The organism is Sphingomonas sp. GW821-FHT02B09, from assembly GCF_059421875.1.
This window is the reverse complement of the sequence record NZ_JBWKVV010000009.1, coordinates 1-112870: the sequence shown is the minus strand read 5'-3', so window position 1 is coordinate 112870 and position 112870 is coordinate 1. Positions and strand designations below refer to the sequence as shown.

The window sequence follows — 112870 nt, the reverse complement described above, 5'->3', positions numbered from 1 at the left end:
GCAATGATTGAGCTCGACGGGGAGCATGACGATGACGACTCTCAGGACTAAGCGCACCGGCCGGTTGGCCGCCTCTATCCTCATGCTGCTGGCCTCGATCGCGCCAGCCGCGACCCCGGCGATCGCGCAGACGCTCGATCTGCAAAGCGCGGCTATGTCCGAGGCGCCCGACGATACCGCACAGGCCGGTGACGCCGTCGAGCCTACGCTCGCGGCAGATAGCCGCAACGAGCAACGCGGCGACGACTTCTACTGCGGGCAGCGCCGCCTCGGGCAGTGGTTCTATTGCGAGCGGCCCAAGGCGAAGCCGTCGGCACCACAGACGGCCGCTCAGTCACAGGCGTCCTCCAGCGAGCGCCTGAAAGCGATCACCAAGCAGCTGGACGAGCTCAAGGCCCGCGCGATCCTCGAGCCCACGGAGGCCAACGTGATCGCCTACGTCCGCTATCAGCGCGAGCAGCTCGACCGAGCGTCGACCTTCTCAGACACCTGGCAGCGGGCGCTCTGGCAGAACCCGGATATCGACTACACTCTGCAGCGCCCCGTCTCGACCGTCGCCAAGCGGGCCTGGACCGATAACCGGTCGGCGACCCGCGACCAGGTCCTGTCGCGCCTCGGCCAGCGCTACGGCATGTTCTACTTCTTCGCGCAGTCCTGCGCCGCCTGCGAGGTCTTCTCGCCGATCCTGCGCTCGGTTGCCGATAGCCACCGGATCACCGTCATGGCGGTGTCGACCGACGGCGGGCCGAGCCGCCAATTCCCCAACTATGTCGTCGATAGCGGCCAGCGCCAACGCATGGGCGTGCCGCTCGCGACCCCCGCGCTGGTGCTGTTCGACACCGTCACCCGCAAGACCGTCCCGATCGGCTTCGGCGTGATGTCGGCCGATGAGGTCATGGAGCGCATTTTCATGCTGACCAACGCCAAGGTCGGGAGTGACTTCTGATGGCGACCACCACCCCTTCCCCTCGCCCCTCACCATTCCGCGTCATACTGCGGCGGACCGCCTCGGCGATCGCGGTGCTTGGCGCTGCGAGCATGGTCCCCGTTGATATCGCCCGTGCTGACGTCGCCGGTGCGATGAACAGCTTCTTCCAGGACGCGGGCGGCGCGGCCAACGTGACCGGTCCCAGCGCGTATCAAGGGCAGACCGCTGGTTATTACTCGATGGGCAACGTCTGGACGCGCTTCCCGCAAAAGAGCGTGCAGCCGTTCAACCTGCAGATGCCCAAGGTATCCGCCGGCTGCGGTGGTATCGACCTGTTCACTGGCTCTTTCAGCTTCATCAACGGTGCCGAGATGGTGGCGATGTTGAAGGCGACGGCGAACAACGCCCTTGGCTTTGCCTTCCAGCTCGCGATCGACAGCGTGTCACCGGAGATCGGGAAGGTCATGGATGGCATGGCCAACAAAGCCCAGCAAATGAACCAGATGAACATCTCGTCGTGCGAGGCGGCGCAAGGGTTGGTCGGCTCGGTCTGGCCGAAGATGGCGGGCGCGCGCTCGACGATCTGTGCTGCGGTCGGCAACAGCCAGGGCAAGTTTTCCGATTGGGCGAAATCGCGGCAGGGCTGCGGCGCCGGCGGTGAGCAGGACTCGACGCTCGAAGGAAACACCGACCCGGCTATGGCCGACAAGATCCCGGGAGCACCCCGCAACTACACGTGGGACGCAATCCGAAAGTCGAACAAATTTGCCGGCACGGACAAGGAGTTCTCCGAATTTCTGATGACGCTTGTTGGTACGATCGTCATCAATCCCAAGGCCGCGGAAGGCAGGATTGTCGGCTTTGTCGGCCCTGCGGAAGACGCCATCGTAACGGCGTTGCTCGATGGCGCCGGCACCGGAACGCCGGTGAAAATCCTGCGATGCGATGATGAGGAGCAGTGCCTGAACATGACTGAGCAGACGCTCCGTCCTGGACCTGGCCTTCGCAGTAAGATCAAGGGGCTGATCGACAACATCAACCTCAAGATCCGCTCGGATAGCCCGCTCAACACCGAGGAGCAGCAGCTCCTCAACATGACCACACTGCCGCTCTACAAGATGCTGGCAGTGCAGGCGATGGCACACCAGAATTTCGCCGATGGCGAGACCAGCGCGCTTGCCGAGATTGTCGCGGTCAACCTCCTGTCCTCGATGATCGAGAACATGCTCGATCGGGTCAGCCAATCGACGGTTCAGGTGCAGCCGGCGGACGCGGAAATGGGCAAGATGTGGCGCGATCAGCTTGCCGAGGCACGGCAGCGGTACTCTCAGCGCGACTTCAAGCTGAAAGAGACGCTTAACCAGACGATCGCTCTCATCAACAAGTCGGTGATGCTCGAGTCCACGCTCCAGAACAGCATGTCGCCGGCGATGGCAGCGTCGCTCAATTTCTCGCGCGGACTGAGTTCGCAGGGCCTCAACTAAGGACGAGACGCGATGGTCGAGGTCTTCACGATTGGTGGCGGCGAATACATCGTCAACACGTTCAATGCGGTAGCCGCGTGGACGAGCGGAGGCGGATACCGTGGCCTCCTCCGTGTGGTCATGGTCCTCGGCCTCATCTACGCCCTGATGTCCGTCGCGTTCACGATGAACGTGCGCGCATGGCTCAATTGGTTCATCGGCTCGAGCCTCATCTACATGTGCCTGATGGTGCCGACCGTCACGGTCAAGGTGACCGACCGGATCAACCCATCGCTGGCGCCCGCAGTCGTCGACAATGTGCCCCTCGGGTTGGGCGTCATCGCCAGCTTTACCAGCCAAGTCGGCGACTGGCTGACGCGGACGTCCGAGACCGTCTTCACGATGCCGAGCCAGCTCAGCTACTCGACCAACGGCATGATCTACGGATCCCGCCTGCTTGACGCGACGCGCCAGTTCCAGATCCGTGACGCCGAGTTTGCGACCAACCTGTCCGCGCACTTCAAAAACTGCGTCTTCGGCGACATCATGCTCGGGCAGAAGTCGATGACCGACCTCGCTGCGGCAAAGGACCTCTGGGAATCCCTAGCTCCTGGCTCGGCCGCGCGATCGCAGCCTTGGGTCGAGCGGTCCGGCGCGTCGACGACGAGCAACATCATCTCCTGCCGGCAGGCCTATGGCATGCTCAATGGCCAGTGGCACTCGATGATCGAGGCGCACACCTCGCTGTGGGCCAAGTCGACCTATCCAAAGCTGTCGACCGCAGTCGCGTCGGCCAAGCTCCGTAACGACGTCCCGATCGTCAATCAGGCCTTCACCGCGTCGAGCGCCAACTACGAGGCGATCGTCAGGCAGAACACGGCGATCAACGCGTTCATGGAGGCCCGCGACGGAATGGCGGGCGGCCCTGGCGCTGCGTCGATCGACACGTTCGCGACGACGCGCGCGGACATCCAGGCGCGCAACACGTACAACTCGATCGCGCAGCAAGCGATGAGCTGGGTGCCGATCCTCAACATCGTTCTGACCGTGGTTTTCTACGCCATGTTCCCGGTCATCTTCCCGCTCTTCCTGATGCCACAGACGGGCGTCGCCGCGCTCAAGGGCTATTTGACGGGCTTCTTCTACCTGGCCGCATGGGGGCCGCTGTACGTCATCCTCCACATGATCTGCATGACCCGGGCGACGGGGGCAGCGCAGGGGGTCGCGGAGGGTGGAACTTCGCTTGGGACATACGCCGGCATCGGAGCCGTCAACGCGGAGACCGCGACGATCGCGGGTTTCATGCTGATGAGCGTGCCGTTCCTGGCGGCGGGCCTTGCAAAGGGAGCGATGAGCATTTCCGGGCAGGCCACCTCGGTCCTCTCGCCGGCACAGAACGCAGCCGAGGCTGCGGCTGCGGAGCAGACAACCGGCAACTACAGCTACGGTAACACCAGTTTCGCCAACTCGACGTCGAATATGCGCCAGAGCAATCAGTGGTCAGACGCACCGACGTTCGCAACCGGTGGGATTTCGTCTAGTTTCCGCCACGACAATGGCTCGTTCACCACTAACAACGGCGATGGGTTCAACGTCCACGATACTAGCAAGGCTATCAACAATCTGCCGTTCAGTGCTTCGACCGTTCAATCGGCTATGGCAACTGAGAGTCGACAGGCATCTTTTGCGGCCCGAATTGCTGACGGCTACGAAGAAGCCAGCAGGAGAGAAACCCAGCACCTCGAGGCCCTTCGCAATGGGCACTCGTGGTCGTCCGGAAACTCGACTGCCTTCGACGCAAGCGCTGGCGATCGCGGCGGTACGACCGTTGATCGATCGGACCGGCGTACCGCTGGCCAGAGGGGTGGCATTGAGCTTCGCGAGCAGTCTGGTGCGGGAACGACGTCACAATACTCCACCGGTAAAAACTCGACGGACGCCGGCCAATGGTCGATCGGCGGATCGCTTGGTGTCAGTGCTAACGCAAAAGCGGGCGTCGGTGCTGGCCCAACTGGCGCCGGCGTGGGAGGCAAGGCGGACGTTACAGGCGGTTACAACCGCTCCTGGACGAACGCTGACACCACCAGCGATACTAACTCGTCCCAGCGCAACCACGACAAGACGGCTTCTGTCACCGGCGGTGTAACCTCTGACCATACCGTAGGTGCTGGCGTTTCCACGCAAGACGGCAAGTTTTACCAAAATGGTACGACTCAGAGATCTGAACAAAGTGAGGCTCGTACTCGCGCGATTGAGGAGTCTCAGTCCAAGATCAACTCGTACACAGAGCAGGCACGTCACTATCGAGAGCTGTCTCGCTCACTTGAGCAGCACGCAAGCTTCGCCGAAAGCAACGGCTTCAACCTCACAACCGATCTTCGAAACGACCTGACGCGTTGGTACGAGAACGAAAACCGTAATAGCCCCGGCGGAAATATGCTGCCGGAGCTATGGCAGACCAACCTTAGCGGTCCGCAAGAAGCTGCCCGAAACACCGCCATCGGTAAATGGGCCGAGCAACGCTCCAGCGTCATCGAGCGCGACATTCAATCGGCGCTGTCCGATCCTGCACTTGCGGGCATGAAATTGCCGGGCGTCGCCTCTGAGGCCTCAGTTGCGGGCCGCTATTCAGGAGGCCGTCCGCTGGGGGGGGCGCATCCTGTTTCTGTCGGCCGCCCCGACACTTCCGCTGAGCGGGGGGTCATCGCAGCAGGTGCGAGCGAGGTCGGTGATGACACGGCTCGTCTCGGTCGGGTCGCCACGGCTGATTTCGCCCAAGCCCCGCCTGGAGCAAAAAAGCCGTGACTCAAAACAGGAAGGTCGAAACGCCCCCAATAACGACGAACCCGGCCGCGACGGTGACTATTGCAGCCGCCATCAGCTTCACTGCTCTTGGGGAGACCGAACTATCTGCGTCGGCGCCGATCATCTCGCCAGCATCTTCGCGATGAGTAGCGGCAAACGGATTCACCTGCCAATATCCGGCTCCGAGGCCCGGCATGGCGTCGTTGTCGAACATGATCGGCTGGCTGGGATCAATTTGCATGGCGCACCTCGCCCTATAAGGTAGAGCGATATGAACATGTTGGCAACGCATGATCGTCGACGTTTTACGGCTCGTCAGCACCGCCCGCCGGCGCTGACTGACCTGACGGGCAGCCTTATTTTTGGGTTTTCATGGCTGCTCGTGATGGCGATCGGGCTGATGCCCTTAGCCGAGGCGTCACTGTCTCGGTCGCCTTCAATAACGATGCCGGCCACCATCGCGTTCTTCGTGGCTGTCGGAAGCGCCGTTTTGCTGCGCCAGCGGTATTCCTGGGTCGGCCTGGTCCTGCATGTCTTCGGGCAGATCGCTATCTGGCTATCGCTGTTCGTCATGTCGCTGGCGATCGTGCTTGCGGCCTTCGGCCGATGAACCCGCTGGGCGGCGGATCTAAGCCTTGGCTCCGAAGCCTTTAGGCGACGGCACATAGGGATGCGCGGCACGAACGATATCCGCCGCTTTGGCGATGGCGTGTAGCTCCTCCGGCTTTCCGGTGGGCTCGATCTTCCAATTCGACCGGGGGTGGAAAACGATCGGAAGCGCGGCCACCTCGCCTATCTGCTTCTTCCAATACGCCTCGGTGTTGCCGGCAGCGCCAGCTAGCAGGTGCGCGAGCAGGTTTCGAATGTCGTCGGGACTTTCCGGCGCGTCATGCTTGGCCATCCGCGCATATTATCGATCACCGCGACGGCATGCGATAGGCTCCACGACGTTCGTTGCGACCTCTCTTTCTATGGAACAGGGCGCTACGAGGACGGTTCTTACCCCGACCGATGTCACCCCCCCCGGCATCAGGTCCGATTGGCGCCTCGCTGCTCATACCCCCCCCCCCCCCCGCGTAGCGAGGCGCCACTCACCCCCTGACCAAGCCTGTAGATCAGCGTTTTAACGCCGGGATCGCCGATAGGGAGGCGTGTCCCCGCCGCCCGCAGCCGCGGCAGCGTAGTCGGATCATTTTGTTGGCGACCTCACCGTCACCTTTGAAGCGCTCGAGGATCCGCTAGGCCGGAAAGTTGATGGTGCGGCCGCACGAACAAACGATCCGCATGTCGGCGCGATCGGCCGCCCATTCGCCTAGCGTTCGGTAAGAGGTGTCGTTCGTCGGCCGGCTTCTCACAGCGGCGAAACGTCCTCGTACCGTCCTGCTTTCCGCAATTGGCGCACTATCCCGTTGAACGCCGCGGTGACGCCCTGCGCGCGGCCAATCTCGTTCGTCTGCGAGGCGGCGTCCCAGTAGAGCTCCAGTGGCCAGCGTTCAGGGCAGTGCGGCAGGAGACAGCGCAGCGCGAGCCGTACCTCCATCCCGTCAACGGTCGTCTCGGAGCATTTGGCGACGCCGGCGCGCAGGATGTGGACCGACAGCGCGATCACCACGCGCTGGTGCCGAGGCAGCGTCGACACGGATCAGTGGAAGTCGTGCGATTTGAAGCGCACGACCTCCTCAGGATCCTTGCCGTCCGCATGGGGCGGCCAGTATTGGTTGCGCGGCTCGGGCTGCCATCCCTTGTCCCCGCGATCCGGTGAGCCTGGATGCTGGCCGGCATCGCCGCGCCCGGTGCGGTGCGGGAAGGACATATCTCCGACACGGTGGAGTAGGTCGCCATGGTCGACGATCCGATCGCAGATGACGTGGATCACCTCGCCTTCCTTCTGCACGCGCCCTTTCAGCCCGACCATGGAGGCCGACATCACGGTGCGGCGCTGCGCCTCGAAGCGGTCGGGCCAAAGTATGCCGTTGGCGACGCCGGTCTCGTCCTCGATCGTTATGAACAGCACACCCTTCGCGGAACCGGGCTTCTGACGCACCAGGATGATGCCCGCGACTTCGACATGGCGGCCGTCGCGGACGCTGGCGAGATCCGAGCAGCGTGTCACGCCGCGACGTGTCAGCTCGTCCCGCACGAACGTCAGCGGGTGAGCGCGGAGCGACAACTGCAGGTTGCGGTAATCCTCGATCACCTCGCGGCCGTCGGTTAGCCCCCGCAGCTGCACCTCTGGTTCGATGCCTTCCGCGCTCAGTGTCTCGGCCGCGCGATCCGCCGCGGCAAAGAGCGGCAGTGGAGCCTCGCCAAGGCCCCTCACCTTCCAGAGCCCCTGCCGGCGATCCGCGCCGAAGCTGTGGAAGGCATCGCCGTCTGCCAGCTTCTCGATCGCGGCGCGCTGTGCGCCCGACCGGCGCCAGACGTCCTCGACGCAGTCATATGCGGTGGTGCTACGCGCGGAGACGATCTTGGCCCCGTCAGCGTTCGATAGGCCGCGGATCACCCGCAGGCCAAGCCGCACCGCTAGATAGCGCCCGCCTGTTCGCTCGAGCGTGCAATCCCAGCGGCTCGCATTGACGCAAGGTGGTCGCACCTCGACGCCATGCTCGCGCGCGTCGCGGACGATCTGCGCGGGCGCGTAGAAGCCCATAGGCTGCGCGTTCATCAGCGCGGCGCAGAACACGTCTGGATGATGGTGTTTCATCCAGCTGCTCGCGTAGGAGATCTTGGCGAAGCTGGCGGCGTGGCTCTCGGGGAAGCCGTAGGAGCCGAAGCCCTCGAGCTGACGGAAGGTGCGCTCGGCGAACTCGCGCGGATAGCCGCGTGCGACCATGCCCTCGATCAGCTTCTCGCTGAAGTGGCTGACCCCACCGGTGAATTTGAACGTGGCCATGGCGCGGCGCAGCTGGTCCGCCTCGGCCGGTGTGAAGCCGGCGCCGACGATCGCGACCTTCATGGCCTGCTCCTGGAACAGCGGCACGCCGAGCGTCTTCTCGAGCACCGCGCGCAGCTCGGGCCGCGGGTATTCGGGCCGCTCGAGTCCCTCGCGCCGGCGCAGGTACGGGTGGACCATGTCGCCTTGGATCGGCCCGGGCCGCACAATCGCTACCTGGATCACGAGGTCATAGAAGCGGCGCGGTTTCATGCGCGGCAGCATGCTCATCTGCGCGCGGCTCTCGATCTGGAAGGTGCCGAGCGTGTCCGCCTTCTGGATCATTGCGTAGACGTCGGGGTCGTCGTCTTGCAGGTCGGCCAACCCGACCCGGATGCCCTTGTCCTGCTCGAGCAGGTTGAAGGCGCGGTTCATGCAGCCGAGCATCCCCAATCCGAGGACGTCGACCTTCATAAATTTCAAGGAATCGATGTCGTCCTTGTCCCACTCGATGATCTGGCGGTCCTCCATGGCCGCTGGCTCTATGGGCACCAGGTCGTCGAGGCGGTCATGCGTCAGCACGAACCCGCCCGGGTGCTGCGACATGTGGCGCGGCACGCCGATGAGCTTGCGCGCGAGGTCGAGTGTCAGCCGCAGCCGGCGATCGGCGATGTCGAGGTTGAGCTCGTCCACCTGCTTCTCGCCAACACCCTCGGCCGACCAGCCCCAGACCAGCCCCGCCAGCGAGGAGGTCAGGTCCTCCGGCAGGCCCAGCGCCTTGCCGACGTCCCGCACCGCGCCGCGCGCGCGGTAACGGGTCACGACCGCCGTCAGCGCCGCGCGATCACGCCCATAGGTCTCGTAGATCCACTGGATGATCTCCTCGCGGCGCTCATGCTCGAAGTCGACGTCGATATCGGGCGGCTCGCGGCGCTCTCCCGACACGAAGCGCTCGAAAAGCAGCTCATGCTTGATCGGGTCGATCGAGGTGACGCCGAGCACGAAGCATACGCAGCTGTTGGCGGCCGAGCCGCGGCCCTGGCAGAGGATTCCGCGCCGGCGCGCCTCGCGCACGATCGCATAGACGGTGAGGAAGTACGGCGCGTAGCCAAGCTCGCCGATCAGCCGCATCTCATGCGCGATCTGCGTGGTGTAGGCTTCGGGCACGTTGCCGTCGAACATGCGCTCGACCGCCTCAGTCGCCAGCTTCTGCAGGGCTTGCTGCGCCGTCAGGCCCTCGATCAGGCGCTCGTGCGGATACTGATAGGCCAGCTCGCCGAGGTCGAAGGTGCAGATGCCCGCGATATCGACGCTTGCCTGCAGCGCGTCCGGATAGGCGCGGAATCGCCGAACCATTTCGTCGGGCGATTTAAGCGCGCGGTCTGCGTTCACCTCGCGGCGGTAGCCAAGCTCATCGACGGTGCATTTCTCGCGCACCGCGGTCACAACGTCCTGCAGCAGCCGTGCCTCGGGCGCGTGATAGAGCACGTCACCAGTTACGACGGCCCGGACGCCTGCCCCGCCCGCCTGCCGCGCCAGCGCATCGATGCGGACCGCGTCCCCCGGCCGGCGCCGCTGGAACAGGGCCATATAGCCGCGACGCCCGTAGATCGCCTTCAGGTCCTTCAGCGCGGCGACATTCTCGTCGTCCGCCTCGTGCGGGAGCAGGATGGCCACGACACCCTCGGACCACTGCTCGAGGTCGTGCCAATGGAGAAGGCACCCGCCCTTACCTGCCCGCTTCTTGCCGACGGTCAGCAGCCGCGTGATCCTCGACCAGGCGGGCCGGTCGGTCGGATAGAGCAACAAGCGCCGGTCGCAGGACAGATCGACGCGCGTGCCCGCGATCGAGCGAACGCCTGTGGCCTTCTGCGCCTCCCATGCGCGCACGACGCCGCCCACGGCGCCGATGTCGCTGACGCCGATCGCGGGGTAGCCCAGCAGCGCCGCGGCCGCGAACAGCTCCTCAGGCGACGATGCGCCGCGCAGGAGCGAAAAGTGGGTGAGCACCTGAAGCTCGACATAGTGGGTCATCCGAAGACCCCGTGCATCCACCAGGACAGGTCGCCGGTCTCGTCCTCGAAACCGTCACCCCGCCTGAAAACCCAGTATCGCCCTCCGGCCTCATCCTCGACGCGGTAATAGTCGCGGACCGCCCATATCTCGGCGTCTCGCCGCCACCACTCGCCGTGCACGCGCTCGGGGCCGTCGCCGGCGACAACCTTGTAGGTCTTGCCGCGCCACTCGAACCGACGCGGTGGTTAGTCCGGCATCAGCGCGATCACGCGCGCCAGCGGTTCCGGCCGAGAGAAGAGACGGATCGGGCGCTTCCACTCGGGCCATGATCCTGGCATCTCCACCGGGTCGGAGCGGGTGACGGCCCGCTCCGGCACGTGACTTTCGACGGGCGCAAGCCGGTAGACGGCATAGCCCCCGATCCGGCCGGCGATGACGTCGACCAGGCGTGCAGGGTCCCGCACCAGAGTCTCGCCGGCGAGGACCGCGCCAAGGTCGACCGCATCCAGCGGTTCGGTATGCGGCGCGACCAGCCAGAATTGCTCGAGGCCCATGCCGGGGTCGATCCTCTCGATCCTGAGCTTCAGGAGCCTGAGAAGGTGCGATACCTCGCGCGTCGGGCGCGACGTGCCGACACCCACGACCTGTTCCGTGCCGTCGACGCGTAAAGCCGTGAGGCGGAGTGCCCGTGCGCCAAGCCTCGCGCCTGCAGGACCTGCGCAAGATCGTTCAGCAGGTCGCCCATAACCTGTTCGATCGCCTCGGCCGTGCCGATCGGCTCAAGGAGGCGACGCTCGACGATCGGAACTTCGGCATCCTCGCGCGGGGTGATTGGCTCGGCCACGGCGCCGAGCGCCTGGTCCAGACGCGTGATTGCCGGCAGACCGAGCCGACGCGCCAGTGGCCCACGCGCGACCGGCAGCAGATCCGCTATCGTCTCGAAGCCGAAGCGTTTGGCAGCGCTGATGGCGCTCGGCGCCAAGCGCAAGGCGACGATCGGCAGCGGCGAGATCGCACTAGCGGTTGCACCCGGCTCGACGCGGGTCAGCTCGCTGCGGCCGAAGCGAGCGAGGGCATGGGCCGCCCCTGCCGTATCAGCGACGGCCACGCGTGCGGTGAAGCCGGCACGACGGCAGAAGGCGATCAGCCGCCTGCAGAACCGCTCCTCACCACCATGCAGATGCGCGCAGCCAGCAAGGTCGATCCAGAGCCCATCGGCGGGCGTGACAGCAGCAATCGGAGACCAGCGCCGAACCGCGAACAGCGCCAAGCGGTCGAGGAGTGCAGCATCAGCCTCCGGCTCGGCCGGACGGAAATCGAGATCCGATACGAGAGCGCGCGCATGGGTCGCAGCCATACCGGGATGGATGCCAAGCGCCCGTGCGCCTTCGCAGGCAGCAACCACCTCCTCGCGCCGGCCGGCCTTCCCGATAAGCGCCAAGGGTGGAAAGCCATGGGTTTTAATATCCAACGGCGATGCTTTTGGCGCCGGATGCCCTGCGATTACGGTCTTATAAGGGTGGCTTGCTGCCTCCGATCGCCGGCCGAGCTCGCGCATAGGCGGCTGCGCATGTGTTGGCAGCGCCGCGATCTGCGTCTCGACGTCGGCGCGGGAAGGCAGGCCCTCGCGTGCCCACCGCGCACCTGGCCGCCAACCGCCGCCCCGCGGCACCGAACAGGCGCCGGGGTCGTCATCTACCGGCAGCTCGAGGACAGGCCGTTCAGGCTGCCGCGAAGCGGACCGTTCCAACCGTCTCAGCCGCTCGGTGGCCAAGTCCGGCAGGAACAGCGAGACGACCCGTCTCATCGCTGCCCTCCACAATCAGGGAGAACCCCTCACCCCCACGCTGGCGAGCGCACTCCACCGCCCATCTCGCCCTTCCTACACCTGCGACTTCAAGCCGTTCGGACGGTGCGGTGCCGATCCGCCAGCGCGTCCAGGCCGCGGATGGTTCGGCAAGCGGATCCTCGTTGAGCCCGCGTCGACGGCGCAAAAGCAGGACCGGCATGTCAGCCTCCGCCGCGACCAACTGCAGGCGGCGGGTGGCGACCATAGAGACTTTGCTCGCCTCTGCGACGATGGCAGACGGTGTACCGTCGCGCACCGCATCCTCGATCACCGCCAGAAGGGCCGCGTCATCGCGCGGTTGGGCATGGATCACGGCTGCGGCCGGTAAGCCGATCTGCTCCAGCGCAGGTGCATACAGGTCGGCGCGGCAGCTCGCCCACAACACCGGCCCGCCTGTCACAGCGGCTTCACGCGCGGCGATGCTGGCGAGGAAAAGGGTCGTTGCCGCGTCGTCGACCATCGTGGCGCTCTGCGCCGTCGCCTCGTGTAGCGCGCCAGCGCGAAGGCCCCCTGCCCCGAGCCGCCCGTCGGTCGCGGGTGTGGCGATCGTCCGAAGATGCGCTATTGTCGGCGCTGATGAATCAAGGGCGGCGGGCATAAGAATTAGACTCTACTCGTTCCCTTTATGTTCCGTTGCCGAGCCCTGTTGGTCAAGCCTCGATCCTCTCGGTTCATCGTTTCGCGGTGGACACCTGCAAAACGGTGTGAAAACAAACGGCGAAAATCAGCTTTCCAAGGCTGGTCGCGTGACTCATAGAAATGCGATGCCGATCCGTGCCGAAAACCGTTGGCTTTACCCGATCGACTGGCAGCAGCTGTCAGGCGCGATCCGGTTCGACCGCGCCGGCAGGCGCTGCGAGCAATGCGGTCGGCCGCACCTTCGGCGGGTCGCTCACCTTGGCGATGGACGCTGGTGGGATGCCGATGCGAGGTGTTGGCGATCAAGCCGAGGCAAGCGGGTTTCAATGAAGGGCGGTTTCACACTAACGAGCGTCCGAACGACCTATGTCGTGCTGGCGTGCGCGCACTTAGATCATGATCCAAGTAACAGCGATCCGGCTAACCTCCGGGCGCTCTGCCAGCGCTGCCACATGATCCACGATGCGGCTGAGCATCGTTGGCAACGCTGGTGGAATGCGTTTCGGCTGCGGGCGCTGCGGGACCTGTACGAGGATCCGCGCATCACCCGCGAACGGCAGGCCGCGCGTTAGATGTCGATGTTTGGGTTCTCATGGCGTCAACCGCGAGGTTAGCGCTCAGCCCTACTCAGCCGACTGTCGCATAAACCACGGTCACGTCGTGATCCTCGTGCTTGTCGAGCATTGTCGCGACCGCTCGGACGTTCTCCGTATCCTGCGGGGTATTGGTGTCGTCGCTCGTCACCGGTAAGGATCCCGCGCGTTTTCCTAGGGAGCATGAATAACATGAACATTAGCGAGCTGGCCAAGGGCGTCGCCGCATCAACGGGTTCGAGTGAGGCCGACGCCAAGAAGGTGATCACTGCAGTCTTCGATCAGATCGCGGACGCGGCCGCAAAGGGCGAGGAAGTCTCGATCCCGGGTTTCGGCAAGTTCGCCGTCAAGGATCGGCCGGAGCGTCAGGGCCGTAACCCGGCGACCGGCGAAGCCATGACGATCGCCGCGTCGAAGAAGGTCTCGTTCACCGCGGCCAAGGGTCTGAAGGACAAGCTCTGACGCACATACGCCGGCGATCAATCATCGGCGCCAACAGAAGCGACGTCGATTGTATCAAGGCTGGCCGCTTTATCGTCAGGGCGGCGGGCGTTCTGTCGAGAGGGATCTCACACTCGGCACCCCGGTTGGTGTCGTGGATGGATTGCTAACGTTTGTAGACGCCACGTCCTGGAAGTCCCTGCGTCGTTCGCCTTCTTATTCTAGGCGGCTTGTACTGGCGAACCGGCTGCCCGTTTGGCGACCGGTTTTGTCGCAGCAAGGCGCGGCCAGCGGCCCTCTCCTGCGATATATCCGTCGGGGTCCCCGATCGCCGTCTAAGTGTTTGATCCACAGCTTGATGGTGCATCCCTTCGCTGAAATGGAAGGAAGCCGTATGGGACAGGTACGTCAGGATGCGCCACGGCCACGCACGCCGTCCGGGCAACAATACGGCGATTGCAAAATTCGCTCGCGACGCTGAGCCGGGAGCGGGGATCAACCCAAAGACGGCGGTGAAGACACTGCTGGCGCTGAATAACTGCCTCTACGTTCTAGGCGATGATCCGCATCTGACGCGGTCGACGTCGCATCGTTGCCTGCAGGGGCACGGCATCTCCTCGCTACCGGACGTCGAGGGTAATAGATCGAAGTGCCAGCGCTCAAACGCTGCCCGATCAGCTTCTTCCACATCGATATCGCCGAGGTGCAGACCAACGAAGGCAAGCTCTACCTGTTCGTGGGCATAAATCGCACCGACAAGTTCGCGATCACTCGACTGGTCGACAATGCTGATCGACGGACAGCGTGGGAGTTCCTCGAACACCTGCTGAAAGTAGTACCTACCGGATCCATACGATCCTCACCGATAACGTCCTATGTCGGGAAGCAGCGGCGGGTTTTGGCCAACAAATATCCATGCACCAAAACCATCGGCGCGGCATGGAATCTGAGCCAGATAACTCCCACCGTCAACGGGATCAATCCCTGCCATAGCAAACCCAAGATCCAGAGCGGCGGGGCGACCGTGGTCCTCACCGTCCTTAAAACGAGATACGCGCCCAGGTGGAAGGCCCGTACATTATCTACAACTTCGCCCGCCAACTTAAGCCGCTCAGCGGCCTTAAATCTTACAAATGCATCGCCAAGATCTGGACGTCAGAGCCAGACCGGTACATTCTCAATCCGATCCACCAGATGTCGGGGCTGAACACCTCGCCATTGAGTGTGAAATCGAAGCAGCACGAGGCTTCATTGACGGGCATAATTTCGGCTCCACTCACAGGAAGCGCCAAGGTTCCATTCGTGGAGGGCTGCCGACTATTCATTCTTGAGTCTCGACCTCGCCTTCCGGGAACGTCAGTAATGCGCGTGTCGGTGATGAGGTTGGCTCAGACAATAACCAGACCATCAAAATCCAAGCAGGCCTAGCCTCGGTCGCGGCGAGGACGGCGAGTAGACGATTGGACATCATCTGCCCCCCGTAGCTGCGATTGGGAGCGCGGTTGACGTAAGAGCTGGGTTAAGCTGACAAAGGGTATTCTAACGCGCAACGACTCTTCTAATATCACCTCCAGCAGAAGGATGGATTATGTCTCGGGAACTTTATATTATCGCGATCCTCGCCTCTAAGCCCGATAAGGCAGACGAGGTTCGTGCTCTGCTCCTTCCTGCCGTCAAGGTCTTCCGCGCCCAAGACGGCTGCAGCCTCTATGCGTTGCACGAGGACGAGAAGCGTCCGGGGCGTTTCATCACCTACGAAACTTGGCGCGATCATGACTCTCTTTACGCCCACAATGACTCGTCGACGTGGAAGGAGTTCCTGGCCAAGGCAGCTGATATGCTTGACGGGGATCCGCAGCAAAACTACCTGTCGCCGCCACTTCAGTTCTAAAACCGCGCCGTAGCGCCGAAGCGCCGGCGAGTGATCAAGCGGTCCGTTGTCTTTCAGGCTGTGAGAACGGCGGTAAAAGGCAAAGTCCGCTTCGATCGCTCGCCCCTCGTCTTCAAGGGACGTGCGCTGTTCTATGTTCTAGAGCAAAGGTCGCGCTGCGACAGGCCAGCCGTAGCCCCAGCTTGTTCGATAGATGATCGACAACTATCAAAACATACATTTTCTAGCATTTTAAAGTTCAGTTGCGACTCTCATCTATGACACCAGCCCACTTCGTGCAGATTGGCTGCAACCGACACACGAGAGACCTTCTTAAACACCTCACGCTTGCTCCGAATCACCAACTTCCGGTTCTGCCAAAGTCGATCCGTCAGCGCGCAGGAATGACTTCGCCAGCGTAACGGCAGAGCCGCCGGGCATGGTGCGTAGGGGCAGAAACCATCGTCTACCGTCTTGCCGTCGAGTTGATTAACTACGGCTTCCGCCGCGTACCCCGGCGCGCGATCGCACAAAGCACGATCCCGCGCCAACATATCGTCACGATCAATCGAGGAGCAATCACATGCGCGCCGTCGCCTATCGCCATCCCGGTCCCATTGAACAAGACGAGGCCCTTGTCGATCTGGAGATCGCCCGGCCTGTACCGGCAGGACGGGACCTTTTGGTCGCAGTCCAGGCAGTGTCGGTAAATCCGGTCGACGCGAAGGTGCGGGCTTCCAGTGCGCCTTTCGACGGTCGTGCCGAACGTGTTCTCGGGTGGGACGCCGCCGGCGTGGTCGAGGCAGTCGGACCCGATGTGACCCGGTTCAAGACGGGCGATCCGGTCTATTATGCCGGCGACCTGTCGCGCGACGGCAGCAACGCCGAATATCAGCTGGTCGATGAACGCATCGTCGGTCACCGCCCACACAGCATCGGCGTAGCGGAGGCGGCCGCGCTGCCACTAACGGCGATCACCGCGTGGGAGACGCTCTTCGACAGGCTCAAGGTCAACGATCAGCCGGCGAGCGGCGCCCAATCGATCCTGATTATCGGTGCCGCAGGCGGGGTCGGCTCAATCGCGGTACAGATCGCGCATGCCAAGACCGACTTGCAGGTCATAGCGACGGCATCGCGACCGCAGACGCAGGAATGGGTCCGTGCGCTTGGTGCGGATCACACGATCGACCACACTCGTCCGCTCGCGCCCCAGATCGCGGCGCTGGGCCTGGAGCCGCCGGCATTCGTCTTCTCGACGACCCACACGGACAGCCACGCCGCCGATATCGCCGAATTGATCGCGCCGCAGGGCCGCCTCGCGCTGATCGACGATCCCGACAGCTTCGACGTCGTGCCATTCAAGCGCAAGGCCGTGTCGATCCACTGGGAGCTGATGTTCACGCGCACGCTCTTCGACACGCCCGACGTCGGAGAGCAGGGGCATTTGCTGGATGAGATCGCCGACCTCGTCGACGCGGGTCGTATCCGCACCACCGCGACCGACACGCTGACACCGATCAACGCGGAGAACCTCATGGAGGCGCATCGCCGTATCGAAAGCGCGACCACCCGCGGCAAAATCGTTCTGGAGGGCTGGCCGAGCTAGCGTGACGGATCCGACCGTTCATGTCGTTCCCGCGCGGTGGGTTGCCGGCAATCGGCCCTGGCGCTGACGTCCCTGGCGAATGGCGGCGCCGCCGTAATCGTCGAGACAGGTGATCGTACCCTCGCCCGCGGGGAGCTAAACGTATGGTGCGCCCGGCGGCGGGCACGGGCCTTCTAGAAGAAAGAGCAATTTCGCGATGATACGCTGTATTAGGATCTGGACGGATGCGAACGGCGCATCCGTGTTCGAGGAAGGCGAGCTGGCCTTGCCGGGCGGACATGGCGGCGACCTGATCGGCGAAGCGGTGGCGGCATCCTCAATTTCGTTCCGCGAGACCCAGCCGAAGGATGCGTTGGCCTGGCATCCCGCACCGACCCACCAGCTGGTGCTCACGCTGGGCGGCACGCTCGAATTCGAGACCCGTGACGGCGCCACCTTCATCATCAGGACAGGCGACGTCCTGCTGGCAGAGGACACGAGCGGCTCGGGCCACCGTTGGCGCCTCATCGGCGAGGAGCCGTGGCGTCGTGCCTATGTGATCCTGCCGGAGGGGCTGGAAGCCGGCTTCACCCGCCAAGGCGGACATGACCGAGAAAGGACCAACCATGGTGAATAGCCCGATCCCCGCCTCCGTCGACATCGCGTTGATCGGCGCCGGCATCATGAGCGCGACGGCGGCGACCCTGCTGAAGGAACTGGACCCGTCGCTCTCCATCGCCGTCTTCGAGCGGCTGGACGACTGCGCCCAGGAAAGCTCGCACGGGTGGAACAACGCCGGCACCGGCCATGCCGCCAATTGCGAGATGAACTACACGACCGAACGGGATGACGGCTCGATCGACATCTCGAAGGCGCTCGAGGTGAACGTCGAGTTCGACCTGTCCCGGCAGCTATGGACGCATCTGGTGCGGACCGGGGCGATCCCCGATCCTGCTGCCTTCATCCGCTCCTGCCCGCACCTGAGCTTCGTGGTCGGCGACGCGGATCTCGTCTTCCTGCGCAAGCGCTACGCCGCCATGTCCGCGCACCATTGCTGGGAGGGGATGGAGCACACGGAAGACCCCGACGAGATCGGCGGCTGGGCCCCGATCGTGATCGATGGCCGGGTGGCCAGCGAGCCGCTCGCCGCGACGCGCATGATCACGGGCGCCGATGTCGACTATGGCACGCTGACGCACCTCCTGTTCCACCATCTGGCTGCGCAGGACGGCACGTCGATCCACTACAGCCATGAGGTGACCGGCCTCACCCGCGAGAACGGCGGCTGGCGCGTAGAGGCCACCGACCGGGCGGCGGGCGGGACCGTCGCGACGGTAGCGAAGTTCGTGTTCGTCGGCGCGGGCGGTGCGGCCCTGCCGCTGATCCAGAAGTCGGGCATCCCGGAGGCGCACGGCTATGGCGGTTTCCCGGTCAGCGGCATCTGGCTGCGCTGCGACAATCCGGAGATCGCCGCGCTCCACCATGTGAAGGTTTATGGCAAGGCCGCGCACGGTTCGCCGCCGATGTCGGTGCCCCACCTCGATATGCGCGTGGTCGATGGCCAGCATTCGATCCTGTTCGGGCCATATGCCGGGTTCAGCCCCAAGTTCCTGAAGGAAGGCTCCTATCTCGACCTGTTCAAGTCGGTCCGGGTCGGCAACCTGGGGCCGCTGCTCGACGTGGCGGTGCATGGCTTCAAGCTGGAGGAATATCTCGCCGACCAGGTGATCCAGACGCACCGCGGCAAGTTCGAGACGCTGCAGGCCTTCTACCCCCATGCCGATCCCAAGGATTGGCGGGAGGCGGTGGCCGGCATGCGGGTGCAGATCATCAAGCCGGACGGCCACGGTGGGGGCACGCTGCAGTTCGGCACCGAGCTGCTCGCCTCGGCCGACAAGTCGATCGTGGCGCTGCTCGGCGCGTCGCCGGGCGCATCGACCGCGGCGTTCATCGCGATCGAGCTGCTGCAGAAATGCTTCGCGGACAAGCTGACCGAGGATGCCTGGCTGCCGAAGCTGAAGGAGATCGTGCCGACCTACGGCATCGACCTCAAGACGGACGCCGACGCCTGCCGCCGTACCCGGGCGGACACCGCGCCCGTGCTCGGCCTGCAACTGATCTGAACGGGAGGACCGCATCATGACGCTCAAGGTAGCCGATCTCGTCACCGAAGTTCTGCACGCCGCGGGCGTGCGCCGGATCTATGGTGTGGTGGGGGACAGCCTCAACGGCATCACCGAGTCGCTCCGCCGCCGCGGCGACATCGAGTGGGTGCATGTCCGCCACGAGGAGGTCGGCGCCTTTGCCGCCGGCGCGGAAGCGCAACTGACCGGCGAGCTGGCCGTGTGCGCGGGATCGTGCGGGCCGGGCAACACCCACCTCATCAACGGCCTGTTCGACTGCCAGCGCACCCGGGTGCCGGTGCTGGCCATCGCCGCGCACATCCCGTCGTCCGAGATCGGCCGCAACTACTTTCAGGAGACCAGGCCCGACGAGCTGTTCCGCGCCTGCTCGGACTATTGCGCGCTGGTCAGCAATCCCGAACAGCTCCCCGGCATCCTCGAGACCGCGATCCGCTCGGCCATCGGCAACCGCTCGGTGTCGGTGGTCGTCATCCCCGGCGACATCGCGCTCGAGGATCATAAGGCCCCGATCTCCCCGCCGGGTGGCCTGCGGCTCGCGCGCCCGGTGGTGGTGCCCGACCGGCCGACGCTGGACGCGCTCGCCGCGCTGCTCAACAAGGGCCGCCGCGTCACCCTGTTCTGTGGGCGTGGCTGCCAAGGCGCGCACGCGCAGCTGATGCGGCTGGCCGAGACGCTCCAGGCGCCGATCGTCCATGCGCTCGGCGGCAAGGAACATGTCGAGTGGGACAACCCCTACGACGTAGGGTTGACCGGCCTGATCGGCTTCAAGTCCGGCTACCAGGCGATGATGGACTGCGACACCCTGCTCATGCTGGGCACGGACTTCCCCTACCGCCAGTTCATCCCCAAGGATGTGGCCATCGCGCAGGTCGACATCCGGCCCGAGAGCATCGGGCGGCGGACGCCCGTCGAGCTCGGCGTGGTGGGTGACGTCGGCGCGACGATCGACGCGGTGTTGCCGATGCTCAAGCCCAAGACGGACGCGGCGCACCTGGATGACGCCAAGGCGAGCTACGTCAAGGCGCGCCACGGGCTGGACGACCTGGCTGTCGCGCAGCCGGGCAAGCCGATCCATCCGCAATACCTGACCAAGGTCGTCTCCGACGTCGCGGCCGAGGACGCCCTGTTCACCTTCGACGTCGGCACCGTCACCGTGTGGGCGGCGCGCTACCTCAAGATGAACGGGCGGCGGCGGATGCTCGGCAGCCTAAACCACGGTTCGATGGCGAACGCGCTGCCACAGGCGATCGGGGCGCAGGCGTCGTACCCCGGCCGCCAGGTGATCTCGCTGTCGGGCGATGGCGGCTTCGCCATGCTGATGGGCGATTTCCTGACGCTGGCGCAGCAGAAGCTGCCGGTGAAGGTGGTGGTGTACAACAACGGCTCGCTGGGCTTCGTCGCATTGGAGATGAAGGGCGGTGGCTTTCTGGAGTTCGGCACCGATCTCGAGAATCCGGATTTTGCGGCGATGGCACACGCCTGCGGCATCCACGGCGTGCGGGTGGAGCGGCCGGAGGACGTCGAGGCGGCGGTGCGCGAGGTGCTTGCCCATCCCGGCCCCGCGCTGCTGGACGCCGTCACCAACCACCAGGAGCTCTCGATGCCGCCGGTGGTCACACCCGAGGAGGTCAAGGGCTTCGGCCTGTGGGGCGCCCGCGCCGTCCTCAACGGCCGGGGGGACGAGATCGTCGACCTGGTGAAGAGCGGGAACGTCCTCACCGGGCTGCTGGGGGCGCTCTGACGGGAGACGGCCGATGGACATGACGACGCTGCTGCTTTCGCGCATCCAATTCGCGAGCACGATCTCCTTCCACATCATCTTCCCCGCCTTCACCGTCGGGCTGGCGGCGTGGCTGTGCGTGCTGGAAGCGACCTCGATGGCGACGGGCAAGCCGGTCTACCGGCGGTTATTCGACTTCTGGCGGTCGATCTTCGGGGTCGCCTTCGCGATGGGCGTGGTGTCGGGCATCGTCATGGCCTTCCAATTCGGCACGAACTGGAGCGAGCTGTCCCGCCGCGCCGGCGCCATCCAGGGGCCGCTGCTGGGCTACGAGAGCTTCACCGCCTTCGCGCTCGAAGCGAGCTTCTTCGGCGTGCTGATGTTCGGGCGCGACCGCATCCCCCGGCCCTTCTACCTGTTCGCCTGCCTGATGGTGGCGCTGGGCACGACGCTCTCGTCCTTCTGGATCATGGTTAACAACAGCTGGATGCAGTGGCCGACCGGCTTCCGGATCGCCGCGGACGGCACCTTCGTGCCGGTGGACTGGCTGGCCATCATCTTCTCCCCCGTGGTGCTGGTGCGGATGCCGCACATGCTGCTGGCCGCCTACGTCACGTCGGCCTTCTGCATCGCGGCGACCGGCGCGTGGCACCTGCTGCGCGGCCAGTTCAAGGCGGAAGCGCGCACCATGATGCGCATGGGGCTGGGCCTGGCCGCGGTGCTGGTGCCTGTGCAGCTCTTCGTCGGCCACCTGGTCGGCGACTACACCCACGACAAGCAGCCGGCCAAGTTCGCCGCGATCGAGGCGCGCTGGCACGACGAGGCACCTGCATCCGAGGTGTTGATCGCCTGGCCGAACGAGAAGACCGAGCGCAACGACTATGCGATCTCGATTCCCTACCTAGGCAGCCTGATCGCCTCCATGAGCCTGTCCTCGAAGGAGATCGGGCTCAAGGACTTGCCGAAGGCGGACCGGCCGCCGGTCGCGATCCCGTTCTTTGCGTTCCGCGTGATGGTGGGCTGCGGCCTCCTCATGCTGGCGATCGCCTGGTTCGGCACGCTGCAGCTCCTGCGCAACCGCATCGAGACGGGACGCTGGTTCCTGTGGGCGACCTTCCTGTCCTTCCCGCTCGGCTTCGTCGCGACGCTGACCGGCTGGTTCACCGCCGAGGTCGGCCGCCAGCCCTGGACGGTCTACGGCCAGCTGCGCACGGTTGACGCCGCCACGCCCTTCCTCACCAGTCCGCAGGTCGCGACCACCCTCGCCATGTTCTTCGTCGTCTATGCCGCGATCTTCGCCTTCGGCACGGTCTACATCTACCGCCTGCTGAAGCGCGGCCCCGCGCCGACGCCGAACCCGGTGCCCGGCGGCACCAACCCGAAGCGGCCCTTGTCGCTGCCCGGCGACAGCCCCGGAGTCGGTGGTCAGGACATGCGCCGGTTTGAGGCGGCGGAATGATCGAGTTCTGGGTCGCGGTACTCGCCCTCACCATCTTCCTCTACGTGACCCTAGACGGGTTCGACCTCGGCATCGGGATGCTGCTGCCATTCGTCCGGAACGAGCGGGAACGGCGCGGCATGCTGGCCTCGATCGCGCCGGTGTGGGACGGCAACGAGACTTGGCTGGTGCTGAACGCGACCGTGCTGTTCGGCGTCTTCCCGCTGACCTACTCGGTGCTGCTCTCCACCTTCTACCTGCCGTTGATCTTCATGCTCGGCGCGCTGATCTTCCGCGGCGTGGCCTTCGAGTTCCGCGACAAGTCCGCGCGGACCCGGCCCTTGTGGGATGCGGGCTTCGTCCTTGGCTCCTACATCGCGAGCTTCCTCCAGGGCACGGCGGTCGGCGCGCTCGTCCACGGCTTGCCGATGACGGGCACGCGCTACACCGGTGGTCCGTTCGGCTGGTTCTCGCCCTTCGCGATGCTGTGCGGCGTCGGCCTGTGCATCGGCTATGCGCTGATGGGCGCGGGCTGGCTGGCGTGGCGTTCCGCACCGAGCATCCGGGACCGCGGCTTCGCGCTGATGCCCAAGCTGCTCGTCGCCTTGTTCCTGTTCCTGGCGGCGGTGTTCGTCCTGGCGCTCGCCGACGACCTGACCGTCATGACCCGTTGGCTGCAGCGGCCCGTGCTGTTCGCCTTCCCGATGGCCGGGGCCGTCGCCTGCGCCATCATGCTGCTCGCGATCCGGCGGCGCCGCGAACTCGTGCCGTTCCTGGCGGCGATCGCGATCTTCGCCGCGGCCTTCGGCACGCTCGCCGTGTCCTTCTACCCTTACATGGTCCCGTTCGCGATCACGACCGTCGACGCCGCGGCGCCGCGATCGAGCCTGGCCTTCATGTTCTGGGGGGCGGGCGTCTTCGTGCTGCCGCTGACGCTGGTCTACACCCTCGCCATCTATTTCATCTTTAAGGGCAAGGTCGGTCTCGATGAGCCCGGCTACTGACGGGCGAGGGCCGTTGTCCTTCCGCATTCGGCGCAGGACTGTCGATGAACGGCGTGCGGTGATCGGCGCGGTGGCCCACGGCACACTCGGCGTGGACCGCTTCGGGATCGTCGCGGAACATGCCGAAGGCAACCTCGCCTGCCCGCGCGCGCGCCTCGGCGCAGGGCGGACGGCCGGCTTCTTCGCCATCCGGTCCGCCATGGACGAAGGACGCGCGGGCGGGCGGGCGGTGGCTTGGCACCCGACGGCCAGGAAGGATCGATCGGTCGGCGGCGGGGTGGCGCACGATGCGCGGCCCGACTGAGCCGGGCGCACCCGCCGGACCGGCGCACCTCGCCGCCCGCGTCGGTCGCCTCCTGCTCGCGGCAGGCGCCGACACGGAGCATGTCGCGGCCCGCATCGACGAGGTCGCCCGGTTGCTGGGCGGGCGGGCGGATCGCCTGGTGGGCACGGAAGCCATCCTGGTCGGCGTCGACGGGGCGGACGGCACGGTGATCCGCATCGGCCATCCGGTCGCATCGCTCGGTGCGGACATGGGCCGCCTCGTCGCGATCGAGGAGTGCCTAGACCGCCTGCGGGCGGGCGACGGGGATGCGGCCGCGCTTGGGCGTAGTCTGGATGCGCTGGAGGCGCACCGGGCCGGCCTGCCGGGCCCGCTGGTCATGGTGGGCGTCGCCGTCACCGCGGCATCGCTCGCCCGCTTGTTCGGCGGCGGATGGCCGGTCGTCGCGGCGGCATTCGCCGCCGTGCTCGTCGGCACCGCGCTGCGGCTGGCGCTGGCGCAGCGCGGCGCCAATCCAATCGCGACCGCCTTCCTGGTCGCCTTGGTGAGCGGCTTCGTCGCGGAAGCGGCGGTGCGGCTGTCGCCCGGTGCGTCGCCCGTCATCTGCCTGACCGCGGCGGGCATGGTGCTCGTGCCGGGGGTGCCTCTGCTCAACGGCGTGCGCGACCTGGTGGCGGGGCATGGCGGCAACGCGGTCGCGCGCTTGGTGATCGGCGCCACCACCGTGTTAGTGATCGGCTTCGCGCTGCTGCTCGTCGTGGCGGGTGCGGGCGATACTTTTCCGATCGGCGTCCCGCCCGGCACGCTGCCGCTGGGGCAGGACCTGTTGTTCGCAGCTACGGCCGCCGCGGGCTATTCGACGCTCTTCAACCTGCCGCCCCGCGCCGTCCCAGCCTGCATTGCCTGCGGGGCGGCCAGCCACGGCCTGCGCACCTTACTTGAGAGCATCGGCGTCGGCGTGGCAGCCGGTTCGCTGGTCGGCGCGCTCGCGGCCGGGCTGGTCGCGCGGGCGGCGGCCGCCCGCTTCCGCGCGCCGCCCGTCGTGTTCGCCTTTCCCGGCATCGTGGCGATGGTGCCCGGATCCTATGGCTTCCGCGCCGCGATCGGCGGCTGGCAGGTGATGACGCTCGGCGCCGCCACCCCATTCCCGCTGATCGCCGAGACGCTTTCGCTCACGATCGTCACGATGGTGGTGACGGCCGCGATCGGCGTGGGCTTGGTGGTCGCGCTCTCTCTTCCGTTTCCCTCCCGCCCTGTCCACCCAATTCAAGATTAGGAGCGTTGTCATGGCCGACCAAGATCACCCGACCGTGAAGGACGTGCCCATCGGTCTAGACGCGACCGGCAAGCGCCGCGAGTTCGACAGCATGGGGGACGTCGAAGTGCCCGCCAATCGTTACTGGGGGGCGCAGACGCAACGCTCGCTGCAGCATTTCTCGATCGGCGACGATCACATGCCCAAGTCGGTCTACCATGCCTACGGCATCGTGAAGAAGGCGGCCGCGCTGGTCAACAAAGCCGCCGGACGGCTGCCGGACTGGAAGGCGCATGCGATCGTGCGCGCCGCCGACGAAGCGATCGCGGGCAAGCTCGACGAGCATTTCCCGCTCTACGTGTGGCAGACGGGGTCAGGCACCCAGTCGAACATGAACACCAACGAGGTGCTGTCCAACCGAGCAATCCAGCTCGTCGGCGGGGAACTGGGCTCGCAACAGCCGATCGGCCCCAATGACGACGTCAACATGGGCCAATCGTCCAACGACAGCTTTCCGACCGCGATGCACATCGCCGCGGTGACGCTGATCGATGACCGGCTCATTCCCGAGCTCACCAAGCTCGCGGACACGATCCAGGGCAAGGCCGATGGCTGGATGGACGTGGTCAAGGTCGGCCGCACCCACCTGGAGGACGCGACGCCCTTGTCGGTCGGCCAGGAATGGTCGGGCTGGGCGGAGCAGTTGAAGGCTTGCGTGGGCGAGATCGAGCGCTCGCGGGGCGGGCTCTACGAGCTGGCGTTGGGCGGCACGGCGGTAGGGACCGGGCTGAACGCGCCCGAGGGCTTCTCCCGAAACGTCGCCGCCAAGATCGCCGAGCTCACGGCCAAGCCGTTCGTGACCGCGCCCAACAAGTTCATGGCGCAGGGCTCGCTCGACGCGATGGTGCGCGCGTCCGCCGCCCTGCGGGGCGCCGCGGTGGCCTTGATGAAGATCGCCAACGACATGCGCTGGCTCGCGTCGGGGCCGCGCTGCGGGCTGGGCGAACTCAAGCTGCCGGCCAACGAGCCCGGTTCCTCCATCATGCCGGGCAAGGTCAACCCGACCCAGTGCGAGGCGATGGTGATGATCGCGATCCAGGTGATCGGCGACGACACCGCCACCGCCTTCGCCGGATCGCAGGGCAACTTCGAGCTCAACGCCATGCGCCCGATCATCATCAACAACTTCCTGCATTCCGCGACCATCCTGGCCGATGGCTGCGAGAAGTTCCGGACCTATTCGGTCGAGGGGACGGAAATCAACGAGAAGCGGATCGGCGAGCTGGTGAAGAACACACTGATGCTGGTCACTGCGCTCTCCCCGGTGATCGGCTACCAGAACGCCGCGCACATCGCCGAGCGGGCCGACGCCGACGGCTCCACGCTGCGCGAGGCGGCGCTGAAATCCGGCCACGTCACGGAGGAGCAGTACGACCGGATCATCGTCCCTAAGAACATGATCGGTCACGGCGTCGCGGGCGCTTGACCGGCGCCACGACAGGCTCACGATCGGTCTGCGGCCTGTTGAAAAGAGCCGATAATCACGCCCGTTCGCTCCCTAGCTGGATAGCTGGCAGGCCGTACGCCAACGCCAGCAGCGGTTCGGGATAGACTGGAGCCGCCATGCTCGCGCGGGCAGCGAACATGGCATACCATTCCTCGAGCGCGCCGCAGCCCTCCGGCAGCGGCACGCCGTAGAAGCGATCGGCGAACTGGATCGTCGCGCCTGCAACGCAGTCCGCGATCGTGACGCGCGCGCCGGCAAGGAAGGGACCCGGAGCTCCCGCCGCCAGCCGATCGAGCAGTCGCAGCCGGTCGGCATAGACGTCGGCCGCGACGGCGGCAGCCGCGCGGCTCTGGGTAACCCGCCCAGCGAATAGCGGGCTCGCATTGCGGCACCAGACGGCGAGGTGGGTCGCTGCCTCGTCTATGACAGCCACCAATTCGCGTGTCCTCGCGCGCGCGGCCGCGTCGGCCCCGATCATGTCCGGGTCGGGAAAGCGTTCCTCCAGATATTCAAGAATGGCGATGGAGGTGCGGATCAGCGTGCTGTCGCCGACATCCAGGATCGGCACCGTGCCGTGCGGGCTGAGCTGAAGAAGCTCGGGCGGGGGCCAAGCTGCAAGCGCGTCGAAGGAGACCCGCTCGATCCCGTCGATTCCCTTCTCGGCCAGGTAAACAGCGATGCGGCGCGGGTAGAGGCCCCAAGCCAGTTCATAAAGCTTCATCGCAATGCCTTGCTCATTCAGCCACGGGGGCGAACACCAGTGACTGGTGGAGCGAGATGCCGGCGGTGACGCCGTCCGCCGCGGCCCAGCTCGCATTGTGGGGCACGCGCGCAGCATCGCCGGCGGCGTAGATGCGGGGCACGGTGGTCAGCTTGGCGGCGTCGGTGCGGATCACGGGGCCGAACGGACCGTCGTCCAGCCCGCAGCCGAGCCGTTCGGCGATCGGGCTGTTGAGCCGGGTCGGCGGCGCCAGGAACAACGCGTCGACCGCGACCTCGCGACCATCCTCCAGCATCACCGACAATAGCGCGTGCCCTTCGCCCCGCAGCGCGCGGACAGGAGCACGCTCGATCGCGACCCCACGGCGCGTGAGGAGGGCCTGCGTCGTTTCATCGGGAAGGTCGCGACCGTCGAGGAAGAAGGTAGTCGGGCCCCAATCGGCGATCAACGCCGCTTGATGCGGTGACATCGGCAGCGTCGCCAGCACGCCCAGCGCGTGCCCACGAAGCTCGTAGCCGTGGCAATAGGGGCAATGCAGCACGCTCGCACCCCAGCGTTCCGCGAGACCAGGCAGGTCGGGCAGAAGATCGGTGATGCCGAACGCCAGCACCAGCCTCGCCGCTGCAACCGTCCCGCCACCGACAAGCGCCACCTCGAACCCGCCGGGCACCGCGCGGGCATCGACCGCCTCGCCCGCGATCCATTGCACGCCCGGATAGGCCGCGACTTGCGATCCCGCGTCCGCCAGCATCTTAGCCGGCGCAGCGCCGTCCTGGCCGAAGAAGCCGTGCGATGCGGCGGCGAAGCGGTTGCGGGGCTGGCCGGCGTCGATCACGCACACCGACCGGCGCGCCCGCGCGATCTGCATCGCGGCGGAAAGGCCGGCATAGCTGCCGCCGACGATTACCGCGTCATGCCGCATGGGCGGCCCCCACGTCGATCGAGTCGAACGACTTGCCGCCGGCCACCATGCGGGCGTGGAAGTCGGCGGACAGCTCCGCCAGTGTCACCCGTGCGAACCGGTCGAGCAGCACCGTCTCGGCATCGCGCAGCGCCTGCCCGAGCGTCGCGTTCACCGCCTCCTCGACCAGGCATCCGGGCATGTCGCTGCGGTGGCCGATCGCGAACAGCCCGGGGCTGCCCAGCGCGCGGTACACGTCGGCCAGCGTGATCGCGGCAAGATCGCGCTCGATCGTCCAGCCGCCGCCATGCCCCTTGCCCGAGCGCACCAGCCCCGCGTCGCGCAGGCCCGCCATGATGCGGCGGATGACGACTGCGTTGGTGCCCATCGCCCTGGCCATCGTCTCGGAAGTGAGCGGACGGCGCACCTCCGCCATATGGAGCATGACGTGCAGCACGCCGGACAATCTGCCATCCCGTTTCATGCAACTCCGTTTAGTGCATGACTAGTACGGGATCAACCCGTCAGGGGGCGGCAGGCACTGGCGGGCGGGCTTTGGGAGCGAGCCACACCACGGCGGCCGCGATCAGCAGGGCGATCGCCAGCAGCAGGTAGACGTGGTTGGTCGCCAGCATCACGCCCTCGGACTGCACGACCGCGTCGGCATGGTGGATCGCTTGGTCGGGGGTAAGTCCGGCGGCGATGCCGTCCCCGATCGCACGATCCTGCCGGAACCCGTCGAGGATCGCGACGCGGCCGCGCGCGGTGCCGTCCGCCCACAAGGTCGTCACGATCGAGGCGGCGAACGCCACCGCGGTGGTGCGCGAGAAGGCCATCATCCCCGCCCCCGCCGGCACCTGCGCGGGCGGCAGGCTGCCGAGGATCGTCGAGAAGATTGGGATGATGAAGAAGGCCAGCCCAAACCCGAACGCCAGGTGCGTCGCCATGATGTCGACGAACGGCACGTTCGAGGCGAACTGCCCGCGCCACACCATCGCGGCGGCCATCGCCAGCGCGCCGAACGAGATCAGCAGCCGCTTGTCAATTCGACCCATCAGCCGCTGGATCAGCGGCGACAGCCCGGTGATGACCGCGCCGGCGAAGCACACCGCGAGCGCCGCGCGGATCGGCGTGTACCCTAGCGACATCTGCATCCACAGCGGCGACAGCACCACCGAGGCGGAGAACGCCCCCTGCCCCAGGCACAGGGTGACGACCAGCATGGTGTAGCCGCGATGGCGGAACACGGTCAGGTCGACGATCGGCTGCCGCTCGGTCAGCTCCCAGATCAGGAACAGGACGAAGCCGAGCCCCGCCGCCAGCGCGCAGCCGACGATGAACGGCGAGCCGAACCAGTCCAGCTCCTGGCCGCGGTCGAGCAGGATCTGGAGCGCGCCGACCCACAGCACCAGCAGCCCCAGACCCACGCCGTCGATCGGCTGGCGAGCGACGGGCGCGTCGCGGCCGCGCAGCAGCCGCCAGCTGAGGAAGGCGCAAGCCAGCGCGAAGGGCACGTTGACGAAGAAGATCCACGGCCACGAGAATTGCTCGCAAAGCACGCCACCGAGCAGCGGCGCGGCGACGGGGCCGATCGAGGCGCCGAGCGTCCACACCGTGCCCGCGAACGCCGCTTTGTGCTTGGGGAAGATACCGAGCAGCAGCGTTTGGGAGAGCGGCACCATCGGGCCGCCCGCCACGCCTTGCAGCACGCGCAGGAACACCAGCATGTAGAAGGAACTCGCCAGCCCGCACAGCGCCGAGCAGATCCCGAACGCCGCCATCGCCACGCAGAACACCCGCACCTGGCCGAAGCTGCGCGCCAGCCAGCCGGTCAGGGGGACGGTGATCGCCTCGGCGATGCTGTAGGAGGTGATGACCCAGGTGCCCTGATTGGGTGCCACCGCCAAGCCGCCCGCGATGTTGGGGATCGACACGTTGGCGATGTTCATGTCGAGGATGGCCATCAGGTTGCCGAAGGCCAGCACGATCGCGCCGAGCCACAGGGCGGTGCCCGACAGCGGCGGCGGCCCGGCCAGTACGGCGTTGGCGGGCGCGCTCATCGTGCCGCCACCTGTTCGGGGGCGGCGTCGAGCGCGATGTCGACGCTCATCGACAGGCCAACCCGCAGCGGATGCCGGCGGACCTCGCCCGCGTCGAGCGCGATCCGTACCGGCACGCGCTGCACCACCTTGATCCAGTTGCCCGTCGCGTTCTGCGCCGGGATCGCCGCAAACGCCGCGCCGCTGCCGCCACCGATGCCGACGACGCGACCGTGATAGACGACGCCGTCGCCATATTGGTCGGCCGAGAGCATGACCGGCAGGCCAGGCCGTACCCGCTCCAGCTGCACCTCCTTGAAGTTCGCGTCGACATAGACCTGGGTGAGCGGCACGATCGTCATCAGCTCTGTGCCAATCGCGACCCGCTGCCCGACCTGGACCCGGCGGCGCGCGACCATGCCGTCGACCGAAGCCCGGATCACGGTGCGCTGAAGCGCCAGCCGGGCGGTACCGAGCGCGGCGGCAGCGGCGGCGACCTCGGGATTGTCGTCGAGGCGTGCCCCGCTGGTCAGCGTCAGTCCCTGCTCGTGGCGACCCCGCGCCGCATCGCGGTCGGCGCGCGCCTGCACCAGCGCCGCCTGCGCCGCAGCACGAGAGGCGACCGCGGCGTCATACGCCCCCTTCGCCGTCGTCAGCTCCTGTCCCGAGACGTCGCCGGCCGGGGCCAGGGCCCGTCGACGCTGAAGGTCGACGCCGGTCCGCGCGACCTCGCTGCCCGCCGCGGCGAGTTGAGCCTGCGCGCGCAACACCGCCGCGTCGCCGGCGGCGAGGCCGGCGCGCGTCGTGTCGTCGCTCGCCATGTAGCCGCGCACCCGGCGCACGGCGCGGTCGTAGTCGGCGCTCGCCTGCCCGACGGCGAGGCGTGCGTCGGCGGGATCGATCCGCACCAGCACGTCGCCGCGCCGCACCATCTGCGTGTCGTGGACCGCCACGTCGATCACGGCGCCCGCGACCAGCGGGGTGACGGAGGCAAGGTCGGCACCGACATAGGCGTCGTCGGTAGTGACGTGGTGGACGCCGACCAGCACATGCCACGCCAGCCAGACCACGGCGCCGACCGCGATCACGACGCCGAATACCCGTAGCAGCCGCGCCCGCGGCCAGCGCGGCGGCGGCGCCTCGGTCGCGGCGGGGGCATTGGGAGCGACGGCGGCTCCCGGGGCGGTAGTGGCATCAGCCATGGGTCGTTCCTTCGGAAGTGGGCGCCCCCGGCGCGGCGAAGCCGCCGCCGAGGACGCGGATAAGATCGATGTCGAGGGCGAGGCGCTGCGCGGACAGGTCGGCGACCTCGCGCCGGCGGGCGACGAGGCCGTTCTCGGCGGTCAGCACCTCGAGATGCGAGGCGAGGCCGCCGGCGTAGCGGCGACGCATCCCGGCATAGGCCGCGTCCGCCGACGCCGCCGCGCGCTGCGCCGCGTCGACCTGGACTGCGAGCGCACGCTGCGCGGCGAGGACGTCCGCCACGTCGCGCAACGCCGCCGCCAGCAGCGCGTCATAGTCGGCGACCGCCTCGTCATAGCCGGCGACCGCGCCGCCCAGTCGCGCGCGCAGCCGTCCGCCCTGGAAGATCGGCAGGCTGATCGCCGGGCCGGCAGAGCCGGCCAGCGCGTCGCGGGTGAACAGGTCGGCCAGGCCGAACGATTGCACCCCGGCGAGCGCGACGAGGTTGATGTTGGGATAAAAGTCGCGCCGGGCGACGGTCACCCGCTTGTCGGCCGCTTCCACGCGCATCCGTGCCGCAGCCAGGTCGGGCCGGCGTCCGACCAATGCTAGCGGCAGGTCGGCAGGCAGCGCGATCGCTTGTGGACCGTCGGCGACGGGTGCGGTGATCGCGAGGCCACGGTCGGGGCCGGCGCCGAGCAGCGCCGCGATTTGGTGACGGGTGACCGCGATCTGTCGGTCGATGGCGGCGATCTCCCCCTCGCTCACCGGCACGTAAGTCGCTTCCTGGTTCCGCTCTGGAGCGGTGGCGAGCCCCTGCGCCAGCCGGCGGGACAACAGCGCCAGCGTGTCGCGGCGTACGGTGAGCGCGTCCTCGGCGGTACGGCGGAGGTGGAACAGCCGGTTCAGCTCGGCATAGCTCGACGCCACCGCGGTCGACAGGAACAGGCGCGCCGCCGCTGCATCGAGCCGCGCGGCCTCCGCCTCCGACCGCGCGGCGGCGATCGCCGCCCGGTTCCGCCCGAAGAAGTCGAGCGTCCACGACAGGTCGAGCCCCAGCCGCCCCTGGCTGTGGATGCCGCGCGGTAGATAGGATTTGATGTCGTCGGGATAGCCCTGGTTGCGGGTGACGCGCACGCCTTGCGCTTCCGCCTCCGCGGACAGTTGCGGCCTGCTGTCCGCCGCCTGCTCGCGGGCTGCCGCGCTGGCGCCACGGGCACGGGCGTCGGCCTGCCGCAGCGTCGGGGCGCCGGCAAGCGCCTCGGCCTCCAGCGCGTTCAATTGGGGGTCACCGAACGCGCGCCACCACTCCGCCATCGGCCACGGCGCGGAGGGCGCAGCGAGACTTCGCTCGGTCGCCAGAGCATTCGCCGAGATGGGAACGCGACGCTCCCCCAGCTGCGGCGCGCAGCCGGCGAGCAGAGCGGCTGCCGTCGTGCAGGCAAGAAGCGCCCGGCCGGACGCTGAAGCCCGAACAGCCGGCAGATCCGATCTTTGGGTAAGCGAAGGAAGGAGGGCCATGTCGATCTTCTCGTGACGGGATGGCGGCCCCATCGCGGAGCCGACCGAACGCCATGAAAATACGACGGCTTCGTCGCGTTCGCTAATCGCATTCGCGACAGGTGGCTCGGCGGAGCGTTGCCACCCTGGATACTCTCGTCAAATCGCAGGCCAGCGGCCACGCGCCAGCTTGTACCGACGGCGACTATTCAGGTTATGGCGAGCGCGGCCGCATCGGCTTTCAGGCCGCCATCCGCTCCAGGTAGGCGCAGAACATGTCGGCCATCGCATCGGCGAAGGTCTCGATCTCGGTCACCGTGCGCGGTCGCTCGGAAAAGCTCTTGCCCACCTGGCTCATGGTCGATTGGATCAGGCCCGCCGCAAGGCTGCGCTCCGCCGGGGCAATGTCGGGAAGCACCTCCGCCATGAAGCCGTGCATCACCGCGTCCGCCGTCGCCCTGGCGGCAGCGGCTTCGGGCGCGTCGCGGTAGAGCGGCGCGGCGTCGTCCAGTGCCATCCGGACGTTCGCCTCATCATATTCCGAAAGGACGAACGCCTGGACGAGCTGTCGCAGGCGCTCGAACGGCGGACGCGTCCGATCCTCCAGGATCCGCTTCAGCAGCCCCGTCGTTTCCGCCCATTCGTCGCTTTGCAGGCGGAACAGGATCGACGCCTTGTTCGGGAAGTATTGGTAGATCGAGCCGACGCTGACGCCGGCGCGCTCGGCGACTCGCGCGGTGGTGAAGCGGGCGGCGCCTTCGCTCTGCAAAACCTGAACAGCGGCGTCCAGAACCGCCGCGACCAACCCGGTGGCGCGAGCCTGTTTGGGCTCCTTGCGCGTGGTGATCCTGGGGGTTGCCTTGCCGACCATCGAACGTCTCCGAAATGCGATTAGCGAACCTGACGGGTCAGTCGTATTTTAGATCCATCCAATCGGGCCGCAACCCTGCCGCCCGCACCCAGGACTTTCGGAGACGCATCGTGAAGATGACCGGCAACACCATCCTCGTCACCGGCGGGACCAGCGGCATCGGCCGCGGGCTGGCCGAGGCCTTTCATGTGCGCGGCAACACGGTGATCGTCACCGGCCGCCGGCAGGAACTGATCGACGAGGTCGTGGACCGAACGCCCGGCATTGTCGGGCTGCGGCTCGACCTCGACGATCCCGCCTCGCTCCCGACACTGAAAGAGGAAGTGCTGGCGCGCTTTCCAACGCTCGACACGGTGTTCGCCAACGCCGGCATCTCGGGCAAGGAAGACCTGACCGCCGACGATTGGGACGCGGCCTTCGCCGAACGGCTGGTCGAGACCAACATCAACGCCACCCTGCGTACCATCGCGACGTTCCTGCCGCACCTGCGCCGGCAGCAGGCGGCGACGCTGATGGTCACCGGCTCCAAGCTCGCCTTCCTGCCGTCCTCGGCCTTCCCGACCTACTGCGCGACCAAGGCGTTCCTGCATTCCTGGCTACAGTCGCTGCGCCACCAGATGCGCCATACCGGGCTGGAGGTGCTGGAGCTGCTACCGCCCTATGTCGCGACCAAGCTGACCGGTGCGGCGCAGCTGGACGATCCACGCGCCCTGCCGCTCGATGCCTTCGTGGACGAGGTGATGGCGCTGCTCGGGGCCGGAGACCACCCGCATGGCGAGGTGCTGGTCGAACGTGCCCGGAGCGACCGCTACGCGGAGCGCGAGAGCCGCTACGACGCGGCGTTCGCCCTCGTCAATCCCGCCTGACGGCTGCCCCCTATTTTAATTCCGGACCTATTTTAGGAGCATCCCATGCGTGTCTTCCTGACCGGTGCGACCGGCTTCATCGGCTCGCACATCATCCCCGAGCTGATCGGTGCGGGCCATCAGGTGCTCGGCCTGACCCGCTCCGACGCAGGGGCGGAGGCGCTGGCCGCGGCCGGCGCCGAGGCGCATCGCGGCGACATCGAAGATCTGGCGAGCCTGACGCGCGGCGCCGCCGCGTGCGACGGCGTGATCCATACCGCGTTCGATCACGACTTCGCGAACTTCGTCGCCAATTGCCAGAAGGACGCCCGCGCGATCGAGGCGCTCGGCGCCGGCCTCCAAGGCACGAGCAAGCCGTTCGTCATCACGTCTAGCACCGCCATGGGGTCGGCGGCGCCCGTCGCTTGGGCGTCGGAGGACGTGTTCAACCCCGAGAGCCCCAATCCCCGCGTCGCCTCCGAACTAGCCGGGCAAGCCCTGCTCGACCAGGGCGTCCACGTCGTGGTGATCCGCAACGCGCAGATCCACGACACGCGCAAGCAGGGCCTGGTCACCAGCGCGATCGAGCTTGCCCGCGCCAAGGGCGTTTCCGCCTATGTCGGCGAAGGCACCAATGCCTGGTCGGCGGCCCACATCGCCGACACCGCCCGCCTCTACCGGCTGGCATTGGAGCGGGGCGAGGCGGGGGCACGCTACCACGCCGTCGCTGAGAGCGCGATCGAGTTCCAGGCGATCGCGGAGACGATCGGCGACACCTTTGGCTTGGCCGTGACGTCGATCGGCGCCGAGGAGGCGGGCGCGCATTTCGGATGGCTGGCCGCCTTCGTGACGAAGGATATGTCGGCCGATAACGCGCTGACGCGGGAGCGCCTAAACTGGGATCCCGTGGGACCGACGCTCCTTGCCGATATTCACGACATGGCGGCCGAGGGCTGAGCCCTCGCGAACGCCGCACCGCCCCGCGCCACGCACGATCAGTTACCGCACCTTTGATGGAACCGACCATGAACACGCTGCTCAGCGCACCCGTCGCCCCGCTGCTCGACCGCCTCTTCGCAGAGGCGGAGGCGGCGTCGCCCTCGACCACGCCGTCGGTCGCCGATTATTGGAACGGCCTGACCGGCGACGACAAGGCGCGGCTGGTGCGCAGCCGAACCGAGTATCTCGACTTCTACGGGCGCATGAAGGACATTCCGCTGGCTGTCTCACGCAAGACGGGCACGCTGCTCTACATGCTCGCGCGCAACGCAGGCGCGCGTTCGATCGTCGAGTTCGGCACGTCCTTCGGGCTGTCGACGATCTTCTTCGCATCGGCGCTCCGCGACAATGGCGGCGGCCAGATCGTGACGAGCGAGTTCGAGCCGTCGAAGGTCACCCGTGCAAAGGCACATCTGGCCGAAGCCGGGCTCGCCGATCTTGTCGAGTTCCGCGAAGGCGACGCGTTGCAGACGCTCGCGACCGACCTGCCCGAGCGGGTCGACCTGCTGCTGCTCGACGGCGCCAAGGCGCTGTACCCGGACGTGCTGGATCTGGTGGAGAGCCGCCTGCGCCCGGGGGCGCTGGTGATCGCTGACAATGCCGATTTCTGCCCGCCCTATCTGGAGCGCGTGCGGTCGGGCGGCGGCTACCTGTCGGTGCCGTTCGGCGACGATGTCGAGGTGTCGATGCGCCTTGGCTGAACGCCTAGTGCGTTCGGGTCGGGCCAACGAGCCACTGCTCGGGGGCACCATCTAAAAGGAAAGCAGCATGGGCGTCCTGAAGCTGTTACGCACCCATATTGAAGGGCCCCCGGTCGAACGTGTCCGCCAGGAGCCGAAGGTCCGCTCGCTCACCGTAAGGCGAATCGAACGCGTCACCCCGAGAATGCTTCGGATCACCCTCGGCGGCGACGATCTCGCCGACTTCGGGAGCCGCGCCTTCGACGATCACGTCAAGCTCCTTGTACCGGGCGGCGAGCGCCGCGACTACACACCCCGGCGGTTCGACGGCGTCGCCCGGACGCTGACGCTGGACTTCGCGCTTCATGACGCCGGTCCAGCGACGGAGTGGGCACTGTCCGCCAGGCCCGGCGATGTCATCCAGGTCGCCGGACCGAAAGGTTCGTCGATCATCTCGCCCGACGTTCGGCGCTGGGTCCTGATCGGCGATGAGACGGCGCTTCCCGCGATCGGCCGACGCATCGAGGAGGCCGACGCGACCGCGCGCATCACCAGCATCGTCGCGGTGAGCGGCCCGTCGGAAGAGCAGACCTTCGCCTGCCTGGCCAAATTAGACGCCCGCTGGGTGCATCGGCCGCTCACGGCCGCCGGCGATCCGTCCGCCCTGATCGATGCGGTCCGCGCGATCGATCTGGCCCCGGAGAGCTTCGTCTGGATCGCGGCTGAGGCACGGGTCGCACGGGGGGTGCGCGACGTGGTGGTTGACGAACGTGGCCATTCGCGCGGCTGGACGAAAGCGGGCGGCTACTGGGTCATAGGCCGCGCCGACGCGCACGAGCGGATCGGCTGACGCGATGGAGCAGCGGAGCTGAGCATATGGGGAACGACACCGCCACGATTGTGTCCGCGGCGGCAACAGCGGTCTATGCCGCAGTGTCTGCGGTCAGCCTGTTTCTGCTTTCGCGTCAGATCGGCGACGCGCGACGGTTCGGCGCGGCCCCGGCGCTGCATGCCCTCCTCAAGGAGCTTGAGGAACACATGGCGACGCTGCGGCGTGCGCCCGCCGACGATAACGGCGCGGATCGAGAGGCCGTGGTGCGCTTCCTGGAGTTTTTCGAGCGCGTCGAGCATCTATGCAGAGCCAGAGTACTTCCCACCGACGTTCTCGCTAACGCCCTCGGACCCGTCCTTACCGCGTACCTCACCGACCCACGGTTCCGACATGTCATCGATGAGGATCCGCAGCAGCACGCGGAGGTACTATCCCTTGCTCATCGCCTGGCTCCGTTCTGGAAGAGCCCAGGCGGCCGGTCCTCCCTCGGTGCATCGTCACGCTGAGTTCAGATACCTCAAGCCCTAGTGGGACTCAGCGGTTGACGTCGACGACGACGCGCCCTCGCACTTGGCCCGCTATGAGGAGGCCGGCCGTGGCCACGGCCTCCGTCAGGCCGATTTCGGCGGTGATGGAATCAAGCTTGGCGGGGTCGAGGTCTCGGACCAGTCGGTTCCAGGCGTCGATCCGCTCAGGGCGGGGGCACATCACGCTGTCGATGCCGATCAAGCTGACGCCGCGCAGGATGAATGGGGCGACGCTCGCCGGCAGGTCCATGCCCTGGGCCAGCCCGCAGGCGGTGACGACGCCGCGGTATTGCGTGGCGGCGCAGACATTCGCAAGGGTGTGGCTGCCGGCCACATCGACGGCGCCGGCCCAGCGCTCCCGCGTTAGCGGCTTGCCCGGCTCCGAGAAGGCCGCCCGGTCCAGTACCTCGCTGGCGCCGAGGCCGCGCAGGTAGTCCGCCTCCTCGGGGCGTCCACTCACGGCCGCGACTGTGTAGCCGAGGCGCGACAGCAGGGCGACCGCCGTGCTGCCGACGCCACCCGCTGCGCCGGTGACGACCACCTCGCCCTTGTCGGGGCTCACACCGTGGCGCTCCAGCGCCATCACGCACAACATTGCGGTGTAGCCGGCCGTGCCGATCGCCATCGCTTGACGCGGGGTGAAACCCTCCGGCAGCGGTACGAGCCAGTCGCCCCGAAGCCGCGCCACCTGCGCCAGTCCGCCCCAATGGGTCTCGCCGACGCCCCAGCCATTAAGGACGACACGGTCCCCTGCCCGGTAATCGGGATGGCGGGAGTCGCGCACCGTGCCCGCGATGTCGATGCCCGGCACCATCGGGAACTTGCGCACTACCGGTCCCTTGTCGGTGATCGCCAGGCCGTCCTTGTAGTTCAGCGTCGAGTAGGCGACGTCCACGGTCACGTCGCCCTCGGGCAGTTGCGCTTCGTCGAGCTCGCGCAAGGTGGCGCGAGTCCCGGCCTCGTCCTTCTCGATCACGATAGCCTTGAACATGGGCGGCTCTCCGGGGTGGGCGCTCACCGCGCCAGCGAGGTCAGGAATAGAGTGGCGAAGAAGTCGAGAGGCTCCGGGCTGCGCTCGAGTTTGGCGCGCAGAGCGGCGCCCTGCCAGCCGATCCAGAAGAAGGCGGCGCGCGTCCTGCAATCAGCCCCGCCGCGATCTCGCCGGCCTCTTGCGCCTCGTGCAGGCAGCGTTCCGCCCGAGCCTGCCAATCGAGTAGGACGCCGCACAGGCGCTCGCTAAACGGTTCCGGCGGGACGCTCATCTCCTGGCCGAGATTGTCGACGACGCTGCCGCGGCGGAACGCATGACGCGTCATGCCGACCTTAGCATCGGCTACGAATGGTTCGAGGCGCTGGAGCGGGGTCTTGCTGAGATCAGGAGACAGCGATCGAGCTTGCGGGCGAAATCGTCCGCGTATGCGTCGATCAACGGGGCGCCGAAGGCATCCTTGCTCGGGAAGTAGTGGTAGAATAACCCCTTCCGCAGGCTGGCGCTGCGCAGCACCCCTTCCAGGCCCGTCACCGAGTAGCCTTCCTCCGACAATAAGGCGACGCCGACCCGGATCACGGCATCCCGCGACGTACCGTAGGCCGCCTCCGGTGGGGGTCGGGCGGCCTCTCTTGCGGCTGAGAACAAAAAAGGCCGATTCAACCGCCATGATTTAGAAATAGACCGGTTGGCTATTCATCGCAATGGAGATTGGAAATGACGATCTGACGGCGTCTCGCGCCGTTCCAGAGCTGGTCGCCCCTCCATGTGGTCGATTGAATTGCGCATTCCGAGCCGATGCGGAGCTTGAGCTATCATCGCTGCTTCGCATCACCGCCGCGTTGGTGTTGACGTTCGTGCCCGATCCCATCCGCGTCTTCGCAACCGGCGAGATCGTGTTCACGACGATCCCGTGCGGCTGTCCTTCGTGAGCCAGCACCTTGACGATCCCGAGCGCCGCCATCTTCGCCGCAGCGTAGGCAGCAAGGCCGGGCTGGGAGTACTCGGGATACAGCGCCCGGTCGGACGTGGTGAGCAAGATGCAGCCGTATTCCGCCGCCTTCATCGACCGCCAAGCTGCCTGTGCCAGCCAGAGCGGCGCCTTGGCGGCGACCGCCATTATGTCGTCTAACGTCTCGTCGAGGATGTCGGCGACGTCTTGGTAACCGACCCAACCCGCGTTGTGGATGATAATGTCCCCGGCAAGGGCGAGGAACGGCGCCACGACGGCCGTGTCGCCGTCGACCGGCGCAACACACGCTGGTGCTCCGACCCGCTGGAGATCGGCTCCGACAACGGCGAGAAGGTACGCGTCGCCTTCGCGCTCGACTGCTGCGACCGGGAAGCCATGGGGCACGTCGCCACAACCGGCGGCATCACTGCCGAGGACGTTCGCGACCGGATGGTCGCCACCGTCGAGCATCGCTTCGGACCCGTGAAGCGCCTGGCCGAGCCGATTGAGTGGCTCATCGACAACGGCAGTCCCTATGTCGCTGGCGACACCAGACGCTTCGCTCGCGACATCGGCCTCTTGCCCCGCACAACCCCGGTCAGCCGCCCGCTGTCAAACGGCATGGCGGAGGCCTTCGTCCGCACCCTCAAGCGCGACTATGTCCGCGTAAACCCGACGCCCGACGCACGCACCGTCATGGAGCAGCTGCCCGCCTGGCGGAGGCCTTCGTCCGCACCCTCAAGCGCGACTATGTCCGCGTAAACCCGACGCCCGACGCACGCACCGTCATGGAGCAGCTGCCCGCCTGGCTGACCCACTACAACCAGGTCTACCCGCACAAAGCGCTGGGCTACCGTTCGCCCCGCGAGTACATCATGCAAACCCGCGAGGCCTCGTCAGGCATTTAGGAGGCAACGACACTTGCCGCCGAACGGTTTAACCGAAATAAGTGGCCCGAGGTTGGCGCGAACGCTCGCAAACCGACCTCGCCTACCTAAAAAAGGTCGCCGCCATCGGATAGCCAGCTCGTTGGCGGCAGCAATGAGCGAGCCTGTGGGCCGATTCCGGTTACGCTTGGCTACTCTCGTCTACAGGGGCGTTGGAATGATGTTTTTAAGAGTAGGGGTTATGGTTCTGTCGGCCTTCGTTGCTTCCGGAGTGGTGACGGCAGCGCCACGGCCTTTCGTGCCGGCCGACTTGTTCCTGCTGCAGCATGCGGGCGACGTGCGCATCAGCCCTGAGGGAAACCATGTCGCCTACGTCAGAGCGAGCGCTGATATTGCGATCGACGGAAGTCGAACCGATGTTTGGATCATCGACGTTGCGAACGGTCATCAGCACCTGATGGCGCGATCTGCGGCAATGCCGCGTTGGTCACCCGACGGCCGCACGCTGGCGTATGTCGCTGGCGGTACGCACGTCGTCCTGCAACAGATCGCCGGCGGAATGCCTGTTCGCTTCGACGCCTCCGGCGGAGCCAACACCCTTCGATGGTCACCTGATGGAAGGAAGCTCGCCTATACCGCCTTTGTCGCCGAACCCGCCACGACATATACGGCGCCGGTGGAGAAGCCTGCTGCCGCGACCTGGGCGGCAGTGCCTCGGATCATCACCGGCGCACCCTATCAGCAGGACGGTCAGTCCGAGTTTGCTAGTGGACACGTCCAGCTATTCGTCATCGCAGCGGACGGATCGGGCCGCCGACAGCTTACCTCGGCTGCTACGGACGTCGACGGGGAGCCGACATGGACCCCCGATAGCCGTGCCCTCATCTATTCCGCCCAGCCTGTCGACTTCCGCCAGCATATCTATACCAGGGCCCGGCTTTTTCAGATCGCTGCGAGTGGCGGTGAGGCGCACGCGATTTCACCCCAGGACATCGGTGCGCGATCACCGACGATCTCGCCAGACGGACGGACCATCGCGTTCGTCGGCGCCCGGCGGACAGGCCGAGACTATGAGCCGAGCGCGATCTACCTGATGCAACCGGGCGGCCGAAATGTCCGTCCGCTTACCCGCCGCCTCGAAACTGAGATGAGTGCGCCGACCTTCTCCGCGGATGGGCGATCGTTGTTTGTGGTACATCCAGACCGGGGCACGACGGTGCTGACGCGCTTTGATCTGGACGGTACGCCGCATGTCGCCGTCCGCAGCGTTGGTGGTGATACAGGCTTCAGCGTCGCGGACGATGGTACTATCGCCTTTCCGAGCGGCACCTTCGAGCATCCCGCCGATGTTTCGACTACATCGCCCGGCGGTCGCGAGCGGCCTCTGACCTCACTCAACGACGCGCTGCTACGCGACCGCCGGCTGGCGACGATCAGGCCCCTCCCCTTCCGCTCCGCGCTCGATGGAGCCGAGATCGGAGCGTGGCTCGTCTGCCCGCCCGATCGGGCCTGTCGCAACCTACCGCTGATCCTCATGATTCACGGCGGTCCTTACGGTTACGATGATCCGTCTTGGAACAGCGAAGACCAGTTGCTTGCTGCCCATGGGTACGCGGTCCTGCACGTCAATTATCGAGGCTCGCTTGGCTATGGGTTCACATTCGCGGACCGGATCGCACGAGATTACCCAAATCCTTCCTATGTCGATCTTATGTCGGGCGTGGACGCGGCAGTCGCGGCCGGTATTGCGGATCGCACACGCCTATTCGTAGCCGGTGGTTCGGCCGGCGGAATGCTTGCTGCCTGGACCATCGGTCGCACGAACCGTTTCAAAGCCGCTGCGGTGGTCAAGCCAGTCATAAACGAAGTCAGCGACGCGCTCGTAACGGATCAGTTCGCGAACCTCGGCGACGCGGTCGGTGTTCTGCCGTGGAGCGATCCGATGGCCTATTGGCGTCGTTCACCGCTGTCTCTCGTCGGTAACGTCGCTACACCGACACTTGTGATGGTCGGCCAGGAAGACCATCGCACCCCGATCGGCGAAGCGCAGCAATTCTTCAACGCGCTGCAGCTGCGGGGGGTCGCCTCGCAGCTCGTCGTGTTTCCTGACGCTGGACACTCCTCAATTTATGGCACGCCCTCGCGGCTGATCGCGGGTGTTGCCCTGCAACTCGATTGGTTTGCGCGTCACGGCGGCCAACCGGCGGCATCGGCGGTGGCCACGCCGTGATCTCACCTCCTAATCGATCCCCTGACTGAAGTTCCATTTCCCCCGCACATAGAACACCACGGATTGGAGTATTCATGCGCTTGCTCGCCACCGTTCTTGCCCTACCCCTGCTCGCTGCGTCGCCGATCTCGACGCTGCAGCTGGAGCTTCCGGCCGACATGTCGCCGGATGCGAGCGGACGCCTCCTCGTGTTCGTAGAGCCTGCGACGGTCACGACCGCCACGCATGCTGCCGTCGACATCGGAATGCCCGATGCTCCGAACGTCTCCGTCGCATCCATGGGAATCGCCCGCGCCAGCAGGCGCACCGTTACGATCGAACCGAACGCGCCTGCCTACCCCACCCCGTTCGGCGAATTGCCTGCTGGCTCCTATCGACTGCAGGCAGTGCTCGATCGCAACGATGACTATGCCTATAGTGGGCGTGGGCCAGGCGATCTCCTTTCGAAGGTCATCACGGTCGATCTACCGCTCCGCCGGGACATGACAATACCCCTTGATGATGTGGTGCCGCCTGCTCCTGGGCAATTCGAGACGGTCGGGCTTCCTCCCGCTGCAGCGGCGCAGATCGCCGCCAGTCGCGCCCACCTCAACGATGAACTCATTGCAAGTACGGCGCTGACGCGCTTTCATCATTCGCCACAGGCGGTCAGGGCTTGGGTGTTGACGCCGCCCGGCTATGATCCGGCTGGCCGGGTTACCTATCCAACCGTCTATACTGCCGGCGGTTTTGGAACCGACCATCGCCAGGACGGCCAGCAACTGTCCAAGATTTGGCATCTCATGGAAACAGGTGCGATACGACCGATGATCTGGGTGGCGCTCGACTATGCCACATCCGTTGGTACGACCGAGTTCGCGAACAGCGCAAACAACGGACCCTGGGGCGATGCCCTGGTTCGCGATGTCATCCCCGCGTTGGAGCGCCGCTATCGCATGGATGCGCGGCCGAGTGGCCGGTTTCTTACCGGCCATAGTTCGGGTGGTTGGTTCGCGCTCTGGACGATGGTGACCTACCCGACCCTATTCGGTGGCTGCTGGTCGACCTCGCCCGATCCAGTCGACTTCACCGACTTTCTAGGCGTCGATCTTTCCGTGGCCAACGCCAACATGTTCCGGTCTGCCAATGGCACGCCGCGTCCGCTTGAACGAGATGGTGGTGAGGTGCGCCAGACGATCGAGGGGGAGACAAAGCTGGAGGAGGTGCTCGCTCGCGATGGCAACGGCGGCCAGCTACGCTCCTTTGAGTGGGCCTTCTCGCCGCGCGGACCAGACGGTCAGCCCAAGCGACTGTTTAACCGGCACACTGGCGTCGTCGATCCGGTGGTCGCAGCCTATTGGCGCGAACATTACGATATCGCGCACAAGGTTGAAGCAGATTGGCCGAGTCTTCGTCATGGCCTCGACAGCAAGGTACATGTGCGGGTCGGCGCGGAGGACTCCTTCTATCTCGACGGCGCGGTGCGCCGACTGGACGCCGCCTTTCGCAAGGTCGGAGGTCATGCCGTTTTCAACTACGTAACGGGTGCCTCGCATAGCATGGCGCAGGTCTATGCGGAGCCCGGCGATCGTAATGCCTACTGGAAGACGATGTCGCGAGAAATGGATGCGATCGCAAGACCGATGTCGGCATCCAGCGTTGGCAAGGCAGAACATGGAGCTGCCGAACGGTAGCTTCATATCCACGCGCTAGCGGCAGTGCGGATCACGAACATAATACCGCGCGGCATGCGATGGTCATCCACTTCAGGCCGTAAATTGAGGATGAACCGCCGAAGCCGCCCCGCCTATATGTGCGTCAGCCGGATCGTGCGGTTTATCGAACCGTTTGTCGATGACCTGGATCTAAACGCGGTAGGCTTCCAACGCTCGCGACCGAAAGCCACGAGTCGGTCGGGGGAATGATCCGGGCGACATGCTCAAGCTTACCCGTACAGCTATATCAGCCAGGGGCGGTCGAGCCGTCGCATCGAAGCGGAGGCGACGCGCAATCCCGAACTGATCTGGCTGCTTCGCGGATTGCATCGCGAGTCGATGTCGCATCCGATCTGCGACGCCCGCAGGCGCGAGCATGTCCTACCCGGCTGGCATGCGGGCGACACGCCGCGCGTGGTGCTTTTTCCCGATCGTACCCCAACGCCTCGCGAAACGCGGGTGTCGTTGGACGAGATGTTGGCGCACTACATCGAGCGTCATCGAGCGATAGGATCAGAACGAGATCTGCATACGCGTGTAGAGGGTCTGACCGGTGTCCGGACCGACGAAGATCCCTGCCCGATTATCCGTGCGCCACAAGATGCCGTCCAGGGAAAGTCGCGCCCAGTCGAGGGGATACCAGTTCGCTCCAAACGTAGCCGACCAACCGTCCGACCCATGGGGGCCGGTGTAGCGCAGGCGGTCGTAACGGGCAGCGATCTCGATGGCTCCGGCACCGCCATCCACCACCGGATGAAGAACCCGCGGCTTCGACCAGGTTCCGGATCGTGCCACGTACGGCGCCTTCTCGCCCGTCAGGTACAGGCCGGTGGATAACGATGCCGCCTCGACGTTCTCGTCATACCCGGCACGATCATAGAGACGACGTTCAGCATATTCCCCGAACATCCAGAAGGATCGCCATGTACCACCCGCCTCCAGTCCGTACGCGTTGCTGTGGTCGGGCCGGACGAAATTGCTCGTCTGCCCGGTGACGAGGTCGTTGAAACGACCGCCGAGACGCACGGATAGGGGAAGGGAGGCGACGCTCGACGAAAACTCCTCACGGTATGCCCATCCCCCGATGTGGACGATCCCGTCCCGGGATCGCCACGGGTTCCAATGGACCCGCCCCGTCATCGTCACCGTGTCGTCCGCGGTGCCGTTCGTGCCGGGTTCGTTTCCGGCCACCTGCGCCGCCACATGCCATGACGTCCCGAAGACCTTGAGCATCGCGCCGATGCCGAACGAACCCTTCGCCGGCGTAGTGGCCAGAGCTGCAACGCTGCGTTCGAGGAGCGGCAGGCTGTCCGAGCTCGAGCCGCCATCGATCGATCGATCGGTCAGGCGGTTGCCGAGCGAGAACTCCCAGTCGTTCTTGCCCCATTTCTGGGTATAGGCGAGATAGGCGCTGCGCAACGCGGCTCGGTTGTCGCCGAGGTCGAACTCGACCAGATAGGCCAGCTTGTCGCCGGCACGACCCTCGACGCCCAGGCGTACCGATCGCGCCTCGGTGCCGGTGATGTTTCGCGCATCGTAGCGCGAGCCCGAAGTCGTGGAGAAATCCATGAGCGCTCGTCCGCGAAGCCGGAAGGCGAACCGGCCGTCCCTACTGGTGATCTGCGGCAGGCCCTTGCGCCAGTCGAACGTCTCGTCAGCATCGATCGTCGACTGCCCCGGCGGTGACGGTGCTGTGAACGGGTCGGTAGGTGGACGCAGTGCAGCACTCCCCGCGGGAAGCTGGCGAAGCCGTTCGGCCCGAGTGCGGGTATTTCTTTCCCCTGACGCTCCGCTCGCCGAAATCGGCGAACCCTGAGCAAGCGCGACGTTTGTCCCCGATACCGACGATGCAGTCGCCTTCTCCGCCGGCACGGCAGCCGCCGTTGTCGCAGACAGGGCACGTACTGCACGCTCCAGTGCTTCGATCCGCTCCTGCTGCCTGCGCAGCAGGTCGGCCTGATCGCGAACCGTCTGCTCCAACGGTGCCGTCTGTGCACTGACGGAAGATACAATTGGGACCATGCCGACGCCGACCATAAGGACGCGCAACATGTTCAGGACCTCGTGCCGGGAAGGGCGATCATGCCGGCCCAGAACATGCTGGCCTCGCCCACGGGCACATCGTACTTCCGGACGAACGACAACGTGCCGTCGTCGGCGATGCGGAACACCGACAGCCCGGCGGCGACCACGCCACCGGACAGGGTTCGGACCGGCAGGTTGTGCTCGACCACCATCATCCGGCCGCTTGGATCGATGTGGAAGGTGCGGGGATGGATGCCTCGCGAGTCGACGTGTTGCAGCAGGCGAGGCTCGCCGGTGCCGGCGTTGATCGCGAACACCGCGATGCCGTTCACTCCACCCTTGAAGACCGACCTTCCGTCGACGAGTTCTGTCTGCTCGGCGCGGTTCGCCACGTAGACGACGCGACCGTTGGGGTGGATGTGGATCGGGCCTGCGGCCTGCCTCGCGGGCCCGGCCCCGGCGGCGGGCAGGGTAGTCACGCGAAAGGCGGGGCGTTCATCGAGCGTATCCCCCCGTCTGCGGAATAGCGCGAGCTGGTTCTGCGTCTCGATCGACACGAAGACCCAAGGCCGCGTCGGATGGAAGTCGACATGCCGTGGTCCGAACCCACGTCCGCCATCGGGGGCAATCGACCGCTCGTCCGACAGCGAACCCGCACGATAAGAGAAGGTTTTGAGCGCGCCCGGTTCCTCGGCACGTGCCGCGGTCCCTTCATTGCCCCGCGTGACGAGGATCGCCATTTGGTCGTCGGGCGACACCCGGGCCTGATGCGCGTAGATGCCGGCATCGACATGCGACCGCTGCACCATTTCGGACCCTGCCGTACCGTCCGGGTTGATGCGGTAGATGCGCAGAGCGCTCGGCTTATTGAACGCGACCAACGCATGCGTCGACGTGATGTCCGTGCTGACGTGGATCGGGCGCGAGGGAAGAGGCACCGCCGGTCCGTGCAGCGCGAGCGAGCCCGATTCCGGCTCGACCGCGAGCGCCTGTAGATGATGCGCATTGCCCGCCGCCGCGCCGTTCCCCGGTGCCTGGTTGCTCGTGACGGCGTAGAGGAAGCGCCGCGACCGATGAGGCCAGACATACTGGACTGCTTCGGGCAGCGTTACGCTGCGGCCCGGAGTGAGGGCACAGGCTTCGACGTCGACGTCGTAAGTCGTCAGCACGGACCCGACGTTCGCGTAGAGGACGACATGGCCGCTTGGCCGCCCGCCGCGCGTGGTCCCGCCCGCCATACCCGGCAGGATCGTGCTTGCCGCCATACCAGCCAGGAGCGTTCTCCTATTCGTCATCGCTCTCTCCTATTCTTTTATTACCGGTCTTCTTCGCCTTCGCTCAGGGCCGATCGTTGATCCGCCGCAGGAGCAGCGAGACGATGACGGACATCGCCATGAAGCCCGCCATCGCGAGGAGGCCGGCCCTGAAGGTTCCGAACTCGTCCTTCAGCCAACCGACGATGATCGGTCCGAAGAAGCCGCCGGTGGTGCCGATGGTGTTGATGAAGGCGATCCCGCCGGCGGCCGCGATCCCGGTGAGGAAGCGCGTCGGGATCGACCAGAAGATCGCCCTTGCCGCCGTGACCCCGACGAGGGCCAAGGTCAGGCCTATGATGGACAGATCGAAGCGACCGGTGGCGATAGCCGTCACGAAACCGATCACGCCCAGTCCGCAGCACAGCGCCAGATTGGCGGTCGGCTTGCCCGACTTGTCCGCCGCGCGTGCCCAGACCACCATGGCGATGCTCGCCACGAGATAGGGAATGGCCGAGATCCACCCGATCTGAAGGTTGGTGAAGTCGCGTTCCTTGAGGATGAGTGGCAGCCAGATCTGCACGCCGTAGGAACCGATGGTGAACCCGAGGAAGATGAGCGCACACATCCAGACGCGGACGTCCTTCAGCGCGGGACCGAGATGACGGACGGCATCCTTGCGGTGTTCACCTTCCAGGCTTTTGAGAATGAGTTCACGCTCGCGCGGTGTCAGCCATGCCGCATCCTGCGGCCGGTCGGCGAGCAGCCGCAGGACGAAGAAGCCGATGACGATCGCGGGAAAGCCTTCGATCAGGAAGAGCCACTGCCAGCCCGCAATGCCAAGCGCGCCGTCGAGCTCCAGCATCGTTCCTCCGAGAGGTCCTCCGATGACGGAGGACACCGGTACCGCGATTAGAAACCAGGACAGGATCCTGGCGCGATACTCGGCTGGAAACCAGGCCGAGAGGAAGAAGGCGATGCCGGGGAAGAAGCCGGCTTCGGCGACGCCCAGGGCGAAGCGCAGAAGGTAGAAGGTCGTGGCGCCCGAGACGAGCGCCATCGCGCAGGACAGCGCACCCCATGAAATCATGATCCGCGCGATCCAGCGGCGGGCGCCGAACCGATAGAGCAACATGTTGCTCGGCATCTCGAAACCGCAATATCCCAGGAAGAGGATGCCGGCTCCCCAGCCGAACTGCGTCGCGGTCAGGCCCAGGTCGCGGTTCATCTGCAATGCAGCGAACCCGATATTGGTCCTATCGAGAAAGTTGAAGACGTAGCCGAGTGTGAGGATCGGCAGCATTCGCCAGATGACCTTGCGGAATGCGGCCTTTACCTCTGCTTGGCTTCCTGGCGACAGGTAGCCGCCGCCTGCTCCGGGAATGACGGCTTCCGTCATGCTCCATCCTCTCTTGATTGGCCCGTTTGCCGGGATTTTTATGCTATGGTGTCGCTGTCGGTGACGGTCTCAGACCGCTATCGACACGTTGTTCGCCAAGGTTCGCAGCTGGTCCAGGAGCGCCGCGTCCAAGCGAATGCCCTCGCGACGCGCCCGCTCAAGGTTGGCATTCTCGATCTCGCCGGGGAGCAGGACGGGCTTGGCGGGATCGGCCGCGGGGGTGGTATGCAGGATATGCGCGAAATCATCCATCCGGGCCGTTAGCCACTCGCTGCCACCCAGTCGCTTGGTGTCGATCAGCATAAAGTAATGCCCAAGGTCCTGCGGCTGGTCCGGTTCAGCGGACCAGGATTTGACATGGGTCAGATACGAGGCACCGGAAAGTACACCGGCAAGCAGGTCGACGATCAGAGCCAGGCCATAACCCTTGTGCCCGCCGATCGGGAGGAGGAAGCCGTCTAGCGCCTCATTGGGGTCGGTGGTCGGTTTCCCGGCCCTATCGGTTGCCCAAGTGTCCGGTATGGCCTGCCCGGCTGCTGCCGCCTTGCGGATCTTGGCGCGCGCCGCGACGCTGACCGCCATGTCCAGGATGACCGGTTCGCCACCGGGATTGGGGAAGCCAAAGCCGCAGGGACTATTGCCCAGCCGAGCCTCGCGACCGCCCCAAGGTGCGATAGTCGTCGATGCATTGCTACCGATCAGACTTGCGAAGCCGGCGCCTGCCGCGATGTGACAGTAGGGAGAAACCGGTCCGAAATGATTGCTGCCTCGCGCGAGCGCCAGTCCAAGACCAGTTTGCGAGGCGGCATCCATCGCCGCCTCGAGAGCCCGCATGCCCACAAGCGGGCCTACGCCATTGTCACCCGACACCTTACGGATTGACGGCGCCACCATATCGATTTCGATCCGTGGCGCGGCGTTGATGCCGCCGATCCGCAGTCGTTCGCCGTACGAGGGGATACGGCCTACGCCGTGGGTCCCCAGGCCAAACATCTCTCCGAGTACGAGTATCCGAGCGGTCGCAATAGCGTCCGCTGTTTCCAGACCACAGCCCTCCAAAGCGGCGATGGCGAGAACGGTCAACGCGTCCTCCGACAACACTGCTGGACTTAGGTCGGTCATGTCTCGATCCTCTCTCGATGCGGTGCCGCCCTTTGAATCCAAGGTCACCATCGAGCCTGAGGGTATGCCGATATGGACAACAGGATTAGTGGCTCCCGACGGTTTTCTGTGCACAGGATTCCTGTTACCTGATCCGCAGCAAATTCGAGCTTGGGACCTTTAGACTTGGATACCCGCTTCCTCTCCTGCTTCGTCGCGTTCGCCGAGAGCGGGTCGATCGCCGAAGCCGCTCGGCAGCTCAACGTCGCACCGAGCACGTTGGCGCTCCGTATCAGATCTCTAGAAGATGAGCTCGGATTTGCGCTGGTCATCCGGTCCGGTCGAATCTCCGCCCCGACACAAGCCGGGATTGAAGTTGCGGCTCGCGGGAAATCAATTCTGCGCGATTTGCGGGATCTCGCAAGCGCAGCTCGACACGATCAACCTCATGGACAATTACGGATGGGAGTCGCACCATCTGCCATACCTGCCGTACTTTGTGACGTGCTGCCGACACTGGCCGATAGATATCCGAAGATAGACATCGGCGTTCAGAAAGGGCCATCGTCGCAGGTATTTGCGATGCTGATCAACGGTGACGTCGACGTGGCGTTTCTATTTCACCCGCCTTTCATCTTGCCGAAAGACATGGTCTGGCAATGCTTGCGTTCCGAGCGATACGTCGTCGTGAGTGCCGCCGATGAGATGGTCACGGATGCTATTACCCTTCTGAAGGGACGCCCGTTTATCAGGTACGATCGGTCATTGTGGTCGGGCCAGATCGCAGAAAATTTCTTGCGAACGAAGCGGATCAGACCGACGGAACGAGTCGAGTTGGACTCCCTGGAAGCAATTGCCGTTCTCGTCGATCGCGGCCTTGGTGTGTCGTTGATACCTGATCGCGACCTTCCTTTGTCGAGTGGACTTCGAATCACCAAGCATGAAATTGAGGGCCCTGCACCTTCTCGGGAGTTGGGATTGCTCTGGCGAGCAGGATCAGCAAGAGAAAATTTGATAAGGCTGGTCAGAGACGAAGCCTGTAAATCGTCTTAAGCGCAGGAACTATAGTCTGCTTAAGTCTTTAGCCTTGCAGCATCACGACGGCGATTTGCCATTAGGTAGGTCATCCAGTCATGATGCCGAACGTCAATCTCGGCGAGCGTTGACGTCAATTATGGCAAGGACGTCCTAGATCGTTCATGTCCTAAACACTTCGAAAGTGCGTCTGCCACAACCTCCGGTTTCTCCTCGGGCCGAAAGTGGTCGCAATCTGGGATCACCATACCCTGAACATCGTTCGCGAATGGGCGCAGCGACGCAGCCATGTCCGGGATCGAGCCCTGATCAGCGCTGAGGGCCAGCACCGGCATCGCTAGCTTCGTGCCCGCCGCCAATTGGCGATTCTGCCTCATCGACTGGCTGATCGCTCCGTAGAACGCCAATCCGGCCCGCATCACCCCGGGTGCGGAGAAAGAGCGGATATACTCTGCGATCTCGGCGTCACCGTAAACTGCGGGGTTGGCGGCTTTGGTGCGGAAGAACCATTCCAGATATGGCCGCTCTCGCCCTTGCACCAGGATCTCCGGCGAATCCGGCACCGCGTGGAAGCCGAAGTGCCAGATCTTCCACGATTTGTCCGAGGTCGATGGCAGGGTGTCGGGTAAAGTGACAGCGGCGATACCGGCGTCCAGCAGCGCCAACGCGGGAATCTCGTCACCGTACATAAACGCATGGGGGAACGCCACCCATGCGCCTACATCGTAGGCTCCGATACAATAATGGCGGTAGCAAGTCTTTTTTGCAGCTTGAAGCGGATCTCCCCCGACAAGAGAGAATGTTCCATTCAAAATTAGAAGGTGCGTCTTCGATATTGGGTGTCGACCGGTCGCCCTTCCTAGGTCAGCAATCACCGCGCTGGTGCTATTGGATTATCAGGACTGTTGCCCGCATATCATCCCTGGTGTTCTCGATGGGAGCGCATCGGGACATGATGTCGTTTCTCCAAGGTCAACGTTTCAGATTTTCTCTCAAATAGCTTCCAAGCAGAGATTGATCGGAAGAGAGAGACATCAAGATGAGCCAATCACTTGTTCAGGTTCGCAAGACGATCACCTACGCAGGGGCACGCGTCGCGATCGACGCCGCGGTGGTCAAGGCCGCTGAAATCGGCGCGGTGGAGTGCATCGCGGTGGTTGATGCCAGCTCAAACCTCCTCGCCTACGCCCGTATCGACGGAGCGGCAGTGGTCGCGCGCGATCCGGCGATCGGCAAGGCGGCGACGGCTGCGGCGACCGGCGCCAAGACCGGCGATATCCCCTTCGAGTTCGGCGCCAACCTCGGGTTTGCCAGCCATGGCGCGCTGGTCAATCTGGGCGGAGGTTTCCCCATCGAGGTCGACGGCGTCGTCATCGGCGCAATCGGTGTCGGTTCGGGGACGACGGAGCAGGACGTGGCGGTGGCGCAGGCCGGGCGCGACGCGCTGCTCGAGGCGATCGGCGGCACCCAGGGCTGAGCCATGTCTCCGGCCGGAAACCGCGTCGTAAGAAGGTCGGCGACCATTGTCGCGGCGTTCCTCTGTCTCGGCGCGGCCTTTCCCTCGGTCTCGGCCTCAGCGCCCGAGCTGGAGGTGGTCTCGCAGACCTCCCTCCCGTCCGGGTCGGGCCCGTCGACACAATTCGACGGTGTGGTCGGGATCCGGTCGCTGGTGTCGGCGCACGGGCCATCGCGTGTCTCCGTCACCGCCGTCTCGTTCGATCCGGGCGCCCGCAGCGGCTGGCATACCCATCCGCTCGGTCAGCTGGTCATCGTGACGGCCGGGCGCGGGTACGTGCAGGCGTGGGGCGCCCCACTCCAGGAGATCGAGACGGGGGATGTCATCCGGATACCGCCCGGCGTGAAGCATTGGCATGGTGCCCGCCTCGGTCAGTCGATGGCGCAGATCACGGTCCAGGAAGCGCGGGGAAACGTAAGTACCACATGGCTGGAGAAAACTTCCGACGGGAACCGGCTTGGCGCCAAGACCGCTCGACCGCGTTGAAACGCTATCGAACGAGACGAATGTCGATGAGGTCGGCGGGGCGTTCCTTCGACCTACGGCACCTGCCGCCGGCAAGGTGCTTTTCGGGCATGGGCGGCAAGTGCGGGCACCCACCGCAGGATCCAATTGATATGGCGCCGCGTCCGATGCGCGGCAGGCAACTATGCAGGTGGTAAGGTCATGACAGCGAAGCGGACAGTGCGGGCATTCGGATTGCTCGTGATCGCAGCATCACTTGCCGGGACGGGCAACGCACAAACGATCGTCAAGCCGGGCAGCGATGCCCCCGGTCGCGGTATGATCCCGTTGGTCAGCGACCATCTGGGATCGTTGCCGACGCTGTACCCGCTCGATCAGCAGCCCTCCGAACAGGTCTCGCCGCTGGTGCGACGCCAGTATCTGGCCGGTGGGCAAACGACCTTTGTGAAGTGGACGGTCAAGGCCGGCGGTGTCTTTCCGCTTCACCACCACAGCTACGAACAGGTGACGTGGATCGTGTCTGGCCGCTGCGACGTATTTTCGCAGGGCCGCAAGTTCACGATGGCGGCGGGCGACGTGCTCGTCATTCCGCCGAACGTTCCCCATGAGTTTCACTGTCCACAGGACACGATCGACATCGACTTCTTCGCGCCGCAGCGACAGGACTGGCTCGATGGCGTTCCGTCCGCTGCGGCCGGTGCCGCCACCGGCGCGGCGAAATAGAACTGCCCCCCTTTATCTACGGAGTGCCCCATGAAGTCTCCCAGCATCGCCACCGTCCTAGCTGCCACCGCTGCTGCGGGAGCCACCGCACACCCTGCGCCGACACCGGTCGAGGTAGTCGCCGATGTGCGCGGGGCCATGCCGACCGGCATCACGGTGACGCCGAGCGGCCGGATCTTCATCAACTACCCGCAATGGGGGGATGAGGCGCCGAACGCCATCGCCGAGGTCAAGGGCGGCACCGTCGTACCGATCGCCGACGAGGTTTTCGCGACCGGGCCGGGCACCGGCGCTGCATCGCGACTGGTAAGCGTCCAAAGCGTCGTCGCCGATGCCGATGACCGGCTCTGGATCCTGGATACCGGCGCCCCCAAGTTCGGCGAGCCGCTTGCCGGTGGACCCAAGCTGGTCGTCTGGGACACGCGGTCCGAAAAGGTCGTCAAGACCGTCCCGCTCGGCTCCGACGTCGTTCTGCCCACAACGTACGTGAACGACGTTCGCGTCGACCTTCGCCAAGGTTCGGAAGGCGTGGCTTACATCACCGACAGCTCGATCAAGGGGCCGGGTGGCCTGATCGTCGTCGACATCGCGTCGGGCAAGGCGATGCGCCGCCTGTCGGGCCATCCCTCGACCATGCCGGACCCCGACTTCAAGCCGATGCTCGAGGGCGAGGTTCTGATGAACCGGCCGAAGGGCGAGGCGCCTTCACCCTGGTCGGTCGCGACCGACGGCATCGAGCTATCGGCCGACGGGGCGACGCTGTACTATTGCGCGCTCTCGAGCCGCCACTTCTACAGCGTCCCCACCGCTCTGCTCCGCGATCCGTCTGCGAGCGACGCCCAGATCGCTGCGGCCGTGCGAGACCTGGGCGCGAAGGCGCCGTCGGACGGGCTGGCGGCGGACGATCGCGGCAACATCTATGCCGGCGATTTCGAGCATAACGCCATTCGTCGCTTCCACGACGGCCGGTGGGAGACGATTGCCAGCGATCCCCGGATCATGTGGCCCGACACCCTGTCGGTGTCGCGCGACGGCTGGCTCTATTTTACCGCGAACCAGCTCTACCGGCAGGCGGGGTTTCACCAGGGTGTCGATCTTCGCAAGCAGCCCTATCACGTGCTGCGCGTGAAGATCGGCGCCGGCCCGGTGCTGCTGCGCTAGTAGGGAAATCGATGGCGGTCTCTGGAACTCGAGCAAGAGGACCGATGTCGCATCGCTCCTTCAGATGGCGGGAGGACCTGCTCAAGACGCAAGCCTTGGTCGCCGTGGCGACCACTGCGGGCGGACCGGCTTCGGCGGGCCCGCTCGCGTCGGCGAACCCGCTCTTCGCCGGTACGGCGATCGCCAAGCACTCGCTCGCCGCCCGCTTCGAGCGAATTCCGGCGATGTGGCCGGTCGGCCGTACGGCTTCCGTGCCGCGTAGCACCGCGTCGTTGCAGCCGGCATTCTGAGCCATGTCTGACCATGAGTTCCTTCTCCGGATCCTGGTGCCATCTAGTTCGTGCTCGGGATGCCAAGACCATCGTCAGCACGTGATGGGCTTGTATCGTCGGCGTTGCTCGAGAAGACAGAGCTCGATCGGAGGATTAATCGAATGAGGATCGCGTCTGCTCTGCTGCTTCTGTCGGCGTCGGGTTCGGTGCTTGCGGAGCCGTCACACGACTGGCGCGTGCCCGATCCCGCCTCGCTGCTGGTAATCGATACCAGCAAGGGCCGTGTCGTCATCGAAATGGAGCCAAGGATAGCGCCGCGCGCCGTCGAGCGCGTGTCGCTACTGGCACGTCGCGGCACGTATGACGGTCTGCTGTTCCACCGGGTGATCGATGGCTTCGTCGCGCAGACCGGCAATCCGAACAACCATGACGGTGGCAAGACCGAACTGCCCAACCTGAGGCAGGAGTTCTGGTTCAGGGAGCGCGTCGGGCCAGTCACCTGGCTGCTTATGCGCGACGACGGGCAGGAGGGCGTATTCGGCGCCATGCCGGTCGCCAAGGGCAGCCTGCCGCAGCAATGGGTGGCGAGCTGCAAGGGGATGGTCGGCATGGGTCACGATACCGATGCGAGCACCGCTAATTCCGAGATCTATATGAACCGTGCCAACACGCACGAGCTCGATCACGACTTCACTCTGTTTGGACGCGTGCTGAGCGGTCAGGAAGCGATCGACACGGTAGCGGTCGGAGAGCCGCCGGCGCAGCCCGATCGCATGATTCGCGTCCGCCTCGCCGTCGACATGCCCGTGGGCGAACGTCCGCACGTCGAGGTAATGGACCCTGCCGGCCCCGCTTTTCGCCGGTTCACGGCCGATCAGGTCAAGGCCCGGGGGACGGAGGTATCGATCTGCGATCTGATGCCGCCGGTACGGGGCGCGTAGTGGAACTGATGGGGATCAAGTCGATGGCAAGCAGGCGTACGGTCGAAATCATCCGCCATGGTGCCACCTGGCTGATCGCCATGCTGATGCTGACCGGGTTAGCCGGATCACCGTTCTGCCAGGTCGCGTCGGCGGCTCCCTCAGCATCGACGGACGCGGACGACGATCGCTTGATCGGCGACTTGCTTGCGACCTACCAATCGGCTGTAAGCCGCAAGGATCAGACGCTGTTCGAGACGTTGCTGCTCGGGAAGGACATCCCATTCGCGTTCGTGCCTGCCAATCCGAATGCCGAAGGAGCCGCGGCCTGGCGGGACTATGAGGGTTTCCGCAAGGGCGTCTTCGAAGGCCCCGCCTTTACCCAGACTTTCAGCGATGTGCATATCCGCCGCCATGGCGCACTTGCCGACGTCGACCTCGTCTATACCAATCTCGACGCGCACGGCGCGTTTCGTGCGTGGAAAACGATGCAGCTTCTCAAGATAGCCGGACGCTGGAGGATCGCGAGCGAGTTCTTCACCAACGCGTCCCCGCGGTAACAGCAAGGCGTTCGCTGGGGGCGGGGCTGGAGCTGTCAAGTGTCATCGCGCCCACCACTGGAAACTACGCTCATCAGATATCGACGCGTCGGGACGCGTGCCGGATAGACGTGATCGCTGGTGTGCCGACATCAGCATCAGTCCGAGTGTGAGGTCGCTTGGAGGATAACCGTTACCGGTCAGGAGCATCTGATCCCGACGGTCGCGGTATGAGATGACTGATCCCACGATTTTGACACGACCACTCTGGCACCCTTGTCGAAGGTGAGCTCGATCGTCTGGCTACCCGTCCCCGGCGCGGCGCCGCCCGTGATCGATCCAGAAACCGGTGCCTGCCCGGCCGGGCAGCTCGCCCCGTCGTTCGTCAGGAGAGGACGTATCGAGCGGTAGAGGCTCGTGGCCTCCCTCGTGTTCATCTTCCGGGGCGGATCACCGACCGCCTGGGCCGCGCCGGCCATGAACAGGAGGGGCACCACCGCAGTTATAGATAACAACTTCATCGTTCTCCTTCTTACGCGAATCGGCTCACCATCTATGATGCCGTTCCTACGCGACGTCCGCGTGGCGGCAACCGGTACTCTCTTACCCTTTTTCTCGATCGTCGGGGGCGGGAGATAGCTCCATCCCTGTCCGAGCGAGAAATCGACTGACCGCGGCGCTCCAGACCTCGGGATCGGCCTGCTCGAACAGATCATGGCCTTGGTCCTTGAACGGTGGGAGGTCCACGAACTCGAACGGCGGGCGCGACTGCCCCGTGAATGCGTCCGCCATGCGGTGCGACAAGCGGGGCGGAAAGTCATGGTCGTTCACCGAGTAGAGCCACAACTGCGGCAGCCGGTTTTCGCGGCCGAAGACGCTCATGGCGTGGATGAGCGACCCGTAGCCCGCGCAGATGTGCTCGTGCTCATCGGACCCGCGTCCTCCGGCGAAGCTTATGATGCCGCGCACGCCAAGCGGCGGATCAGCGCCGAGGGCAACCGCGCCCAGCCCTCCGGCCGACTGTCCAAGAACAAGCACGCGGGAGCGATCGACCCCGGGCAATCGTTGCCCGGCACGCACGATCGCCCACTCGACCGAAGCGATGCGACGGCCCGCCTCGACATAATCCGCGTCCCGGCACGGCCCGGTGCTTTCCAGATACGGTCCGGGCGAGGTGCCGAACCCTGGCCGCAACGCGCGAAGGACGGCATAGCCATGCTCGACGAACCAGCGTCGCACGGCCGAACACGATCCGCTTGCGTAGCCGGGCGGCAGCATTGCCGGGGGTGCCGTGGTTGATAACGACCAACGGGAACGGTCCCGGCCCCTCCGGTCGGTCGAGGCGCGCCTCGAGATCGAAGCTGCGCCCGTCAACCTCTATCGGGAGGCGCAGATCGTCGTGGCGAAGCGGTCGACGGACCATTGCCGACGCCCCCGTATTAGACTGCCATGGCGCAACCAGAGGCGCGGCTGCGGCAAAGCCAGGTGATGCGGCACCCAGTACCATCGCCTGCCTCGCGAGCCGACGCATCAATGACGCGACGGTCACCTCTGCCGTGCCTTTCTTACCTACCGGCCATGCGGACCATGGGCCGCTTCGCCATCATCGCCAAGCGTCAGAGCGCTCACTTCTTGGTCATGAAACCGGCATACGAGCGCAGTTCAGCGGTCCGCCGCTCGATATCGCGACCCTGACATTCGTAATAATTATACGTCATGCCGAGCTGGCCCCAGTCGGTCTGGCTACGATAGAAACCGCACGCTTTCTGGTGATAAGCGATCCAGGCACGCTGCTCGTCCAGCAGGGCGCTCGCGGTTCCTGGCATTCCGGTGGCGGCAGCTCGGACCTGACGCCAAGTGGCGTTCAGCATCAGGTCGGCGTCGCGAACATATTGATCGCCGCAGAGCGTGAAATCGACCTTGCCCGCTCCGTCCACGCAAGCTTGCCACTGCCGGTGTAGTGACGTGTCGGGACCGCCATTAGTCGCACCCGCGACGGCGATGGCGATGAGGGTAGCGATCACGATTGTTCTCCTAATTTCGGGACTGGAATGATCGATCGGTCTTTTGGTACGTGGCTGAGCCACGCTTATCGCCCAGCGATACGTCGTTCACCGCAATGACAGCGCCGCCCCCGCCGCGACCAGCGCATCTCCGGCAACGGCAGCGATTGCCGGCCTACCATCTCTCGCGATCACGCTTCTCCTTCGGCGTCGGTGACGGCGTATAGACCGGGCCAAATTACGCGCTGCTGACAACTACGTTTTGACCCCGGACATGTGGTTGCGGCTACGGCGCGTTCGGCTGAGAATAATCGGTATACTCGGTCGACGAGCGTCGGCGGACCTTCTCATCAAGGATCTCCATCAGCGGGTTACCGAGATAGAGTTTCGCCAGATCAGCCAACGCCGCCGCGCCGATAAGGTCTTCGGACTCGCGAAGGACCAGCACGGTGGCGTTGTCGGTCGCACCGAGAACGGCCTTGCGGTCGACCAGGTGACGGAGGTTGAAGCGCCGGTGAAGCGCCTGAGGCCGCCAGAACGGCATGACTATCCATTTCCGCTCCGCAATGGCCGACACCATGCGACCAATGCAGTCGTCCTCCGTGCCGTTCTCGAAATGGTAGCCAGCCTTGTCCAGGCCATAGGCCTCGACCGCCTTGGGCGACATCTCGCTGATCCCGGCGCCAGGCGCCATGCCCTGGATGAGCCGGTCCATTCGGTCGACGGCCGGCGAGCGGAGCAGATCGTCGATCGAGACGATCTCGGCGGGTACATAGTCGGGAACTGCCCAGATCGCATAGGGCTCGTACAAGACGGTGATCGGCTTCACCTTCTCGGCCAACTGATCGTAGTAGACGCCGTGGCTCCACGGCAGCCAGGCGGCGACGACCATGTCGACCTCGCCGCGCCCCAGGCTCGCGAACATGTCCTTGTGGGGTGCCGCCGATCGCTCGATCTCGTGCCCGTGCGAGCGGAGCAGCAGTTCGACCTGTTCGGAGGCGGCGTCGTGGAATGACAGCTTGATGTGTCCGACACGGATCGGGCGGGTCATTTGCGGACTCCCTGTTGACCGATATGGTAGCGGTAGAGCGTGATCGGCTGCTCGACGGCATCCTTGCCGCCGTTCAGGCCCGCGGTGCGGTTGAGCTGCGCGGCCGGCATCAGCAGATCGCCGTGGTCGTCGATCCACATGGCGTCGACCCAGACGAGCCTCGGATCGGAGATCAGCGTGGCGATCTTGCCCTCCGGCGAGATCGTGACGATCCGTTTCGCGTCGACATCGCTGAGGTAGATCGTGCCGTTCGCGTCGATGGCGGTGCCGCCGGTGGAGGGCGTGTCGGCAAACCGCTCGACATGGGCCGCGAGCTCCGCGTCGCTCAGGGTCGGGTCGTCGAGATACCCGGTCGCGATCCGCGACAGCCGGCCGCTGCACGGCTGGTAGTAGAACCACTTGCCGTCGGGCGAGACCTCGAGCTGGTCGGCGTGGATGTTCACCGGATCGCCCGTCTCGGTAAGCAGCGGCTTGCCCTCCGCCATGAGCGGCGATTGCGCCACGGTCGAGGGATGGCCCTCCAGCACCCGCCGTCCCTTGCCGGACTTGAGGTCGAGGACGATCAGCCCGGGAGCGCCGGCGTCGGTCAGGTAGGCGTTGGCGCCGTTGAACCGCACGTCGTCGATGAAGGTCCAGGGCTTGCTGACGGGCGCGAGGTCGATGATGCGCTCGACCCGGTTGCTGGCGACGTCGATCTTCACGAGTTTGAACCCGCCCGGCACCGCGGGCTTGCCGATGCCGGGGCCGCCGCGATCGACCGCCCAGAGCGCGCCGTCGGGGCCGACCCGGATGGAATTGACGCCGACGAAGCGATCATGCCCGTCCATGCCGGGCTTCCACCCGTTCCAGCGCTCGTCCGGATAGGCGATCGCCTTTCCGTTGCGGATCTCGACGACCTGGGGCGTCGTACCGGGCTTCGCCGGCTGCGCGACGATGAACAGCCGGCCGTCTCGCGATGTCGTCGGGCCGTTGATCATGAGGTCGCTCGAGAAGACAGGCTCGAGCGTCTGCGCGGACGTCGCAGAGGTCGCCATCAGCGCCGCCGCCACGGCCACGGCCTGGCCGACAGGATTGGTCATAGGATCACGCTCCTCCGTGCTGGATGCCCGGCAGAACGATCTTGCCGACCATCTTGCCGCTCTCGCTCAGCTCGTGACCCTGACGGAGGGTCTCGGGCGTGAGGGCGTCGAGGGTCTTGGCAGCGGTGCTCACGATCAGGCCGGCATCGACGAGGTCGGCGATCTCGTTGAGGATCAGCCCCTGACGACTCATGTCCGGCGTCCCGTACAACGAGCGCGTGAACATCAGCTCCCAGGCGATCGTCACCGCCTTCAACTTGAACGGCTCGAGGTCGAGCGCATCGTCGATCAGCGCGATCGCGCCCTGCGGCGCGATCAGCTTCACGAGCGCGTCGGTGTGCGCCTTGGTCTTCGTCAGGCCGGCGACGTATTCGGCCTGCTCGATGCCGACCGCCTTCAGCCCTTCGTCGAGCGGCTCGTGGTGGTTGATGACGTGGTGCGCGCCCATTTTCGTACACCACTCGATGGTCTCGGGCCGGGATGCCGTGGCGACCACGGTGAGACCGGTCAGGCGGCGCGCGACCTGGGTGAGCATCGAGCCGACGCCGCCGGCGCCGTTGATGATGAGCAGCGTGCCCTCCCCGCTCTTCGGCCCATAGGGCGCGTGCATACGGTCGAACAGCAATTCCCACGCCGTCAGCGACGTCAGTGGCAGCGCCGCGGCTTCGGTCCACGACACCGACTTGGGGCGGCGACCGACGATCCGCTCGTCCACCGCCTGCAACTCGGCGTTCGACCCCTGCCGGACCATGGACCCGGCATAGAAGACCTCGTCGCCCTCCTTGAACAGGCTGGCCTCGCTGCCCGCGCGGATCACCGTTCCTGCCGCATCGTAGCCGAGGACGACCGGGGTATCGCCATGGGGCGCCTTCGACTCCCGCGTGTCGATGTCGGCCGGGTTGACCGACGCGGCTTCCACCCGCACGAGAAGGTCTCTGGGTTGGAGGGCGGGCTCGGGAAGATCGAGCCATTCGAGGACGCTGGCGTCCCCGGTGTTGCGATAGCCGACGGCTTTCATGAGCGATGTTCCTTTTGAGCAAGGCGAACCGTCCGGGTCGGACGCGGGGAGTGGTCGCGGTTAGGCCGGGCGCTGCCCGGCCTTGCAAAGCGCACGGCAGCAGAGGCGATCACTTCGCGAGGCCGATCTGCTTCATGAAGGTCAGATTGTCCTCGAGATGAGATATCTCGACGATGCGACCGCCACGGACGGTCACGATGTCGAAGGCGATGAAGTTGATCGCTTGGCCCCGCCCCCGCGTGCCCTGGAAGGAGCCGGTGAAGTGCCCGGAAAAGCGAAGCTGGCTGACGACGCGATCGCCGGCGACGACACGCTGGACCACGTCGCAACGAAGATCGGGCACGGCGCCCATGAAGCCCCTGGCGCCCGCCATCGGGCCTTTCGGCCCCTGCGGTCGGCCGCGCGGCAGCGTATGATCGGTGAAGGTCGGCGCGATCGCCTGGTCGAGCAGCTTCTGGCTGCCGTTGTTCCAGAAACCGTAAAGGGCATCGACCGGCCTCAGCATCGTGGCGACGGCCGCTGGCGGCAGGCTGCGATCGACGATCAGGATTTTCGGCTTCGCACGGGCGATAGCCGTGGCATCGTCGACGGGCGCGGCCGATGCCGGCGCCGCCGCAATGATCAGGGCTGCAAATACCAAGCTACGCATTGTCGGATCCTCAGGATGCGATGGTGCCGCCACCGTCGACCGTGACGGTCGATCCGGTGACGAACGGATTCGTGGCGACGAACAGAATGGCTTGGGCAACGTCTTCAGCCTGCCCGACGCGGCGAGCGGGCAGACGCGCGGCGGTGCGCTCGAACATCGCGGCGCGTTCCGCTTCGGCCATTCTGGAATACAGCGGCGTGTCGATTAGCCCCGGCGAGACCGTGTTGACCCGCACCGGCGCGCGTTCGAGGGCCAGCCCCCTCGCGAACGCCTCCAGCGCGGCATTGATCGCTCCCTGGAGCACCGACATCGCGCTTGGCCGCTGCGACAGGAAGCCGGATACGAAGGTGATCGAGCCGCCGTCGACCACCCGCGCCGCTTTTGCCACCCGATAGGCGCCGAAGAACTTGCTGTTCATCGCCGCCTTGGCGTCCGCAAGCGCAAGAGCGGCGACGGGCCCCGTCTTGGTCTGGGCAGCGGCGACCACGACGTGATCGAACGATCCCGCGGCCTCGAACCAGGAGGCGACCGACGCATCATCGGCGATGTCGAGCTCGGCTCGGGCAGGATGCGAGACGATGGCGCCGGCATTTGCGAACGCCTGCGCCGCGGCACCGCCGATGCCCCCTGATGCACCGACGACGAGTACCCGAGCGCCCGTGAGGTCTATCGACATCATCGGCCTCCACGCTCTGGTCCTGGAAGCCCGGTTTCGGCGGGCGGACCTCGATGGACGATCGGCATCGATTCCCGGTTCTCGAGCACGTATTCCGCGATCTCGTCCTTGCGCGCGAACCATACGCCCGGCCGCGATTTCGCGTAGCTAAGGAAGCGATCGAGTGCCCGGACCCGCGCCGCATGGCCCGAAATCCGATCGTGAAGACTGATGACCATCATCCGGCGCCGCCCGGCCGCCTCCTCGTAAAGCTGGTCGAACTCGTCCTTGAGCGCCTGCTGGTACGCCGCCGGGTCCCAATTGCCGAATGGGAACGAGACGATGTCGTTCATATGGAAGGTGTAGGGCACGGTCACGAAGTCGCCGTGCGCGAGCGGCACGATGAAGGGCTCGTCGCGGCTCGGCTCGTCGATATGGTAGCGGCAGCCGAGGCTTTGGAGGATGTCGAGCGTCCGCGGTGAGTTCCGCATCCAATAGGCATTCCATCCGATCGGCTGGATTCCGGTCACCTCGTGGACCGCCGCGATGCCCTCCGCGATGAAGTTCCGCTCATCATCCTCGGAGAGCTGGTAGCTCTTAACCCAGCAGCGGCCGTGCGCGGCGGCCTCGTGCCCGCGCCGCACGATCTCCCGGGCGAGCGCCGGCGCCTTGCGAACGGCTTCGCCGATCATGAAGGATGTCAATTTGACGCCATGCCGGTCCATCAGGTCGAGGATGCGAGGGATCCCCTCCTGAACGCCATACTCGAAGAAGGCGTTCGTCGGCAGGTCGGGCAGGCCGCCCTCGATCGGTTCGTCGATGACACCCTGTGCGCCCGAGATCGGCTGCCCGCCGCCCTCGAACATCAGGCTTAGACTGACAGCGATCCTGGCCCCACCAGGCCAAAAGGTCGGTTCCTCAACCATCAAGTCGCTTCTCCCGGAAATGTCGACGTGCCCTACCCGGCGTTGGCGCCGGAGGGCGGTGCCGCGCCAGTTGGCTTCACGTCGAGGAGCTTGCGGTTCACGAATTCACCAAAGCCGAGCATCGAAAGCTCCCGGCCGTACCCCGAACGATTGACCCCGCCGAACGGCAGCTCAGGAGCCGTCCAGGTGGGGTTGTTGACGAAGGTCATCCCGCTCTCGATACGATCCGCGATCGCCCGGCCCCGATCGAGATCGCTGGTGAAGACCGAGCCGCCAAGACCGAACGGCGTACCGTTGGCGACAACGATCGCCTCTTCCTCGTTCTCGACGACGTAGACCGACAAGGCGGGGCCGAAGAGTTCCTCCGCGAAGAGCGGATTGTCCTTTCCAATGTCGGTAATCACTGTCGGCTCGAGATAGAAGCCCGGCCGATCGATGCGTTTGCCGCCGGTCACCACCCGCGCGCCGCCCTTTACCGCCTGGTCGATCTGATCGACGAGCGTCTTGACCGCACCTTCCGACGATACTGGGCCGAGCTCGGTCGCCGGGTCCATCGGATCGCCGACCTTGAGCGCCGCCATGCGCTTCGAGATCGCATCGAGGAATTGCGCCCCTCGCTCCTTGCCGACGATGATGGCGCGCTTCGAGGCCACGCAGCTTTGCCCGGTGTTGTTCATCCGTCCCCAGATGATGTTGTCGACCGTCGCATCGAAAGGCGCATCTTCAAGGACGATAAGCGCGTCGCTGCCGCCGAGTTCCAGCACCGCCTTCTTGAGGTTCTTGCCCGCGTTGGCCGCCACCGCCCCGCCGGCGCGCTCGCTGCCGGTCAGGGTCACACCCTTGACGATGTCGCTCTCGATCATCGTGGCGACCTGGTCGGTCGAGGCGTAGACGTTGGTCCAGACCCCGGCCGGAGCGCCCGCTTCCTTCAGCACGTCCGCGAATGCCTGGGCGCATTGGGGTGTCGAGCTGGCATGCTTGCAGATGACGGTGTTGCCGACCATCAGCTGAGGTCCGGCGACACGCGCGAGCTGATAAAAGGGGAAGTTCCAGGGCTCTACTGCGACGAGCACGCCGATGGGGAACGGGCGCCACGTCGCGTCGTCGACCTCTTCGATCCTTGTGGGCGCGAGGAAGCGTTCCGCGCGTTCGGCGTAATAGTCGAGGATATTCGCGGAGAGCTCGACCTCTCCCTTGGCCTGCTCGATCAGCTTGCCCATCTCCAGCACCGCGAGCGCGGCAAGTCGATCCCGATCCCGGCGCATAATTGCTGCTGCGCCAGCCACGACCTTGATCCGGACGTTCACCGACGTGTGACGCCAATCGCCGAAGGCCTTCTGCGCCTGCTCCAACGTTCCTTGGACATTACCGTCGGCCATTGTCGCGAACTGTTTGACCGTCTCGCCGGTGGCCGGGCTGATTGTGGCATATGCCATGGACTTCTCCTTGCTATACTTTCGTTCTGTCATGCCATCGGCAAACCGAGCGGCCGACGCTTGGCATTGCTCTGACCAGCCTTGTTCGCGATGTGCGTCGCGCACACACTCGGTCGTGCCCAAAGGGCGTTGTCAGACCGCCAGAGCGTATTTCTCGACTGCCGCCTCATCCCAAGCCCAACCTACGCCAGGCCGATCGGGCGTGCTGCAGACGCCGCCCTTGGGCATGAGCGGGTCTTTGAGGACGGGCGCCGCCCAGTCGACCCATTCGAGCCAATGCGCCGTCGGTGAGACGCGGAGCAGATGAACCGCGATCTCAGGATAAAGATGGTTCGATAGCTGGACGCCCGCGGCGGCCGCCGCGCCCATGGTGCGCAGCCACCCGGTGACGCCGCCGATCCGCATCAGGTCGGCCATGCCCAGAGCCGTGGCGCCGGCGGATGCGAAGCGGAGCAGGTCGCGCTCGCCATACCAGTTCTCGCCCATCTGGATCGGCGTCCGGACGGTACGCGCGATCGCGCGATAGCCCTCCAGATCGTCGTAGCGGATAGGCTCCTCGAACCAGTAGATCCCCTGCCCGTCGAGGTCGCGAAGCCGTCGCAGCGCGTCGCCGGACCCGAGCGCCTGGTTGAAGTCCACCATCACTTCGGGATCGGGGCCGATCGCGTCGCGTACCGCCCGGATCGCGGCCAGATCGTCGCGCGAATGCTCGTTGCCGAGGCGCAGCTTGAGCGTGTCGAAGCCGCCTTCCGCGAGCAACTCCCTGGCCTCCGGCCCGAGCTTCGACACTTCCTCACGCCAGAGACCGTTGCTGTTGTAGGCGCGAAAGTCGCCCGGCGTGCCGCCGAGCAGCGTTACCAGCGGCAGGCCCGCCTGCTTGGCGAGCGCATCCCAAAGCGCCATGTCGATGGCGGCGATGGCGATGGTCGACATGCCGGTGAGGCCGACGACGTTCAGCGCCTTCAGATTGCTGTCGAAGGCGGCGGCGGGCGCGACCGGTTCACCTTGCCGGAGCTCGCCGAGATCCCTGATGCTCTGTACCAGCGCCGGGACCGAGCGTTCGCGGTAGGGCGAGACGTAGCTCGATCCGACCACCCCGCCACTGGTCTCGATATCCACCAGGACCAATGGCCAGTGATCGAACGCGCCGATCGCAGCGATCACCGGGCGCCGCAAGGGCACCGACACCGCTCGCACCCGAACGCTGCGCACGGTGATGGACGAGCCGGCCTCTGGTGAGCCGGCGTGAGGGACTGAACTGGTCATCACAGCAGCGGCGGCACGGTGGGGTCGACGATGACTTCGAGCAGGAACGGACCCGTTCTCGCCAGACCGTCCCTGAGCGCCTGCTCGACTTCGCTCGGCTCGCGCACAAGGGCAGCCTCGACACCGTAGCCTTTGGCAAGCGCAACGAAATCGAGACCGGGAAGATCGAGACCCGGCACCCCCGGCGTGTGCAACATCTCCTCGAACGACTTGAGGATGTTGTACGCGTAATTGCGCAGGATGATGAAGAAGATGTCCGGGTTCTGCTGCGCCGCCGTGTACAGCGATTGGATGACGTAGTTCGAGGCGCCGTCGCCAAGGATGCAGATCGTCTTCCGACCCGTCTTTTCGATCTGATGAGAGATCGCGACGCCGACGCCGGCCGGCAGGCCGTAGCCGAGGACACCGCTGGACATCGAGAAAAAGCTCTTGGACCGCTTGGTCGGAATGCGCTGGCGAAGCAGCTTCAGGGTGGACAAGGACTCCTGAGCGATCACGCTGTCGTCGGGCCGGACCTTTTCGATGAGGTGATAAAGGGCCTCGGGCGTGATGACGTCGCCATATTCCGGCTCGGGGAGCGGTGGCTTCGGGGGGGCGGCAGGACGGGCCCGGTCGTCCAGTGCCTCCAGCAACACGGCCGCCGCGCGGGCCGGATCGGCGAGAAACGCGTCACCTACCCAAGCCGCGGCGTTGTCGGAGGGATTGTCGCCGATCTGGAACAACCGCGCCCCCTCGGGCAGGATATTGCCGGCGACATAGGGATAATAGCGGAAGACCGGACCGCCCAGGACAACGATGACGTCCGCGCCTTCCAACGCCTCGCCGGCCTGCTTGATCGCGCTCGGCAGCACGCCCTGGTACAGCGGGTGGGTTTCCGGAAAGCCGGGAAAGCCATCGCTCGGCGATCCCCACACCTTCGCGCCCAGCTTCTCGGCCAGTCGAACGCCGTCGTCCCAGCCACCCAGCTGGTCGACCGCCGAGCTGATGACGAGCACTGGCGACTTGGCTTCGTTGAGCGCCTTGGACACGGGCGCCAGCATCTCGGGATCGGCGCCGATCCGCCCCTGGATCTTGCGAACCGGATTGCTGCCACCATACTCCTTCTCGACGTCATCCATCGGGATCGACAGAAAGACCGGTCCGGCCGGCGCCTGCACCGCCATGGCGTAGGCGCGCATCAGCGCGCCGGGGACATCGTCGGGCCTGACATTCTCGTAGGCCCACTTGACGAAGGGCCGAGCGATGTCGTGGACGTCCGGGTTGACCAGATACGGCTCGTGGAGCAGCATCTCGCGCGTCTGCTGACCCGCAACGATGATCAGGGGGGTGCGGTTGTACCATGCGGTTTCCAACCCGCTGAGCGCGTTGCCCATGCCCGCGGCCGTGTGCAGGTTCACGAGCACCGGTTGCCCTGTCGCCTGTGAGAATCCATCCGCCATGGAGGTCGCGGACCCTTCCTGAAGAGCGAGCACGTAGCGGAAGTCGTCGGGAAACGACTGGAGCAGCGTCTCTTCGGTGGATCCGGGATTGCCGAACCACGTCGTCAGCCCGAGCTGACGCGCCATGTCGAAGAAGGCTTCGCGAACGAGCATATATCCCACCTGCTGCAATCTTGGTGAAGTTATGACTGATGTTCAGAAGGGCTGGGGTCGAGGCCCAAGACTGAAAACCCGATGCCGGATATTGCATGGAACTTTTGTGAGGCTCTTGCGTGCGACCTACTATATCACTGATTTCCGGGCATAATATCACCGCCAGAATTGGGCCCTTATGTCCGTACCCGCTCAGCAACTCGGCATGGGCAACCTTGCGCTACGTGTGATCCAATAGGTAGTTCTGGGTTCCGGCATTTCGAATTAAGGTCCACAATGAACCATGCAGACTTCGATGCCGTTTTCGACTGGAATGACGTCAAGTTGTTCCTTCAGATTGCGCGCACAGGAACGGCAACTGCAGCCGCATCTGCGCTAGGCTTGAGCCAAGCCACCGCCAGCAGACGGCTGAAGACACTTGAGGCCGCGATAGGCTGGCCACTTTTCCTGCGTGACGGCGCGCGTTATCAACTCACTGACGAGGGCGAGGTCATGTTCGCTCATGCGGAGCGGATGGAGGAGGAAGCCCTCGCGCTCGGGCGCCGACTGATTGGCGTCGATCACGACCTCGAAGGCGTCGTGAAGGTGACGAGCTCGGACTGGTTTTCCCAGCATGTCCTCGCTCGCCCGATCGCCCAATTCGTCCTTGCGAACCCATCGGTAACGGTAGAGGTCGTTGCTCACCCGAGACACCTCGATCTACGTCGGCGTGAGGCGGACATGGCACTTCGGTTCGCCCCTTTCAGCGACGCAAGCGTGATCCAGCGGCGGTTCGCAGAGGTGCGATACGGGCTATATGCGTCCGAGAGCTATCTCGCCCGACATGGCAGTCCAGACCTGAGCGACGACGGCGAAGGTCACCAACTGATAACACTCGACAGCGCGCTCGATGCCGCTTCGGATGTTGCGTGGCTATCGAAACGGTGGCCGAAGTCGCACCTCGCCTTTCGGAGCAACAACCGCGACTCCCAGGGCGAGGCTTGCCGGCAAGGTGTGGGCCTCGCGGTTCTTCCCCGCGTCATCGGCGATGCACTACCCCTTCAGCTGCTCGAAGGCTCCACCCCGCCGGGCCGCGTAGTTTATCTCGGCTACCACAGCGACCTGAAACAGTTGCGTCGCCTACGTGCCTTGATCGATCATCTGACCTCGAGCGTTCCGCGCGAGATCTGATGGGCTTGCGTTTAGTGGCCAATTTCTCCGCCGGACAGGAAGAGCGCTCAATGGGGCGGATGGAAATCGTCGTTGGACGGATGCTCCGCCAATTCCCGAAAGCCTGCGGCCATGAACCGTGCCATCCGGCGCTTAACCGGTTCAAAGTCATCGGATTGGCAGACACCTCCCGACAAGCGGTCGAGGCGTCCCGTACGCGCCAAGGTCAGAAACAGAGCGCCCGCAGCAAAGTGAAAGCCCCAGAAAACATCGCTCTCCGCAACGTCGGGCATCGCGCGCCGGAGAAGCTTGATCAGGCGAAGAACCACTGGGTTGAACAAGTCCATCAGCTCGTTGCCGAATGTCGTGTTCGACACCAAGCCGCCGAAGTTACGCCAGCCGTCGCCGCCCGACATGGAAAGATCAAGACATGTGTCGAGGAAAGCGTGCAGGGCACCCTCAATCGTCGGTTCCCCGGCACATCCCGCTTCATATTCGTCCAGCGCCGCCGTGAGTCGTACGGTCGCGACCGTCGACCGGCGTTTGAACACTTGGTCAAACAAGGCACGTTTGTTTTCAAAATAATAGTGTACTAGCGATGTATTCACCCCGACATGCTTGGCAACCTCCTTCAGGGTTACGCCATGAAATCCATGCTGCGAGAAAAGGTACTCGGCTGCATCAAGCAGCAGCTCTATACTCTCCTCGCGCTGCTCCTGCTTTGACCGTAGTCGGCGCACTGGCGGCGGTGACGTCATGGCAATTGGCAGTCCATACGCGACAACATAAGCGATCCTCTCAAACCTCGCACGTTGATCCCACTTCTTGGTTCGATATCACACGGCGATATCGGCCAGCGCCTCTGGATAGCGGTCAACGAGGCACACCACCAAAGGAGGTTGTTGACCCTCTCGACAATGTTGATTGTCGAGACAGTGATATGTATATCATTACATCGCCTGCGCTCCGAAGGGTGGTCCGTGCGGCAAAGAGATCAGTGCCGATGGAAAATGTGGTTATCAGCTCCGACGCGGATCATTGCGCGCCTCTGCCCTCGCCCTGGCATAGGTTGTTCCGGCTGCCTCTGCGGGATCTCCTTGCAAAAACGAAAGGTATGCGTCGGGCGTCTTGCGGCCATAACCGATCTACAAGGGTAGGCGGTCTCCAGAGCCCTATCGAAACCAGCCACGGAAGATCGGCTTGTCGGGCGGGCAAACCGTAATGCTCTCCAGGTTCCATGCCCGCTTTGATTGGAACGACGTCAAGTTGTTCCTTCAGATTGCACGAATGGGCACTTCGACCGCGGCAGCAACGGCGCTCGGGCTCAGCCAGCCCACCGCGAGCCGAAGGCTGAAGGCGCTGGAAATGGCTATAGGGGATCCCCTCTTCCAGCGCGACGGCAATACCTACATCTTGACGAAAGAGGGCGAGTTGATGCTCGCCCACGCTGAACGCATGGAAGAGGAGGCCCTTGCGCTCGGTAGGCGCCTCGTAACTGGAGGCATCGCGGGCGAAAGCTTGGTGAAGATTACCGGGAACGACTGGTTCTGCCATCGGGTTTTGGCCAATGTAATTGCAGGATTCGTCATCGCCAATCCGTCGATCGCGGTCGAAATGGTTGCTGATCCACGGTTCATGGACCTGCGGCGCCGCGAAGCCGATCTGGCGATACAGTTCACGCCATTCGCCGATGCCAGCGTCATCCAGAGACGAATTGCCGAGATCCGATACGGTCTCTATGCGTCGCCGGAATATCTGGCAGAGTACGGCCATCCAGATGAATCCGATGCAGGAGACGGTCATCGCCTGATCCTACTCGACAGCGCGCTGGACGAAAAGGCTGACGTCTCCTGGCTCCGGCAGTGCTGGCCGAAAGCGCGATTAGCCTTCCGTAGCAACAATCGTGAATCGCAGGCGCGAGCGTGTCGGCAGAGCGTCGGCTTGGCTGTTCTACCACGCTTGATCGGGGACGAACTGCCGCTGCAGCTGCTCGATCAGGAAAGCCCGCCCGGGCGTACAGTCTATCTAGGTTATCATAGCGATCTGCGGGGGCAGCGGCGGCTTCGTTTACTGATCGACCATCTCACGTCCAGCATACCGCGCTTGATCTAACACGCTCAACCGCTGCCAATGTCATCGAGCGGGAAAGATTAGCCAACCCCTGAGCAATCCGCAGATGCCAATCTTGTTCGAGCCATTTGTTGTACCAATATAAGATCCATGCATTACGAAAGTTCCAGTGCGCGCTTGCTCGGCTTGGATCGGCAACCCAGACCGGCCATACTTTCTTCCGGATCGAACAAAACCCGAGATTGTCGATGACCGACCTCTTTGATCATCCGATAATTCCTGGGTTGTCGACTTATGACGACATCGTTTCACCCGACGAAGAGCGCTTCCTGATCGCTGCGATTGATGCCACAGAACCGTCACCATTCCGCTTCCGCGGCTGGACGGGAAAGCGGCTGACCACTTCGTTCGGATGGATATATGACTTTGATACGGGCCGAGTGAACCGTGCGGCTCCGTTCCCTGAGTGGTTGACTCCGTTCCGCGATCGCGCCGCCAAATTGGTAGGCTTGTCTGGTGACGAGCTGATCCAGGCCCTGTTAACCCGGTACGATCCAGGCGCCGGCATCGGATGGCACCGTGATCGCCCGGCATTCGAGCACGTCGTCGGAATATCGCTGGGTGCGCCTGCGACGATGCGGTTCCGGCGACGCAATGGTCTTCGCTTCCGTCGTGCAACGATGCCTCTCCCCGCCCGTGGCGGTTACCGGATGAGCGGTGAGGCACGCACCGATTGGGAGCACAGCATCCTAGAGGTGGAACAGCCCCGCTGGTCAGTGACCTTCCGGACAATGCGTTCCCTTACCCCGAAACCCCTCACGAAGCTCCCATCCCATCCTGATGAAGGCTAAGAGCGTCGGGTGTGTGGTTTGCGATTCCAGAAATCCGGCAAGGGCTATAGTAGGCGTTGCCACCACCCGACATCGTGCCAAGCATCGAACTTGCGTCCGACCTCTCGATAGATGCCGACGCAGGTAAAGCCGGCGCGCTCGTGTAGCGCCACACTGGCTTCATTAGGCATCGCGATGCCAGCAAAGGCCGCGTGAAACCCTCTTTCGCGCGCTTCGATCAACAGACGGTTGAGGAGAGCATGTCCTATACCTCTCCGTTGGTAAGCAGCCTCGAGATAGATCGCGATATCGACGCTTGTTCGATACGCCGCCCGGGCACGGTGTTGGCTAGCGTAGGCGTAGCCGATGACCTCCCCATCTGCCACCGCGACCAAGTATGGATGTGTGGGCTGGATTGCGGTCATTCTCGCGATAATCTCTCCTGCGTGGGGCGGGACCTCTTCGAAAGAAACTGCGGTTTTGACCACATATGGAGCGTAGATCCCGCAGATCGCGTCAGCATCTTCTAGACAGGCCGTTCTTATCGCTACCATCGACGTTGTCCCCTTGCCGGCGTAGGTACGGGATGTCCCTTCCCGTTGCTCCGACCATGAACCCGTAACACCGACGTCCCGCAGCATCAGGCGAATCTTTCCGCGGCATGATCTCGGAACGCCTCCTGATCGCGGACATATTCGCTGAGCATCTCGAGCGACTTGTGCCGGCTATGCTCTTTCATCTTGAACAGATTGGCGCCCTGCCGCCCCGCCTCGGTGAGAAAGCCGGCGCGCAGACTATGGCCGGCGAAGAGCGCGGGATCATAGCCGGCCGCGGCCGCGCGCGCCTTGACGACCAGCGCAACGGTCTGCGGACTGAGCGGATGGGCGGTCACCCGACCATGCGGGGTCAGCCGTCGGAACAGCGGCCCGCTGCTGATCACGGCCGCCTCAAGCCAGGCGCGGTAATGGCGCACTGGCTCCATCCGGCGACCATCGAGGATGGCGACCGATTGCCCCCTGCCCTCCTGGTCGCCCTTTGAAACCGGGATGCGGATGATCAGTCCGCGCGGATCCTCGGCGATATCCGCGATGTCGATCGCCACCAGCTCCGACCGCCGGAACGCCCCCATCATGCCGATGCTGAGGAGCGCGCGGTCCCGGTAATCCTGCAGGCGGGTGCCGGTGATGGTGCGGACCATGTCGCGCAGCACATCGCCATCGGCGGGCCGCTTCTTGGCGGGGCGCTCAGTCCGCTTGGTGTTGCGGATGCCGCGCATGACCTTGTCGAGCGCCGCGGCGCCGGCCTGCGTGGTGGGTGGCTCCGCTTGCGCGGTCCGGTGCGCGAACACGATCGCCGCCAGCCGTCGCCCGATCGATGCTTTTGAGAGCGACTGTCCGTTAGAATGACTGCTGCCGGTGGTGGCGAGCTCGGTGAGGAAGGCAGCGGTGACGCGGGGGGTGGCGGGCAGCGCCTGATAGCCGCGCGCGTCGCACCACGCACAGAATTGTCGCCAGTCGGAGCGATAGGCGCGTAGTGTCGCGCTAGCGGACGCGCGGGCGATGAAGTCGTCGACGCGCGACTGGTCGTCGGCGCTGAGGTCGGGGACCCATGGCTGGACGGCGGACGCAGCGATCGCGGTCAGGTCGCGCCCGATCGACGCATCAATGGCGTCGCCATCCGCGATCACGTCGCCAGCGCCACGTCAATGGTCGTTTTCTCGATTTCGACCATTTTTGCCTCCGCTTCGGCCGTTTCGCTCGCCCGTTGATAGCGGCTCAACTTATTAGCGGGAATCACGTTTATCGCTAGTAACTATTTTGGCTACTGGACCGGACGGCGGCATATGCTTGTCCCTCGCCTCCCTTCGAATATTTTGGCATACGTGGTGCTCAATGCCACCTTACGCGGATGCTGTCATATGCCTCTTCAGGTCAACATTACCCCCAATGGACGTATGAGCCTCCCAGTGGGCATTCGTAAGCGTTTGGGACTCGAAGATGGCGGTGCGGTTCTGGTGGAAGAAACGCCCGATGGGGTTATCCTGCGCACGGTTGAGCAGGCGGTGGCCAAGGCGCAGGCGATTGCCAAGTGTTATGCCCAGCAGCCCGGCGCGTCAGTCGGAGACTTTCTTGGTGCACGGCGCGAGGACAGCGGCGAATGACGCACGTGGTCCTCGATGCCTCGGCGGTCCTCGCACTGCTAAAAGGCGAGCGTGGCGCCAGCAAGGTCGCCGGCGTGATCGCGGATGCGTCGGTCTGCGCGATCAACCACGCCGAGGTCGTCAGCCACTTCGTCGAGCTCGGCGCGCCGCTTGACGAGGTGCGCGCCATGCTGGGGGCCCTCCCCTATATAATAGTCCCCGCCGATGATGCGCTGGCCTGGGAGGCGGGTGGCCTGCGATCGGTAACCGCGTCCGCCGGGCTGTCGTTAGGCGATCGCTTTTGCCTCGCGCTGGCGAGGCGGCTCGGTGTCTCAGCCTATACCGCCGACACAACATGGAAAGACATCGCCAGCGATGTCGGTGCCAAGGTCGTGGTGATCCGATGACCGATAGGGATGCAGCGTGTATCGCCGCATCCCCACACCTCCTTTACTTGGCGGGCAGACGACGACGCTTGGGCGTGCCCACAGCCTGCGATCCTTGCTCGAGGACCGCCGCTGAATCGATCGATCGAGGCGCGAAGCTCAGCACTGGTAATGGCTGCATCATAAGCCCGGCTTGCCCGGTCAGCATCGCGACCAGGCTGCGGAAATAGGGATATGTCGCGACCTTGCCGACCCGCTCGATGAAAAGCTCGCATGCACCTTCGTCACAAGCGCCTTGAATACGATAACTGGCAAGATAGGTCGCACCGATCGACAGAACGCGCTTGCGACCGTAGCGGCAAACGACCTTGAAGTTGAAAACGCCATAAAGCGAGCCGTTCTCATGTTCGAGGAAACTGTCGAGCACGCCCGCGACGACATTGTTGCGCCATGCGTCAGGATCGAGATCCAGCGCCTCGGGCTTCATATCAAATTCGCTCGTAGTCATACGAATGCTGCGCAGGTGCGCGCGTGCAACCAGGCTATTGTAGACGCTGGGGTCCATGCTTGCGGCATCTTGGGGCAAGGTCTGGATCCTAACCCGCAACCGCAAGCCGGCGGGGGCGCCGGGTATCGGCCTCTTCAGCCCGCGCCCAACGATCCACCAATCGGCCGCGATCTGGCGACGCCATGGCAGTGTCATCATGCGTTACGATGATGTTTGAACCAATTTGAATATCGTTGATGAGCCCCGAAACCGTCCAGTGCTGTTCACTGTCCGCAGCGTCACCTCGCGCAAGGGCGACCATATTTTCTAGCTGACATTGTGTCGTGAGGACAGGATTCTGACCCAAATGGTAGAACATTTTCGCGATGGTTCGAATAGTCAGATTTTTGGCTTGCTCGCCAAACATCTGACTGACTCTCGCCTCTGAAACTTTCAATCGCTTCGACAGGTCACGAGCACGAAGTCCTCTTTCGTTCATCACGCGCTGTATTTCCGACTGAACCGCAACAATGAATTCCGCTTCTGCGAGTTCGACGGCAAGCGTGTCGACATCGCACGTTACCGCGCTGCCTGCCATTATGGCCGCTCCTATTTCGGTCATCGTTCACGCTCCTTCTGTACAACTATTTCGAGGTGCAGCATCGCTTGCAGCGCCGCGACCGGCTGGAGAACCGGATCCGCCGCGCGGGCAATACGCACCTCTGTTACGAAAAATGTCTGACGTGCCTCGTCGGTGCCACGGCGACCGACCACCTGAACGTCGGTTGCGACAAACTCCTCCAGGCGACCATGCGGGTCACCCGCTACGCGTCGAAAGGCCTGTTCAGGGAGATGATCACAGCCATTACAGAAGCGGCGGAACAGCCCCATTAGCCGCGCGAACACCGTCACAGGTATGGCATGGTGCAACCGCGCCCAGTCACTGGCACGCATCGCGATGCAGCGCCGCGGCCCATCGACCCGCACCTCGGCATGCTCGGCTGGTGATCGCTCGGCTGAGCCCATCTGCACCTCATCACTTAAGGTACGTGTTAAGCCGATGCGCGTCCACTGTCATTCTTGTCACGATTGGACGTCTTGAATCTCGATGGCATGCTTAACATATAGCTAAAGCTGGCGCGGCCATTCGGGGACGTGTTCGTGTCAGGGTTCAGGTAGGAAGGACACGACACTATGACGGCTGCCATCACGTTTTACCCGGTCTGCAATGGCGACATGACGCTGCTGCGGTTCGACAACGATCAGACGCTGCTGATCGACATCCATATCCGCAAGGGTGCCGACGACCCGGATGACGACACACCCGACGTTATGGGCCTGCTGCGCGAGCAGCTGAAGCGCGACGAAAAGGGTCGGCTCTTCGTCGATGGCTTTCTCAACACCCATCCCGATAAGGACCATATCTGTGGTCTGTCGAAGCACTTCCACCTCGGGCCGCCCGATGACTGGGTCAAAACCGACGACAAGATCCTGATCCGCGAGATGTGGTCGTCGCCCATCGTGTTTCGGCGGGCATCGATGACGCACACGCTGTGTGACGATGCCAAGGCCTGGGCGAAAGAAGCCCGGCGCCGGGTAGCGCTGTATCGTACCACCAACGCTATCGGGATCGAGGGCAATCGTATCCAGATTTTGGGCGAGGACATCAAGGGTAAGACCGATGACATCTTGGGGATCGTCGTAAAGACCGACGATGTCGTGTCCAGTCTCAACCGCGTCACCGCTGGCGCCTTCGAAGCCCGTCTCCTGGCTCCGATGCCGCAAGGCGACGATGAAGAACTGGTGGAACTGCTGGCGAAAAACCGGTCGTCGGTCATTCTGCGCTTTTCGATCCGCGGGGCCGGGTATGCCGACAAGTGCCGCTTCCTGACCGGCGGAGACGCGGAAGTGGCGATCTGGGAGCGTCTGTGGGAAAAGCACGGGGCAGCGCATGCCGACTGGCTGAGCTACGATATCCTGCAGGCACCGCACCACTGTTCCTGGCATAGCCTGAGCTATGACAGCTACTCGACCTGGGGAGAGGAAGCCGAGGTATGTGAGAGCGCCCGCACCGCGTTGGCGCAAATCCGCAAAGGCGCCGTCATCGTCGCCAGCTGCGAACATATCGATCCCGAGGATGCCGATCCGCCGAGCGATCGCGCCAAGCGCGAGTACATCTCGATCGTTGAGGGCAAGGATGATCGCTTCCGGTGCGTCACCGACGTCTGGGAGGATGAACAGCAGCCGCTGCGCTACGAGATCGGTGCCAGCGGCATAGTCAAGGCCGTCAAGAATGCCGGCAAGGCGGCAGCAACGGCGTTGGGGATCGGCGCGACGGCGGCACAGGCACGGCCGCACGGCCGCGCCTGATGGCCTCCCCGAAATCGGCATCGCCGGGCGATGACATCCTCCGGGTGGCGACACGCCACCCGGAATTCGCCGGTGGTGACGTCATCGGCGATGATGAGGTTCGCATCGACCTGAGGGTTGAAATGCCTCTTCACTTCCAGGCGGATGGCATCAGCGACACCGGCGTCCGGATCGTTGAGCCCGTTACGCTGCGCATCCCGTCCGACTATCCCTGGCGCTCTCCACAAGTGCGACTTCGCGCCGACTTTCCGCGCAACTTCCCTCATCTTCACCCGGGCGGCGCTGACGCACCGCCCAGGCCATGCCTTGTCGATGGCGATCAGGATGAATTTTTTCTGCAGTTCGGCTTGGTCGAGTATGGCGTGTTCCATCTCCTCGAACAGGTCGCCGTCTGGCTGCGCAAGGCTGCGATCAATCATCTGATCGACCCTGTACAAGGCTGGGAACCGGCCATGCGGCGTGGCTTGCGTGATACAATCGCCTTCGACGCAGAGACCATGCGTACCACCCGCCTGAAGGCCGGCGGCTATATCGCCTGGCGTGGCCGCTTCGGTCGAACGGGGGCCGATGATGCAACGCTGCTTGATGAGGCTTCGGTCTGGATCAATAGCGATGGCGTCAAAATGCCGCTCAGTACGACGGACAAGTCGCTGTTCAGCGCTTCGCCAATGTCAAAAGGGGGCACGCTGGGCAAAACCGCCATCGGGATTGTCTGGACCGACAAGCCTCCCTCTGGTGGCACCTACGTTAGCGACCGCTACACCCCCGATGACGTCACGACAATCGATGAGCTTCGTGCGCGGGCTGATACGCTCGGCTGCCGTCGCGGTCTCGATCTTTTCCTCAGCAATCTGGAACGGTCGTGGCAGGGCTGGCACCTCAATCAGCCCATACCGATTGGCATTGTGTTGTGCGTCGAACGACCCGTTCATCTGATCGGATCAAATTCCCCGATCGAATTACTGCCCTACGTCATGGAGATACGTCCCTATGATCAGAGGACGACCCTACTCGTCCGCGGAGGCGATGAGCCGGTCAGACCTGCTCTTCATTATCAGACCTTGAACGCGCCATTGCTGCGGACGCTGGCAGGGGTACCCGAACGGCCCGCGCTGGCGCTGCTTGGCTGTGGCAGCGTCGGCTCGAAACTCGCGCTGCACGCCGCGCGCTCCGGGCAGCCGATCATCGCAATAAGCGACGAGGGGTGGCTACGGCCGCACAATATGGCGCGACACGCCCTCTCCCCCACTGCGGTGGGCCAGCCCAAGACCGCCGCGCTTGCTGATGAGCTGGCCGGGTTCAGCCTGTCGCCAACACTCTACCAGGATGACGTTGCGTCAGCTCTGCGTGACGAGGCGAACCGGATAAAAGTTATTCCCGCAGGTACGGGCATCGTCGTCAACGCCACCGCGTCGCTTGCGGTGCGTGAAGCGTTATCCACCGCAATCCATCCGCATGATCGTACCCGCTATATCGAGGCGGCGCTCTTTGGTCGCGGCCGCATGGCTTACCTGCTGGTTGGTGGAGCCTCACACAACCCCAATCACAACGATCTGATGGCTGAGATGTACGCCACGCTGGCCGATGGTGAGGCAGTAGCGCTGCTTGCCGATCCTGAAACCGGTCTCGCTGAAATCCAGATAGGCCAGGGTTGCGGATCGCTGACCATGACTATCGACGACGCGCAGCTCTCGATGATGACAGCCGGGCTTGCCAAAGAGATCGACCACGCGACTGACCATCCGAACGCCGACGGCCTGATCGTCACTGGCGTCTGTGACATCGATACCCCCGCAACGCGCTGGACGCGCCAAACCGTACCGCCCTTCGAAACCGTCGCGATCGAGGGTAGCGATGGCTGGGAGCTGCGGATCAGCCAGCGCATTGCAGCAAAGATCCGGTCAGCGGCCGCGGCCTCGCCGCATGCGGAGACCGGGGGGCTGCTCGTCGGCCTGAGCAGTGCCCGGATGAAGACGGTCACCGTGGTCGATCTGCTCGATGCACCAGCTGACAGCACGTTTTCTGCCAGCCTGTTTGTTCTCGGCAAGACCGGTCTTCAGGATGCGATCGAGCATCGCCATCAGGCCAGCGGACGGACGCTCTTCGATGTTGGCACTTGGCACAGCCATCTTGCCGACGAAGGCCCATCAGCGCTTGACTGGCGGACGGCGACCGAGCTGGCGGCGGGGCGCACCCCACCATCGGTGTTGCTGATCGTGACGCCACTTCGCTTTCACGCCCTGATCGCGAAGGATACGATCGGTGGCTGAGACGAAATCCCTCAAAGAGCAAAATGCTTGGCTCATTCGTGCCGCCATCATCGCCCATGCCACAGCCTTTCTGGTAGTGGCGGTGGAACCGGCCAAGCTCATCAAAGCCCGCTCGGTAGAGTTGGTCGCAAAGCTCGAGGCAATGGCCGTGCCGGGATCGGCATCGCTTGGCCTGATTGTCATTGCCTCGTTGATTTTGCTGGGCTTGATTCCACCCAACTGGCGCGATCGGGTGATCCATTTGCGATGGCGCCATCCCCTGCCCGGATCACGGGCCTTTACCGTCGTCGGCCCCACGTCGTCGCACGTGGACATGACCGCGTTGGAAAACAAGCTGGGCCCCCTGCCCACCGATCCTACGACGCAGAATCAACTATTCTACCGGATCTACAAACCGCTTAGGGATGACATCAGTGTCTGCGATCCGCATCGTCGATACCTCGCTGCGCGAGATATCGGCACGATCACAGCGCTCCTGGTCTTGCCACTGCCGGTCATGGCGTTTGTCATCAACGGCAACGTAGGGCGATCCGCGCTGTACGGCGCCTGTCTCTTGGTGGCCTATATCTTGTGCGCAGTTTCGGCCAAAAACTATGGTTGGCGGATGGTGCAACACGTGCTCGCCATCACTGCGGCGGGTGGTTCCAGCTCGCCAGCTGCAGCACCGCAACCATGACAAACGGCGGAATGGCGTTGTTTCGAGGTGTTGCCGCCGGTCATGTTACGCTTCAGCAGACATGACTTAGACTCCTGTGCGGCTTATGGCACCATAGGGAGGTATGTGTGCCCCGAAGAAGGACCAAGCCACGGCCAATGAATGAAATTGAAGTCGACGGCGTTCTTAGGGACTTACGGCATCTTGAGAGCTTCGTCGTCACGCTAGCGGGCAAGGGGCACAATGCGGGTGAATTGCGTGTGCAAATTACCCTTGGGCTTCACACAATATCCCAAGGTTGCGCTCGCGGTATGCACAATCTGGAAGATGAAAACGGTAAGCCCCGGCTATTTTGTGAAGACCGGTACGCTTTTTCGTTGGGCTTACCAGAGTTGTCTCGGCGGATGATCGAGCAGAATTACTTCTGCTGGGAGTCGATCGACCGTAATCGCGCGATGAACTATGCTGTCATCGACGTCGCGCCCGGTCGCATTCGCGAACTCACCGATGGCGAGCATCAGGTCGTGTTTTTCTATATTTATCCCTGCAAGGAAGACCGAGCAGAAGTCAATCTGATGATCACGAGCTGTCATGCGCGTGAAGTCGTCTTCAGCCGCATCAAGCGGCGCTACAACATGCATACGGTCTTGCGGACCTGTCTATTTCAGCAGAAGCGGGTCCCATAACGGGAAAGGGCTCCCGCTTTAGTCGAGAGCCCTTTATAGTGCGGGTGTGCCTTACCGTGGTGTACCGGCCATTGAGGCGCACATGCTGCGGCGACCGTGTTACCGGAAGCCCCGCTGTCCGTAGCTGATGGTTCAATGCCATGCAGTGGTAAAAAGTTCAATAAAAAGTTGAACCAGTTCCTCCCGGGCCCTCCACGAGGCGACGTTCCTGGAACTAGGTCTAAGCTCGCCCCAGCGCTTCCTCCGGTTGTACAGTGTCTTTCAGGGGCTTCAAGCGCTCGGCGCATCTCGCCAGCGCAGCGCGTTGGAGTGCACGAAAAATAATGCCGCTCAGCACCCGTCGGTCATCAACCCGAGGCGTGCCATGGCTTTTGGGAAGAATGGCGGCAGCCACTTGTCTGATCGTCCGTCACCGAGAGAAAGTTGCTCATCCCGGTCTCCTCGCAGAGGCTGAATCAGATCGTGACACTCACATCAATGGGTCCTGCCCCGAAGGGGACGGCCACTCTCTCGGCACGCAGGTTGGCTTATTAACATGGCTTGATAGTTCAGGCATGACCATTCCCGAACCATTCGCCAGCATCAATGATTGGCAAATTTCTGGCAGCATGTCCGAAAAATCCAGCGCTCTTCCACAACTCGCGATTTCCAACAACATAGAGGCTACGCTTGGCGCGAGTTGCTGCGACATTGAGCATGTTGGGCGTCTGCCCTGCCCAAACGCGAGACCCGTCCTTTGCGCCTCGCCCGGCACCCAGAAGCAGTATTACGCCTTCCGCCTCCTTGCCTTGAAAGGTGTGGATTGTACCGACATGGCTGTTCGCCCAGTCGCCGCCATCCGGTATCTTGTTCAATGCGCCCGCCCTTCCCAGGAGCAATCGCTGCAAGTTACGCACGGGATCGCGGAATGGACTGATGATATAGAGGTCGGGAAGTCGGCTCTCTTCCTCCATCAGCCGGCGGATCGCACGATCGATCACCCATCCTTCGTCCTCGACCCACTTGCCCTTTGACGAACCGTCGACGTCGACCCACCCTGATCCGCCTAAGGCATCCCTGATAGCGGACGTGCCCACCGCCGTGGCATGGATCATCCGATTCCCATAGGCGATGCGGTTGGCAATCGCGAACATTGGATCGTCGCAACGTCGGTGGACGAGCAGCGGGAACCCGGTGATGCGTGGCCGTTCCGGGTTGCCATCCACCGCCGGAAAGCGACCCTGTATCCGGCTCGCCCGGTCAGCGAGCGTCTGCGCAGATTGGTCAGGCGCGCTCCACTCATCAGGATTTACACCCTCGTTGGCGTAAAGCTGGGCGGTGGTTTTTTGGCCCAGCGGCACGACGGGTGGAATCTGGAGAGGATCGCCGATGACGATCGCACGACGAGCCCGCCAGATCGCCCCAAGCGCATGCTGCGGGCAGGCCTGCCCCGCTTCGTCCAACAGTAGCCAGCCAAGTGAGCCACCATGAAAGGCCGGGAACATTCGCGGCAGCGATGCAAAGGTGGTCGAGACAACCGGAACCAATAGAAAGAACAGCCCCCATTGTTCTGCCGTCGGCGGATTGTTGCGGTCGCCATCGATGATTCCGTTCAACGCCGGCTTGATGATCCGAACCCCCGCCGCAACGAAGGCGCTGTGCAGACGTACCGCCGCCACGAAAAGCGCATCCCGAGCCGACCGGAATGCGCCCGCGTTCCATGGCGCCGCGACTTGCAACTCCTCCTCCGATAAGGTCCAAAAGCCGGCATCTGGAATGCAGCCTTTTAGGTCAGTCGACACCCCGTCCAGCTTTGCGGTTGTGGCCGATATGTCGGCATCGAGCCTGGCAAGCGCCTGACGTGCGGAGCAGAGCCGATCCTCGATCGTCTTGCCGATTGCCTCTGTTGCATCGCGACTGCATTCTGCCTCTTTAACCGTGCGGCGCAACAGGTCGCCTTGCGCAAGCCGATCACCTACCATCTGCTGGTAATGCTGCCATGCTTGCGTACCGAACAGCCGTGCGACGAAGCCAGGCTTCGCTTCGGTGAGAGTTGCAAGCGCGGCCTGCTCATTTGCCACCATCGCTCGCACGTTCCGATACCGCTCTTCCGCAATCGCTAAAGCGCGTTCCGCATCAAGTCGCTCGGCTTCCAGGACTGCGGCCTCCTCAATCAGTCCAGGGCGCCTGCTCTCCAGCGTCCGTCGACGATCCTGCGAGCGCGCAATATCGACCAATTGACCGTGCAGACGCTGGCATGTCTCAAGCGCGTCATGAAATTCAGCGCGCGCTTTTTGCCATCGCGCCCTAGCTTCGTGCGGCGTTGGCGGTGGGTCGAGCGTGCATAGCCGGCTTGGCTCTTTCCCTTTGAATTTGCGCTGGTGCGGAGACCAGACGCGGTCGAGCCATTCGTTTAGCCCCCAGTCCTTGTCGTACCAGAACCGCTTGAAAAAGGCCTGACGGTTCTTTGCACTGCCTAGCCGGGCAGCCATCAATCCCCAAGCCTGATCAGCTTCCTCCGCGTCGGGGGTCAGTCCTAGCACGTGATTGGCTGTATGTGCGAAATAGGAGAGATTTTCGCCCTTCCACACCGATGCATCGAGCGCCTTCTTGCGTACCGGCAGTTCAAGGCTGACGTTCTCGACTGCGGCATTGTTGTTGCTGGCGACGACGATCGCATAGTCCATCAGATCGATGTCACCGACACCCTTGGACGGATCGTCGATCGCCGCCAATCGCTGCGCGCGGCTAACGAGCGCATGGGCGACAATGTCGCGCAGCAGGGTCGTCTTGCCCGTCCCGGGCGGACCATTGACGGCAAAAAGGCCATCTACGGCGAGATCCCGTACGGTCGTGTTGACTGCGGCCTGCTGCAGCAGCGACAGAGGATGCAGCCCTGGCCCTGGCCAACGTGCCAAGGGAAAGAGGGACGGATCGAGCAGTTCAGATAGGCGCTGACGATCATTCAACGCGTCCCAGCGATGCTCTGGGCAATCAATACCGAGATAGGCCCTGGCGGGCGAAGCGAGATCCGGCAAGCCCCGCTCGACCCTAGCGATGTCGGCCAGGTAGAAGGTCGAGAGAAAATCACCCGCAGGTGGATCGTACGCCACCACGCGAACGGCACAGGGTACGACTTGCCAAAGATCATCGCCCAGCCCAAGTTTGCGCTGCAAGCCGCGCGAAGCGTCCCTTAGCTCTGACCATAGTAAGGGACGAAGCTGGCCTTTACCGTCGGTTGGCGAGAGCCACGCGGAAACCTCATCGATCAGCGGGTCTTCCACGTCCGACCACGCGGAGAGATCGGCTGTCTGGCCGTTCGTGATTAGTGTGCCCAGTCCCCAGGCAAAGCTGGCGATGGTCAAGCTGTCAGGAACGACGGTGCCGAACTCGTCGAGGATCAGCGTCGCAGCAAGAACCTGACCCTTTTCCTTGCGTTTGACCTTATCCTCGTCAGCCGGATCGTCAAATACAGTATCCAACCGCCGCATCGCATCGGCTGCGGGCATCGCGCCAAGCACCACCTTGTACCAAGACCGCCGTACACGCCGCGTCGCAGCGATTGCTTCGGCTGGCGCAGGCTCAGGCGACTGCGCCCCGTTGACGCCGTCTTCACACTCCCCCGGCTCTTGTCGCCCAGTGGATCTTGGAAGCTCTTCCGGAAGCGACACGGCGATGGCGGGGGGCCATGGCGTCACATCATCATCATACGGCGCTTCCCAATACGGCCTGCCGTTCTCCAATCCACCGGGCCGGTGCGCCAGTTCCCCACGAAAGGTCTGGGCGAAGGCGTTCCAACCTCCCACTTCGACTTTGGCGGGGGTGAGGACCTCAACGGCGCGCCAAGCGCGCAGCACTTGTCGGATCGGGTCGGTAGCGATTTCAAAAGCCATAGGCTCATCTTGCCTCGGCAGAGCCGAAGCGTCGACCATCATCGCTCCAGACCATCAGTGTCTGCGCTACAGAGGCAGAATCGTTCGATCGGTTTCCTCCCGCGTTACTTTCCCGGTCCACGATGCGGTGCCAAAGCGGCTTCGAGCCGTGCACGAATGGCCAACGGCACCTGCGACCTGATCGCTCCGGCAACCGTATCCGCTTCCTGGAGGTACCGTGCGGCGTGCCTGCTGCCGATCGGAGCTGCCTCCGGCAAAACTCCCTACCCTCCCCAGCTTAAGGTGCAGACGATACAACTGGTGCACTTTGAGCATACCTCCGGAAGACCGGGCTTCTACCGGTCTCTTTTCCGTCCGTTCCCGTTCCAAAAAGGACTGGACATAGGCGGACTGGTCATAAAGGACTGGCGCATGTTCGTCCGAGCTTACCTACGCGCCTCTACCGTTGAACAGGACGCCACAGGCGCCCGTGCAGCGCTGGAGGCTTTCGCCGCGACACACGGATTTCGCATCGCCGCCCGCTATGTCGAACATGAGAGTGGCACCCGCCTTGCCCGACCTGAGTTGTTCAGGCTTCTGGATGATTGCAGTCCGGGCGACGTGTTGCTCGTCGAGCAGGTCGATCGGCTATCTCGTCTAAGCTCCGCTGACTGGGCTAAGCTGCGATCAGAAATTGAGGCCCGCCAGGTTCGGGTCGTGTCACTCGATTTACCGACCTCCTGGAATCTGATCGCCACCCCCGACGACTTCACTTCACGGATGTTTGCGGCAGTGAACGCGATGATGCTCGATGTGCTCGCAGCGGTCGCTCGCAAGGATTATGACGATCGTCGACGTCGGCAGGCCGAGGGCGTTGACCGAGCGCGAACCGCGCCGGCCACCGGGCGACGACCGGCATCCGCTGGGTCGCCGGCCCGTCTTCGACCAGAATCAGAGCGTGCGGGCCACAAAGTTACGGGTCGAGATTGGGACGGGGACGCTCACGACGCGGATGACCGCCACACTCTATGGAGAGCGCGGGCAGCGCGTCACGTTCGAGCAGCCTCCACTGCGAGCCGTCGAGGGCGTGCCTGCGAACTGACGATCAGATGAAGACACTGACGATCAGGGGGCGCTACATCCGCGACATCCCCTCGTTCTACACCGAGATCAACCGCGTCTTCATGGCGGACGAGGCCTGGAAGCTGGGTGAGAGCCTCGACGCCGTCAACGACCTTCTAATCGGAGGCCATGGTGCGATCTCGGGACCGGAGCCTGTCGAGCTTGTCTGGGAGGACATCGAAACGAGCAGGATTGCGCTCGGCATCGAGACGACCCGTGCGCACCTTTTAGCGAAGCTGCAGCAGCTCGAACTGTACAGTGTGGACGTCATCCAGCAGCAGCTGGATCACAAGTGGCCCTTCCAATCACCCCTTCTACTGTCGTGGCGGTATGACTCCAGTCATCACCCTCCGAATACCTGAGCAAAACGTACATCCAAACGCAGCCCTAAAACAATTGCGGACGGAATGTTGGTTTTCCGGGTCGGTGCGAATATCGGATCGGGATTGATGACGTATTGAATATTGGGCAATATTCTCACCCCGGGCATGGCCGCAAATCCATAATTAATCTCGCCGATGATCTCGTTCGATTTCGGCGATCCTGTCCCACCAGCCTTCGCACGCAGATCGCAGAGATAATTTATCTGCTGATTGCTGAAATGCGTGTTGCTGACCAGGAAGCCTATCGTGTCCGCGTCGCGGTGTTTGAACGTGCCGGTTTTGACGAAACCGGCAGAGGCAAACCAGTCGAGCTGGGCGACGTTGCCGACATTGAAGAACACCCGCCCGAACAGCGCGAGGTTGCGCGTACTCTTGCTGGCGGCGCGCTGAATCGTCTGGTCTGCCATCGCGTAGAGACCGACGCGGTTGCCTTCCTGTGCGACCCGCGAGAGTCCGGACACCACGGCCGAGGCGCCGTTGCGATCGTAATACGGGCTCTGGCCGCCGTCGGTGTTGATATAGACGCCCGCCTTGTAACGGCGCGGCAGCCGTTCGTCCGCGAACGTCGTCTGATAGCCCACTTCGTTGGCGATAAGCACGCCCGTGCCTTTACCCAGCGAGAAGTCCAGGCCGCCCTTGCCCTTCAGGTTGAGGTTATTGTCGTATTCGAACACGCCGGTCTGGACATACCAACGCTCATCGATCGCGTACCGCGCCTTCGCGGTCCACGACGAGTTGGGAAACGCAGTGATACCGATGTCGCTGATGCCGCCATACGCCGTCAGGCAGCTAGTGTTGCTCATGAACACGCAGTTGAACGGCGAATTGTTGAAGTAGCTGTTTACCGCGGCACGGCCGACGAGGATGTTGAGCTTGCCGAAATCATGCTCGATGTTGAACTGCGTCAGGCGTGGTCCGGCTACCGGCCGCCAGGTTTGCTGAAAGCTGATCGAGTTGCCGATCGAATCTCGACCTAGGCTGTCTCCGCTAAACCATGCACCTTGAATGTGTATTTTGGTATCGGACAGTCCGATCAGCTTTTCCAGATCGATGTCCGCCGCGGTCGATACCCAGTGCGATTCCGCACTGCCCTGACGGATACCGCCGATCGGGTTGGCAGCGAAATTACCGACGAAATCGAACACCTGGTCGACCCCTGCGGCCTTGAGCCCGCGCAGTTCCTTGCCGATCGGATTGTCGCGTTGGAAACGCGCGATGCCGGAAGGTGCTGGTTGGTCCGCGATACCCTGCTTGGTATTGGGGTAGAAGACTGGCGGATGTCGCTTGTCGGCAAGGCCTCGCGCTACGCCATCGTCCGTGTCCGTCGTCGGCACGGCCGTATCGGTAGGAGCAGTGACCGCCCGAGACGGTTGAGCCTGAGACGGCTCGGATTGAGCCGCGGCGGTCAGCGCGATGGCGATGGCGATGGACATGACGGTCTCCTGCCCAGCCGCGCACGAGCGCAGCGGGCTAATGTCGTGGGACGGTAAGTGTCGCGGCGATCACACTCGGCGATCGCCGCGCAGCTTCAGGCGGCTACCGGATACTTTGCTCGCAGCCGCGCATTCCCGATCATCGCCGCGAGCGTGCGTTCGTCGAGCTTGCCTTCCCACTTGGCGATCACGACGGTGGCGAGGGCGTTGCCGATCAGGTTCACGAACGTCAGGCCCTCGGCGAGGATACGGTGGATCCCGAGAATGAGCGCGATGCTGGCGACCGGGATCGTGCCCGTCGTGTTGAGCGTCGCTGCGAGGACCACGAACGCCGCACCGGCAACACCCGCCGCGCCCTTGGACGTCAGCAACAGAACAGCGATCAACCCGAGTTCGTGCCAAAGTGTGAGGTGCGTGTTCGTCGCCTGCGCTAGGAACACCGCGACGGTCGTCAGGTACAGGCAGGTGCCATCGAGGTTAAACGAATAGCCCGCCGGGATGACGAAGCCGACGACGCTCTCCTCGCAACCGACCTTGCGCATCTTCTGGATGAGACGCGGCAGGACCGTCTCGGTCGAAGTGGTGGCGGCGACGATCACGATCTCGTCCCACAGATAGCCGAGCAGCCGCCACAGGCTGACCCCGCACCAATGCGCAATCCCGCCCAGCACGATCGCGGTAAACAGGCCGCAGACGACGAAGAACTCGATGATCAGTTCGCCCAGCGACCACAGCGAAGCCGTGCCGAACTGGCCGACCGTGAAGGCAATCGCACCGAACGCACCGAGCGGCGCAAAGTACATGATGTAGCCGATGATCCGGAAGAACCCTTGCGAGGCGCTGTCGATCAACGTGTAGACCGGCTTGCCGCGCTCGCCGATCGCCGCGATCGCAATGCCGAACAGGACCGAGACGAACAGAACCTGGAGGACATGACCTTCGGTCAGCGCGCTGGCGAAGGTGTCGGGGATGATCCCCATGAAATAGCCGGTGATCGACTGGTCGTGCGCGGTCGCTACATAGGTTTTGATCGAGGCCGTATCGATCGTCGTGACATCGATGTTCATGCCCGCGCCCGGTTGCCAGAGATCGACCATGACCAGCCCGAAGATCAGCGCGAGGATCGTGACCGCCTCGAAATACAGGATCGATTTCAGCGCGACCCGGCCGACGCTCTTCATGTCGTTCATGCCGGCGATGCCGTGGACGACGGTGACGAAGATCACCGGCCCGATCATCATGCGAATGAGCTTGATGAAGGCGTCGCCAAACGGCTTCATCGCCACGCCGGTCGCAGGCGCGAAATGGCCGAGCAGGATGCCGAGCACCGTCCCCGCCAGCACCTGGAACCAGAGCTGGCCGAAAATGCCGAACCGGCTCGCCTGCTTGGTAGTCTCTCCTAGGTCCGTCATCGATCTTTCTTTCGTTGTGACGTGTCGGCGGTCTCAGCCGAAAAGAATTCCGTCGAACAGCTTGCGGGCGGTGCGGAGCATGGCCGCCCCGACAACGTTGCCGTCCTCGTGCAGGTCGATCACGCAGCCGGTCGCGCCGCTGGGATGCTCGACGTCGAGCGATTTCGATTGCCCGTCCGGCACGACCGCAAGGCCATGCGCGGGCGACCCGTCGATGAGGCAGGCGGTGGCGACGCTGACCGCGCCCAGCACGCCGATCGAGGCGTGACAGCGATGCGGAATGAACGAACGCACGCTGATCGCACCGCCGTTGCGCGGCGCGGCGACCAGCATCAGCTTGGGCACCGATTGATCGGTGACGTCGCCAAGGTTCATTAAGGGCCCGGCCTTGAGCCGGATCGCCTCGATCCGCACCTTCAGCGTCTCGTCTGAATCGAGCGTCGCGCGGTCCTCGTAGCCGGTGATACCGACGTCGGCCGCGCGCAGCACGACGCAGGGCATGCCATTGTCGATCAGCGTCGCGTCGACGCCGTCGATGACATCCACTGCGTTACCAGTCGGCAGCAACGCCCCGCAGCTCGAGCCGGCGATATCGGCGAAGGCAAGCGGAACAGGTGCGGCCGTACCGGGAACCCCGTCGATCCGCGCATCGCCTTCGTAGGTTACGACGCCGTGCGGGGTATCAACCGTCGCGGTGGCGAGCTTGCCCGTGTTGACCATGAAGATCGAAACCTTCGTCTTCTCGTCCCTTGCCTCGACCAGGCCGCGTTCGATCGCGAACGGGCCGACCCCGGCCAGCATGTTCCCGCAATTCTGCGCGTCGCTGACGATTGCCTGGTCGACGAACACCTGGAGGAACAGATAGTCGACATCGGCGCCGACTTTGGTCGAGCGCGACACGATCGCGACTTTCGACGTCAGCGGGTCGGCACCACCCATCCCGTCAATCTGGCGCGGATCGGGCGAACCGAACGCGCGCAGCAGGAACGCGTCGCGCAGGGCCGGATCGGCGGGCAGGTCGGCGGCAAGGAAGAACCCGCCCTTCGATGTGCCGCCACGCATCCACATCGCGGGGACGGCGTTCGGGTGCTCAGACATATTTCAGCCCCTTGGCGGCAAGCCGCTCGCGCATCGCATAGATGTCGAGCCCGAGTTCGCCGCTGGCCATCCGGTCGCGCTTTTCTGTCTCGCGCGCCTCGCGTGCCTGCGCCTCCGCAAGCACCGCTGCCGCGTCCGCGCGGCGCACGACGCAGACGCCGTCGTCGTCGGCCACGATCACGTCGCCCGGCTCGATCCGTTCGCCCACACACACCAGGGTCACGTTGACCGAACCCAGCGTCTCTTTAACGGTGCCCTGCGCGAAGATCGCCTTCGACCAGACCGGGAAACGCATCTCGGTGAGATCGCGGACGTCGCGAACGCCGGCGTCGATGATAAGCCCGCGGCAGCCCCGCGATATCGCCGACGTGGCGAGCAGGTCGCCGAAATAACCGTCGTCACAGGGCGACGTCGGCGCAACCACGAGAATGTCGCCATCCTTCACTTGTTCAATGGCGACATGCATCATCCAGTTGTCGCCTGGCGGAACCGAGACGGTGACCGCAGACCCGGCGATCCGCGCGCCTGCATAGATCGGACGAAGACGGCTGCCGAGCAGGCCGATCCGGCCCTGTGCTTCGTGCACGGTGGCGACGCCGACCTTGGCGAGGCCGTCGATGACCGACGGTTCAGCACGTTCGATATGAGTGACGACGCTGGGCATCTCTAATCCTCGATCCTTTTCTTCGTTACCCTCCCTAGGAACCGACGACGATCCAAAGGCAAAACGGATTTGCGCACAAGGCATAAGCTGTGCTGAGGTCCGAACCATGCCAAGCCTTCGCGACCTCAACCTGCGCCATCTCGATGCGGTCGCCACCGCGGCACGCCTGGGAAGCATCAGCGCGGCCTCGCAAGCGATGAACCTGTCGCAGCCTGCGCTCACCCAGGCCGTTGCCAAGGTCGAGACGGTGCTCGGGCACAGGCTGCTGGATCGGCAACCCGGTGGCGTGGTCGTGACCGAGGCCGGACGCCTAATGACCGGCCGGATCGAGCATGCCCTGGCGTATGTCGCGCAAGGCGGGCGGAGCGTACGCCGCGGGGCGCGCCTGCCCCCCCTGCCCAACGTCGAACGGCGGATCACGCTCGGCCAGTTGCTTGCCCTGATGGCGGTCGACCACGCAGGCAGCTTCGCGCTGGCCGCCAGGCATACAGGATTGTCCGAGCCCGCCGTTCACCGTGCGGCGCGCGACCTCGAACAGTTGTTAGAAGTGCCTCTGCTGGCCCGGCAGGGACGAACCGTCCAGCCAACCGCGGCGGCGATACGGTTGCTGAGATTTGCTCGACTGGCACACGCGGAACTGGAGTCGGGCTTCGACGAACTCGCGGCGCTGCATTCGGAAGGCGCAGGGCGGATAACGGTCGGCGTCATGCCCCTGGCGCGCGCGATCCTGCTCCCGCAGGCACTCGCACGCTTTGCTCGCCTCTACCCGGTGGCCTCCGTCGATGTCGTCGAAGGACCCTATATCGAGGTGCTCTCGGCGCTGCGCGAAGGCGGCATCGACGTGGTCGTCGGGGCGATGCGCGATCCGCTGCCCGTGACCGACGTCGTGCAGGAACCCTTGTTCGACGACGACCCCGTCATCGTGGGACGCAAGGGCCACCCCCTGCTGGGCGAACCGGGCTTCGTCTTCCAACGTCTATTGGATTTTCCGTGGGTTATCGCCGCACCGGGGGCTCCCGTACGGCGCCGGTGGGAACAGATGTTCAAGGAACAGGGGCTCGAACCGCCACGCCCGCGGATCGAGTGCGGGTCGGTGATGGTGGTGCGCGGGCTCATGCTGGAGGACGACTGGCTGACGCTCATGTCACGCGACCAGTTCCTGCTCGAAGACCGCGCCGGATTGCTGGGCGAGATCGCCGGAGCCGGCTCGTCGCTGCGCCGGCAGATCGGGATGACGACCCGCCAGGATTGGCGACCGACCCAACTTCAGCGTGAGTTCCTGAGCATCTTCCGATCGACCTGCGCCGAATGGACTTCAGGAAAAGCAATGGACGGACAGCCGTTTCGATACGCCTGACAGGCTTGGTGCGTTTAGATACCCCGCATCACGTCGCCGACAAGGCGGACGCCAACCCTCGCCATCCTGGGAACGCAGCCATGATCATCGACTGCCACGGCCACTACACAACCGCTCCAGCCCGCCACAACGCGTGGCGAGACGCGCAGGTCGCGGCGATCGGAAGCGGCGGCGACATAGACCCGGCCTACCCCGCCATATCCGACGACGAGATCCGCGAGACGATCGAGGCGAACCAACTGCGCCTGCTGCGCGAGCGCGGTGCCGACATGACGATCTTCTCGCCGCGCGCCTCGGCGATGGCGCCGCATGTCGGGAGCGAGGCGGTCGCGCACATCTGGGCCCGGCGCTCGAACGACCTGATCAAGCGGGTCATCGACCTCTACCCCGAAACCTTCGCCGGCGTATGCCAGTTGCCGCAATCCCCCGGCATCTCGATCGCGCATTCGATCGACGAGCTCGAGCGTTGCGTGACGGACCTCGGTTTCATCGGCTGCAACCTCAATCCCGACCCGTCGGGCGGCAAGTTCGATTCGCCTCCGCTCACCGATCGGGCATGGTATCCGTTCTTCGAGAAGATGGTCGAGCTCGACGTTCCTGCGATGATCCACGTCTCGGGCAGCTGCAACCCGGCAATGCACGCGACCGGCGCATACTACATCGCGGCCGATACGATCGCCTTCATGCAGTTTCTCGAAGGCGACCTCTTCCGGGATTTCCCGGACCTGCGCTTCATCATTCCCCATGGCGGCGGCGCGGTGCCCTATCACTGGGGACGCTATCGCGGGCTTGCCGACATGCTGAAACGACCGCCTCTTGCCGAGCACGTCATGAAGAACGTGTTCTTCGATACCTGCGTCTATCACCAGCCGGGCATCGACCTCCTGTTCAAGGTGATCGACGTCGATAACATTCTGTTCGGGTCCGAGATGGTCGGCGCGGTGCGGGGTATAGATCCCGAAACCGGCCAGTATTTCGACGATACCAAGCGCTATGTTGACGCGCTGGACATCTCCGACGCCGACAAGCGCAAGGTCTTCGAGGGCAACGCCCGCCGCGTCTACCCACGCCTCGACGCGCAACTCGCCGCACGGGGGCTGTGATGCCCGAGTTCACGATGGATCCCGCCTGGATCTGCTATCACCCTGCCCCGAGCAAGCCCGCCTTCACCGTGCCTGCCGGCGCGGTCGATGCGCACTGCCACGTGTTCGGGCCGGGCGATGTGTTCCCCTACGCGCCGGAACGGAAATACACGCCGTGCGATGCCGGCAAGGACGAGCTGTTCGCGCTACGAGACCATCTCGGCTTCGCCCACAACGTCATCGTCCAGGCGACCTGTCACGGTGCGGACAACCGCGCGCTGGTCGATGCGCTGCGGACCGCCGGCGACCGCGCTCGCGGCGTCGCGACCGTTCGCGATACGGTGAGCGATGCGGAACTCGCCGACCTTCACGCTGCCGGCGTGCGCGGCGTACGTTTCAATTTCGTCCGTCGTCTCGTCGACCCGAAGCCCGACGCGTACTACCGCGCGATCATCGACCGGATCGCTTCGCTCGGCTGGCACGTCGTGATCTATTTCGAAGCCGCGGATCTCGAAGAGCGCTGGGACTTCTTCACGTCGTTGCCGACGATCGTCGTCGTCGATCACATGGGGCGCCCGGACGTGACGCAACCCGTCGACGGCCCCGAGTTCGGGCGGTTCATCCGCCTGATGGACAGCCACGAGAACGTCTGGACCAAGGTGAGTTGCCCCGAACGCCTGTCGAAGGTCGGTCCGCCTGGCTATGACGACGTCGTGCCCTTCGCGCGGACGCTGGTCGAGCGCTTCCCCGATCGCGTCCTGTGGGGCACCGACTGGCCGCACCCCAACATGACCACGCACGCCCCTGACGATGGTGCGCTGGTGGACATCATACCGCGTATCGCGACGACCCCCACGCTCCAACACAAGCTGTTGATCGACAATCCGATGCGGCTCTACTGGGCATAGCCTGATGGGAGGATTGGATCAGGCCTGATGATGCGGGTCGGCGTGGGACGTTTCTAGACCTCCGATACCCGTATCACCTGATCCTCCCTCGCCCATCCCACCGCCGCCACCGCCACCGCCACCGCCACCGCCCGTTTTGGCGCCTTCGCCTCTTCCGCCAGCGTTTTTAGCCCCTCCTACCGATGACGCTGGCCGTGTTGGGCCCTGCATCGGTATCTCTAGGTCTGTGGGTATGGGATCGAAGTCGAGGGCCTCGCGAACGAAATTGCGGAGCGATACTACGAGATCATGGGTGTGCACCGGATGCCCGGCTACCAGTTCCCGAACTGCCTTGTCGGCAAGTCTAACATGCTCTTCCGTACCAAGAAGAATGATGTCGGAAAGTGCGGCTTCCACCGCGTCACGTATTCTCCTCGTTCGGTCTGATTTTGAGGCTGTCTCCGCGGTAAGGTCGAGCTGTGCCATCGGCTCGGCGGGTGTAGGAGAATCTAAGCCTCTGAGGTCCCGCTTGTGTGTCGGATCGACGGTGAGGTCGCCTGTGAATGATCCGCCCAACACCTTGTACGCCGCGATCAGGGTGCGCAGACGCTCATTAATCTGACGGTTCATCCGCTCACGGCGCTGCTGAAACGTCATCTGAGTTAGCAGACGAATGCCGACACCGAGTAGCGTGACCAAAATGATGCCGAACAACGTTGCGAGAAGGCTCTGCCAAGAGCTGAAGTCCAGATTGTGCAAACCGTTGACTCCTCCTGCGCCCATGGCGGCGGTTCAATGTACCAAAATCGGGGTAATCGAACTCTTAGGTCGTAACACCAAATTTATTTAGACTGCCTGACCGGAAACCCACATCCGGACATTCACATCGCCTTTTGTGCTCCCCAACTTCTGCCGATCGTTAATGTCGACCCCCGACAGCTAGAGCGCTCAAAGGCGATGATTTGTGGTGGGCGGTTCGTCCTCTTCGCGGTGACGAAATGCGCGGAGAGGATGTTCGACTAGAAGCTGTACCGGCGCATCCCGCCGTCCACGAGCAGAACGATGCCCGTCATGTAGCTGGCGCGAGGCGAAGCAAGGAACGTCACCGCGTTTGCTACGTCCTCCGGCTGGCCGAAGTCGCGGAGCGCGATCTCACGGCTCGCGAACTTGGTGCGCTCCTCTGCGGGATAGAGGCGGCGGATTTGGGCGGTGTCGATCAAGCCGGGCTGGACGCAGTTGACGGTGATGCCATGCTGCCCGAGCTGCTCCGAAAGCCCCTTCGACCAGACCACTAGGCCGGCCTTCGCTACCATCGCGGCATTGACGACCTCGGGTTCGAGATTACCCGACAGGCTGATTATCGCGCCCGCCTTGCGCGCGATGAAGTTTGGCAGCAGCTTCTGCGTGAGCTGACGATGCCGGTCGAAGTTCAACGTCATGCCCTCAACCCATAGCTCCTCTGGCGCGTCGATCTCCATTGGACGGCTCCCGCCGGCGTTGTTGACCAGGATGTCAACATGGCCGAGCGCTGCCAACGCGGCGGCGGCGATCGCCTGCGGCGCGTCGGCCGTCATGAAATCCTGCTCGAGCAGGACGGGCCATGTGCCGCCATCGGCTACGACCTCGTTCGCGAGGCTGGCGAGCAGCTCGGGATTGCGTGCCGTCGCGAACACTGTGACGCCTTCGGCCGCGAGTGCCTTGACGATCGCGCGCCCCAGTCCTTGGCTTGCGCCCGTTACGAGCGCAGTCTTGCCGTTCATGTGCAGGTCCATCGATCCATTCCTTCAATGATGCCGCATCCGCGACCGTGTGGGAGGGAGATATGCCGACCGCCGGTTACGCAGTAGCTCGTCTTTTCGTGCCTCACTGTTACAGATTTCTGTAACAGCAAATGTGCTACGGGAGTTTTCATGGACCTGCTTCAACGGCTCCGCATCTTCGTCGCCGTCGCGGATCGGGGCAGCTTCGCGCGGGCTGCGGAGGCACTCTCTATAGCTCGACCACGCGTGACGAACGCCGTCGCAGCGCTTGAGCAGGAAATGGGCGTTCGTCTGTTTCAGCGGACCACCCGGCGCACCGTCCTGACTGGCGAGGGCGAAACGCTCTACGATCAGGCCCTGCAACTGTTGGGCGAAGCCGAGCGGACGCTGAACCTGTTCGGCGGATCGGCCAACGCGCCACGCGGCCGACTTCGGGTCGATGTGCCCGTTGCACTGGCGCGGTCGGTCATTGTGCCTAAGCTGGCGGAGTTTCGATCAGCCTATCCGGACATCGAGATCGTTCTGGGCGTGAGCGATCAGCCCACCGACCTGATCGCTGATGGCATCGATTGCGTGATCCGCATCGGTGAGCTCCCCGTCGGCAGCATGGTCGGCCGCCTAATCGGACGGATCGATCTCGTTGTGTGTGGTTCTCCCGACTATCTGATTGGGAGAGGCACGCCGCGTACGATAAGCGACCTCCCCGATCATGACGCCGTCGTCTACTTCTCTGGCCGGGGGAGACGCCCGGTGGAATGGCACCTCATCGAGGATGGTGCAGAGCGGTTGGTCCGGATGCGTCCTGCGCTGCTTGTTAACGACTCCGAAGCGTTCGTCGCGTGCGCGATTGCCGGTCTCGGCCTCATTCAGGTGCCGCGCATTACGGTTGCCGACCACCTCGCGGATGGCGCCTTGGTCGAACTGTTAGGAGGCCTGTCAGCAGTCAGTCGACCGGTTTCAATTTTGTACCCCAGTCGCCAGCATCTCACCGCGCAGGTTCGGGCGTTCATTGAGTGGAGTGCGTCGCTGATCGACTAGCAAGGTCGCAATCTGGGTCGCGGTCGCAATCAGAGGTTCAACCTTGATTGGGTGCAGTCCTCAGATTTGTGAGAGGCGAGACCCACAAATGGACGTTCAGGCCACTTTGCTCGTCTCCTAACTTCAGACATTCGTTCATCGGGCGTGCGCGACCGACCGCGAAGACGGAAGCTGGGACAAAGCAGTCAAATTCGAGGGCCTCGCCGAACGGCGGGTTCAACCGAGAGCTGCCGTCCGCCGCTGTCCCGAAAACGATCGAGAAATGGGAAAGCCTCAGCTTTCCCAAAACCTGTATTGCGGGAAGGTTATGCCGAACCAGCGAGCTGCCTGTGCAGCGTCTTGTGATCCTCGACATGCCAGTTTTCGACAATCAGCCCGTTAGCGACCCGCATGATATTGGTTGCTAGATAGTCTATCGTCTGCCCGGTTCCTTGTCTGCGGACCATCAGGACCTGCTCCGAGCCGTGATCCCGATCCTCCAGCGCTTGGCCGAACGATCCCTCCTGGCGTCGCCTGCAACCGGTGACCGCACGTAGATCAGGCTGACGGCGGGAACCGGCGGACCTGCCGGTGCACAACGGCGAAGTTCGCCTAGGCCGAAGCCGTCCGTGCGAACTCGTCGATCAGATAGGTCATGAATGCACGCACCTTCGCGCTCACGAGCCTCGCGGAGGTATGCAGTGCCCATATCTCCGTCTGGGATGCCTCCTCGACGCCCCAGCTGACCAATCGGCCGGCGGCGACGTCGGCAAGAACCAGCGACCGCGGCAGCAGCCCGGCCGCGGCGCCCTCCAGGACCGCGCCCCGCAGCATCGAAAGCATGCCCAGCCGCATCTTGGGCTTGGGCTTGAAGCGCCAGGAGTCGGTGCCGTCCCGAATGGACCAGACGGTGTCGAGCGGCGGGACGTCGCGCACCACCACAGGGAGCACCTGTACGCCAGTTCCAGTGTTCGCAGGCGGACGAGGCAAAGCGGGCGAAGCGACCAGCCAGCGCTCGTCCCGCAGCACGCACCGGCCCACCAGCTGCTCGTCGGGCGATGGGTTGACGCGGATGACGACGTCGTAGCCGTCCATCGCCGGATCGACCAACCGATCCTCTGCCGTGACGTCGACCAGAACCTCCGGAAAGGCACAGCAGAAGCCCGCCACGATCCGGCCGAGCATCATCTCCGACAGGAGCAAGGGCGCGCTGATTCGGAGGCGGCCTTCCGGTCGTGCAGGCGCCGCACTCGCCGATGCTGCCGCGTCGGCGATCCCAGCAAGCAGCGGACTGATCCGTTCGTGCAGCATCGATCCCGCTTCCGTCAGGCGTACCGAACGACGGCCCCTCTCTAGAAGGCGCACCCCCAGCTCTTCTTCCAATTCCAGGACGCGGCGCGATAGGGTGGTCTTGGGCCTGCCGGCGCGGCGCGCCGCCTCGGCATACCCGCCGTGGGATGCCACGAGCTCGAAATCCGCCAGCGCCAGTAGGTTCATATCGTCCCGTGTGCGGGACGGCTCGTTCCAGATCAACATCTTTCGGACGGCCTATGAGCCGACGACATTGGGCGTGATCGAAGGAGGTGCTGAATGACAATCTTGGTGATCGGTGGAACGGGACAGGTGGGCACGCCAGTCGTCCAGCGCCTTGCGGCAGACGGCCTCCCGATCCGGGTCATGACCCGCGATCCCGCCAAGGCAACGCTGCCGCACGGGGTGGAGGCGGTCCGGGGCGACGGGCTGGACGTCGACGCGTTGCGCGCCGGTCTCGACGGAGCCAGCACCCTGTTCCTGTTGAGCGCGGTCGTTCCGGACGAGCTGACGCGGGCGCTGTTGGCGCTGGAACTCGCCGCCCGGGCAGGTGTCGGCATCGTCTATGTGTCGATGGCCAACGCGGACGTCTTGCCCGATGTGCCGCATGCCGCAGCCAAGCGCGCCGCGGAACGGCTGATCGTGGACCACGGACTGCCGGCCACCATTCTCCGGCTCAACTACTTCATGCAGAACGATGCGCTGCGAGAGCCGCTCCTCGACCATGGCGTGCACGGCATGCCGATCGGGCGCGTCGGCGCAGCGATGATCGACATACGCGACATCGCCGACATCGCCGCGCTCGAAGTAGTGCGGCGGGAGCGCGCGGAGTCGGCTCTTCCGTTCGAGCTGATCGATGTCTCCGGACCCGAAACGCTGACCGCCGACGCCATCTGTGCGATCTGGAGCGAGGTGCTCGATCGGCCGGTTCGATACGGGGGTGACGATCTCGCCTCGTTCGAACACCGCATCGCCGCGCACATCCCGTCTGGCATGGCGCTCCACGTCGCGCTGATGTTCCGCGCGTGGCAGCGCATCGGCGTCCTGCCACAGCCGGGCGCGGCAGACGCGCTGGCCAGACGCCTCGGCCGCCCACTCCGCACCTATCGCGCCTTCGCACAGGAATGCGCCGAAGTCTGGCTGCACGCCAGTACGAGCGTGACCGCCGGCTGACGCGGCGATGACAGATACAAACGCAAGGGGATAGGATGATGACCAGTTGCACGGTTCTCTCGGTCGGTGCCGCAGGCAAGTTCGCAGGTCTGGTCGTGCCGGAACTGGCGCGGCGCGGCGTCCAGGTGCGCGGGCTCGTCACCAAGGCGGAGGAGATCGACGTCGCGAAGCGGAATGGCGCCGTAGAAGCGGTCGTCGGCGACCTTCGCGATCCCGCAAGCCTCAATAACGCGCTGCGAGGCATCGAGCGGGTGTTCTACATCGCGCCCGTCTTCGCTCCGGAGGAGGTACAGATGGGCGTCAACATGGTCGCGGCGGCACAACGCGCCGGCGTCCGCCGCATCGTTTTCTCATCCGTGATCCATCCGATCCTGTCCGCGCTTGGCAACCATGCCGCCAAGGCGCCGGTCGAGGAGGCGCTGCTCGCCTCCAACCTCGAGTACGCCATCCTGCATCCCGCGCTCCTCTTTCAGAACTATGCGGCGGCTTGGCCGGCGGTGGAGAGGACAGGAGTGTTCGCAGAACCGTACTCGGCCGACGTGCCGGTATCGCGCGTCGACTATCGCGATGTCGCGGAGGTGGCGGCGATCGCGATGACCGAGGATCGCCTGCTCTACGGCACCTTCGAGCTGGCATCGCAGGGCAACCTCGATCGTCATGGCGTTGCCGCGCTCATGGGTGGTGTGCTCGGCCGCAAAGTCGAGGCGGCCACGACGCCTTTCGGCGAGTGGGCGGACAAGGCGGGCATTCCGGAGGACGACACCGTACGTCCAGGACTGGAAGCGATGTACGCCTGGTATGACGAGCATGGCTTCACAGCCAATCCGCTGACGCTCGAAGCGATTCTTGGGCGCCCAGCCCGCACTCTCCGGGCCTATCTCGAGGAGATCGCATCCGCGTCGAAGCCTTGAAAATGCGCGCCGCTTCGGGAACGGTCGCAGCCATCTTATCGATGCGCCGCTGCTGACCTGTTAGGAGCATCGGGCTTCGGGAATTCAAAGGCATCATGCTGCGACGATCTGCTCTGACTTTGCTGTGCTGCCTGATTGCATCGACACCGGCCCCGGCTAGCGCAGTCCACGCCGAAAACACGGCACCCTTGGCGCGCTTCCCGACGGCAAGCACGACGAGCCTCGCCTTCGTTGCGGAGGGCCAGCTCTGGTCGGTCCCCCGGCGCGGCGGACGGGCCGTCCGACTGACGAACGATCCTGGCCAGGTGCTTGCGCCGCATTTCGCGCCCGATGGGCGTTCCATCGCCTTCACCTGGCGGCGCGGGGGAGCGAACGACGTCTACGCCATGCCGGCCGAAGGCGGCACGCCTGTTCGCCTGACGCACGGTCCCAGCGCCGCTCCCTACGACAATCTGGTCACCGGCTGGACGCCAGACGGACGGTCGGTGCTATTCGTGTCGCAGCGGACGAGCGCGCTCGGCAGGTACGAAACGTTCGCAGTACCCGCGACCGGCGGGCTGGCGACGTCGCTGGGTATCGGCCATTCCGGCCTGTCCAGCATGTCGCGCGACGGGTCCCGGATCGCGTTCGACTGGAGCTTCCGCAATCTCGGCGGCGACCGCTGGAAAGGCTATCGGGGCGGCCAGGCCGGTGAACTCTTCATCTTCGATCGGCGGTCGCGCCAGCTCGATCGGCTGACGTCTTGGGACGGCATCGACACCGCGCCCATGTGGGTCGGCAACCGCATCTATTTCCTTTCCGATCGCGGGCCGGAACATCGCCTCAACCTCTGGGCTGTCGATCTCCGGGACAAGGCGGCACGACAGGTCACCCGCTATCGCGACTACGACATAGACATGCCGTCGCTCGGGCCGGGTGGGATCGCCTTCCAGCAGGGCGGCATGCTGCGCCTACTCGACCCGCGGACGGACGATGTGCGGGATGTGCCGGTGACGCTCCCTCCTGACCGGGGAGACGCCGCTCGCCTGCTCGCGGCGAAACCGTTCGTCCAGCACGAGGATATCGCCGGGCAGCCCGACTATGCTTTGGGGGTAGGCGGCACCGCTTTCGTGGTCGCTCGGGGCGACATATTCGCGGTGGGTGCGGATGGGGCCTGGCGGAACCTCACCGCCACGCCCGGCCATGTGGAGGATCATCCCGCCGTCTCGCCAGACGGCCGCGCCCTGGCCTTCGTAAGCGACGCCGATGGTGAGCAGCAGGTGGCGATCCTGCCGCTCGACCGCCCGGGGCGACCTCACGTCCTGACGCGGTTCCACTCGGGCTGGCTCTACACGCCGCGCTGGTCGCCGGATGGGCGGCGCCTGACGGTGGCGGATGCCAACAAGCGGCTGTGGCTGGTCGCAGCGGATGGCCGTGCCACCATGCGGATCGCCTTCGATCCGCAGGCCGACATCCAGGACGCGGCGTTCTCACCCGACAGCCGGCTTCTCGCCTACAGCGTGACACGGGCCAACCAGACCCGTGGCATTCGCCTGCGCGACCTCGCCAGCGGCAAGGAGGTGGTGTTGAGCGCGCCGCTCGAAAGCGATCACGATCCGGTCTTCACCGCGGATGGTCGCGACCTCCTGTTTCTATCCGCGCGTCGCGAGCATCCCTTCGTCTCCGATCGGGACCGCGAGGGCACGATCGCGACGCTGGGTTCGGACGGCCTCTACCGCGCAAGCCTTCCACCGCCAGGGGCCGATCCCTCGCTTTTCGCAGCGTCCACCCGCGAGGTGCCGGTGAAACTCGCCGGCGGGATCGCTTCCTTGCAGGTGCGGGGCGAAAGGCTGTTCTACCTGGCGACGCCGCTCCATGGCATCGAGGGTGATCTGCCCGGACAGGCCAGCGGCCTGCACGCGGTGCACCTCGGAACGCACGCGGATCGCGTCATCGCCGCCGACGTCGACGGCTATGTCCTGGCAGGCGACGGCAATGCCGCTCTGGTTGACAGGACAGGCGTCTTCCACGCCGTCGCAACGACCGACCGCGTTTCCGAAGACCGGGCTCTGAACCTCGATCCGCTGCGTGTCACCGTCGTTCCCGCCGCCGAGCGCCACGAGATGTTCGAGCAGGCTTGGCGGCTCGATCGCGACCTGTTCTGGGATCCTCGGATGAACGGGGTGGATTGGCAGGCGATGCATGACCGCTATGCCCCACTCGTCGTCCAGGCGCGCTCGCATGAGGACATGATCTACCTGTTGGGCGAGTTGCAGGGCGAACTCTCGACCAGCCATATGTTCCTGGGACGCGGCGACAGCGGCGATCCGCGCCCTCGTGCCGGCACCGCGATGCTCGGTGTCGATTTCGCGCTCGACGAAGCCAGCGGGCGCTACCGAATGGCGCATGTCTATCGGGGCGATGGCAGCCGCGAACGCTTCCGCGCTCCGCTCGGTGATCCCGCGCTCGGCATCGCGGACGGGGATTACCTGTTGGCGGTGGATGGCGACGTCCTGCGCGCACCTGACGATCCTTACCGTCTGCTGGCGGACCGGAGGGGGCCGCTACGCCTGACGATCGCCCGCAACGCAGAGGACCCCGGCCGCATCGTCACGGTCGATCCGATCGACGACGAGCACGAGATCCGAAAGCTCGACTGGATCGCCGGCCGCAAGGCGATGGTGGCTCGCCTGAGCGATGGGCGGTTCGGCTACCTCTACCTGTCGGACTTCAACGAACTCGGTGCAGAGGACTTCCTCCGCCAATATTATGCGCAAAGCGACAAGGTCGGGCTGGTGATCGACGACCGTGACAATCGCGGCGGTTTCACCAGTCAGTGGGTGCTGGGGCTGCTGCGCCGACCGCAGGCGGGCATCTTCGTCAACCGCGAGGGTGGCGTCACGACCCTCCCGGCCGCTCTCTCCCCACCACGCCTGGTCACGCTGACCAGCATCTTCTCCGCTTCGGACGGCGACCAATTCCCCTATTTCTTCGGCAGGACCGGGCTAGGCCCGGTAGTAGGCCAACGTACCCATGGCGGCGTCCGCGGGATCAAGGGCCTATGGCCGCTCGTCGACGGCACGATGATGACCGTTCCCAAGGACTCCCTGCTGACGCCTTCCGGCCGGCAGATCCTCGAGAACCGCGGCGCGGAGCCGGACATCGTCGAAGACGACCTTCCGGTGGGATCCTCGGCCGAAGATCGGCAACTGGAGCGTGCCGTAGAGGTGCTGAGCCAGACCAGACCTCGGGGCTAGGTCGATCCGGCGTTCCCGCAAACCGGACAGCCGGTGGAACGTTGTCGCATTCTATCGCGATCATATCTCAGCGCGATCGTGATCGGTTTCGTCCAATGCCAGCCATGACGAGCGAGATCACGCCATCCAGTCCTCGCATCTGATCTTCCGACGACCCACCATTCGCTACCATCATCGGATGATGATAGCGCGTCGTGGCATTGAGGATCGCAGTGGCCGTTACGGAAGGATCGCCAGCGCCGGGAAGTGTGCCGTCGGCAAGACCCGCGGCAAGGATGGAGACAATCTGGTCGGTCAGCAGCGCCGCATGCTCATCCTGCACCTGGGGCCTGTCGCGAACGACCTCCACCGCGGCGTTCAACAGCTCGGTATCCTCGGTTACCTTGCGCTGCTTGATGGCGGCAAGCGTGCGCAACCACTCGGCCAACCGTTGGTCGGCGGGAGCCTCCTGGCGCGCGATGGCCGCTGTCTGCTCCGACACGCGGTGAAGCCAGCGGTGGACGACGGCCCTCTGCAACGCCGACTTGCTGGAAAAGTGACGGTATACGTTTCCGTGGCTCATGCCCATCGTGCGCGCCACATCGACCACGTTGAGCTTGTCGATCCCGTGACGGCGCAGAAGGGCTTCGGCGGTGTCGAGGATGCGGACGGCCATGCCGCCCGCATCCGATCGGTTCGGCTCCATGATGGCCGCTATGCCGTGCTCAGGCGGCCACTGTCGAGCGGCCTCGTCAGTGTCCCATCAGGCGGCTGCCGCGCACGGCATCGCGGGGGATCGCCGCCTCGATCGCAGCGAGCGAAGCCGATGACAGGTGCATAGGCGCGCGCGCCGCCTCGGTCAGCCGTTCTATGGTGCGGGCGCCTGCCAGCGGCACGATGTCCGCGCCCTGGCTCAGGACCCAGCCGATCGCCGCCTGCGCGGCGGTGATGCCTTCCTCTCGGGCGGCGTCGGCCAGCGCCGTCGCGAGACGTTCGTTGTTCGTCCGGTTCTCGCCCTGGAAGCGGGGAAAGACGACGTTGCGGAAATCGCCATCGCCGCTGCCGGTGCTGCCGGTCAAAAGGCCGCGCCCCAGCACGCCATAGGCGCTAACGCCGATCCCGAGTTCGCGGCAGAGCGGCAGCACCTCATCCTCCATCTCGCGCGAAGCGAGGCCGTATTCGTGCTGCAAGGCGGTGATCGGATAGGTCGCGTGGGCGCGCCGCAATGTTTCGGCATCCACGTTCATCACGCCGACGTGGCGGATGTAGCCCTTCTCCACCATCTCGCCCATCGCTCCGATCGTCTCCTCGATCGGTACGGCGGGATCGGTGCCGGTCATGTAGAGGTCGATATGATCGGTGCCGAGCCGGCTCAGCGAATAGGCCAGAGCGGTCTTCATCGCGGCCGGACGAGCGTCTGCGCCAAGGAACGGGCCATCGGGTGCGCGGAGCGCGCCGAACTTGACCTGGACGAACGCCTGCTCACGTCGACCGCGTAGCGCCTCCGCCAGTAGCAGCTCGTTATGTCCCATGCCGTAGAAGTCACCCGTGTCGAGGAGCGTGACCCCAGCATCGAGCGCGGCTGCGATCGTGGCGAGCGCCTCCTTGCGATCGGCATGGCCGTAAAATTCCGACATGCCCATGCAGCCCAGCCCGATAGCGGAAACCAACGGACCGCCTTTTCCAAGCTCACGTCTTTCTAACGTCACCACTCGTCTCCGCATCGTGGATGCTGCCGACATAGCGATGATCGTAACGAATGACAAAATCTGTATTTTGTTACATTCAGGGTCTGGCTCATATCGGGTCTCCGAGATCATGACCGATGTGCCCGGTGGCGCAGGCCAGGGGACATGATGCGCCCGGGCTGGTCGCTCAGCTTATTCCGGGCATGGCAGCAATGGTCGAGGATGTCGGTGAGGCGGCCACCAGGCTGACGTGTCGTCAGTCGCGCCGCCGATTCGCGTGGAGGTTGCGAAGGAGCGTCTCGAGGTGACGCTCTCCCTCGACGGTCTGCGCTCCACATTGCATGCCGCCTCGGATCAGTGCCTCGGCAGCCGGGCGCGCGAACAGCGACGCCCACTCGGCTTCCTCGCGGCCGAACCCTGCTGTGAGGTCGGCGGGCGGAATGGTCCTCTTCACCGCTGCGGCGACGCCGTCCGGTAGATCGGCAATGTGGTGGGCGAGGTCGTCCACGAACTGGTCAAGCCTGCTCGCGGGCAGCGCACGATTGATCCATCCATAAGCCGCCGCCTCGGTGGCGCTGAACAGGTCGGCGCCCAGCACGATCTCCAGCACGCGCCCGCGCGGCATCCGGCTCGACAGATACTGCATCGCGCCGCCGCTTGGTACGATCCCCATCAGCGCCTCGACTTGCCCCAGCCCGGCGGTTTCCTCGGCCGCGAAGATCATGTCGGCCGCCGCGGCGAACTCGGTCCCGCCGCCCCGGGCGATGCCGGCGAGCTTGACGATCGTCACCTGCGGCTGGTGCCGGACCATCTCGCCAAGCGCTTGGAACACGTTCAGTCCGTCGGGTATCTCGCGCGCGATCGCGTCGAAGGCGTGCGGGTCGTCGATCAGCGTCATATCGACGTGCGCGATGAAGAACTCCGGGTTGGCGCTCTCGAACACGATCACCTTCACGGCGGGATCGTCTTGGACCGCTGACAAGAAGCCGCGCAGATCGGTCATGAGGGCCGCGTCGAGGACGTTCACCGGCGGGTTGTCGATAGCGACAATTGCCACTCCGCGATCATGAGCGATCGTCAGTGTCTGATAGTCAGTCGGCATGTCAGTCTCCCGGAAAGCCTGCCGCTAGGTATTTGACGTATACCTGACGTCAATTACGCACTATAAGCATCTCAGGGATGCACGAGGTTACCTATGCTCGCCGATCCGGCCTTCGATCCCGTTTACCGCGCCGACTGCCCCAGCCGCGCGATCCTTGACCAGATCGCGGACAAATGGTCGATGTTGGTGCTGGCGGTGCTGCGGGAGCCGCGTCGGTTCAATGCCATCAAGCGGCGGCTCGACGGCATCACCCAGCGGGTGCTGACGCAGACACTACGCAAGCTCGAGCGCAACGGAATGGTAACGCGCACCGTCATGGCCGGGGCGGTGCTCGGGGTCGAGTATGCCCTCACTCCGCTCGGACAGTCGCTGCAGATGCCATTCGCTGCGCTCTACGACTGGACGGTCGAACATATGGACGTGATCGTCGAGGAACAGCGCCGCTACGATCGAAACGTGGCGAGCTACAGCGCCGCAAGTCCGGCAACGGGTACGTCGTAGGCGACGGGTCCGTCTCCGACAGATGTTCGCAGCTTCGCCTCTGCCGATTGGCAATCGTGCTGTCCCTCGAAGGTGCCCAAGCTGCAGGGGACGATGTCGATTGGGCGTTCCGACAGATGAGTTTAGGTCTTACTGATCGCTCCCGGTCGCGTTGGCGCGGATCGGATCCCCGCATCGACGCTCCTCGTCCGAGACCCGACCATCAGCGCCACCCCGGCGAGCGTGACGAGAGCGGCGATCACCTTGCCCCATCCGATGGTTTCGTCGAGGAGCCAGGCCGACAGCGCGAGCGCGATCACGGGCGCGGCGTAGTTGAAGCTGTTGGCGAGGATCGGCGATGCGCTGCGGTTCAGGGCGAGGAACACCGCGTAGCCGATCAGCGTACTCGCGACGATGAGGAAGGCCAGGGCGCCCCAGGCTTGCAGAGGCACCGCCGAGTGAAGCGAGGCGCCGACCCCCCCGATCCACACCGCCGAGGCGAGCAGGGCACCTGTGGGAACAAGCTGCGCGGCCAGGCTGACGACCGGGTCGGCGGGCAACCGCAGGCGTGCTGCGCCGAGCGAGCCGGCGGCCCAGAGCGCGGAGGCGGTGAGCGTCATCGCGGCGCCGAGAGGGTGGAAGTCTGCGCCCGACGACGACAACCAGGCCATGGCGACCAGCCCGGCCAGGCCCAGGCCGATGCCCATCAGCTGTCGGGCGCTCAGCGCCTGCCGGAGAAACAGCCAGGCGAACAGGGCAAGGAACACGGGCGCCGCGGAACCGAACACCGAGGCGACGCCGGCCGGAAGGTAGTGGGTTCCCCAGATCGCCAGCGTCTGGCTGCCGATCAGCATCACGGGTCCCAGCGTCGCGGCTCCGGCGACCTCGCGCATCGAAGCCGGGCGCCGCCGCCAGCGCCACAAGGCGGCGGGGAGGATGACGATCGCGGCGATGCCGAACCGCAAGGCGGCCAGCATCAACGGATGGAAGGCCTCACCGCCGACCTTGAACGCCAGAAAGTTGGCGCCGTTGTAGAGCCACTGGTAGCCGACGCCGATGACGACGAGGGTGGAGGGCATGGCCCCGGGCGACCGACGCCCGCTCGCCTGGATCAAAGCCCCTTGCTCTCCAGCCAGTGGCGCATGGCCTGGACCAGCTCGGTCTTTCGTTCGACCGGCAGCCAGTGCGCGCCGGCGAGCCGGGCCACGGTGAGGTCCGTGCACGCCGCGCGCATCGGGTCGCCCAGGCGATTTCCGACGATGCTGTTCATCTGGTCGTAGTCGCCGTTGACGAAGAGGACCGGCAGCGTCAGCCGGCCGCCGTCGGGTGCCCGGCCGGCATAGGCAACGTTGGCGTCGTCGTTCAGATACCATGAGCATGGCCCGCGGAAACCCCGGGCATCGAACGCGCGTACCAGCGCCGCGAAGTCCGCCGCAGGCCAGAGCGCTGGATCGGGCTTCGTAGGCGGAGCATGGTGCGTGGCGCCGAAGCGCCCGCCGTTCCGCGTGACGAGGGCGTTCGAAGCCACCTTGCCGATACTGGCGGGATCGCCTCGCCGGTAGATCGAGGCCAGCGACGAGGCCTTGTCGGCATCGAGATCGGCAACGGCGGAGTCGAAGTGCGTGTTGTAGTAGCGATAGTAGTCCCACTGCCCGTCCGGGTATCGATCGGCGGGATAGATCGTCCGATCGACAAGGGGGACGAGCGTCTGCAGCGCGTTGTTGTCCGGGAAGTACGGCACCGAGATCAGAACGACGCCGCGGCTGCGCTGCGGCTCATGCGCGACCAGTTCACCGGCCACGACGCTGCCCCAGTCATGGCCGACCCAGATCGCGGGCCGGCCGCCGAGATGATCGTGGAGCTCCGCCATGTCTCCCACGACGTTCTCGATCGTGTAGGCGTCCGGCGCCGCGGGCGCGGACGAGCCGCCGTAGCCGCGCATGTCGGGTGCCACGCAGTGCCAGCCCGCCGCCGCGAACGCCTCCATCTGGGCCCGCCAGATCAGGCTCAGCTCCGGCCAGCCATGGAGGAAGACGATCAGCGGTCCGTCCGCCGGACCCGACTCCAGATAGTGGGTCGTATGGCGACGCGTGCTCAGCGTGCGGGAGACGAGGTCGGATGCGGACAAGGAGGCTCCCGAGGCTGCGCCCGTCGAGAGCACCGCGGCCGCGACGCCCATGCCGAGCAGGACGGATCTTCTGTCGGGTGACGGTCCACCGAGGAGGCCGAGCCGTGGAGGGGGCGTAGCGGCGAGATCGCGAGACATGTCCATGTCTCCTCCTACGTCATTCGCATCTGAGCCATTATCCTGATAATGGCGAACGGGTCTTGAAGCAAAGCTAACAGGTGCGTCGTTGCGACAGAGGGATCCGATTGAGGGCGTCTCGGTCTTCGTGGCCGTCGCAGAGGCGGGCAGCTTCTCGGAGGCGGCGAGGCGGCTGGGCGTCTCGCCTTCGGCGGTCAGTCAGGCGATAGGGGGGCTCGAAGGACGGCTCGGCGCCGCCCTGTTCCGGCGCTCGACCCGAAGCCTCAGCCTGACCGACGTCGGCAACGACTACCTCCTCGCGGCGGGGCCGGCCCTGTCGCAGCTCCGCCGGGCTGCGGACGAGGCGGCCGGCCGGAGCGGAAGACCCGCCGGACCCTTGCGCCTCACCATGCCGAGGGCGCCGTTCGAGCTGTTGATCGCCCCGGCGCTCGTCGCGTTCCAGGACGCCTATCCCGAGATCGAATTGGAGATTGCGGTCGAGGCGCGCCTGATCGACATCGTCAAGCAAGGCTACGATGCGGGACTGCGCTACGGGAACTGCCTCGACAAGGACATGATCGCCGTCCAGGTCGGAGCGGCCTCGGAAGCGGTGCTCGTCGCCTCACCGAGCTACCTGCGCGACCGGGCAGTGCCACGCCTTCCAGGCGATCTTCTCGACCATCGCGCCATCATGTGCCGCAGCCAGATCACCGGACTGATCATCCCATGGACCCTGCGGTCGGGAGAGGAGGTCGCTCAGATTGTTCCGCCATCGTCGGCGATCGTCCACGACCTCGCATCGCAGATCCAACTGGCGGCGGGGGGAATGGGTATCCTCAGCGCGCCGGCGGCATGCGTCTCAGGCCGGCTCGGTTCCGGGACGCTGGAGCGCGTGCTCCCGTCCTGGTCGTCTCCGATGGAGCCGCTCTACCTCTACTTCCCCACCCGTCGGCACCAGTCCGCCGCGTTGAAGGCGCTGGTGGCGTTCTTGAAGTGTCGCGTTGCTATGTCGCTCGAGAAGGTGGTGGAGGAGGGTGAAGCGGCCTGATGCATGCCTCTAGCGATCTCCCGCGCCCGTGCAGGCCCGCCAGGTGAGGCTAGCGAAGACACATGGATGCCAGGGATCAGCGCTCGTGGTGCGCGGCATCATAGGCCGACTGCGCGCTCGCGATGCGGGCTCGATTCGTCATCACCCAGGCACCCAAGGCCTCGACGGGGACTAGCAACTCTCGTCCGAGTGGGGTGAGACGATAGTCGACGCGCGGCGGGACGACGGCGAACACCGCCCGGTGGACGATGCCGTCGCGTTCGAGGCCGCGCAGCGCCGAGGTCAATACCTTCTGCGATATGCCGTCGAGTTGGCCCTTGATCTCTCCGAAGCGCATACTCCTGTCGGCGAGACACGCCACGATCATCAGCGACCATTTGTCGCCAAGCCGGGAGAATACCTGCTTCGCCGGCAGGCACTCGGTTTCCCAAAGGTGACTAAGTGTCAAGGAAGTGGCCTCTTCCAAATAATCAGGAACCGCTTCAGAGTCCGATCGGGCATTCTGTGCAACATCACGCTTTCCGGAGTTCGCCATGGATGATTCACTAACGATCGTCTTCTTCCTCTGGCGCAAGGAAGGATCCCGCCGAGACGAGTTCAGGTCGTTCTACAACGACGACCATCAAGAGCTGGTCGCCAAGACCGTGTCTCCACCTCCGACCTTCTTCGAGCGAAACTTTCGCGTCGACGAGGCGGGCGACGCGATCCCGCACCATTTCGGCCTGTCGACGTTCGACAGCTTTACCGCCGCGACGTTCGCGCGGCGAGCCGATTATGAAGCTTGGGGGCGGATCCTGGCCGATCCCGCCACAGCGAAGATGCTCGACGACAACGAGGCCGAGTTTACGCGACCCGACTGCCGGGTGCAGCTCGTCGCCGACGTGGTCCGCGCGGGTGCTATCCGACCGGTCGGCGGCGCCGGGGTGTCCTGCTGGCTCCGCCTGGTCCCGGCAGCCGATGGCATTGAGCCTGCCGGCTTCAGGGAATCGTACGAAGCCGCCGACGCAGAGCATGGGCCGCTACCCGGCGAGGTGCGTCGGATCCGCTATTATCCCCAGCCGACGTCGCCGCTCAGTTACGTGAGGAAGGCTTAGTCGCGCGCGACCGCAAGCCGTTTGCGGTTGATCGAGCACCTGACCTTCGAGGATCGACCGTCAGCGCAACGCGGCTTGGAGGCGCTACGCGGCCGCGATGCGCGTTCCGATCTTGTCGGCCAGGTAGAGGCCCTGCAGGTCGAACAGGAGCTGACGACGCCGTCAGCATGGCGGAGCTCGGGTCAGGACTCGTCGATGTGAGCGTCGCGATCAGGTTCAAGAGCCGCGAGGAAACTGGAAGGATCGTAGAGCTCTGACGTTAAGCTACTGCTTTGCACGTCTGGCATGCTCGGCTGATTTGGCTTTTGCTGCGCCGTGCCGGAAATGATGGACGTCGGATCCACCCTCCAAGCGACGGGACCTGAGAGCACCCGAAAGGCCTTTACCGGCCGCGACTCGCGAGCGAGGCGATGGAGCCTAGGTGTTCAGTCCCGGCATCTCGTGGATCGGGTTGACGATGAACCGGTCCGGCTCTGCCGTTCGGATCTTGGCGATGTATTCGTAGGGCATGAGCCCACTGAGCGCCTTGAGCCGGCGGGCGAAATTATAGGCGGCCATGAAATCGGCGAGCTGCGTCCGCAGCTGGTCGTGACTGTTATAGTGAAAGCGTTTGACGGTCTCGTTCTTGATGGTGCGGTTCATCCGCTCGACTGGCCCATTGGTCCACGGATGGTTCGGTTTGGTAAGCCGGTGCTTGATGCTGTTCGCCTCACAGATCGTGTCGAAGAGCATCTGACGCGACCAAGGCGGTGTTACGGTTACACGGTCACGCCGCACACGGTCGGTTGATCACGGCGGCGAGCACCTTCCCGATTTGGAACTCATAGCGGGACAGTCGCTCAACAGACCGCGGCAACGTCGCCTGGAGCACCTACTTTCTCAAAATATGTTCCCGATTGCCCTTTCCCAAAATGGTATGTCGGAGACGGAGAAGCGGGAAGCTCGCGCTCAACGAATGGCTGCTTTCGGGACGCCGGGTCGCCAGCCTGAACGACCGCGTAAGTAGACGTCAAGCTGAACTGAATTCGTGCTTTCGAGGATTATATCCTCGGCATGATCCGTGGCTCTCATGACCCGATTGTGTTGAAGAAGTCGGATGTTGGCGGGGTGCAAGCGGCCGAGGGTTTTCGCTGAACAGGGCTGACCGGCT

Annotated in this window: 110 protein-coding genes and 4 pseudogenes (1 of these 114 cut by a window edge); 56 read left to right on the top strand and 58 right to left on the bottom strand. The window is 64.5% G+C overall.

The features are described from left to right. The 4 genes in view from AC07U4_RS22235 to AC07U4_RS22220 are tightly spaced (at most 12 nt apart) and all read left to right on the top strand, a layout consistent with a single transcriptional unit that may run on beyond the window. Window positions 1-51 carry the final stretch of a hypothetical protein gene (locus AC07U4_RS22235; protein ID WP_062126145.1) on the top strand. The gene continues 357 nt to the left of window position 1, outside the view, so only the last 51 of its 408 coding nucleotides appear in the window; its start codon lies beyond the left edge, outside the window; it ends in the stop codon at window positions 49-51. Continuing rightward, a complete protein-coding gene (locus AC07U4_RS22230) occupies window positions 26-946 on the top strand; it encodes a conjugal transfer protein TraF (RefSeq protein WP_495197136.1) in 921 nt (306 codons plus the stop codon). The genes AC07U4_RS22235 and AC07U4_RS22230 overlap by 26 nt, the downstream gene beginning before the upstream one ends. Then, on the top strand, window positions 946-2412 hold the full coding sequence (locus AC07U4_RS22225) for a conjugal transfer protein TraH (protein ID WP_495197135.1): 1467 nt from the start codon (window positions 946-948) through the stop codon (window positions 2410-2412). The genes AC07U4_RS22230 and AC07U4_RS22225 overlap by 1 nt, the downstream gene beginning before the upstream one ends. Window positions 2413-2424: 12 nt before the next feature. Beyond that, complete coding sequence (locus AC07U4_RS22220) at window positions 2425-5196, top strand: conjugal transfer protein TraG N-terminal domain-containing protein (protein ID WP_495197134.1); 2772 nt, start codon at window positions 2425-2427, stop codon at window positions 5194-5196. A 1-nt stretch (window position 5197) separates the two neighbouring features. On the opposite strand, the gene AC07U4_RS22215 is transcribed toward AC07U4_RS22220, so the two are convergent. Then, window positions 5198-5437 carry a hypothetical protein gene (locus tag AC07U4_RS22215; protein WP_495197133.1) on the bottom strand — a complete coding sequence of 80 codons (240 nt, stop codon included), beginning with the start codon at window positions 5435-5437 and terminating at the stop codon, window positions 5198-5200. 30 nt (window positions 5438-5467) lie between these two features. Here AC07U4_RS22215 and AC07U4_RS22210 point away from each other — a divergent pair, with 30 nt between their 5' ends. Further along, entirely contained in the window at window positions 5468-5806 is a 339-nt protein-coding gene (locus AC07U4_RS22210; protein ID WP_495197132.1) for a hypothetical protein, read from the top strand. An 18-nt stretch (window positions 5807-5824) separates the two neighbouring features. Here the strand turns inward: AC07U4_RS22210 and AC07U4_RS22205 are convergent, their stop codons facing one another. The 7 genes and pseudogenes from AC07U4_RS22205 to AC07U4_RS22175 form a co-directional block, all read right to left on the bottom strand. Beyond that, window positions 5825-6097, bottom strand: a complete 273-nt coding sequence (locus AC07U4_RS22205; RefSeq protein WP_495197131.1) for a hypothetical protein — start codon at window positions 6095-6097, stop codon at window positions 5825-5827. A gap of 450 nt (window positions 6098-6547) precedes the next feature. After that, window positions 6548-6835 carry a hypothetical protein gene (locus tag AC07U4_RS22200; protein WP_495197130.1) on the bottom strand — a complete coding sequence of 96 codons (288 nt, stop codon included), beginning with the start codon at window positions 6833-6835 and terminating at the stop codon, window positions 6548-6550. A gap of 3 nt (window positions 6836-6838) precedes the next feature. Beyond that, window positions 6839-10102 carry an error-prone DNA polymerase gene (locus tag AC07U4_RS22195; protein WP_495197129.1) on the bottom strand — a complete coding sequence of 1088 codons (3264 nt, stop codon included), beginning with the start codon at window positions 10100-10102 and terminating at the stop codon, window positions 6839-6841. Then, window positions 10099-10266, bottom strand: a pseudogene (locus AC07U4_RS22190) (DNA polymerase Y family protein); the annotation flags it as partial. The pseudogene AC07U4_RS22190 and the gene AC07U4_RS22195, both read right to left, overlap by 4 nt. Window positions 10267-10329: 63 nt before the next feature. Further along, window positions 10330-10638, bottom strand: a complete 309-nt coding sequence (locus AC07U4_RS22185) for a hypothetical protein (protein WP_495197128.1) — start codon at window positions 10636-10638, stop codon at window positions 10330-10332. Window positions 10639-10667: 29 nt separating this feature from the next. Continuing rightward, the gene (locus AC07U4_RS22180) at window positions 10668-11891 is read right to left on the bottom strand and encodes a Y-family DNA polymerase (RefSeq protein ID WP_495197127.1); all 1224 of its coding nucleotides are present in this window, start codon (window positions 11889-11891) and stop codon (window positions 10668-10670) included. Further along, window positions 11806-12393, bottom strand: coding sequence for an ImuA family protein (locus AC07U4_RS22175; protein WP_495197126.1), 588 nt, complete (start codon window positions 12391-12393; stop codon window positions 11806-11808). Before AC07U4_RS22175 ends, AC07U4_RS22180 begins: the two co-directional genes overlap by 86 nt. A 304-nt stretch (window positions 12394-12697) precedes the next feature. Here AC07U4_RS22175 and AC07U4_RS22170 point away from each other — a divergent pair, with 304 nt between their 5' ends. The 13 genes from AC07U4_RS22170 (at window position 12698) to fumC (ending at window position 26391) form a co-directional block, all read left to right on the top strand. Next, on the top strand, window positions 12698-13144 hold the full coding sequence (locus tag AC07U4_RS22170; RefSeq protein ID WP_495197125.1) for a hypothetical protein: 447 nt from the start codon (window positions 12698-12700) through the stop codon (window positions 13142-13144). A 213-nt stretch (window positions 13145-13357) separates the two neighbouring features. After that, window positions 13358-13627, top strand: a complete 270-nt coding sequence (locus AC07U4_RS22165; RefSeq protein WP_495197124.1) for an HU family DNA-binding protein — start codon at window positions 13358-13360, stop codon at window positions 13625-13627. 628 nt (window positions 13628-14255) lie between these two features. After that, the gene (locus tag AC07U4_RS22160) at window positions 14256-14813 is read left to right on the top strand and encodes a hypothetical protein (RefSeq protein ID WP_495197123.1); all 558 of its coding nucleotides are present in this window, start codon (window positions 14256-14258) and stop codon (window positions 14811-14813) included. Between the two features lie 381 nt (window positions 14814-15194). Beyond that, window positions 15195-15497 carry a putative quinol monooxygenase gene (locus AC07U4_RS22155; protein WP_495197122.1) on the top strand — a complete coding sequence of 101 codons (303 nt, stop codon included), beginning with the start codon at window positions 15195-15197 and terminating at the stop codon, window positions 15495-15497. Between the two features lie 562 nt (window positions 15498-16059). Then, window positions 16060-17082: a zinc-binding alcohol dehydrogenase family protein gene (locus AC07U4_RS22150; protein WP_495197121.1), complete on the top strand. Its 1023-nt coding sequence runs from the start codon at window positions 16060-16062 to the stop codon at window positions 17080-17082. Between the two features lie 241 nt (window positions 17083-17323). Further along, a complete protein-coding gene (locus AC07U4_RS22145; RefSeq protein ID WP_495197120.1) occupies window positions 17324-17698 on the top strand; it encodes an AraC family ligand binding domain-containing protein in 375 nt (124 codons plus the stop codon). Beyond that, entirely contained in the window at window positions 17688-19184 is a 1497-nt protein-coding gene (gene mqo, locus AC07U4_RS22140) for a malate dehydrogenase (quinone) (RefSeq protein WP_495197119.1), read from the top strand. The genes AC07U4_RS22145 and mqo overlap by 11 nt, the downstream gene beginning before the upstream one ends. 16 nt (window positions 19185-19200) lie before the next feature. Continuing rightward, window positions 19201-20946, top strand: coding sequence for a ubiquinone-dependent pyruvate dehydrogenase (poxB, locus tag AC07U4_RS22135; RefSeq protein WP_495197118.1), 1746 nt, complete (start codon window positions 19201-19203; stop codon window positions 20944-20946). A gap of 13 nt (window positions 20947-20959) precedes the next feature. Then, the gene (locus AC07U4_RS22130; protein ID WP_495197117.1) at window positions 20960-22384 is read left to right on the top strand and encodes a cytochrome ubiquinol oxidase subunit I; all 1425 of its coding nucleotides are present in this window, start codon (window positions 20960-20962) and stop codon (window positions 22382-22384) included. Next, window positions 22381-23367, top strand: a complete 987-nt coding sequence (gene cydB, locus AC07U4_RS22125; RefSeq protein WP_495197116.1) for a cytochrome d ubiquinol oxidase subunit II — start codon at window positions 22381-22383, stop codon at window positions 23365-23367. Before AC07U4_RS22130 ends, cydB begins: the two co-directional genes overlap by 4 nt. 13 nt (window positions 23368-23380) lie before the next feature. After that, window positions 23381-23671 carry a tautomerase family protein gene (locus AC07U4_RS22120; RefSeq protein ID WP_495197115.1) on the top strand — a complete coding sequence of 97 codons (291 nt, stop codon included), beginning with the start codon at window positions 23381-23383 and terminating at the stop codon, window positions 23669-23671. After that, window positions 23655-24926 (top strand): threonine/serine exporter family protein, encoded by a 1272-nt coding sequence (locus AC07U4_RS22115; protein WP_495197114.1) that lies wholly within the window; start codon window positions 23655-23657, stop codon window positions 24924-24926. Before AC07U4_RS22120 ends, AC07U4_RS22115 begins: the two co-directional genes overlap by 17 nt. Window positions 24927-24936: 10 nt before the next feature. Beyond that, on the top strand, window positions 24937-26391 hold the full coding sequence (gene fumC / locus AC07U4_RS22110; protein ID WP_495197113.1) for a class II fumarate hydratase: 1455 nt from the start codon (window positions 24937-24939) through the stop codon (window positions 26389-26391). A 55-nt stretch (window positions 26392-26446) separates the two neighbouring features. Here the strand turns inward: fumC and AC07U4_RS22105 are convergent, their stop codons facing one another. The 7 genes from AC07U4_RS22105 to AC07U4_RS22075 all read right to left on the bottom strand — a co-directional run bounded on the left by AC07U4_RS22105 (window position 26447) and on the right by AC07U4_RS22075 (window position 33626). After that, window positions 26447-27133, bottom strand: coding sequence for a glutathione S-transferase family protein (locus AC07U4_RS22105; protein WP_495197112.1), 687 nt, complete (start codon window positions 27131-27133; stop codon window positions 26447-26449). Between the two features lie 13 nt (window positions 27134-27146). Then, window positions 27147-28055 carry an NAD(P)/FAD-dependent oxidoreductase gene (locus tag AC07U4_RS22100; RefSeq protein WP_495197111.1) on the bottom strand — a complete coding sequence of 303 codons (909 nt, stop codon included), beginning with the start codon at window positions 28053-28055 and terminating at the stop codon, window positions 27147-27149. After that, window positions 28045-28518, bottom strand: coding sequence for an Rrf2 family transcriptional regulator (locus AC07U4_RS22095; protein ID WP_495197110.1), 474 nt, complete (start codon window positions 28516-28518; stop codon window positions 28045-28047). The genes AC07U4_RS22100 and AC07U4_RS22095 overlap by 11 nt, the downstream gene beginning before the upstream one ends. A 40-nt stretch (window positions 28519-28558) precedes the next feature. After that, window positions 28559-30094, bottom strand: a complete 1536-nt coding sequence (locus AC07U4_RS22090) for a DHA2 family efflux MFS transporter permease subunit (RefSeq protein WP_495197109.1) — start codon at window positions 30092-30094, stop codon at window positions 28559-28561. Then, window positions 30091-31275 carry an HlyD family secretion protein gene (locus AC07U4_RS22085; protein WP_495197108.1) on the bottom strand — a complete coding sequence of 395 codons (1185 nt, stop codon included), beginning with the start codon at window positions 31273-31275 and terminating at the stop codon, window positions 30091-30093. The genes AC07U4_RS22090 and AC07U4_RS22085 overlap by 4 nt, the downstream gene beginning before the upstream one ends. Then, window positions 31268-32776, bottom strand: a complete 1509-nt coding sequence (locus AC07U4_RS22080; RefSeq protein WP_495197107.1) for an efflux transporter outer membrane subunit — start codon at window positions 32774-32776, stop codon at window positions 31268-31270. The genes AC07U4_RS22085 and AC07U4_RS22080 overlap by 8 nt, the downstream gene beginning before the upstream one ends. 220 nt (window positions 32777-32996) lie before the next feature. Next, entirely contained in the window at window positions 32997-33626 is a 630-nt protein-coding gene (locus AC07U4_RS22075) for a TetR/AcrR family transcriptional regulator (RefSeq protein WP_495197106.1), read from the bottom strand. Window positions 33627-33742: 116 nt separating this feature from the next. Here AC07U4_RS22075 and AC07U4_RS22070 point away from each other — a divergent pair, with 116 nt between their 5' ends. From AC07U4_RS22070 to AC07U4_RS22050, 5 genes are all read left to right on the top strand, one after another. Then, window positions 33743-34492 (top strand): SDR family oxidoreductase, encoded by a 750-nt coding sequence (locus AC07U4_RS22070; protein WP_495197159.1) that lies wholly within the window; start codon window positions 33743-33745, stop codon window positions 34490-34492. 45 nt (window positions 34493-34537) lie between these two features. Then, a complete protein-coding gene (locus tag AC07U4_RS22065) occupies window positions 34538-35428 on the top strand; it encodes an SDR family oxidoreductase (RefSeq protein WP_495197105.1) in 891 nt (296 codons plus the stop codon). 68 nt (window positions 35429-35496) lie between these two features. Then, on the top strand, window positions 35497-36171 hold the full coding sequence (locus tag AC07U4_RS22060; protein WP_495197104.1) for an O-methyltransferase: 675 nt from the start codon (window positions 35497-35499) through the stop codon (window positions 36169-36171). 67 nt (window positions 36172-36238) lie between these two features. Continuing rightward, entirely contained in the window at window positions 36239-37000 is a 762-nt protein-coding gene (locus tag AC07U4_RS22055; protein WP_495197103.1) for a siderophore-interacting protein, read from the top strand. Between the two features lie 26 nt (window positions 37001-37026). Continuing rightward, window positions 37027-37488 (top strand): hypothetical protein, encoded by a 462-nt coding sequence (locus tag AC07U4_RS22050; RefSeq protein WP_495197102.1) that lies wholly within the window; start codon window positions 37027-37029, stop codon window positions 37486-37488. Window positions 37489-37516: 28 nt separating this feature from the next. Here AC07U4_RS22050 and acuI read toward each other — a convergent pair whose 3' ends face one another. The 4 genes from acuI to AC07U4_RS22030 all read right to left on the bottom strand — a co-directional run bounded on the left by acuI (window position 37517) and on the right by AC07U4_RS22030 (window position 39722). Then, on the bottom strand, window positions 37517-38500 hold the full coding sequence (acuI, locus tag AC07U4_RS22045) for an acrylyl-CoA reductase (NADPH) (protein ID WP_495197101.1): 984 nt from the start codon (window positions 38498-38500) through the stop codon (window positions 37517-37519). Window positions 38501-38540: 40 nt separating this feature from the next. Then, window positions 38541-38825 (bottom strand): TetR family transcriptional regulator C-terminal domain-containing protein, encoded by a 285-nt coding sequence (locus tag AC07U4_RS22040; RefSeq protein ID WP_495197100.1) that lies wholly within the window; start codon window positions 38823-38825, stop codon window positions 38541-38543. Window positions 38826-38842: 17 nt separating this feature from the next. Beyond that, on the bottom strand, window positions 38843-39076 hold the full coding sequence (locus tag AC07U4_RS22035; protein WP_495197099.1) for a TetR/AcrR family transcriptional regulator: 234 nt from the start codon (window positions 39074-39076) through the stop codon (window positions 38843-38845). A gap of 94 nt (window positions 39077-39170) precedes the next feature. Further along, a complete protein-coding gene (locus AC07U4_RS22030) occupies window positions 39171-39722 on the bottom strand; it encodes an SDR family NAD(P)-dependent oxidoreductase (RefSeq protein ID WP_495197098.1) in 552 nt (183 codons plus the stop codon). Between AC07U4_RS22030 and AC07U4_RS22025 the strand changes: the two are divergent. The 3 genes and pseudogenes from AC07U4_RS22025 to AC07U4_RS22015 form a co-directional block, all read left to right on the top strand. After that, window positions 39717-40357: pseudogene (locus AC07U4_RS22025) on the top strand (integrase core domain-containing protein); the annotation flags it as partial. The gene AC07U4_RS22030 and the pseudogene AC07U4_RS22025 sit on opposite strands and share 6 nt — an antisense overlap. Before the next feature lie 220 nt (window positions 40358-40577). After that, the gene (locus tag AC07U4_RS22020) at window positions 40578-42566 is read left to right on the top strand and encodes a prolyl oligopeptidase family serine peptidase (protein ID WP_495197097.1); all 1989 of its coding nucleotides are present in this window, start codon (window positions 40578-40580) and stop codon (window positions 42564-42566) included. A 74-nt stretch (window positions 42567-42640) separates the two neighbouring features. Beyond that, window positions 42641-44239: an alpha/beta hydrolase gene (locus AC07U4_RS22015; RefSeq protein ID WP_495197096.1), complete on the top strand. Its 1599-nt coding sequence runs from the start codon at window positions 42641-42643 to the stop codon at window positions 44237-44239. Window positions 44240-44773: 534 nt separating this feature from the next. On the opposite strand, the gene AC07U4_RS22010 is transcribed toward AC07U4_RS22015, so the two are convergent. The 4 genes from AC07U4_RS22010 to AC07U4_RS21995 all read right to left on the bottom strand — a co-directional run bounded on the left by AC07U4_RS22010 (window position 44774) and on the right by AC07U4_RS21995 (window position 50059). After that, window positions 44774-46312 (bottom strand): OprO/OprP family phosphate-selective porin, encoded by a 1539-nt coding sequence (locus AC07U4_RS22010; protein WP_495197095.1) that lies wholly within the window; start codon window positions 46310-46312, stop codon window positions 44774-44776. A gap of 2 nt (window positions 46313-46314) precedes the next feature. Next, complete coding sequence (locus AC07U4_RS22005) at window positions 46315-47580, bottom strand: lactonase family protein (RefSeq protein WP_495197094.1); 1266 nt, start codon at window positions 47578-47580, stop codon at window positions 46315-46317. A gap of 43 nt (window positions 47581-47623) precedes the next feature. Then, window positions 47624-48937 carry a cytochrome b6-f complex subunit PetN gene (locus tag AC07U4_RS22000; RefSeq protein ID WP_495197093.1) on the bottom strand — a complete coding sequence of 438 codons (1314 nt, stop codon included), beginning with the start codon at window positions 48935-48937 and terminating at the stop codon, window positions 47624-47626. 69 nt (window positions 48938-49006) lie between these two features. Further along, window positions 49007-50059 carry an Ldh family oxidoreductase gene (locus AC07U4_RS21995; protein WP_495197092.1) on the bottom strand — a complete coding sequence of 351 codons (1053 nt, stop codon included), beginning with the start codon at window positions 50057-50059 and terminating at the stop codon, window positions 49007-49009. Between the two features lie 165 nt (window positions 50060-50224). On the opposite strand from AC07U4_RS21995, the gene AC07U4_RS21990 reads away from it, so the two are divergent. Beyond that, window positions 50225-51091 carry a LysR family transcriptional regulator gene (locus tag AC07U4_RS21990; RefSeq protein WP_495197091.1) on the top strand — a complete coding sequence of 289 codons (867 nt, stop codon included), beginning with the start codon at window positions 50225-50227 and terminating at the stop codon, window positions 51089-51091. A 119-nt stretch (window positions 51092-51210) separates the two neighbouring features. On the opposite strand, the gene AC07U4_RS21985 is transcribed toward AC07U4_RS21990, so the two are convergent. Continuing rightward, window positions 51211-51738, bottom strand: a complete 528-nt coding sequence (locus AC07U4_RS21985; protein ID WP_495197090.1) for an alpha/beta fold hydrolase — start codon at window positions 51736-51738, stop codon at window positions 51211-51213. Between the two features lie 374 nt (window positions 51739-52112). Between AC07U4_RS21985 and AC07U4_RS21980 the strand changes: the two genes are divergently transcribed. The 7 genes from AC07U4_RS21980 (at window position 52113) to AC07U4_RS21950 (ending at window position 56690) form a co-directional block, all read left to right on the top strand. After that, window positions 52113-52550, top strand: a complete 438-nt coding sequence (locus tag AC07U4_RS21980; protein ID WP_495197089.1) for a GlcG/HbpS family heme-binding protein — start codon at window positions 52113-52115, stop codon at window positions 52548-52550. A 3-nt stretch (window positions 52551-52553) separates the two neighbouring features. Next, window positions 52554-53075: a cupin domain-containing protein gene (locus AC07U4_RS21975; protein WP_495197088.1), complete on the top strand. Its 522-nt coding sequence runs from the start codon at window positions 52554-52556 to the stop codon at window positions 53073-53075. A gap of 180 nt (window positions 53076-53255) precedes the next feature. Further along, window positions 53256-53777, top strand: coding sequence for a cupin domain-containing protein (locus AC07U4_RS21970; protein WP_495197087.1), 522 nt, complete (start codon window positions 53256-53258; stop codon window positions 53775-53777). A 30-nt stretch (window positions 53778-53807) separates the two neighbouring features. After that, window positions 53808-54938: an L-dopachrome tautomerase-related protein gene (locus tag AC07U4_RS21965; RefSeq protein ID WP_495197086.1), complete on the top strand. Its 1131-nt coding sequence runs from the start codon at window positions 53808-53810 to the stop codon at window positions 54936-54938. A 44-nt stretch (window positions 54939-54982) separates the two neighbouring features. Further along, on the top strand, window positions 54983-55228 hold the full coding sequence (locus tag AC07U4_RS21960; RefSeq protein WP_495197085.1) for a hypothetical protein: 246 nt from the start codon (window positions 54983-54985) through the stop codon (window positions 55226-55228). 218 nt (window positions 55229-55446) lie between these two features. After that, complete coding sequence (locus tag AC07U4_RS21955) at window positions 55447-56151, top strand: peptidylprolyl isomerase (protein WP_495197084.1); 705 nt, start codon at window positions 55447-55449, stop codon at window positions 56149-56151. Beyond that, window positions 56151-56690, top strand: a complete 540-nt coding sequence (locus AC07U4_RS21950; protein ID WP_495197083.1) for a nuclear transport factor 2 family protein — start codon at window positions 56151-56153, stop codon at window positions 56688-56690. The genes AC07U4_RS21955 and AC07U4_RS21950 overlap by 1 nt, the downstream gene beginning before the upstream one ends. Before the next feature lie 582 nt (window positions 56691-57272). On the opposite strand, the gene AC07U4_RS21945 is transcribed toward AC07U4_RS21950, so the two are convergent. From AC07U4_RS21945 to mdlC, 11 genes are all read right to left on the bottom strand, one after another. Further along, the gene (locus AC07U4_RS21945) at window positions 57273-57908 is read right to left on the bottom strand and encodes an alpha/beta hydrolase (protein ID WP_495197082.1); all 636 of its coding nucleotides are present in this window, start codon (window positions 57906-57908) and stop codon (window positions 57273-57275) included. A 386-nt stretch (window positions 57909-58294) separates the two neighbouring features. Then, window positions 58295-58693 carry a lysozyme inhibitor LprI family protein gene (locus AC07U4_RS21940; RefSeq protein WP_495197081.1) on the bottom strand — a complete coding sequence of 133 codons (399 nt, stop codon included), beginning with the start codon at window positions 58691-58693 and terminating at the stop codon, window positions 58295-58297. A 265-nt stretch (window positions 58694-58958) separates the two neighbouring features. After that, on the bottom strand, window positions 58959-59723 hold the full coding sequence (locus AC07U4_RS21935; protein ID WP_495197080.1) for a glycine betaine ABC transporter substrate-binding protein: 765 nt from the start codon (window positions 59721-59723) through the stop codon (window positions 58959-58961). After that, the gene (locus AC07U4_RS21930) at window positions 59720-60802 is read right to left on the bottom strand and encodes an SMP-30/gluconolactonase/LRE family protein (RefSeq protein WP_495197079.1); all 1083 of its coding nucleotides are present in this window, start codon (window positions 60800-60802) and stop codon (window positions 59720-59722) included. Before AC07U4_RS21930 ends, AC07U4_RS21935 begins: the two co-directional genes overlap by 4 nt. 4 nt (window positions 60803-60806) lie before the next feature. Then, on the bottom strand, window positions 60807-61820 hold the full coding sequence (locus tag AC07U4_RS21925) for a zinc-binding alcohol dehydrogenase family protein (RefSeq protein ID WP_495197078.1): 1014 nt from the start codon (window positions 61818-61820) through the stop codon (window positions 60807-60809). 109 nt (window positions 61821-61929) lie between these two features. Further along, window positions 61930-62469, bottom strand: a complete 540-nt coding sequence (locus AC07U4_RS21920) for an ester cyclase (RefSeq protein WP_495197077.1) — start codon at window positions 62467-62469, stop codon at window positions 61930-61932. 10 nt (window positions 62470-62479) lie between these two features. Continuing rightward, complete coding sequence (locus AC07U4_RS21915; protein WP_495197076.1) at window positions 62480-63145, bottom strand: SDR family oxidoreductase; 666 nt, start codon at window positions 63143-63145, stop codon at window positions 62480-62482. Then, a complete protein-coding gene (locus AC07U4_RS21910) occupies window positions 63145-63990 on the bottom strand; it encodes a polysaccharide deacetylase family protein (RefSeq protein ID WP_495197075.1) in 846 nt (281 codons plus the stop codon). Before AC07U4_RS21910 ends, AC07U4_RS21915 begins: the two co-directional genes overlap by 1 nt. A gap of 92 nt (window positions 63991-64082) precedes the next feature. Continuing rightward, window positions 64083-65591: an NAD-dependent succinate-semialdehyde dehydrogenase gene (locus AC07U4_RS21905; RefSeq protein WP_495197074.1), complete on the bottom strand. Its 1509-nt coding sequence runs from the start codon at window positions 65589-65591 to the stop codon at window positions 64083-64085. A gap of 27 nt (window positions 65592-65618) precedes the next feature. Further along, on the bottom strand, window positions 65619-66752 hold the full coding sequence (locus tag AC07U4_RS21900) for an enolase C-terminal domain-like protein (RefSeq protein WP_495197073.1): 1134 nt from the start codon (window positions 66750-66752) through the stop codon (window positions 65619-65621). Further along, a complete protein-coding gene (gene mdlC / locus AC07U4_RS21895; RefSeq protein ID WP_495197072.1) occupies window positions 66752-68344 on the bottom strand; it encodes a benzoylformate decarboxylase in 1593 nt (530 codons plus the stop codon). The genes AC07U4_RS21900 and mdlC overlap by 1 nt, the downstream gene beginning before the upstream one ends. Window positions 68345-68620: 276 nt before the next feature. Here mdlC and AC07U4_RS21890 point away from each other — a divergent pair, with 276 nt between their 5' ends. Next, window positions 68621-69514, top strand: coding sequence for a LysR family transcriptional regulator (locus AC07U4_RS21890; protein ID WP_495197071.1), 894 nt, complete (start codon window positions 68621-68623; stop codon window positions 69512-69514). 47 nt (window positions 69515-69561) lie between these two features. Here AC07U4_RS21890 and AC07U4_RS21885 read toward each other — a convergent pair whose 3' ends face one another. Beyond that, window positions 69562-70251, bottom strand: coding sequence for a TetR/AcrR family transcriptional regulator (locus AC07U4_RS21885; protein WP_495197070.1), 690 nt, complete (start codon window positions 70249-70251; stop codon window positions 69562-69564). 463 nt (window positions 70252-70714) lie between these two features. Here AC07U4_RS21885 and AC07U4_RS21880 point away from each other — a divergent pair, with 463 nt between their 5' ends. Beyond that, window positions 70715-71605: a LysR family transcriptional regulator gene (locus AC07U4_RS21880; protein ID WP_495197069.1), complete on the top strand. Its 891-nt coding sequence runs from the start codon at window positions 70715-70717 to the stop codon at window positions 71603-71605. Between the two features lie 206 nt (window positions 71606-71811). After that, window positions 71812-72414, top strand: coding sequence for an alpha-ketoglutarate-dependent dioxygenase AlkB (locus AC07U4_RS21875; protein WP_495197068.1), 603 nt, complete (start codon window positions 71812-71814; stop codon window positions 72412-72414). Window positions 72415-72458: 44 nt separating this feature from the next. Here the strand turns inward: AC07U4_RS21875 and AC07U4_RS21870 are convergent, their stop codons facing one another. After that, window positions 72459-72947 (bottom strand): arsinothricin resistance N-acetyltransferase ArsN1 family B, encoded by a 489-nt coding sequence (locus tag AC07U4_RS21870; RefSeq protein ID WP_495197158.1) that lies wholly within the window; start codon window positions 72945-72947, stop codon window positions 72459-72461. Window positions 72948-73033: 86 nt separating this feature from the next. Continuing rightward, complete coding sequence (locus AC07U4_RS21865; RefSeq protein ID WP_495197067.1) at window positions 73034-74080, bottom strand: site-specific integrase; 1047 nt, start codon at window positions 74078-74080, stop codon at window positions 73034-73036. Between the two features lie 231 nt (window positions 74081-74311). Between AC07U4_RS21865 and AC07U4_RS21860 the strand changes: the two genes are divergently transcribed. Further along, entirely contained in the window at window positions 74312-74554 is a 243-nt protein-coding gene (locus AC07U4_RS21860) for an AbrB/MazE/SpoVT family DNA-binding domain-containing protein (protein ID WP_495197066.1), read from the top strand. Next, complete coding sequence (locus AC07U4_RS21855) at window positions 74551-74940, top strand: type II toxin-antitoxin system VapC family toxin (protein WP_495197065.1); 390 nt, start codon at window positions 74551-74553, stop codon at window positions 74938-74940. Before AC07U4_RS21860 ends, AC07U4_RS21855 begins: the two co-directional genes overlap by 4 nt. Window positions 74941-74983: 43 nt before the next feature. Here the strand turns inward: AC07U4_RS21855 and AC07U4_RS21850 are convergent, their stop codons facing one another. Genes AC07U4_RS21850 through AC07U4_RS21840 form a run of 3 tightly spaced genes read right to left on the bottom strand, consistent with a single transcriptional unit; the run spans window position 74984 to window position 76432 of the window. Beyond that, on the bottom strand, window positions 74984-75484 hold the full coding sequence (locus AC07U4_RS21850) for a hypothetical protein (RefSeq protein WP_495197064.1): 501 nt from the start codon (window positions 75482-75484) through the stop codon (window positions 74984-74986). Window positions 75485-75515: 31 nt separating this feature from the next. Next, a complete protein-coding gene (locus tag AC07U4_RS21845) occupies window positions 75516-76028 on the bottom strand; it encodes a helix-turn-helix domain-containing protein (RefSeq protein WP_495197063.1) in 513 nt (170 codons plus the stop codon). After that, the gene (locus AC07U4_RS21840) at window positions 76025-76432 is read right to left on the bottom strand and encodes a hypothetical protein (protein WP_495197062.1); all 408 of its coding nucleotides are present in this window, start codon (window positions 76430-76432) and stop codon (window positions 76025-76027) included. Before AC07U4_RS21840 ends, AC07U4_RS21845 begins: the two co-directional genes overlap by 4 nt. Window positions 76433-76600: 168 nt before the next feature. Here AC07U4_RS21840 and mblB point away from each other — a divergent pair, with 168 nt between their 5' ends. The 4 genes from mblB to AC07U4_RS21820 all read left to right on the top strand — a co-directional run bounded on the left by mblB (window position 76601) and on the right by AC07U4_RS21820 (window position 81387). After that, the gene (gene mblB / locus AC07U4_RS21835) at window positions 76601-77776 is read left to right on the top strand and encodes an anti-phage 6A-MBL system MBL-fold protein (protein ID WP_495197061.1); all 1176 of its coding nucleotides are present in this window, start codon (window positions 76601-76603) and stop codon (window positions 77774-77776) included. Further along, window positions 77776-80046 carry an anti-phage 6A-MBL system cap2_3 protein gene (gene cap2-3 / locus AC07U4_RS21830; protein ID WP_495197060.1) on the top strand — a complete coding sequence of 757 codons (2271 nt, stop codon included), beginning with the start codon at window positions 77776-77778 and terminating at the stop codon, window positions 80044-80046. The genes mblB and cap2-3 overlap by 1 nt, the downstream gene beginning before the upstream one ends. Then, window positions 80039-80722 carry a hypothetical protein gene (locus AC07U4_RS21825; protein WP_495197059.1) on the top strand — a complete coding sequence of 228 codons (684 nt, stop codon included), beginning with the start codon at window positions 80039-80041 and terminating at the stop codon, window positions 80720-80722. Before cap2-3 ends, AC07U4_RS21825 begins: the two co-directional genes overlap by 8 nt. A 137-nt stretch (window positions 80723-80859) precedes the next feature. Next, the gene (locus tag AC07U4_RS21820; RefSeq protein ID WP_495197058.1) at window positions 80860-81387 is read left to right on the top strand and encodes a YjaZ family protein; all 528 of its coding nucleotides are present in this window, start codon (window positions 80860-80862) and stop codon (window positions 81385-81387) included. A gap of 273 nt (window positions 81388-81660) precedes the next feature. On the opposite strand, the pseudogene AC07U4_RS21815 reads toward AC07U4_RS21820, so the two are convergent. Then, window positions 81661-81818 (bottom strand): annotated as a pseudogene (locus AC07U4_RS21815) (IS5/IS1182 family transposase); the annotation flags it as partial. Between the two features lie 117 nt (window positions 81819-81935). After that, a complete protein-coding gene (locus AC07U4_RS21810) occupies window positions 81936-85259 on the bottom strand; it encodes a DEAD/DEAH box helicase (protein ID WP_495197057.1) in 3324 nt (1107 codons plus the stop codon). Between the two features lie 156 nt (window positions 85260-85415). Here AC07U4_RS21810 and AC07U4_RS21805 point away from each other — a divergent pair, with 156 nt between their 5' ends. Then, entirely contained in the window at window positions 85416-86351 is a 936-nt protein-coding gene (locus AC07U4_RS21805) for a recombinase family protein (protein ID WP_495197056.1), read from the top strand. Then, window positions 86348-86722, top strand: a complete 375-nt coding sequence (locus AC07U4_RS21800; protein ID WP_495197055.1) for a barstar family protein — start codon at window positions 86348-86350, stop codon at window positions 86720-86722. Before AC07U4_RS21805 ends, AC07U4_RS21800 begins: the two co-directional genes overlap by 4 nt. Here the strand turns inward: AC07U4_RS21800 and AC07U4_RS21795 are convergent. The 4 genes from AC07U4_RS21795 to AC07U4_RS21780 all read right to left on the bottom strand — a co-directional run bounded on the left by AC07U4_RS21795 (window position 86704) and on the right by AC07U4_RS21780 (window position 91350). Beyond that, window positions 86704-88176: a carbohydrate porin gene (locus AC07U4_RS21795; protein WP_495197054.1), complete on the bottom strand. Its 1473-nt coding sequence runs from the start codon at window positions 88174-88176 to the stop codon at window positions 86704-86706. The genes AC07U4_RS21800 and AC07U4_RS21795 overlap by 19 nt on opposite strands. A gap of 95 nt (window positions 88177-88271) precedes the next feature. After that, window positions 88272-89588, bottom strand: coding sequence for a C4-dicarboxylate transporter DctA (dctA, locus tag AC07U4_RS21790; RefSeq protein ID WP_495197053.1), 1317 nt, complete (start codon window positions 89586-89588; stop codon window positions 88272-88274). Window positions 89589-89621: 33 nt separating this feature from the next. Continuing rightward, window positions 89622-90686: a 4-oxalomesaconate tautomerase gene (locus tag AC07U4_RS21785; protein WP_495197052.1), complete on the bottom strand. Its 1065-nt coding sequence runs from the start codon at window positions 90684-90686 to the stop codon at window positions 89622-89624. Next, window positions 90679-91350, bottom strand: a complete 672-nt coding sequence (locus AC07U4_RS21780; protein ID WP_495197051.1) for a 4-carboxy-4-hydroxy-2-oxoadipate aldolase/oxaloacetate decarboxylase — start codon at window positions 91348-91350, stop codon at window positions 90679-90681. The genes AC07U4_RS21785 and AC07U4_RS21780 overlap by 8 nt, the downstream gene beginning before the upstream one ends. A gap of 106 nt (window positions 91351-91456) precedes the next feature. Between AC07U4_RS21780 and AC07U4_RS21775 the strand changes: the two genes are divergently transcribed. The 3 genes from AC07U4_RS21775 (at window position 91457) to AC07U4_RS21765 (ending at window position 94697) form a co-directional block, all read left to right on the top strand. Continuing rightward, window positions 91457-92707 carry a LysR substrate-binding domain-containing protein gene (locus AC07U4_RS21775; RefSeq protein WP_495197050.1) on the top strand — a complete coding sequence of 417 codons (1251 nt, stop codon included), beginning with the start codon at window positions 91457-91459 and terminating at the stop codon, window positions 92705-92707. 80 nt (window positions 92708-92787) lie between these two features. Next, window positions 92788-93810 carry an amidohydrolase family protein gene (locus AC07U4_RS21770; RefSeq protein WP_495197049.1) on the top strand — a complete coding sequence of 341 codons (1023 nt, stop codon included), beginning with the start codon at window positions 92788-92790 and terminating at the stop codon, window positions 93808-93810. Next, window positions 93810-94697, top strand: coding sequence for an amidohydrolase family protein (locus AC07U4_RS21765; protein WP_495197048.1), 888 nt, complete (start codon window positions 93810-93812; stop codon window positions 94695-94697). The genes AC07U4_RS21770 and AC07U4_RS21765 overlap by 1 nt, the downstream gene beginning before the upstream one ends. 18 nt (window positions 94698-94715) lie before the next feature. Here AC07U4_RS21765 and AC07U4_RS21760 read toward each other — a convergent pair whose 3' ends face one another. Together AC07U4_RS21760 and AC07U4_RS21755 are read right to left on the bottom strand one after the other, a co-directional pair. Next, entirely contained in the window at window positions 94716-95435 is a 720-nt protein-coding gene (locus AC07U4_RS21760) for a hypothetical protein (protein WP_495197047.1), read from the bottom strand. Window positions 95436-95695: 260 nt separating this feature from the next. After that, a complete protein-coding gene (locus tag AC07U4_RS21755) occupies window positions 95696-96448 on the bottom strand; it encodes an SDR family NAD(P)-dependent oxidoreductase (RefSeq protein ID WP_495197046.1) in 753 nt (250 codons plus the stop codon). A 138-nt stretch (window positions 96449-96586) separates the two neighbouring features. On the opposite strand from AC07U4_RS21755, the gene AC07U4_RS21750 reads away from it, so the two are divergent. Next, a complete protein-coding gene (locus tag AC07U4_RS21750) occupies window positions 96587-97474 on the top strand; it encodes a LysR family transcriptional regulator (RefSeq protein WP_495197045.1) in 888 nt (295 codons plus the stop codon). Window positions 97475-97779: 305 nt separating this feature from the next. Here AC07U4_RS21750 and AC07U4_RS21745 read toward each other — a convergent pair whose 3' ends face one another. Both AC07U4_RS21745 and AC07U4_RS21740 read right to left on the bottom strand, forming a co-directional pair. Beyond that, window positions 97780-97920, bottom strand: coding sequence for an ester cyclase (locus tag AC07U4_RS21745; RefSeq protein ID WP_495197044.1), 141 nt, complete (start codon window positions 97918-97920; stop codon window positions 97780-97782). Window positions 97921-98065: 145 nt separating this feature from the next. Beyond that, the gene (locus tag AC07U4_RS21740; RefSeq protein ID WP_495197043.1) at window positions 98066-98989 is read right to left on the bottom strand and encodes a LysR family transcriptional regulator; all 924 of its coding nucleotides are present in this window, start codon (window positions 98987-98989) and stop codon (window positions 98066-98068) included. Between the two features lie 54 nt (window positions 98990-99043). On the opposite strand from AC07U4_RS21740, the gene AC07U4_RS21735 reads away from it, so the two are divergent. The 3 genes from AC07U4_RS21735 to AC07U4_RS21725 all read left to right on the top strand — a co-directional run bounded on the left by AC07U4_RS21735 (window position 99044) and on the right by AC07U4_RS21725 (window position 104084). Then, window positions 99044-99937, top strand: coding sequence for an SDR family oxidoreductase (locus tag AC07U4_RS21735; RefSeq protein WP_495197042.1), 894 nt, complete (start codon window positions 99044-99046; stop codon window positions 99935-99937). Window positions 99938-99975: 38 nt separating this feature from the next. Then, entirely contained in the window at window positions 99976-100848 is an 873-nt protein-coding gene (locus AC07U4_RS21730; RefSeq protein ID WP_495197041.1) for an NmrA family NAD(P)-binding protein, read from the top strand. A gap of 188 nt (window positions 100849-101036) precedes the next feature. Then, window positions 101037-104084: a S41 family peptidase gene (locus tag AC07U4_RS21725; RefSeq protein WP_495197040.1), complete on the top strand. Its 3048-nt coding sequence runs from the start codon at window positions 101037-101039 to the stop codon at window positions 104082-104084. A 67-nt stretch (window positions 104085-104151) separates the two neighbouring features. Here AC07U4_RS21725 and AC07U4_RS21720 read toward each other — a convergent pair whose 3' ends face one another. The 3 genes from AC07U4_RS21720 to AC07U4_RS21710 form a co-directional block, all read right to left on the bottom strand. Next, a complete protein-coding gene (locus AC07U4_RS21720; RefSeq protein WP_495197039.1) occupies window positions 104152-104739 on the bottom strand; it encodes a TetR/AcrR family transcriptional regulator in 588 nt (195 codons plus the stop codon). A gap of 76 nt (window positions 104740-104815) precedes the next feature. Next, window positions 104816-105883, bottom strand: coding sequence for an aldo/keto reductase (locus tag AC07U4_RS21715; protein ID WP_495197038.1), 1068 nt, complete (start codon window positions 105881-105883; stop codon window positions 104816-104818). 124 nt (window positions 105884-106007) lie between these two features. After that, window positions 106008-106853 (bottom strand): enoyl-CoA hydratase/isomerase family protein, encoded by an 846-nt coding sequence (locus AC07U4_RS21710; protein WP_495197037.1) that lies wholly within the window; start codon window positions 106851-106853, stop codon window positions 106008-106010. Between the two features lie 93 nt (window positions 106854-106946). On the opposite strand from AC07U4_RS21710, the gene AC07U4_RS21705 reads away from it, so the two are divergent. After that, window positions 106947-107354 carry a winged helix-turn-helix transcriptional regulator gene (locus AC07U4_RS21705; RefSeq protein WP_495197036.1) on the top strand — a complete coding sequence of 136 codons (408 nt, stop codon included), beginning with the start codon at window positions 106947-106949 and terminating at the stop codon, window positions 107352-107354. 122 nt (window positions 107355-107476) lie between these two features. Here the strand turns inward: AC07U4_RS21705 and AC07U4_RS21700 are convergent, their stop codons facing one another. Both AC07U4_RS21700 and AC07U4_RS21695 read right to left on the bottom strand, forming a co-directional pair. Beyond that, window positions 107477-108448 (bottom strand): DMT family transporter, encoded by a 972-nt coding sequence (locus AC07U4_RS21700; RefSeq protein ID WP_495197035.1) that lies wholly within the window; start codon window positions 108446-108448, stop codon window positions 107477-107479. Beyond that, window positions 108445-109599 (bottom strand): alpha/beta hydrolase, encoded by a 1155-nt coding sequence (locus AC07U4_RS21695; protein ID WP_495197034.1) that lies wholly within the window; start codon window positions 109597-109599, stop codon window positions 108445-108447. Before AC07U4_RS21695 ends, AC07U4_RS21700 begins: the two co-directional genes overlap by 4 nt. A gap of 127 nt (window positions 109600-109726) precedes the next feature. Between AC07U4_RS21695 and AC07U4_RS21690 the strand changes: the two genes are divergently transcribed. Continuing rightward, entirely contained in the window at window positions 109727-110626 is a 900-nt protein-coding gene (locus AC07U4_RS21690; protein ID WP_495197033.1) for a LysR substrate-binding domain-containing protein, read from the top strand. A gap of 76 nt (window positions 110627-110702) precedes the next feature. On the opposite strand, the gene AC07U4_RS21685 is transcribed toward AC07U4_RS21690, so the two are convergent. Further along, window positions 110703-111161: a winged helix-turn-helix transcriptional regulator gene (locus tag AC07U4_RS21685; protein ID WP_495197032.1), complete on the bottom strand. Its 459-nt coding sequence runs from the start codon at window positions 111159-111161 to the stop codon at window positions 110703-110705. On the opposite strand from AC07U4_RS21685, the gene AC07U4_RS21680 reads away from it, so the two are divergent. Next, window positions 111160-111720 (top strand): EthD domain-containing protein, encoded by a 561-nt coding sequence (locus AC07U4_RS21680; protein WP_495197031.1) that lies wholly within the window; start codon window positions 111160-111162, stop codon window positions 111718-111720. The two genes, AC07U4_RS21685 and AC07U4_RS21680, sit on opposite strands and share 2 nt — an antisense overlap. Window positions 111721-111747: 27 nt before the next feature. Then, the gene (locus AC07U4_RS21675) at window positions 111748-111921 is read left to right on the top strand and encodes a hypothetical protein (RefSeq protein ID WP_495197030.1); all 174 of its coding nucleotides are present in this window, start codon (window positions 111748-111750) and stop codon (window positions 111919-111921) included. A 216-nt stretch (window positions 111922-112137) separates the two neighbouring features. Here AC07U4_RS21675 and AC07U4_RS21670 read toward each other — a convergent pair. Then, a pseudogene (locus AC07U4_RS21670) lies at window positions 112138-112449 on the bottom strand (integrase core domain-containing protein); the annotation flags it as partial. Between the last annotated feature and the right edge of the window lie 421 nt (window positions 112450-112870).

Bases quoted from the DNA above. Each gene is read 5' to 3' on its own strand.
- AC07U4_RS21970 (WP_495197087.1), top strand. From the start codon at position 53,256: ATGACAGCGAAGCGGACAGTGCGGGCATTCGGATTGCTCGTGATCGCA.
- AC07U4_RS22225 (WP_495197135.1), top strand. From the start codon at position 946: ATGGCGACCACCACCCCTTCCCCTCGCCCCTCACCATTCCGCGTCATA.
- AC07U4_RS21750 (WP_495197045.1), top strand. From the start codon at position 96,587: ATGGACCTGCTTCAACGGCTCCGCATCTTCGTCGCCGTCGCGGATCGG.
- AC07U4_RS22080 (WP_495197107.1), bottom strand. From the start codon at position 32,776: ATGGCCCTCCTTCCTTCGCTTACCCAAAGATCGGATCTGCCGGCTGTT.
- AC07U4_RS21810 (WP_495197057.1), bottom strand. From the start codon at position 85,259: ATGGCTTTTGAAATCGCTACCGACCCGATCCGACAAGTGCTGCGCGCT.
- AC07U4_RS22020 (WP_495197097.1), top strand. From the start codon at position 40,578: ATGGTTCTGTCGGCCTTCGTTGCTTCCGGAGTGGTGACGGCAGCGCCA.
- AC07U4_RS21805 (WP_495197056.1), top strand. From the start codon at position 85,416: ATGGCCAACGGCACCTGCGACCTGATCGCTCCGGCAACCGTATCCGCT.
- AC07U4_RS21785 (WP_495197052.1), bottom strand. From the start codon at position 90,686: ATGTCTGAGCACCCGAACGCCGTCCCCGCGATGTGGATGCGTGGCGGC.
- AC07U4_RS21795 (WP_495197054.1), bottom strand. From the start codon at position 88,176: ATGTCCATCGCCATCGCCATCGCGCTGACCGCCGCGGCTCAATCCGAG.
- AC07U4_RS22195 (WP_495197129.1), bottom strand. From the start codon at position 10,102: ATGACCCACTATGTCGAGCTTCAGGTGCTCACCCACTTTTCGCTCCTG.
- AC07U4_RS21705 (WP_495197036.1), top strand. From the start codon at position 106,947: ATGCTCGCCGATCCGGCCTTCGATCCCGTTTACCGCGCCGACTGCCCC.
- AC07U4_RS21775 (WP_495197050.1), top strand. From the start codon at position 91,457: ATGCCAAGCCTTCGCGACCTCAACCTGCGCCATCTCGATGCGGTCGCC.
- AC07U4_RS22100 (WP_495197111.1), bottom strand. From the start codon at position 28,055: ATGCGGCATGACGCGGTAATCGTCGGCGGCAGCTATGCCGGCCTTTCC.
- AC07U4_RS21820 (WP_495197058.1), top strand. From the start codon at position 80,860: ATGAATGAAATTGAAGTCGACGGCGTTCTTAGGGACTTACGGCATCTT.
- AC07U4_RS22115 (WP_495197114.1), top strand. From the start codon at position 23,655: ATGCGCGGCCCGACTGAGCCGGGCGCACCCGCCGGACCGGCGCACCTC.
- AC07U4_RS21730 (WP_495197041.1), top strand. From the start codon at position 99,976: ATGACCAGTTGCACGGTTCTCTCGGTCGGTGCCGCAGGCAAGTTCGCA.
- AC07U4_RS22150 (WP_495197121.1), top strand. From the start codon at position 16,060: ATGCGCGCCGTCGCCTATCGCCATCCCGGTCCCATTGAACAAGACGAG.
- AC07U4_RS21710 (WP_495197037.1), bottom strand. From the start codon at position 106,853: ATGCCGACTGACTATCAGACACTGACGATCGCTCATGATCGCGGAGTG.
- mblB (WP_495197061.1), top strand. From the start codon at position 76,601: ATGACGGCTGCCATCACGTTTTACCCGGTCTGCAATGGCGACATGACG.
- AC07U4_RS21770 (WP_495197049.1), top strand. From the start codon at position 92,788: ATGATCATCGACTGCCACGGCCACTACACAACCGCTCCAGCCCGCCAC.
- AC07U4_RS21860 (WP_495197066.1), top strand. From the start codon at position 74,312: ATGCCTCTTCAGGTCAACATTACCCCCAATGGACGTATGAGCCTCCCA.
- mdlC (WP_495197072.1), bottom strand. From the start codon at position 68,344: ATGCTCGTTCGCGAAGCCTTCTTCGACATGGCGCGTCAGCTCGGGCTG.
- fumC (WP_495197113.1), top strand. From the start codon at position 24,937: ATGGCCGACCAAGATCACCCGACCGTGAAGGACGTGCCCATCGGTCTA.
- AC07U4_RS21850 (WP_495197064.1), bottom strand. From the start codon at position 75,484: ATGGACCCCAGCGTCTACAATAGCCTGGTTGCACGCGCGCACCTGCGC.
- AC07U4_RS21875 (WP_495197068.1), top strand. From the start codon at position 71,812: ATGACCGACCTCTTTGATCATCCGATAATTCCTGGGTTGTCGACTTAT.
- AC07U4_RS22095 (WP_495197110.1), bottom strand. From the start codon at position 28,518: ATGAAACGGGATGGCAGATTGTCCGGCGTGCTGCACGTCATGCTCCAT.
- AC07U4_RS21870 (WP_495197158.1), bottom strand. From the start codon at position 72,947: ATGGTAGCGATAAGAACGGCCTGTCTAGAAGATGCTGACGCGATCTGC.
- AC07U4_RS22070 (WP_495197159.1), top strand. From the start codon at position 33,743: ATGACCGGCAACACCATCCTCGTCACCGGCGGGACCAGCGGCATCGGC.
- AC07U4_RS22155 (WP_495197122.1), top strand. From the start codon at position 15,195: ATGTCTCGGGAACTTTATATTATCGCGATCCTCGCCTCTAAGCCCGAT.
- cydB (WP_495197116.1), top strand. From the start codon at position 22,381: ATGATCGAGTTCTGGGTCGCGGTACTCGCCCTCACCATCTTCCTCTAC.
- AC07U4_RS21960 (WP_495197085.1), top strand. From the start codon at position 54,983: ATGTCGCATCGCTCCTTCAGATGGCGGGAGGACCTGCTCAAGACGCAA.
- AC07U4_RS22165 (WP_495197124.1), top strand. From the start codon at position 13,358: ATGAACATTAGCGAGCTGGCCAAGGGCGTCGCCGCATCAACGGGTTCG.
- AC07U4_RS22075 (WP_495197106.1), bottom strand. From the start codon at position 33,626: ATGGTCGGCAAGGCAACCCCCAGGATCACCACGCGCAAGGAGCCCAAA.
- AC07U4_RS21930 (WP_495197079.1), bottom strand. From the start codon at position 60,802: ATGACCAATCCTGTCGGCCAGGCCGTGGCCGTGGCGGCGGCGCTGATG.
- AC07U4_RS21695 (WP_495197034.1), bottom strand. From the start codon at position 109,599: ATGTCTCGCGATCTCGCCGCTACGCCCCCTCCACGGCTCGGCCTCCTC.
- AC07U4_RS22050 (WP_495197102.1), top strand. From the start codon at position 37,027: ATGGGGAACGACACCGCCACGATTGTGTCCGCGGCGGCAACAGCGGTC.
- AC07U4_RS22055 (WP_495197103.1), top strand. From the start codon at position 36,239: ATGGGCGTCCTGAAGCTGTTACGCACCCATATTGAAGGGCCCCCGGTC.
- AC07U4_RS22180 (WP_495197127.1), bottom strand. From the start codon at position 11,891: ATGAGACGGGTCGTCTCGCTGTTCCTGCCGGACTTGGCCACCGAGCGG.
- AC07U4_RS21720 (WP_495197039.1), bottom strand. From the start codon at position 104,739: ATGGCCGTCCGCATCCTCGACACCGCCGAAGCCCTTCTGCGCCGTCAC.
- AC07U4_RS21765 (WP_495197048.1), top strand. From the start codon at position 93,810: ATGCCCGAGTTCACGATGGATCCCGCCTGGATCTGCTATCACCCTGCC.
- AC07U4_RS21740 (WP_495197043.1), bottom strand. From the start codon at position 98,989: ATGTTGATCTGGAACGAGCCGTCCCGCACACGGGACGATATGAACCTA.
- AC07U4_RS21965 (WP_495197086.1), top strand. From the start codon at position 53,808: ATGAAGTCTCCCAGCATCGCCACCGTCCTAGCTGCCACCGCTGCTGCG.
- AC07U4_RS21845 (WP_495197063.1), bottom strand. From the start codon at position 76,028: ATGACCGAAATAGGAGCGGCCATAATGGCAGGCAGCGCGGTAACGTGC.
- AC07U4_RS21745 (WP_495197044.1), bottom strand. From the start codon at position 97,920: ATGGTCCGCAGACAAGGAACCGGGCAGACGATAGACTATCTAGCAACC.
- AC07U4_RS21980 (WP_495197089.1), top strand. From the start codon at position 52,113: ATGAGCCAATCACTTGTTCAGGTTCGCAAGACGATCACCTACGCAGGG.
- AC07U4_RS22065 (WP_495197105.1), top strand. From the start codon at position 34,538: ATGCGTGTCTTCCTGACCGGTGCGACCGGCTTCATCGGCTCGCACATC.
- AC07U4_RS22205 (WP_495197131.1), bottom strand. From the start codon at position 6,097: ATGGCCAAGCATGACGCGCCGGAAAGTCCCGACGACATTCGAAACCTG.
- AC07U4_RS21910 (WP_495197075.1), bottom strand. From the start codon at position 63,990: ATGTTCGAGGGCGGCGGGCAGCCGATCTCGGGCGCACAGGGTGTCATC.
- AC07U4_RS22210 (WP_495197132.1), top strand. From the start codon at position 5,468: ATGAACATGTTGGCAACGCATGATCGTCGACGTTTTACGGCTCGTCAG.
- AC07U4_RS21995 (WP_495197092.1), bottom strand. From the start codon at position 50,059: ATGACCGACCTAAGTCCAGCAGTGTTGTCGGAGGACGCGTTGACCGTT.
- AC07U4_RS21755 (WP_495197046.1), bottom strand. From the start codon at position 96,448: ATGGACCTGCACATGAACGGCAAGACTGCGCTCGTAACGGGCGCAAGC.
- AC07U4_RS22185 (WP_495197128.1), bottom strand. From the start codon at position 10,638: ATGGGCCTCGAGCAATTCTGGCTGGTCGCGCCGCATACCGAACCGCTG.
- AC07U4_RS21890 (WP_495197071.1), top strand. From the start codon at position 68,621: ATGAACCATGCAGACTTCGATGCCGTTTTCGACTGGAATGACGTCAAG.
- AC07U4_RS21900 (WP_495197073.1), bottom strand. From the start codon at position 66,752: ATGACCAGTTCAGTCCCTCACGCCGGCTCACCAGAGGCCGGCTCGTCC.
- AC07U4_RS22170 (WP_495197125.1), top strand. From the start codon at position 12,698: ATGCCGATCCGTGCCGAAAACCGTTGGCTTTACCCGATCGACTGGCAG.
- AC07U4_RS21975 (WP_495197088.1), top strand. From the start codon at position 52,554: ATGTCTCCGGCCGGAAACCGCGTCGTAAGAAGGTCGGCGACCATTGTC.
- AC07U4_RS22040 (WP_495197100.1), bottom strand. From the start codon at position 38,825: ATGACGCGTCATGCGTTCCGCCGCGGCAGCGTCGTCGACAATCTCGGC.
- AC07U4_RS21935 (WP_495197080.1), bottom strand. From the start codon at position 59,723: ATGACCCGCCCGATCCGTGTCGGACACATCAAGCTGTCATTCCACGAC.
- AC07U4_RS22060 (WP_495197104.1), top strand. From the start codon at position 35,497: ATGAACACGCTGCTCAGCGCACCCGTCGCCCCGCTGCTCGACCGCCTC.
- AC07U4_RS22215 (WP_495197133.1), bottom strand. From the start codon at position 5,437: ATGCAAATTGATCCCAGCCAGCCGATCATGTTCGACAACGACGCCATG.
- AC07U4_RS22010 (WP_495197095.1), bottom strand. From the start codon at position 46,312: ATGTTGCGCGTCCTTATGGTCGGCGTCGGCATGGTCCCAATTGTATCT.
- AC07U4_RS22220 (WP_495197134.1), top strand. From the start codon at position 2,425: ATGGTCGAGGTCTTCACGATTGGTGGCGGCGAATACATCGTCAACACG.
- poxB (WP_495197118.1), top strand. From the start codon at position 19,201: ATGACGCTCAAGGTAGCCGATCTCGTCACCGAAGTTCTGCACGCCGCG.
- AC07U4_RS21925 (WP_495197078.1), bottom strand. From the start codon at position 61,820: ATGAAAGCCGTCGGCTATCGCAACACCGGGGACGCCAGCGTCCTCGAA.
- AC07U4_RS21715 (WP_495197038.1), bottom strand. From the start codon at position 105,883: ATGATCTCGGAGACCCGATATGAGCCAGACCCTGAATGTAACAAAATA.
- AC07U4_RS21885 (WP_495197070.1), bottom strand. From the start codon at position 70,251: ATGACGTCACCGCCGCCAGTGCGCCGACTACGGTCAAAGCAGGAGCAG.
- AC07U4_RS22000 (WP_495197093.1), bottom strand. From the start codon at position 48,937: ATGACGGAAGCCGTCATTCCCGGAGCAGGCGGCGGCTACCTGTCGCCA.
- cap2-3 (WP_495197060.1), top strand. From the start codon at position 77,776: ATGGCCTCCCCGAAATCGGCATCGCCGGGCGATGACATCCTCCGGGTG.
- AC07U4_RS22005 (WP_495197094.1), bottom strand. From the start codon at position 47,580: ATGACGAATAGGAGAACGCTCCTGGCTGGTATGGCGGCAAGCACGATC.
- AC07U4_RS22105 (WP_495197112.1), bottom strand. From the start codon at position 27,133: ATGAAGCTTTATGAACTGGCTTGGGGCCTCTACCCGCGCCGCATCGCT.
- AC07U4_RS22015 (WP_495197096.1), top strand. From the start codon at position 42,641: ATGCGCTTGCTCGCCACCGTTCTTGCCCTACCCCTGCTCGCTGCGTCG.
- AC07U4_RS22130 (WP_495197117.1), top strand. From the start codon at position 20,960: ATGGACATGACGACGCTGCTGCTTTCGCGCATCCAATTCGCGAGCACG.
- AC07U4_RS22085 (WP_495197108.1), bottom strand. From the start codon at position 31,275: ATGGCTGATGCCACTACCGCCCCGGGAGCCGCCGTCGCTCCCAATGCC.
- AC07U4_RS21920 (WP_495197077.1), bottom strand. From the start codon at position 62,469: ATGCGTAGCTTGGTATTTGCAGCCCTGATCATTGCGGCGGCGCCGGCA.
- AC07U4_RS21780 (WP_495197051.1), bottom strand. From the start codon at position 91,350: ATGCCCAGCGTCGTCACTCATATCGAACGTGCTGAACCGTCGGTCATC.
- acuI (WP_495197101.1), bottom strand. From the start codon at position 38,500: ATGTTCAAGGCTATCGTGATCGAGAAGGACGAGGCCGGGACTCGCGCC.
- AC07U4_RS21880 (WP_495197069.1), top strand. From the start codon at position 70,715: ATGCTCTCCAGGTTCCATGCCCGCTTTGATTGGAACGACGTCAAGTTG.
- AC07U4_RS21685 (WP_495197032.1), bottom strand. From the start codon at position 111,161: ATGGCGAACTCCGGAAAGCGTGATGTTGCACAGAATGCCCGATCGGAC.
- AC07U4_RS22175 (WP_495197126.1), bottom strand. From the start codon at position 12,393: ATGGTCGACGACGCGGCAACGACCCTTTTCCTCGCCAGCATCGCCGCG.
- dctA (WP_495197053.1), bottom strand. From the start codon at position 89,588: ATGACGGACCTAGGAGAGACTACCAAGCAGGCGAGCCGGTTCGGCATT.
- AC07U4_RS21840 (WP_495197062.1), bottom strand. From the start codon at position 76,432: ATGGGCTCAGCCGAGCGATCACCAGCCGAGCATGCCGAGGTGCGGGTC.
- AC07U4_RS21800 (WP_495197055.1), top strand. From the start codon at position 86,348: ATGAAGACACTGACGATCAGGGGGCGCTACATCCGCGACATCCCCTCG.
- mqo (WP_495197119.1), top strand. From the start codon at position 17,688: ATGGTGAATAGCCCGATCCCCGCCTCCGTCGACATCGCGTTGATCGGC.
- AC07U4_RS21855 (WP_495197065.1), top strand. From the start codon at position 74,551: ATGACGCACGTGGTCCTCGATGCCTCGGCGGTCCTCGCACTGCTAAAA.
- AC07U4_RS21915 (WP_495197076.1), bottom strand. From the start codon at position 63,145: ATGTCGATAGACCTCACGGGCGCTCGGGTACTCGTCGTCGGTGCATCA.
- AC07U4_RS21735 (WP_495197042.1), top strand. From the start codon at position 99,044: ATGACAATCTTGGTGATCGGTGGAACGGGACAGGTGGGCACGCCAGTC.
- AC07U4_RS22230 (WP_495197136.1), top strand. From the start codon at position 26: ATGACGATGACGACTCTCAGGACTAAGCGCACCGGCCGGTTGGCCGCC.
- AC07U4_RS22090 (WP_495197109.1), bottom strand. From the start codon at position 30,094: ATGAGCGCGCCCGCCAACGCCGTACTGGCCGGGCCGCCGCCGCTGTCG.
- AC07U4_RS21680 (WP_495197031.1), top strand. From the start codon at position 111,160: ATGGATGATTCACTAACGATCGTCTTCTTCCTCTGGCGCAAGGAAGGA.